This window comes from Variovorax sp. GW821-FHT09B01 (assembly GCF_059418345.1).
Genome location: NZ_JBWKPQ010000005.1, coordinates 159,991 through 273,373, shown reverse-complemented (window position 1 = coordinate 273,373; position 113,383 = coordinate 159,991). Strand labels below are relative to the sequence as shown.

The following is a 113,383-nucleotide window of genomic DNA, read 5'->3' as shown; positions in this document are numbered from 1 at the left end:
GCGATCGACGATCCGACCCGGTTGCCTCCCAGGCGACGGAAGGAGTCCCATCGACTGCCGCGTTCGCCGTGCAGGCCGTCGAGCACGCCGCGGCCGAATTCGTACGCGCTGCGCCTCGTGCCACCGAGTGCCCACTTGGTGAGCCCGCCGACAGCGCTGAAGGAGTTGAGCGCAACGCCACTGGCAAGTCCGGCGGCGATCGGCATCACCTGGCACATCACGAGCAGCACCACCGCAGCGATCAAGGCCATGTTGATGGCATCCACCGTCGTGAGCGCCGCGCCACGTTCCGCGGTTTGAGCGGCGTAGTTCGCAACGACCTGCAGCATGAGCGAGGCGACCATGCTCGCGAGCACCGCGACGAGCGCGTAGTTCGAGAGCTGGGCGACCCATGCCTCGAAGAAGCGCCGTGTCGCTTCGAAGAAGAGCAGGGAGATGAAAATCGGGCCCAGCGCCAGCACGACGGACAGCGCGATCTTCGACAGGGCGAAGAGGAAAAGCGCGTAGACCGCGACGGCGCCGATGATGAGGTAGATGACGGCGCCGGCGATGTAGAAGCCCACATCCCCATTGAGCACACCGCCCCTGCTCCACAGGCTGAATGCGACCTCTCCCCCCTTCTCCCAGATCGTGTCGATGGTCGAGACGGGGTCCGTGGCGCCGACGATCGCTGCCGCGAGTTGGGTCGGGGCGTTGAAGAAGGTGTCGACGATGAGCTCGTTGAAAGCCCACAGCCTCAAAGCCACACCCAGGATGACCGCGATGAAGAAGATCCGCTTGATCCCCTCCAGGATGGGTTCCTGAATCTTGCCGGTGAGCGAAAGGTATCCCCAGATCATCACGTAGAGCGTTGCCAACGTGATCACCGCGGGTTCGACCGCGGTCGCCAGCGCTGCAGACTTCGCGCCCACGAATTCAGTGAGCTGAGAGACGAGCTGCGTCCAAAGCTGCCGAAAGAACATGACTTGGCTCCTGAAGGTTCAAAAATCGTGGGACGCCACTTCGATATCAACCACTGGATGCGCCGACCGGCGTCGTCCGTGGGGTTTTGTGGCCAAGCTCGGTGCGCATGCTGCAAGCGCATCGGGTGATAGCCAGCCCGCTCGCCGCTTGAAAAACCAGCGGCGTCATGCTGAAGTCGTCATGGCGATGCCCACGGCGATGGCGCGCCGAGGCGATGCGTCGAGGGGATGACAGGGGCGGCTGGGGCGGCTAGGGTGTGGGTGTGAATCGCCTGGAAAACTCACCGTGGCCGGACACCACACGCTCTCGGGTTCGCTGGCGAAGCCTCGCCTCGTCGGCCTGCGACACTTGGTAGAGCGCCTGGAGCTTGGTCTGCTCGTTCGTCAGCATGTTCTGCTCCGCCTGGATTCGCGCTTGCAGCTCCTGAATGGCCTTGGGGTCTCGGGCACGCGCGATGGCGGTGATCAGTTGCTGCAGTGCAGAGAACCGTTGGCTGGTGTTCTGAAAAGCCGTTTGGGTCATGCCGTCCAGCAAGGCGGCAGATTGACGACCTTGTTCGACGAGTTGCCTGAGCTCAGGGCTCAGCGCGTCCATCTGCGTCGTCGACAGCACGCTGTTGGCGCTCACGATCGATCGCACCTGCTCCGACAGGCCTGCATAGCCTGGCACAGGCGTGTCGAGCGACTTCCTCAGATCGGCGTAGCTGCTCGGCAAGTAGTTGCGCGCCGCATCGGAGGTCGCAAGAAGCTGCTCCATGCCGCGCGAGCCGCTCATCGACTCGTAGGTCTGCTTGAGCTGCTCCTTGGAGGCCTTGAGCTCGTCGAACTGTTTTTGCATGGCGGAGATCTGCTGTTGCCAGTACATGATCTGCTGGATCAGGTTGGCGATGGCCGCGAAATCGATGACGGGAATCCCCGCACGCGCTTGCAGTGGAGCGAGCAGCGCAGCGCAGGTGACGAGCAAGAGAAGCAGCTTTCTAGGCATGTGGAAACTCCTGGGACGACGGTCGTTGCGAGCCGTGCTGCAGCAGCGCCTCGCGAAAAGGGGTGAGCCACTGAGTGGGGGCGTTGCCATGGCGCTTCATCAGCGCCTGCATGAGCCGGACGTTGCTGGTACGGCCCGAGATGACGCCCAGTGCATCGTCCAGATGCCTGAGGTCCAACTGGGCCACGACGCTGTCGCGGTTCTGCTTGATGAGGAACTGGCGCGATCCGGGCACGAGTTCCTGCTTGACCAGCGCGAACTCACGCTCGGTGAGGTTGAAACCCTCGGTGCAGTCCGCGTGGCTCGCCTCCGGGTTGGGAAAGAGGATCTTGGTGGGCGTCTGCTCCACGATGGCTCGCGCGATGCTCGAGCCCAGCACATGGTGCGTGCTTTGCGTGAAGGTCACGATGTTCGCGTTCTTCTTGCGCCATGTCTCCAGGCCGTTCTTCGCGAAGCTCGCAAATGCGGGGTCGTCCAGCAGCTTGGCGAATTCGTCCATCCAGCACACCAGTGGCCGGCCATCGACCATGCGGTTTACGAGGTGGAAGAGGTACATGGTCAACGGGGCGCGCACCACGTCGTTGTCGAGGAAATCGGTGACGTCGAAGCCGACCAACGCATGAGCCTCGAGCAGTGGCGCGACGACGTCGTGGTCGTTGTCGAACACCCACGCGTAGTCACCGCGCTCCGAGGCGCACCATTTGCGCAGCCGCGCATGGACACCTTCCGGATCGGTGACGTCCAGAAAAGCCAGCAGGCGCGACAAGCGGCGGTAGGGCGGCGCGAGTGCGAGCGTTCCGTGCAGGGCCTGATCCAGGTCGTCTTCCTGTCGCACGCTCAGGAGCTCGTGAGGCGAGCGCATCACGAGGCGGCGCAGCCATTGCCGCAGGAACTCGAGGTTCGTGGGCACCCCTGCGTCGAGCTGCAGCGGGTTGCAGCCGGTGGGAATGCCGTTCTTCAACGGAAGGTACTGGCCTCCCAATGCCCGCACGAGGATGTGGAGGCCCTCGTCTTTGTCGAAGATGATCTGGGTGGCGTCCAGACGGTTGCAGATCGCGACGATGCAAAACCCGAGAAAGGTCGTCTTGCCCGTACCAACGGGCCCGACGCCCGTGACATGGCCCACATCGCGACGGCTGCCACCATCGGGGCTGCGCGGGTCGCTCGCATGCAATGAGAAGTAGTAGGGCGAGCCTGCGCGTGTCGTGAGCATCGCCAGCGCATCGCCCCAAAAGTTTCCGCGCGCGCGACCCGTCGGGAAGTTATGAAAAGGCGACATGGCCGCGAAGTTGCGGCTGGTGATTGGCGCCTTGCGCGTGCGGTAGCCGAAGTTACCCGGCAACTGCGCCCAGAACGCCGCCTCGAGTGCCAGATCCTCGCGTGCGACAACCATCCCGGTGTCGCCAAGCAGGTAGCGGGCCCGCGCAATGTGGTCGTTGAGTTGCTTGAGCCGCGGCACGCCCTCGACAGCGCCCGCGCCTTCCTCGGCATCGGCGAGCACATGCAGGCTGAAGTGATGATCGCCGATGACGAAACGGTTGCTGACCAGGTCATCCAGCGCGTCTGCGAGCTCGTCGGCCTGCGAGACAGCCAGATCGCCTGCGGCCGCCATGCGGTTGTGCTGCCGACGCATCATGTCCACCGCGGTGCCTTTGGCCAGGAACGTGAAGCTCTGCGCGAGGATGAACGGAAAGTCGGCCGTGAGAAGACCGCTGAACATGCCGGGCGCCGTGGGCGTCGGGTACTCCTTGATGCCGAGGAAGGCACCGATGCGGCTTTGCGTCCCCGAGCGGTACTCCATGGCTTCGTTGCCGAAGAAGGGGCGGGATGTGGCCAGTACCTCGTTGAGCGGCGATCGTGGCAGCGGCATGCGCTGCCACTCCCCATTGATCAGCATTGCGAAAAACTCGAGCAGCGAGGAGAACGGTTTGTGTGCGCCCATCGGTCGGTAGATGCCCAGTGGCTCGGGGTCGTAGCGCTCCAGTGAGGCCAGTAACTCCTGGCGAAGCTTGGTGCATGTGTCCAGGGAGTCCTTGAGCTCTGCCAGAGCGCCCTGTGCGTCGGTTCGCTTGAGGAAGGCCAGCGCCGCGTTGCCGACACGGGTGGACTGGGGACGGTAGACGACGGACAGATAGAGCTCGTTGACCATGAGCCGCTCCTCGGCCATCTTGCGGCGGTAGCGCTGCTCGAGCTCATCGGCAAAGCCGGGGACGGTGCGGCCGGCGGGGTAGCCTGTCTCTCGCCTGCGTACGACGTGGGTCCACAGCGCCAGATGTGGTGATGCGATGTTGCGCAGCAGTACGTTCAGGCGTTCATGCCAGTTGTTGAGGTCCTCGTCGTCAGCGCTCTCGAAGCTTGCGCCTCCCAGGCGCAGGGTCTGGACATAGTCTCCTGAGCGCAGGCGAACCACATGGGCATCGACGTGCGAGGAGAAGGGGATCATCGAGGCCGCGCTCGCTTCGCGGCGCAATGTCGATTCAGAACGCGTGGTCAATTGCACAGCGCACCCTCCACGGCGGTGAGCACTTGCACGTGTCGGTCCCGACGGCGGCCGCGGGCACCGGGCAGGGTCAGAGCGAGCGGGCTGTAGGAGTTGGCGCGCCAGAAGCGCAGGTTTCCGTTGAGCGCCGCTGGCAAGCGCGTGCGGCCCCACAACTGCAGCAGATCGAAGAAACGTGGCTCGTAGAGGCATACGAGGTAGAGCACGCCATGGATCGGGACGAAGGCGAGCAGCCAGGCGAGGTTCTTCGTGACGATGAAGGATTCGATGGTCACGACGATGTTGAACATCATGGCGGAGTAGGTCACGCCCCAGACCATGGAGGGCCGGGTCATGCCGACGAACAGAGAGTCGGCCGTGATGCCGTGGTTGCGATGCATGGCCGCCCCTCAGACGCCGAAGAGACCACGGATCCACGAGACGATCTGCGGGCCGCCGAACACCAGCACCGTGCCGATCACCACCGCCACCAGCCACCACCAGCTCAGCCGCCCGAACCAGGCCATCGCGCCCGAGACCATCACCGCGACGGCCGCAATGGGTGTCAGGATCGCAACGAGCTGCTGCTGCGCGGCGTTGGCGCCGGTTGCAAACGGGCTGCCCGCATGCGCCATGAGGGGCCACAGCGCACAGAGGGCGGCGGTCAGCAGCGCGCGCAGGGCAAGCGTTGCTGCTTTCGAACGGTGCATCGCCGGACGATGGACATCGCGAGTGTTGAAGTTCATGTGCCACTTTCTTTGTTTCTCAGGCTGGGCAGGACAGGGGAAAGAGATCCCGCGGGCGGTGGCGCCGACGCGTCCTCGCTGCCGATGCGTCGCTGATACACGTCCCACCAGCGCGCGGGTGCTGCCGCATCCGAGCGGCGCGCGGTGGGCTTCGTGTCGGTCGACCGTGGACTGTCGGCGCTGCGCTGCCGCGGCGCCGACGGGCCTTCTTGAGAGACTGCTGCGAGCTCTCGTTCAAGTGCGACGAGGTCTCCGAGCGCGCGTGCGCGCTCGAGTTCGACCTCCGCCGCGCCCTCGGCATCCGCGGCTTTGAGGCGTGCCGCGTGACGGCGAGTCAGAACCTCGATGGACGCTTTGGTGTTCTGGAGCTCCTGCCTGAGGATGGCGACGCGCTCGCTGTCGCGTGATGCCTGCACGACGGGCAGCACGACGGGCTCGGCGCTGGCGGATAGGCAAGCCAGTGCAGGGAGGAGTGTTCCCAGGAGCATCTTAAGGAGCGCTCCTGGGAACATCTGCAGGCGCTTTCCTTGGCACGTTCCCTGGGGCCTTTCTGGCCATGCCGTCAAGCGCGGTGCCGAAGATGCCTTCGCTACGCGCGTATTGCATCGCATGCAACGCCCGATGGGTCGTTGCACCCCAGGAGGTGGGATCGAGAAGTTGGTGGAGATTTGCATCGGATGCAATGTCAGTGCGCGAGGACCACCGCGCCACTATCAGTTCGGGTAGTCATCGGCCGGGCTCCTCTGATCTCCAATGCGCACCTTTGCCGGCAGGCGTTCTCGACGCCGTCGACCGGCGTCGACGCGCGGGTCCTTTTCGGCCGGCGAACTGCGCTGCATGCCGCGGTGGCTGCGCGCTCGCGTCGAACAAACCTTCGACCAAGGAGATGGCATGGGCAAGGTGGTGGTCTTCAGCAATCAGAAGGGCGGGGTAGGGAAGACCACGCTCGCGGTGCTTTACGCGTTCTGGCAACGCGAGAAGCACGACAGATCCGTGTGCCTCATCGACCTTGACACGCAAGGCAACGCCTCCAAGACGCTGCGTGCATATGCCCAGGGCGTGGGCGCAGCCGGGCTTTTCGCGCAAGAGACAGAGGTGAAAGATCAGCTCGCAGGAAAAGGCCGGCTTTCATTGGCGCCGGCCTCGAGGAACCTTGCAGACGTCGAACTCGCCAAGGCGGAGGTTGCCATCCCGGTGTTTCGCCGAAACGTCGAGGCTCTGAGCTCACTTTTTGATGTGGTGGTCATCGACACGCCACCCGCGCTCGGCTTGCGAATGAGCGCCTCACTGATCGCCGCCACCGATGTGGTCTGTCCGATCGAGTTGGAGGAGTACAGCATCGATGGCGTGACCGACATGCTCAAGACGGTCTTCGGTGTGCGGCAGCGCTACAACCCTCAGCTGCGCCTCGCCGGCATCGTGCTCAATCGCTTCAACCCTCACTCCGTGCGGCAAAAGGTAGCGATGCGGCAACTCGTCCAAAGCTTTGCCGAATACATCGTTCCCGCACACATCTCGACGCGCTCGGCCATTCCGGAAGCGTTGTCGCAGGGTGTGTCGGTCTGGGCGCTGGCCAAGGGCTCGGCACGTGACGCGTGCTTGGAGGTAAGGGAGGTTTTCGAGCTGCTACAGCGTCGCATGGATGCGCAAGACGTGGCATCTTCGGGCATGCCATCATGAAGGACATCAAGCCACTCGACCTCAGCGGGCTCCACAAGTTTCGGGCTTCCGAGCTTCTCGATTCAGCTGGCACCGCAAGTGCGCTGCAAGCGCCCCTGGAGATCGCGCTCGCGTTGATCGATCCCGATCCCGACCAGCCGCGTCGTCGCGTTGGCGAGCAGGCTCTGGTCGAGCTGAGCGAATCGATTCGTGTGCACGGGGTGCTCGAGCCGGTGTCCGTGCGAGTGAACCGGGCTGCAGCTGGACGCTATCTGATCAACCGCGGCGAGCGGCGCGTGCGTGCCGCTCGACAGGCAGGCTTGATCACGGTGCCCGCCTTTCTGGACGATCGAGCGGACCCCTTCGCTCAGGCGGTGGAGAACCTGCATCGCGAGGACATGTCCCCACTGGACCTCGCGCTGTTTGTCCAACTGCGCGAGGCCGAGGGAATGTCGCGCGCGGACATCGCTCGCAGGCTGGCCAAGTCCCGATCTTTCGTCACGGAGGCGGCCGCGCTGAACGATATGCCGTCGCCGCTCAGGCAAGCGATCGACGAAGGGCGCATCGGCCTTGACCTTCGTGGCCTCTACCGACTTGTGACGGCCTGGCGCCGCGCGCCAGAAACGGTGGCGGCCGCCTTTGAGCGGGACTCACCGACCACCCGCGCGGAGGTTGAAGCGATGCTGGCCACGCAGGAAGCGCCAGGGCCTGCTCCGACGGAGAAGGCCGAGCGCTTTGTTGCCCGGGCGACAGCGACGCGCAGCGCGGGCCGTACGGTGCTGGTGGTCGAACACGGCGGGCGCCGGGGGACATTGCGCATCAAAGCCCACGACGCCGACAAGGGCGAGGTGCGCTTTGCCGACGGGAGTCATGTGGCGCTGCCTCTGAGTGAGCTGCGTTTGGTGTGCTGGGCCGCGCAGGAGTAGTGATCGCATCGCAGCGGCTGATTGGCATTCCCTCCGGCGCCAGCCGAAGTAAGCAATTTTCCTGGGGCCGGCAGCGCTCGATCCCCGAGCGGTCGCGTCCCTCAGAAGGTTTGCGCGCCTTGGGCACGCAACGAGCAATGAAGTGTCGTCAGCGAAGGGGCACCAATTGCTTGAGTGCACAGGCAATCCGCGCGTTGCCATCAGATGGCCCGGGCGCTTGCAGGCGTCGAGCCGCCGGGCTCTTTCGCGCGCCGAGCCTCTTTGCAGATACTGCCACCCTGTGCCGAGGTGTTTCGCCCATGCACGACCACACCCAAGTGCCGCATATGCGAGTTGCTCCCAGCCGCAAACCGACGGCGAGTGCTCACGCGCAGCGGCGCGGGCAGCTCAGCCTTGGGGCACAGACCTGGGTCTCTTTCGTCCGATGGAGGCTGAATTCGCTTCCTGTAGTGTTCCTGCCAGCACGAGGCTGGAGCCGGCTCAAGCGCCAAGGACGGCTGAAGGCAGACGAAGCGTGAACTTGGCGCCCAGGCCCAGCCCATCGCTCGATGCGGTGACCGTCCCGCCGTGGAGATGGACCAAACGCTCCACCAACGCCAGCCCGACCCCCAACCCGCCTTTGTCGCCCGCGCGTTTGTCGGAGACTTGCACAAACATGCCGAAGATGGTGGGCAAATCGACAGGGTCGATGCCGATCCCGTCATCGCTCACTTCAATGATCAGGTCAGCTTGCTCTGCCTTGGCAAGAAGCTTGATGTGCCCGCCTTCCGGCGTGTACTTCGCCGCGTTCACCAGCAGGTTGCTCAAGACCTGGATCATTCGACCCGCATCCACGTTGACGAAAACTGGTTCTGTGGGGACATCCAGCTCCAGCTCGTGCCTTCCTCGCTCGATCTCCGACAGGCCAGCCTCCAGGGCGGATGCCAGCAAAGTCTGGAGATCGACAGTGCCTGGTACCACCTCGAGCTTGCCGGCGGATACCTTTGAGGCCTCCGTGAGATCGTCCACCAAGCGTGCCATATGATCGATCTGGCGATCGAACACACCCTTGACCCGCTCGACAGTGGCCCAGTTTTCCTTGGCGAGCTTCAGCAGCTGCGTGCCGCTGCGCATCGCTGAGAGCGGATTGCGCAACTCGTGAGCCAGCATCGCCAGCAGCTCGGTGCGGCGGTTGTGTTCTTGCTCCAGGTCCGAGTGGAGCTGACGTAGCTTGAGCTCGTTCTCATGGAGCCTGAGTGCGACGCCACGGCTCTCTAAAGCCTTGGCAGCAGCTCGCGCGAGGTGCGTTAGAACATCCCTTTGCTGGACGGTCAACTCGCGCGGCTCACGGTCAATCACGCACAGCGTCCCTACGCAGTGGCCATTGGAAAGCACCAGGGGTGCGCCGGCGTAGAAGCGAATGTTCGGTGCGCCAGTGACCAGAGGATTGTCTCGGAACCGAGTGTCGAGAATTGCGTCCGGCACTTCCAGAAACTGCGTTCCGTAAACGGCATGCGCACAGAATGCCGAGCCTCTGTCCGTCTCGGAGGTGTCGGGCAGCCCTACGTTGGCCTTGAACCATTGCCGGTCGCGATCGATCAGACTGATCAGTGAGATTGGTGTGCCACAAATCATAGATGCGACGTTCACCAGTGCGTCGAATTCGGCCTCCGGCGCAGAGTCGAGGACCTGGAGTTCGAGCAATCTGCTAACGCGCTCTTCTTCGTTCACCGGCAATGCGGCAGCAGGCATGTAACACCTTGTTGGCGGGGCGGGGGGAAAGCCTTCAGCACTGAAGGTGGTACGCGTTGATTCGACCTTTTGGGGTGAACCGAGCCGGACGGTAACCGTCTTCAAAGCGCGTGGTAGGGGCGAAGGGCCGGGGTGCAAACGACTTAACGCTCGACACGTTCCGACAGTTGACTCTAAAAATGGAGCGTTGCCCAACGCCGATGCGCAGCGCTGACGGGGTGAGTGGGAAGTTCGTTCAGACGATCTCTCAATGCTGGGGATGATGTCTTCGTCAATTTCGACCGAACGAGGGGGCTGGGCTCGGTATTCTTGATGTCGAGCTACCCCTGGTGGTCTGCTCGGTTGATCGCCGGGATTGTTGCGTACTCCTGACGAATGTAGCGCGGCGGTGCATCGCAAGCGAGCACTTGGCCGGGTTGGATGCGGCGCGGACCTGTTCTTTTCGTCGACGCTCGATCATTGAGTGATCGGCCGCGGCGCATGGAGTTCGACGCCCAGCCGATCAGACCACCCGTCAAACTGCCGCACACAATTGCGGCCTTCGCGCTTGGCGACATACAGCGCGCGATCGGCGCGCGTGAGCATCACGTTGGGAGAGCCTTCTGCGTCAGCCATCGCGGTCGCCACGCCGACGCTGGCGGTCACATGAGCGGCGGGCCACGACGCGTCCTCGATGGCGCGCCGCACCTGCTCGGCGCGTTCCCGCGCCGTCTCGGCGGCCATGCCCGGCATCACTGCGCAGAATTCCTCGCCGCCGAAACGAGCGACAAGACCATCACTGCCGATCTGGTCGCGGATGATCGCCGCGGCCTGCACCAGCACCCGATCTCCGACTGGATGGCCGTGTGCGTCGTTGATGCGCTTGAAGTGATCCAGGTCGATCATCAGCAGGCTCAGCGGCGAACGCTCGCGTGCATGCAGATCCCAGGCCGCGTGCAGTCGCCGATCAAGGTTTCGCCGGTTCCAAAGCGAGGTCAGCGGATCGGTCATGCTCTCGAGCTCCAGCCCGGCCATGGCCTGGCGCAGTTCGAGTTGTGCGACCACCTGCCGTGCCAGCGACTGCAGCGCTTTGCGTTCGGCGGCCGACAGCGCGCGTGGTTCGCGATCAATCACGCAGACGGTGCCGATCGGCAGACCGTCGGTCGTGACCAGCGGTGCCCCTGCGTAGAAGCGGATGCCTGGCTCGCCGGTCACCAGCGGATTGTTGGCGAAGCGGGGATCAACGTGGGCGTCTTGCACTTCGAACACGATGTCCGGTTCAAGGATGGCATGGGCGCAAAACGCGAGCTCGCGCGGCGTCTCGCTCGCCTCCAGTCCCACGCGCGACTTGAACCATTGGCGGTCCTGGTCGATGAGCGAGATGAGCGCGATCGGCGCCTTGCAGACGACCGCCGCGAGTGTCGTCACGTCGTCGTAGGCTTGCTCTGCGGTGGTATCGAGCACCTGGTAGCGGCGCAGCGCCGCGAGGCGTTCGTCTTCGTTGAACGGTTTGGCGGCACCGGTCGTCCGCGGCGCGGTGACGGTGCTGGAGCCCGTGTGATCCGGAGCAGCGGCTTCAGTGTGGTTCAATGTCGATTCCTCATTGCTGGGGCGCGCAGGAGCATACGTCCCCGGTTGATGACTCGCATCGTACAAGCGCCATCGGGCAACCTCAAAACGTTACGGTTCCATCGCCGACTCGCCATCGCAGCAGCGTCAGGCCGAGCGGCCTGGCGCTCGGAGTCTGTCGTGCCGTCGGCCACGGTAGGAAGCGAACTGAGGCTGCAAGCGACCTCAGAAACAGTTGTCGCGGCAGGCAACGAACGACCTCGCGCGTCGGAAGTCTGCATTCGATCCTGCCCTTACGTTCGTCTGCATAGACGGCGTTTTGATTTGATCGATCGACCTGCAGGTGCAGTTTGCTGAGGGGTCACATGAAGTGCTGCCACTTGGTGAGTGCGGCTGGTGTGCTGGGCCGTGCAGGAGCAGTGAATCTCAAGCTGTGCGGCAAGCGCTTGATCCGAAGCAACGAAAACGCGAGACGGATGAAGCGGTGCGTTCTACAGGCTGAAGATTTCTGAGCACACTTGCCAGCTGCCCCAAGGTCAAGCGGTGCGTGTGCAGAAAGCGCGCAGGCGAGTCTTCACGGGAACCTGCAGCGTTGAACTCATTCACTGCGCTCGATGCGAGAGGGCTGCGGTACCGCTTCGGGAGACTCTGACAGGCCGCGTTCGAGTTCCTGCCATGAAACGCAGGAGCCGGTCTTTGGCACGAAGCCGACCTGCAGCCCGAAGATGCTCGCGATCTTTCCCAGCGTGTCGATGGTCGGATTGGTCTTGTCGCTCTCGATGAGCCGAAGACTCTGTACGCTGAGCCCTCGATGTTTGGCGAATTCTGGTTGGGTCAGGCGGCTGATCCGCCGCATGGCAGCCACGGCCTGTCCCACAGACATCCGCCCCGCCGCCATGGCGTCGTAGATCTCTTGGCGCAGCTTGCGCTCGTGTGAGAGATCCGGCGCCTTGCGCCGCTTATCCACGAGGCTTGCTCCGTGCGGTTCTGGGCAGAAGATCGCCCAAGGCGTCCAGTTGCGATGCCTGCGTATCGATACTGCCGCGGCATGCCTCGATGACGGCCCGCTCCACGCCGCATTCCCTGGCCGTATCAGCCAGCGCCGCGACAGTGGGTGCGAAGGCATGGAGCGCATGTGCGATGCGCTCTCTCTCCTGGTCGCTCACTTGAAGCGCGTCTATCACTTCAGTCCAGTTGCGCTGAAGTTTTCCAGCATCGTCGCGCCAGTGACAGCCTCGCGCCACGACCTCCGGATCCAGGAACATGGGGGCGAAGTCGAAGAGGGGTGTCAGCCGAACGGTGCCGTCGACCAGGCGCTGCACGGCTGTGTTGCGTGCATGGTTGTCGGTGTTGCGCATGGCCAGATTCAGCACGTCGCGTCGAATGAATTCCACAGTTTCCGTGAACGGGTCTGACACGACCGAGCGCAAGCCTGAGAGCAGGAAGTGCTGGCTCTTGGGCAAACCGAAACCCCTCAAGTCACAGATGCTTGCGAGGCTTTCCTGGTGCAGTCGTTGCACTTGACCGTCGACGACGACCCGATCGAAACGGCGTACGAACAGGACCTCGCCTTGAAGTTGCGGCGTGCTCGACATTCGCAACCCACACGTAGCAGCGAGACGAAGGTAACCGGCTTCATTGCGAAGGACGGTGCGGTCTGCCTCGCTTCTTCCTCGGGGTAACTTGAGCAACCAGTGTGTGGTGGCGCGTTCGTCGGGCAGTGCCATGTCTGCGAACCAGCGCCCGGCTTCGTCGGTCGTCAGCAGGAACTTCGGGGCGACACCCTGCACGCCGGTGGTGCCTGCGGCAAGCATGGCATGCAGGGACAGATGCTCGAGAAATTCTTCGCTGTGGTTCAGAACCTCTTTCATGGAAAAGCCACGTTGTGCGCCAGGATCAGCGCCGCGTGCGGCCTCCTCGCGGAAGAATTCCATTGCGCTTTCGAATCGCAGACAACCGATCGGATTGAAAGCACCGTTCATGACGAGCGGCAGCAACATGTTTTCGGCGTCTGCCAGACCCAGCCTGTCCAGCAGATACCTGCGGCCTCTGCCTTGTGGCACCAAGTCATAGACAAAGGCCGGCGGGCGGCGATCCGGCTCGCGGCCTGTAGGGCCCTCCACGAATCGGTCGGCTTCGATGCCCACAGGCAGACCCAACGCGACCGGCTGCGGATTCTCCTCGCCGAAAACGTACTCAGGCAGGTACTCGAAACGGCAGCGATCTGCTCCCAACGCCTGGATCGTGGCGGCGGCTTGCCATCGGCCGTTCGCATGCACTTCGATGGTCGTGCCGCGGGCAGCGGATGAGATGGAACGGTCCCGCATATTAACCATCATGATAACTAAAGTCTTGGAAGTTTCAAGTCAATTTAACCATTGAAGTAGATAAAATATGCGTCCACGTTGTCAGACGAGAGCCGAGAAAATCCGGGGGTCAGCAACGTTTCGATGTCCTTCGCAGGGAGAGCTTCGGGCAACTCTGCCGCCGGGGCTTTGTGGGAGCCCGTCTCCGCTGTGGGGCACCCCTGCGCATCGTCACCTTTCTTTCCGGTTCTTCGGCTGCAGGGCGCGGCGACGCGTCGGAGGAGCATTGGAGCATTGGAGCATTGGGGCATTGAAGGTGCGACACCTGGGTACAGATCCGCGACCACGCATCGCTGGTACGGCTGGCGAAGCTTGGTGTCCTTGACCATCCGCGGGAATGCAAACCTCCTGCCGTGATCAAGCATGTCCGTTGACGGTTGTCGCGTCGGGGTGGACGATCGATGGCATCGAGTTCGAGAACAAGGAGCTTATGAGAACGACCGTCACGATCGACGATACGTTGTATGAGGAGGCGCTCAAAGTAGCGGATCCGAGTATGAACAAGGCGGATCTATTCAGGGAAGCGATCAAGACTTTTGTGAGAGTCCAGTCCGCAAAACGGCTTGCGGCGCTTGGGGGACAGATGCCCGAGATCTCCGATGTTCCTCGTCGGGACACGACACCTGTTCATGACGCTGGGGCGAATTGATACCTCGGTTTGAATTGATCATTTTCGCGCGCGGAACTCCGCCTTGGAGCAGCTGCTCGGCGTGGACCAAGTATTGATTCATCCCCTGGTGATAGCGGAGCTCGCATGCGGTACCCCCCCAGAGCGTACGCAGATGCTTGGATATCTCCATCACCCTGCAACATCTGCAGCCAGCCTGCCTGCGCGAAGTGCTCCTCTTCATCGAAAAAGAGCGTCTCTTTGGATGGGGGTGTCGCCTCGTGGACCTGACGCTTGTGGCATCGACGCTGATGACGCCTGGCGCCGAACTGTGGTCTCTAGACAAGCGCCTGAACGATATGACGCAAAGGTTTGCGGTCGGGTACCGACCCGCTGTCCATTGAACGTTGGATTTCCAACATCCCGCGGCGTGCGGATGCGATCGCTGATGAACAGGTGTCGGATTCGACAGATCGTTGAGCAATGCCCTTTGGGCGACCCTGCACGATAGGCAGTGTGCTCGTTGCCCCCTGGTTCCGTCGTTGACTCGCCATGGTCTTGAGGATGCATTTCTAAACAGTGCGAAGCAGCGGCCTGGCTTCGTACCGCAACGCCTCGCGGTGCTCGGGCGCTGCGATCGACACCATGGCCTCCACGCGCTCGCGGATCGTCAGCCCTCGCAGCCGGGCCATGCTGTGCTCGGTGGCGATCACGTCGACATCGCCGCGGGCCGTCGTCACCGGTCCATGGAGCCGGCTGGCGATCTTGGAGCGGCCGTCCTTCCCGGTGGAGGCAGCACGATGATCGAGACCCCACCGTCCGATTGCAATGCGGCGCGCACGAAATCGACCTAGCCCGCGACCGCGCCGATGTGGTCGCCCTCGATGCGGCGTGGCAAGCCTGAAAAGAGCTATCGCTTTGCCTGCGATCTGTTCGACGCGGCGGCTCTAAGCGGAGGGAACGGCATGCTTTTTCGATGCGCCCTTGGCGACCGCATCGACATACACATTTCCACCGCTGGAGATGTGCATCGACATGGCGCGGTCGGCGCCGTCTTCGTCCCCATTCAGGATCGCCTGCACGATCGCTCGGTGTTCGACCATCGAGTTGCGCACCCGGTTGGGCCGGTCGAACAGCGAGCGCTGTGGATGCCGCATGCGCAGGCGCATGAGCCGCAACTGGCGCGCGAGCACCTCGTTAAGGCTGCCGTCGTAGACGGTCTCGTGGAACCAGCGGTTGGCGCGCTCGTATGCGACCGGATCGTCCTGGGCCGCGGCCTCCTCGCAGGCCCGGATCGAGGCCTCGAGGTCCTTGCGCAGCGCCGCGGGCATGCGGCGCGCCGACAGGCGTGCGGCCAGGCCTTCCAGCTCGGTGAGCATCTCGAGCATCGCGACGTACTCCGTGAGCGAGAGCGTCGCGACCACGGCGCCGTGGCGCGGCACGATGTCGACCAGGCCAGCGGTCGCCAGCTGCTGCAGCGCTTCGCGCGCGGGCGTGCGCGAGACGTTGAAGCGCTCCATCAGTTCCTGCTCGTCGAGGCGGCAGCCTGCGTAGAGCTTGCCGGAAACGATTTCGTCCTCGAGGGCTTCGCGAATCTTGTCGCTGAGGTTGACGCGGGAAGTGGTGGCCATGTTGTGTCGCCCGGATGATAGTACGCGGGCCTGGTGCGTCGGTCTCGCTTCAGTGGCCGGCCGTGCTGGCGTGTTCGCGTTGCTGAAGCACCTCGCCGAAGGCCTGCAGCCGCGCGGCCGCGAAGGCCGGCCGTTGCCGCACGGCCTCCCACCAGGCATGCACGCGCGGGCTGGCCGTCGCGTCCAGCGCCTCAGGCGCGATCTCGGCGATGCGGGCGATGAAGGGCACGGCGGCGATGTCGGCCAGCGAGTAGTGCTCGCCGATCAGCCAGGTCGAAGGTGCGAGCGACGCCGAGCCGGCGAGCATGGCCTCCATCTTATCGACGAGCAGCAGCAGCTTGCGCCGGGCCTCGGACTTCTCCTCGTCGGAATAGGGCTGGCGCGCGATCCGGACCCAGGCTTCGCGCCGCTCGGCCGTGGGGATGCGGGCGATCTTCTGCTGCAGTTCCTCATCGCTCCACTGCCGGGCCATCGGCTGCAGCATCAGGCTCCAGTTGAGGATCAGCAGGTTCGGCAGCGCCTTCTCGTCAGTCCAGCGCACGAAGTTGCGCAACTGGGCGAGCGCGTAGGGGTCGACGGGACGCAGGGGCGGCATGGGCTGGATGTCGTCGAGGAACTCGCAGATGGTCGAGCTCTCGTGAAGAAAGCGACCGGGCGCGATCTCCAGCGCGGGCACCACGCCGTTCGGGTTCATCGCGAGAAATGCCGGGGCGTGCTGCTCCTGCTTGCCGAGATCGACAGCGACGCTTTCATAGTCGATCTGCTTCTCGGCCAGGCACAGGCGCACGCGGCGCGAGGCGCTGGACAGCCAGGCATGAAAAAGTCGCATGGCGGTCGTCCTCTCCTTCAGGGAATGAGCACGGTCGCGCCGGTGGTGGCGCGGCCTTCGAGTTGGCGGTGGGCGCGCCGCACGTCGGCCAGCGCATAGCGGTGACCGACCTCCAGCCGCACCTGCCCCTCGGTCAGGGCGCCGAAAAAGGCCCGCGCCGCATCGCGCAGTTCCTGGGGATCGGCGATGAAGCTGCGCAGGGTCGGACGGCACACGCTCAGCGACTTCGCGTGGAGCAGCTGCAGGTCGAAGGCCTCGACGTCGCCCGAGGCGGTGCCGTAGCTGATCACGATGCCGCGCGGACGCGTGCATTGCAGCGAGGGCAGGAAGACGTCCTTGCCGACCGCGTCGTAGACCACGTCGACGCCCGCGCCACCGGTGAGCGCCAGGGCGCGTGCCGCGAAGTCTTCGCGGCGGTAGTCGATCGCATGGTGGCAGCCGTGCGACAGCGCGACGCGCGCCTTCTCGGGCGAGCCCACGGTGCCGATCACGGTCGCGCCGAGCGCGCGCGCCCATTGCGACAGGATCACGCCCATACCGCCGGCGGCCGCATGCACGAGCACGGTCTGGCCGGGTCGCACCACGTGCAGCCGTCGCAGCAGGTACTCGGCGGTGAGACCGCGCAGCAAGGTGGCGCCGGCCAGTTCCTGGGACACCGTGTCTGGCAGCGGCACCACGCGGTGCGCCGGGAGGTTGCGCGTCACCTGGTAGGCGCCGGCATGGACGTACGCCACCGCCTGCCCGCGCGCGAAACCCGTCACGCCCGCGCCGATCGCCTCGACCACGCCCGCGCCCTGCGCGCCCAGCGTGATCGGGAACGGGGTCGCCGCGTGCGGGCCGTGCGAACCGCGGCGCTGGTAGATGTCGGCGAAGTTCAGCCCGATGGCGCTCTGGCGGATCTGCAGCTCGCCCGCGGCGGGCGGCGGCACCTCGACCACGGTGTCCGACAGGACCTCGGCATCGCCGTGGAGATGGATGTGAATGGCGACGCTTTGTGTCATGGACCGCGATTAGACGGCTGCACTCGCCATCAATGGATTCATACAAACACCTAGTGTATTTATTGTTTGATGTTGTGCATACTTTGTTGGCCGACGCCGATCGGTCCCGATTCAAGGAGACATCCATGCAGTTGCGCAGACGAGAGTTCGGCCTCCTGGCCGCCGGTGCCCTGGCCGCCCCCTATGTCGTGCGAGCCCAGCCCATCAACCTGGCCACGCTGCACGAGGCGGCACGCAAGGAGGGTGAGCTCACCTGGTACACGGTCCCGCAGACCTCCGAGGTGGCCGAGAAGATGGGGCGAACTTTCAGCACCCGCTATCCGGGCGTGAAGGTCAACGTCGTGCGCACCACCGCCCAGGTGGCGTTCCAGCGCCTGAACCAGGACCTGAAGGCCGGCACGCCCAACTGCGACGTGTTCACCTCCACCGATCTCGCGCACTACGTCGACCTCAAGGGCCGCAACCTGCTGCTGAAGTACCTGCCGGCCGCGGTGGCGCGGCAGGACAAGCGGGTGCAGAACATGGACCCGGATGCGTACTTCCACGCTTCCAGCTGTTTCATGATGGGCCTGATCTACAACACGCAGAAGGTGCAGGCCGCAGCCGCGCCCAAGAGCTGGAACGACCTGCTCGATGCGAAGTGGAGCGGTGCCGCGCTGGTGGCGCACCCGGCCTACAGCGGCGCGGCAGGTGCCTGGTGCATCGAGATGCGCAAACTCTTCGGCGAGGGCTGGTTCGCCAAGCTCGCGGCCGCCAAGGCGCACGTGAGCCGCTCCACCATCGATGCGGTGACCACCGTGATCTCCGGCGAGGCGTCGATCTCGGCCGGCCCGATGAGCCTGGCCGCGCGCTCGGCCTCGCGCGGCAACCCCGTGGCCACGCTGGCGCCGAAAGAGGGCCCGGTGCTGATCCTTTCGCCGTCGGCGATCATGGCCAACACCCGGCGGCCGAACGCCTCGCGGCTGTTCATGGAATGGCTGCTCGGCAGCGAGGACACGGAGCGCATCTCGGTCGAGGAATTCAGCGTGCCGCTGCGCGCCAATGCCAAGCCTGCGCCCGGCGTGCTCGGCCTGAGTGACGCGAGCCCGCTGCTGGCGCCCACGCCGCCGCAGATGGTGGCGCAGATTCCCAAGGTGATCGAGCTCTGGCGGGATGCCTTCGGTGTCTAAGGCCGCCGTCCTCGCGCTGCCGCTGGCGCGCCGCACGCCGCATCGCCTGGGCGACCCGGCGATCTGGTTCTTCGCCGTGCTGATCGCGGTGCTGTTGCTGCTGGTGGCCAATCCGATCCTGCGGCTGGTGTGGGACAGCTTCCATACCGCCGAGGGCCAATGGTCGCTGCAGAGCTACGCCCAGGCACTCGGCCGCAGCCGCAACCTGCAGGCGCTGCTCAATTCGCTCTATCTCGGCGCGGCGGTCACCGCGCTGGCGTTGCTGCTGGGCGTGCCGCTGGCGCTCGCGGTCTCGCGCACCAACATGCCGGGCCGAGGCTTCACGCACCTGAGCGTGCTCGCGGCCTTCGTGATGCCCAACTTCCTCGGCGCCATCGCCTGGATCCTGCTCGCGGGCCCGAACGCGGGTTGGCTCAACCGACTGGTGGTCGAACTCCTGGGCACCGCCAAGGGGCCGTTCAACATCTTCAGCTTCTGGGGTCTGGCTTTCGTCATCGCGCTGTACACCTACCCGCTGATCTACGTGTTCACGAAGTCGGCGCTCGACCTGGTGTCGACCGAGCTCGAGGATGCGGCATCGATCCATGGCGCCGGCAAGTTCCAGACCATGGCGCGGGTGACGCTGCCGCTGGTGCTGCCCTCGATCGTGGGCGCGGCGATCCTGATCTTTCTCGAGGCGATCGCACTCTACGGAACGCCGGCGCTGATCGCGATTCCCGCGCGCATCAACCTCGCGACGACGCAGATCGTCTCGTTCTTCCAGTATCCGCTGCAGGTGGAGCGCGCGGCGGCCTTCTCGATGCCGATCCTGCTGTTGACCATCGTGCTGCTGATGCTGCAGCGCAGGCTGCTCGCGCGTCGCGGCTACGTGTCGGTGTCGGGCAAGGGCGGCGAGCGCCGGCCCTTCGATATCGGCCCATGGAAGTGGCTGCTGCTGGGCTATTCGGTGCTGGTCGCGCTGCTCACGGTGATCCTGCCGCTGGCCATCCTGATCCTTGCGTCGCTGTCCAAGGCCTGGGGCCGCGGGCTGTCGCTGGAAAACCTGACGCTGGCGAACTTCCACAGCATCTTCTTCGAGCAGCTGACCGTGCGCGCGGCCATCCTCAACACCGTGCTGTACTCCGGCGCCACCGCGCTGGTGTGCGTGGGCATGGGCATCTGCATCGCCTACGCCACGCAGCGGCGCATCACCCCTTTTCCCACCTTCGTGCAGTTCATGGCGCTGGCACCGGTTGCAGTCCCGGGGTTGATCCTGGCCATCGGTCTCTATGCGGCATACGCCGGGCCGCCGTTCAGCCTCTACGGCATGGGCGTGCTGATCGTGATCGCCTTCACCACGCGCTTCCTGCCGATCTCGCTGGCGGCGAGTTCGGCCGGCGTGCGCGCCCTCAACCCGGAGCTCGAGGAGGCGGTGCGCATCCTCGGCGGCGGACGCCTCACGGTGCTCACGCAGGTGGTGGCGCCGCTGCTCAAGAAGACGCTCGTCGGGGCCTTCATCCTGGTGTTCGTCATCTGCACGAAGGAGTTGTCGACCGCGGTCTTCCTCACCGGTCCCGAATCGCGCGTGGTATCGGTGCTGACGCTCGACCTCAGCGAACAGGGCAACTACGAGACGCTCGCCGCGATGGGCGTGGTGCTGGTGGTGATCGTGACCATCGTCGTGGGGATCGGCATGAAGCTCGCGGGGCGCGACTTCATGCTGCGCCGCTCCTGAACCCGCATGCACCCAAGAGAGAAGCAACGCATGTCCAAACTCGAACTCAGGAACCTCAGCAAGCGCTACGGCGCGACGCCGGTGGTCGATGCGGTCTCGCTGCAGCTGCAGCGCGGCGAACTGGTCACGCTGCTGGGCCCCTCGGGCTGCGGCAAGACCACCACGCTGCGCATGATCGCGGGCTTCATCGAGCCGTCGGATGGCACGATCGTGGTCGACGGTGCCGAGATCTCGTCGCCCGTGCGCTCGGTGTCGCCCGAGCACCGCGGCATGTCGATGATCTTTCAGAGCTACGCGATCTGGCCGAACATGACGGTGGCGCAGAACGTGGGCTTCGGCCTGCGGGTGCGCAAGACCGCCGATGCGGAGATCGCGCGGCGCGTGGCGGAGATGCTCGACGTGGTCAAGCTCGGCGCCCTCGCGCAGCGCTATCCGGCCGAGCTCTCGGGCGGACAGCAGCAGCGCGTGGCGCTGGCGCGCGCGATGATCGTGCGGCCCGAAGTGCTGCTGCTCGACGAGCCGCTGTCCAATCTCGACGCGAATCTGCGCGAGGAGATGGCCACGGAGATCCGCCGGCTGCACGACCAGTTCCACTTCACCACGGTCTACGTGACGCACGACCAGGCCGAGGCGATGGCGATCTCCGACCGCATCGCGGTGCTGCATCAGGGCCGGCTCGAGCAGATCGACACCCCGTGGAACCTCTACAACCGCCCGCGAACGCCCTTCGTCGCGGGCTTCATCGGCAAGACCAACCTGGTCGAGGGTGAGCTCGACGGCGACCGCCTGCGGCTCGACGGGCTGGCGGCGGGCTTCGCGCTGCCCGGGGGCACGGCCGGCGGTGCCCGCCTGCTGGCCTCGATCCGGCCCCAGTCGCTGTACCTCGATGTCGCGCCCTCGGGCGCGGTGGCGCTGGGCGACGTCTCGGTCGTCGGACGCACCTACCTCGGCGAGTACTGGAACTACCTGGTGCGCCCGAGCGGAGGCGGAGCGTCGCTCAAGGTGCACGCGGCGCCGTCCACGGTGCTCGAGATCGGCCAGCGCTCGACGATCTATGTCGACCCCGGCGCCGTGGCCGCCATCCAGTGATGCATCCACCGCACGAGTCCACCATGCCCCATTCCATCGAATCCGACTTGCCGCTCACGGGCTGCCGCGTGCTCGACCTCACCATCGCGCGCGCGGGACCGGTCGCGGTGCGCCTGCTGGCCGACTGGGGCGCCGACGTGGTGCGCATCGACCCGCCCGACCGCAAGCCCACGCTCGGGCCACGCCGCGGCTCCGACGAGCAGAACCTGCACCGCAACAAGCGCAGCCTGAGCGTCAACCTCAAGACCCCCGAAGGCATGCGCGTGCTGCGCCAGCTCGTCGAGCGCAGCGACGTGGTGGTCGAGAACTTCCGCGCCTCGGTCAAGGAGCGCCTGGGCCTGAGCTACGAGGCGTTGCGCGCGATCAATCCGCGGATCATCCTGGCCAGCATCTCGGGCTTCGGCCAGACCGGCCCGTACGCGGGACGCCCGGGCCTCGACCAGATCGTGCAGGGCATGAGCGGGCTGAGCTCGGTCACGGGCGAACCCGGGCGCGGTCCCTACCGCACCGGCATCGCGATCTCCGACACCACCTCGGGCATGTTCCTGGGCCAGGGCATCCTGCTGGCCCTGCTGCACCGCCAACGCACGGGTCGCGGCCAGTGGGTGCATACCTCGCTGCTGGAGGCCATGCTCAACAAGCTCGACTTCCAGGGCGCGCGCTACACGGTCGAGGGGGAGGTGCCGCGGCAGGAGGGCAATTCGCATCCCACGCTGGTGCCGATGGGCACTTTCGATGCCCGCGACGGAAAGGTCAACATCTGCGGGCCTGGCGCCGCGATGTGGGCCCGGCTGTGCGAAGTGCTCGGCGCCCCGCATCTGGCGCAGGACGAGCGCTACAAGGACCAGCCCTCGCGTCTCGCGCACCGGCGCGAGCTCGAGGAGGCCATTAGTGCCATCACGCGCGGCTTCGGCGTGCGCGAACTGGTGGAGCGGCTGAACGATGCGGGCGTGCCCTGCGGCCCCGTCTACGACATCGGCCAGGCCTTCGAGGATGCGCAGGCCCGGCACCTGCGCATGACGCGTCCGGCGCCCCATGCGGCGCTGGGTACGCTGGAACTGCTGCGCTCGCCGATCAACCTGTCGGACTGCCCGCACGCCGAGGCCTTCCATCGCGCGGCGCCCGATGCGGGCGAGCACACCGATGAAGTGCTGCGCGAGCTCGGCTACGGCGACGAGTCCGTCGCGTCGCTGCGCAAGGAAGGGGTGGTGGCATGAAGGCGCAAGACCGAGTCCTCCAGTCGCTGGGCACGGGCCGCATCCTCGGCGAGGTCCGCGAGGGCATCGGCTGGATCACCTTCAACCATCCCGAGCGCCGCAACGCGATGTCGCTGGACATGTGGCAGGGACTGGGCGCGGTGGCGGAGGCCTTCGAGCGCGATCCGGGCGTGCGGGTGGTCGTGATGAAGGGCGCGGGCGGCAAGGCCTTCGTCTCGGGCGCCGACATTTCCGAGTTCGAGCAGCACCGCGCCGACGCGGCGCAGAAGAAGAGCTACGACGAGGTCGCCGCTCGCGGCCATGCCGGCCTGGCCGCGTTGAGCAAGCCGCTGGTCGCGATGATCCAGGGCTACTGCGTGGGCGGCGGCCTGGCCATCGCGCTGGCCGCTGACATCCGGATCGCGGCGTCGTCCTCGCGCTTCGCCATTCCGGCCGCCAGGCTTGGCCTGGGCTACGACTACCGTGGCTTGGCCGCGCTGGCGCGGCTGGTCGGGCCGTCGGCCACGAAGGACATCCTCTTCAGCGCGCGCTTCCTCGAAGCCCCCGAGGCCTTGCGGCTCGGTCTGGTCAACACGGTGGTCGAGGATGTCGCGCTCGATGAAGCCGTGAGCGCCTATGCGCAGAGGATCGCCGCGAATGCGCCGCTCACGGTGCACGCCGCCAAGAAAGCCATCCAGGCGTTCGAAGGCTATTCGGACAGCGCCGCGGCCGACGAGATCGCGCCGCTCGTGCTGCAATGCTTCGACAGCGAAGACTACAGGGAGGGCCGCCGCGCCTTCCTCGCCAAACGTCCTCCCATTTTTCAAGGCCGATGAACGCGATCACCGAACCCACCGATTCCTCCGACCTGCCCGAGCTTCGCATCGAGGGCGCGGTCGCGACCATTCGCCTGCGCCGGCCGGCACAAGCCAACCGCCTGAGCGCCGACGACCTCGAGCGGCTGGCTGCGCTGATCGCTGAGGTCAACGCGCGGTCGGAAGTGCTGGTGCTGCTGTTGCGCGGCAGCGGCAAGTATTTTTGCAGCGGCTACGACATCGGCAGCATCGGCGCAGAGCGCAAGGTCGACTTCGAGGGGGTGGTCGATGCGCTGGAGATGGCGCGTGCAGTCACGGTGGCTGTGCTGCATGGCGGCGTGTACGGCGGCGCGACCGATCTCGCGCTCGCCTGCGATTTCCGTGTCGGGGCCACAGGCATCGACATGTTCATGCCGGCCGCGCGCCTCGGCTTGCATTACTACCGCGCGGGCCTGGAGCGCTACGTGAGCCGCCTTGGCCTGGACAACGCCAAGCTGCTGTTCCTGACGGCGCGCAAGATCGATGCCGTGGAGATGAAACGCATCGGCTACCTGACGCAGCTCGCCGAGCCCGATCGGCTGGAGGAGGAGGTCAGTGCCCTGGTGCGCGACTGCGCGTCGATGGCGCCGATCGCGCTGACCGGCATGAAGCATCACCTCAACCGCATCGCGCGCGGGACGCTCGACGCGCAGGCGCTCAACGCGAGCATTCGCAGGGCCTACCTCTCGGAAGATTTGCGCGAGGGGCAATTGGCCTGGGCGCAGAAGAGAGCTGCGAAGTTCCAGGGGAAGTAGAGAGCAGCGGCGCTGGAATCCACGGCCTCGAGTGCGGCCGCCAGCGCTCCGTTTGATCGCCGGTGCAACTGTGCCAAGTCGCGACGAGGGCGCAGACAAGTGTGTTCGGCGTCGCTCAATGCCTTGTGGTCGTCAGCACTCGCTGGGGACCGACCATCCCGATCGCAGGGAGCCTCGTTGCCGCGCTTGATGCAGGCGGGCCCAGAAATTTCGACCTCATGGCCTGAGTCGATACAGCGCGACACCGAGCCAGTTTCAACTTGGCGCCGGGGGGGTGACTCATGTGAAGGTCGCCGTGGCAAAGCAGCCTACACGGACGACGCCAAAAAGGTGGTCGAGAAGATGGGCAAGGCGGTGGAATAGCGGATGCGGCGCAAATCATTGGCGTTGCGGCATCACCAAGTTTGCGTCTTGTCGACGTCTACGCGGCGAGCCGTGTTTCCGTGGAAATCTTCGAAGGGCGTGTAACCAGCAGTCATCTCTTGTCGAACTAAGCCCTGAGCAAGCAGCGTGCCGGCGTTGTCTGGCTGCTTGCCAAGCCATTGAAAGGGCATGAGATGAAAAGTTCTAAACACACCCACTACCTGCCGTCTGATCGGGGTGCCTTCCGTGGTTCACGCAGCGAGTCGACTCACAACGGGTCGCGATCGACAACACGCTTTGGGGTGTACCTACACATCAGCGACCTTGCGCTGACAGCCTCCCACACTGGCACGGGAGCGTAGGCGGATGAAGACCCCACAGGATCAAACTGCCACCGGGCGACCGACTGTCGTCCAATTCGCCGCGATCGCTCTTTCGGTCGGGGCCGTGGCCTGTGCCTTCGCCTATGCGGCTGGGTGGCTGACACCCGCGCGCCTGACGCCCGACAAGATCGTGGATTCGCTCGCGCCGCCAAGCGGACCGGTCAAGGGCTTCCGGCGCAATCATGCGAAAGGCATCTGCTTCGCTGGAAATTTCGAGGCGAACGGCGAGGCGGTCGCGGTTTCGCGGGCGTCCGTCTTCAGGGCCGGGAGCTATCCGGTCATGGGTCGCTTCAACCTCGCGGGCCCCATTCCGACCATGGCGGATGGCACTGGCCGTGTACGTGGATTGAGTCTTCGAATAGAGGCGCCAGACCAGCAGGAGTGGCGCACGGCGATGATCAATGCACCATTCTTTCCGATCGCTACGCCCAAGGAGTTCTATGAACTCCAGCGCGCCAGTGCGAACAAGGACGACCCAGGCGCAGTCAAACAGTTCGCAGCCAGCCACCCTTCGCTTCGCGAATTCGGTGCGTGGGCGGGCAGCGCTCCGTATGCCGAATCCTATACAGAAGATCGCTTCAACAGCCTCAACAGTTTCGTACTGACCAATGCACAGGGTCTGAGCCAGACCGTGCGCTGGTCATTCATTCCGACCGCCGCGATGGTTCCGGTGCCTTCAGAGGACCTGAAGAAACGCGATCCTGACTTCCTCTTCAAGGAACTCACCCAACGAGTCGCGGATGCCCCGCAAAAGTGGAGGCTGGTGCTGACGCTCGCCAACCCGGGCGATCCCACCGCCGATCCCAGCAAGGTCTGGCCAGAGGACCGCCGGCGGATAGAAGCGGGCACGCTGGTGGTGACCCGGATCGAAGCCGAGGCCAACGGACCGTGCCGCGACATCAACTTCGATCCCACGGTTCTGCCGCAGGGAATGCAGACCTCCGACGATCCGTTCCCCGCGGCACGCTCGGCGGCTTATGCGGTGTCCTATGACCGCCGCACCTCGGAGTCGAAACACTACCCGCGCGTCCAAGCCGAAGCCAAGCCATGAGCCATCAAAGCATGAAATTCTCGAAGCTGCAGCGTGTGCTCCATTGGGTCATGGCGATCGGTATCCTTGCAATGCTGTTCATCGGGGTCGGCATGATGTCCACGATCGATAGCGCTTACCTGGTGCTGGTAGGCATCCACAAGCAGCTCGGCATTGCGATACTTGTCCTAGCGCTGCTGCGTCTCGTCTTGCGATGGCGCAGCGGGGCACCGTCGCTGCCAGCGAGCATGAGCGAGCCCATGAAGCTTGCGGCAAGGTTGTCGCATGTCGCGTTCTATGCGCTGATGATCGCGATGCCTTTGCTCGGGTGGTCCATGTTGTCGGCTGCGGACTATCCCGTGACGTTGGCCGGGATGCGGCTCCCCTCCATCGTTCCAGCCAGTGCCGAGTTGCACAGCATCCTGTGGAGCGCCCATCGCTTCCTGGCGTTCTGCCTGTTCGCCTTGTTCTTGCTGCATTTCGCCGCCGCGCTTCTTCATGCCTGGGTGCGAAGGGATGGCGTGTTCGAGACCATGACGTTTGGTCGACGAGGTGGTCGCTGATTCATTCGGCAGATCGTGAAGGAGCCCGAGTTCCAGGACCGAAGCGGCCCCGTGGTGACCGTTCAGCGTGTCGCATCAGTCCGAGGCGGTTGCTGCAATCGCGGTGCTAGGACGAAATCGGCGATGGCGTCGACGACCCCTGGTGCCAGTGGAAGGTCGGCACGGCCGTAGGTCGCGAGATTGGCGGCCCGATCGTCGGTCTCGACGGCTTTCAGCACATGGTTCGCCTCAGGAAACAGCACCAGCTTCGACTGCGCCGCCGCCTGACGCAGCCGCTGTGCGTCCGCGACGCCGACTTGGAGGTCGCGCCCGCCCTGCACGATCAGCAGGGGCTTCGCGTACCGGCCGGCCAACTTCGCGGGGTCGATGGCGAATGCGCTCATCAGGAACCCCTGCACTTTCGGGTGGAACACAGGCCGCAGCGGCGGTTGCACATCGGCCATCTCCACTCGGCGGCCGGCTTCGAGCGCATCGATGGCGGCCATGGCCTGGTCGAGCAGCGGCGCGTTGGCGGGATTAGCCCGCAACTGCTCACGCAGTACCTGTCCCATTGGCCGGCCCGTGCTCGCCACCAGGACCACGCCGCAGACGGCCGGATCCTGCCGCGCGGTCGCCGCCGCCAGCGCGACCAGTCCGCCCTCGCTGTGGCCCAGCACCCAGACGCATCCGGCGCCGGACTCTTCACGGATCGTGTCGACCCAGCGCCGCACGTCCCCCGCGTAGTCCTCGATGGTGACCGCGTCGGGGTCGGCAACCGCGCCGGCGCTGCCGTACAGGCCGCGCTTGTCGATCCGCACTGTCGCGATCCCTTTCGCTGCAAGGCCTTCGGCCAGGAGCCGGTACGCCGAGGCCTTCACTCCCAGCGGGTTGTTGCCGTCGCGGTCCGTGGGGCCAGAGCCGGGCACGATCAGTACCACCGGAGCGCTCGGCGTATCCGGAGCAGCCGGCGACAGCAGGGTGCCCCGCAGCGGACCCAGCGGGCCGGGCGCCTCCAGCGGCTTCTCGCGCGGTTCGGCGTCAGCTGCGCTGACGACAGTGACGGCGACGGCGGCCCTCGCCAACAGATGGAGGAGGCAGGCTTTCATTTCTTCATGGACCTTTGACTCGATCCCGCAGGAGCGGGTCGGCTAAGTCTATAAGGCCACCATCGCCATCTCGAATTGAAGACCGCGAAGAGCGACCCGAACCTGGACTTCGTCGCGGTGTCTGCACATCTCACGGTCGTACTGCGGGGGGGCGATTCGCATTCTCGGCGGTGGCACCACTGGAATGAACCGCAGGCCAAGGGTCGACTGATGGGTCTTGTTGTCCTCGCAGGCCCGGTCCATGATCAGCTGCAACGACTGGCTCGTGAGCCCCAAGCGTTGAAGCAGCCGCCTCCGTTCGGGTCCATAGGTGGTCTGTCCAGGCGGCCGACTGAACGCCGCGGCCGTTCGGGCATCTGCGGCAACCCAATGGAACTGCTCTGCCGTGCGCTCCAGGCCAAGCAGTTTCAACCATTTCGTCCAGAATTGGTTGGTGCCAACAGCCCTTAGTTGGGTGCCGGCCGGGCAGCGACGCTGACTCCTGACCTCGAAGCCACAACGGACAGGATGGTCGCAAGGGTCAGACTGGCCCCAATGCAAAGCATGGCGGCAATCAGTGCCTCGGCCATGGAGCTCGCGCTGGGCGAAGTGCCTGCGACAGTGAAGAAGACGCCGCCGATGACTGCGACGCCGAGGGCGGCGCTGATCTGCAAGGCCGAGTTCGTGATGCCGGCAATCATTCCGGAGCCGCTCACCGGTGCCCGATCGATGACCGAGCGCACGAGCGTGGGCAACGCCCAGCCCTGCCCGAAACCCAGAAGTCCCACCGCAACGATGAGCGGAAACTGGGCCGGCATTTGTGCGGGGGCGCCGGCAACCAGCGCCGCAAGGTACAGGCATCCGGCCACCTCGAGCAGCATGCCGATGGCGGGAACCCACTTGCCGAAGAGCCGGACGGCCAGCGGTGTCGTCAAAGGACCGATGAAGAAGCCGACGCCGAACGGCAGGAACACCAGTCCCGTTGCCAGGGGATCCAGACCCAGTGCCGACTGGAGGTAGACGGAGAACACCAGGAAGAAGGCAGAGACGACGTAGAAGAAGAGGACCCCGGCGAGGCCGCTCATCAATCCAGGCATGCGGACCAGGTCGATGCTGACGAGCGGGACGCCGCCTCGTCGAGAGAATGCCTTTTCATACCGCCAGAAGCTGAATGCAGCGACGGGTGTTGCGATGAGCATGGCGCATGCCCACCATGGCCATCCCCTTTCGCGCCCCTCTACCAAGGGCACGATCAGCAGGCTCAGCGTGAGCGCGCAAAGCAGAACACCGCCCCAGTCGATGGGCGCGGGGCTATCGCCGCGGACGTCCGGAAGCAAAGGCAATCCTCCGATCAGGACCGCAGCCACCACGGGCAGATTGATCAGGAAGATGATTCGCCACTGAAGGTGAAGGATGTCTGCGGAGATCAAGGCGCCGCCCAGTGCTTGTGCGATCACTGCTGCCAGCCCTACGGTGGCGCCGTAGAGACCCAGGGCGCGCGAGCGCTCCCGCACGGGAAACAGGGCATGAACGGAGGCCAGCCCCTGGGGGGCCATGGCGGCTGCGCTGAGACCCTGGAGTATGCGTCCGACGATGAGCATGGAAGGCGAGGTGGCGAGGCCGCACAGCAAGGACGTGAGTCCGAAGCCGCTGATGCCCAGCAGGAACATTCGCCGTCGGCCGAAGAGGTCGCCGAGCCGTCCACCGGTGATGAGGAAGACTGCGTAGGCCGCCGCGTATCCGGAGATCACCAGTTGCAGTTCAGCAGCGCTCGTACCGAGGTTGCCCTGAATGGACGGCAGCGCGACATTGACGATGAAGAAGTCGAGCGGAGGCAGAAACGCTCCCACCAGCAACACCGCGAATGCGAGCCACCGACGCGAATCGGAAGTTGTTTCTTGCATGATTTCGGCTGCGGCGGTTCTGTTCAGATAGGACGACCGAAGCGTTCCGTGCCCATGATGGGAGCCCAGTTCTGCAAGGGCGTGGCGAAATGCATCTCGAAGATGCGCTGCCGGAAGGCCCAGCGCCCGTCCCTTCGCTGGTAGATGTCCTTGTACTGGCCACTCACTTGCAGCGGGCCCTTTTCGACGTCGTAGAAGAGGCAATCCGCCGCAACCAGGCCATGACCGTTGTCGCCGTCGAGCGTGATGATCGAATTCGCCATCCAGTGATGCATGTGCGGCATGCGTTTCATGTTGACGCGTGCTTGCGCCAGGATCGCATCGAGTCCTTCCGCGTTTCCATTGGCGCCGAGGAGCAGCCGCGAATCGGGATGCCAGAGGGTTGCCAGCAGCGCTTCATTCATCGTGTCGAATGCTTCTGCGTAGTTGGCGATCAGGGCGTCGATGGCGAAGCGGCTTTCGATGGCGTCGAGGCGAGCTTCAAGTTCTTTTGACATGTGGGGTTTTCCGTGAGTAAGCGGTGCGGACGCTCTGCGAGCGCACCAAAAAATGTACCAAGTGGTACAAAAATGGGTAAAAAAATAGCGCGACTTGAGCTACCAAGGGCGTGGAGCCCGCTCCATGCGCGGGCGCCTGGTGTCCAAGTGCACTCTTCGATCGCTTTGATTTAAGTATCGATCGGTATAAATATATGGCGGCTCCCGAAGGCTGTCAACGACACGGTTCGACACGTCGATTTGCCGGCCGGGACCAGAGGTCTTTGCTTGTCGCCCTATTGTGTATCGACTAGTATGTAATTTTGGACTGGCGGAGATTCCCATGGCTCAGCGAGGTCGACCACGCGCGTTTGATCGCGATGCGGCACTCACTTCTGCCATGCACCTGTTCTGGGAGCATGGCTTCGAATCGACCTCGCTGTCGCAGCTGAAGGCGGCGATGGGCAGTGGAATCTCCGCACCCAGCTTCTACGCGGCCTTCGAGTCCAAGGAAGCCTTGTACAAGGAGGCGCTGGATCGATACATGGAGATCTATGGCCACTTGACCAGAAGCCTCCACGATCCTTCGCTGGAGCCGCGAGAAGCGGTGTTCCTCGCACTGCAACGCTCGGCAAAGATGCAGTGGGAGGCAGGGCACCCGAAGGGTTGCATGGTCGCGTTGGGCGTGATGGGTGCCTGCTCGTCGGGCAGCGAAACCATCACTGCAATGCTTCGAGATGTGCGCAGTCGCACCCGCGCCGGGTTCCGTGCCTGCGTCGAGCGGGCCATCAAAAGCGGGGAACTGCGCAAATCCACGAATCCGGCTTCGATGGCCGCTGCGTTCGACAGTTTCTTCCTGGGTCTCTCCGTCCTGGCCCGCGACCGTGTTCGGCTTGCGGTCATCGAGGAGTCCGTGGTCGAAGCCATGGGCATCTGGGATTCCGCGCTGGATCGACCCAGTCATCCAGGCTGAGCTTTCGGTCGACTGGCAATGAACGCGCAAAGCATTGCGCCGCCGTGTGCCACGCATTTGCGAACGGTCGGCGAATCGAGGGCCTGCGCGACCCCACCACCTCGATCCGCGGCAACGTCTTCGGCATGACCGGCATGGCGATCGCCGTGCTGACCACCGACGCGCTGATCTACAAGCTCGCCAGCGGCAACCTCGAGGGCCTGGCCTACGTGCTGGTCGCGCTGGTCGTGGGCGGTGGCCTCGGGGCCTACATGGCCAACAAGGTCGAGATGACCAAGATGCCCGAGCTCGTGGCGTTCATGCACAGCATGATCGGCCTGGCGGCCGTGTTCATCGCGGTGGCCGCCGTGGCCGAGCCGCATGCCTTCAACATCGCGCTCAAGGGCGACCCGATCCCCGCGGGCAACCGCCTGGAGCTGTTCCTGGGCGCGGCCATCGGCGCCATCACCTTCAGCGGCTCGGTGATCGCCTTCGGCAAGCGCCCCCACACCGGCGGCCGCGCGTGAGGCGCGACCCTTGGGCAGGCCCGCGTGGCGTGGGGTTCAGGGAAAGGCGCTGGCCAAGCCGGTGCGCGGCGTGGCACCCCCGCCCGGCCCGATTTCCAAGTACGCGTCGCTGGCAGGCGTGTAGGCTTTCCACTCAGGCGCGCCCATGCTGGGATTGCCATCCTTCGCGAAACGGGTCCATAGCGTCATGGTGGTTTCAGTGATGGCTTCGTCGTTCGGTCCCCAGCCCATCGACGCCTGGACATCGGCCGCGTCCCCAGCGGTGCCGGTGATGCCATTGCCATTGAGGTCACCGATGGGCGCCTTCGCGCCGGCCGGCGTGAGCACGAGACCCATCACGTAGTTCGTCACCATGCCCTGCGGGTAGCCGAACAAGTAGGGCAACTCGCCGCTATGGCCGCTGAGCAGGCCCATCGCCGACCAGCCGTCCGGCACGCGGCTGAACCGGTACACGTACTGGGGCGAGCGATAGGTTGGCGCGCGCTGCGCCATGAACACCGGCAGCGACGCGCGCAGCGAGGGATAGTCGCCCGAGGTCGCACCCACCATCAGCGGCACGTCGCTGGGCATGCCCTCCGCCATGTTCTGGCCGTAGGTCTTCACCATGTGGCGATGATCCACATTGGGTCGGTAGGTCTCGCGCGGAATGCCCGCGTCGAGGTCGGCTTGGGTGTAGGCGGTCCACGGCAGGGCGCGCGCCTGTGCCAGCGTGGTCGCGCCGACGCGCTCGAACACGGCCTTGCCGATTGCTTCGCCGCCGGCCAGCGAGCTCGCGGGTGTTCCGCCTGTCGCGATGGCATTGGCGCCGCTCTGCACAATGGCCTTGTGGAACAAGCCGGCAGCCTCGGGCGCGTTCATGAGGCCATAGACCTTACCGCCGCCACCCGATTGGCCGAAGATGGTCACGTTGTCGGGATCGCCGCCGAAAGCAGCGATGTTCGACTTCACCCACTGGAGCGCCTTCACCAGGTCCATCTGGCCGTAATTCCCCGAGCCGCCGTGGCCGCTTTCCGCGCTGAGCAGCGGATGCGCGAGATAGCCGAACGGCCCCAGTCGGTGGTTGACGGTGACCAGCACCACCCCCTTGGTGGTCAGGCCATCGGGATTGTTGTACTGCTTGGAGTTGGCTGTGAGGATTGCGAACGAGCCACCGTGGAACCACACCATCACCGGCAGCTTCGACGCGCTTTTGGGCGCCGTCACGTGCAGGTACAGCGAATCCTCGCTCATGCCGCCTTCGCCCAGGGCTTCCATCGTCGGGTTCTGCGCTGACTGGTCGGGCCAGGCGATGGCCTCGCGCACGCCGCTCCAGGGTGCGGGCGATTGCGGCGCGCGCCAGCGCAACGGACCGACCGGCGGTTGCGCGTACGGAATACCGAGGTACTGCCACGTGCCGGCATTCGCCTCGAAGCCCCGCAGCGAACCGCCCGTGGTGGTCACGAGGTGGCGGGTGCGCGTGCCGCGCGCGTAGTGTTCCTGTGCCGCCGCGGTGGTCCTGGCCGTGCGCGGTCGCGGGTCGAGGTCGGAGAAGGCGCCTGCCGTCTCGATCGCTGCGAGCAGGGGCGCAAGGCTGGCGCGGAACGTGGCCGCGGGCTGTGCGAAATCGATCGCGGCGGCATGACGCGAGACCGCCTGGCGGATCGCTTCGGTGATCTGTATGCCGTTGTTGAGGTCACCGTCGGCATCGAGGGATTGCAGCAGCACCAGGCGGTTGCTCACGCGCACGTCACTGGTCGTGCTGTCGGCCCCGACCCAGGCGAGCGGCGAGACGGCTGCCGATGCCGGTGTCGAGCCCAGCGGCAATGTACCGATCGAGAAGCTCAAGGTCTCGCCCGCCGCATAGCGGTACCGGCCTTCGGCATCGGTGGTGCGCGCGCCACTCAGTGAGCCGCGGTAATCGAGGCCCGACACAGGGTCACCCATGAACGTGCCCGTGAGCTTGGGCTGACTGTCGGGCGCGGTATCGCCCGCAGGCGGCGCGACGAACGCGAAGCTGGCGCCATTGCCGCCGCCTCCGCAGCCGAGCAGGGCGACGGTGCTTGCCCAGGCAGCGAGGCAAAGGACGCGCGAGCGGCGCCGCTCGGCGCGGGCCGTGTGTGAGTGCATGGAGGTCTCCTTGTGGTGTGGTGTGCGGGAACGAAAGGCGTGGCCGCGCCGCCGCGCGAACTGGCGACGCGGCGCTCAGGCAGCGCGCTCAGGGAAAGACGCTCGACAGGCCGGTGCGGACCACGGGCGCGGCGCCGAGTTCGACGAAGCGGTCGTTCGCGGGCGTGTAGGCAGGCCAGTCAACCAAGCCCGCGACGCTTGGATTGCCGGTTTTGGCGAACTGGGTCCAGATCGCCATGCTGTTCTCGATGGCCTTCGCATCAGCGCTGTCGAAGCCGGCCGAGGCAAGGATGTCCTGCGTGTCGCCCGCGGAGCCGCTGACGCCGTTGCCGTTGAGGTCCCCGATGGCGAGCTTGCCGCCGGTGGCCGGATCGATCACCAGGTCGAGCAGGTAGTGGGTGACGACGCTCTCGGGCGCGTTGAAGACGTAGGCGAGCTCGCCCGCGTGGTACGTTTTCACGCCCCTGGCGCGCCAGCCGCCCGGCACCTGGCTGAAGAGGGCCGCATAGTGCCGGCTGGCGCTGTGCGCCGTCATCCAGGGAAACACGTTCTTCACCGTCTCGATCGGGTCGGGGGTGTCGTTGGTGTTGACCACGATCATGAAGGGCACGTCGTTGTGCCGGCGCGACTCGAAACTCACGCGCTCGCTGTACGGCAGATAGCCGTTGTCGATGTTCGTGTAGGGCACGAGCACGGAGGCCGCTGCGACCACCTCGGTCCAGGGGCGGCTGCGCATCTCCTCGAGCGAGGCCGCGCCCAGCCGCTTCTGGAGCGCGAGGCCGACCGCCTCGGCCGAGGCCAGCGTGCGGGTGTCGGGGATGAGCGTGCCGCTCTGGCTGATCGCCTTATGGAAAAGGCCAGCCGCGCTCGGCGATGCCATCAGTGAAAGCACCTTGCGCCCGCCACCCGACTCGCCGAAGACGGTCACGTTGTCGGGGTCGCCGCCGAAGGCCGCGATGTTCGCCTTGACCCACTGCAGTGCCATCACCAGGTCCATCTGCCCGTAGTTGCCCGAGCCGCCGTGACCGCTCTCGGCGCTGAGCGCGGGGTGCGCGATGTAGCCGAGGGCGCCGAGGCGATGGTTCACCGAGACTTGCACCACGCCCTTGCTGACGAGGGCATTCGGGTTGTTGAAAGGCTTGGTGTTGCTCGTGAGCGAGGTGAACCCGCCACCGTGGAACCACACCATCACCGGCAGCTTGGAGGCCAACTTGGGTGCCGTCACGTTGAGATACAGCGAGTCTTCGCTCATGCCACCCTCGCCGAAGCGCTCGAGCGCTTGGACCTGTGCGGCCTGGTCCGCCCAAGCCACCGCCTCGCGCACCCCGCTCCACGGCTGGGGCGCTTGCGGCGCGCGCCAGCGCAGCGCGCCGACCGGCGGCTGTGCGTAGGGAATGCCGAGGTATTGCCAGGCCGTGGCACTGGACTCGAAGCCGCGCAGCGTACCGCCGGTGGTGATCACGAGGTTGCGCGCGGCAGTGGCGCGTGTGTAGTGCTCCTGCGCGGCGACGGCGCTGCGCGCGCTGCGCGGCCGCGGATCGAGATCCGTGAAAGCGCCGGCCGCATCGAGCGCTGCGAGCAATGGCGCAAGACTCGCGCGGAAGGCCGTGGCCGCTTGGGTGAAATCGATGGCCGCGGCATGCCGGGAGACGATGTCGCGGATCGCGCCGGTGACCTGGATGCCGTTGTTGAGGTCGCCGTCGGCATCGAGCGTCTGCAGCAGCACGAGGCGATTGGTGGCGCGGGGGTCGGCCGAAGAGGTGGCGCCGCCGATGCTCAGCGGCGACAGCGCGTCCGCGGCGGGCGCGGCGCCTAGCGGCAATTCACCGATCGAAAAGCTCAGCGTTTCGCCCGCCGCATAGTGGTAGCGCCCCTGCGCGTCTGTCTTACGCGCCCCCGTAACGGAGCCACGGTAGTCGAGGCCAACAACCGGTCCGCCTGCGAACACGCCGGTGAGCCGGGCCTGGTTGTCCGGTGCGGGCTCGTGGCCGCCGCCGGGTGCCGGCACCGTGGGCCACGCCACAAAACTGGTGCTGCTCCCTCCTCCGCCGCCACAGCCCAGCAAGAACGCGGTCGCGGCGCAAGCGGCCACCCACCGCGTGCCGCAGCGGCGCCCCTCGGGCGATGCCATGCCTCTGATCATCCATGTCTCCTTCGGTTATTTGACGTACGGGGGTCCCCGCGCGAGGCCGAGCCGGCCGCGACGGAACAGGTGAATAATTCCATTGAATTAATTCAATCGAATTAGAGCTAACCCTAGCCGAGCCAGCGGTCACAATCTGCGTCCCATGCCCAGTCCAGCAACGAGCCCGAAGGAAAAACGCCCACCCGCGCTGGCGGCGTCGGCCGCCGCCACGCGCGAGCGCCTGCTGCTGGAAGCCATGCGGTTGTTCGCGCGCGAGGGCATGAATGCCGTGTCGCTGCGCAGGATCGTCGCGGCCGCGGGCGCGGCCAACCTGTCGGCGCTGCACTACCACTTCGGAAATCGCGAGAGTGTGGTGACCGAGGTGGCGCGGATGCTCCAGCGTATCCTCGAGCCGCGCTGCCGCGCGCGGCTCGAGGCGTTGGACCGGGGACCGCACACCGTGCGCGACGTGCTGGACGCGGCCTTCGGTCCGATGATCGACATGCTGTCCGAGGCCGGGCTGGGCCGCGACGCCGTGTGCTTCATCGGCCGGCTCGGCTGGGATTTCGGCGAGGAAGGCCAGAAAATTTCGGCCGACATGCACCGCGACATACTGACGCTCGCACTGGACAGGCTTGCCGCGCTGATCCCGGCGGTTCCGCTCGAAGTTCTGAAGTTCCGCCTCCTCCTGACGATGAACTCGTTGTACTACGGCATCTCGTACCGCAGCTACGCCATGCGCTCACCCTTCGGGCCGCTGTCGATCGGGCGACGCGGCAACGAAGTGCAGGAACGAGCGCTGTTCATGGACTATCTCGAAGCCGGTATCCGGCATCCGTGACGCTCGAGCTTGAGCAGGGTCGGCAGGCGTGCCGTTGAATGCAGTGCGCTCGGCCAGACGCCATGGCTTCCATGATCAGCTTCATCGACCATGGCTCATGGCGCCGACCGACACTGCGCCCCCTTTGGCGAACGGCTTGTCTTGCGGATAGTCAAAAGTCCTACATCGCTCTTGCAGGCCCCAGGGTAGAAAAGATGACCTAGGAGTTCGGAATGACCACCGTTGCATTTGATAAACGCTATGAGGCGTGGGCTGCAGCTGAGGCAGCGGTCTATGAGGCGATGATTCGGCTCGGTCCGCTCGGCCATGCGGAGGTCACGCCTTTGCGTGTGCGGGCCGATGAGCTGCTGCGCGAACTCTGGGACGAACCAGATCTTTTCGAGGCCATTAGCGAGTCCCGCGATCAGTTTGAGTTTGCGCATGCCTCGCGGGCTGCCTAGCTGCCCGTGTTGAGATCAGCGGCAAGCTTGCCTCCGACAGCGTGATCTTTGGCCGGACCACCGGTTGGGAAACAAGATCAGTCGAGGCGTTCCTCTCCCCTCCGGCTGGGAGCGCCAGGTTGCAGCAAGCTTGCAGTAGGCGCTCGGTCCCCCCCGGCTTCTCTTCGCGTTCCCGCGTCTCCGCGTCCTCGCACCACCGCGCCTTCGACGTGCAAAGAATCAAAGTTGTCTGACATGGCGTAAAGCGCGGGAACCCTACATTTCTGACGCCACGGCTGCGTCGTGGCACCTTGCTGTAAATCTCAGCCCGGCCCAGTGCCGGGCTCTTTTTTGGGGATCGCTGTGACAAGTCGAACGGCTCTTGAAATCTTGCCGAGTGGGACCTAGATTGATCACCGTCGAAGTTTTGGTCAACTGAAAAGGAGGTTTCCATGACCATGAACTTGTTGCGGCAGATCGCGACGTCCCGCCTGCCGGTCTCGTTCTATCGACCCGAAGACATCGACCAAGTCCGCATCCTCAGAGCGGCGGGGCTGGTTGTGGCGCTGGTTCCGGCGCCAACCAATCCGCTCACGCTGGCGGGCGATGGCTTGGCTGCTCAGGTGCTCGCCGTCACGCAAAAGGGGCGTGAAGAGCTCGCAAGGTTCGACTACCCGCAGTCGCCGTCGCGGCCGCCGCTGTGGCGCCAACGAATGTCACGCATCGTCACGCGGCGTCGCAGACCACCGTCTTCCGACTCACCCACCTCTGCACGAATGCAGTAGCAGAAGAAAAGATGGGTCCGCTCGAGCACGCGCTGCTTTGATCATTCACGGCAGCGCGTGCCGTTTCGACGGTCGAGCCTGTAGCTTCGCCGTGTATGTCGGGTCCTTGGATCTCGATGCAGACGTCGTGTGGCGATCCTGTCCGTGTCGCAAAGATGGCCTCGGCGCCTTCATGGACCGCAGGTCACTGCGAGCCTGCCGGCGATGCGGGCCCTAGGGTGCGCTCTGCTCGGAAACATCAATCGCAGCGATGTGCCTCCCGATTCGCCCCTGGCCATCGACGGCGACAAGGCGCGCGGCGACTGCATCGCAGTCGCCGACGTCCACCATCGGTCATTCACGCTGTGCAGGTGATGACCCCGTGGGCGAGCGCGAAGGCTTCCATCAAAAGGAACGCGCCATCACAGCAACGAGACCTCGACGCCATCGGCCGTCACCATCAACCCAGGGGTGTCCTCAGCGATCTCGATCGGCACTCCCATGTGGGTAAAAAAGTCGCTCTTGGTCGAGCCGCAGAGTTTCAGCACGCGCACGTATTCCGCGTGCTGTGCGCGCGTCATCAGAAATTTTTGCGGGTAAGCATTGGCGTGGGCCTTCCAATGAGCCGACAGCTTTTCGGTCATTGAGAGATAGAGAGACGGCATATGTAAAATGACATTGCTGAGCGCACAGGGCTTTAGTAGATTTTCGTGCCCGTTGGAGGGGGCTGGCATGCCAATGGATTTTTTGCGTCGCATCGAGGACGCCAGGTTTCCGCTCGAGCTTCATGACGAAGCAGATATTCGAAATTCGATTGTTCTCGAAGCGGCCGAGTTGATCGAAGCCCAACTGCCGGGCGTCGATGCCCCGCCCGCCGACGCCAGCGCCATCATTTTCCGCATCACGCCGCAAGGAAGGGCCGCCCTGTCCACGGGCAAGCCGATGTAGCTCGGTCGGTGAGTGCTAGTGCCCCCATCTACTCCCCACTCGACATCATCGCGGTTGGTCGTTCCATGTTTCGGGACTCTGAGTGCCCAGCCAGCGCGAAAGGGCGTTCTTCCGCCGGTCTGATGCGAAAGGTACAAGCCTTTCTCGACGCGCAGGGGCGTAGTTCGATGCACGAGTCTGAGTGCTTGGCGAGCGCGCTAGCGCTGCTCAGCCTTGGGCCGGCAGCAGCGTGGATGCACCCATGTGCAGACGCTATTTCGAGGTGACACCGAAGAGAGCTCGCTGTCATCCTTTTTCTGCAGGTTCCGACTGACGTTCGCAGCACCCATTCACGTTGCTCGGCAAGCCCTCAATGGGGAGACGCTGCGAGAAAAGCCAGCAGACAAAGCATTTGCGAGAATGGATCCATGCTTCTTCCTCCTCCGAACGGTACGGACCGTGTGCAGGGCCTCGCGGCGCGCCTCGGGTGCACCGTGGCCGATCACTGTGAACTCTACGGACAACCCAAGCCCGCCCTTCTGGGCAGCCTCTCAGGGCTCGCGCTGACGCTCAAGGAATTTGGGGGGCGTTGGGACACGGTGGAACGTGTGTACGTCTTCGCCAGCTGGCCCATGCTTGAGGCCGCTTTGGAATACTGCATCAGGCACAAGGAAGAAGGCCGCCCTTCGATTTGAATGCCGCGGCCCCAGACGGCGCGGTCGATTGTCGAGCGCGCCGCCGCCTGCCCTCGACGCGCGACAGCCAAGCGGAATGGCTGCAGCGATCACGACGCCGTTTTCACCAGGTTGGCGGAGAGAGCGAGCGACGACGCCCCGGGATCTGATCGTGGTGCGTGGGCCACGGGCGTTGAGCACATGGGGCGCGCCGTGAATATGAAGTGCCGTCCCAAACGCCTCGGGCGTCGGCATGTGCCTCACGCAAGGCGCTTGTGGGCTCGTTGAGGACCCTACCGCACAGCGACATTTAGTGCTAATCCGGTCGAAGTTGTCTTTTCACACAGTGATTCTGGTACATCGCAGTTACGCTTGGTTGGATGGCTGCAGCACTCGTTACGCCGATTACAGTCGGATCGCATTATGGGGCGGCGAGAATTGAAGCAGCTTTTTGAACTAGCGTTCGCAGTGGCCAATGGAAATTCCCGAAAAGCCCTCACTTCCCCTATCAACCGTACGCGCAGAAGGCGGGCCGCACGAACTTCGCGACCATAAGGACGACATCTTCTTCGCGGCGATCGAGACCACCCGTATGCCAATGCTGGTGACCGATCCGCGCCAGCACGACAATCCCATCGTGTTCGCAAACCGTGCCTTCCTGGCGATGTCAGGCTACTCGAGTGACGAGGTACTGAAGCGGAACTGCAGGTTTCTTCAAGGCCCTGCGACCGACAGAGAGTCTGTTTCGACGATCCGCGAGGCCATCAGGTCCCGCCGGCAGGTTCAGATCGAGATCCTCAATTACCGCAAGGATGGCACGACCTTTTGGAACGCGCTGTTCATCTCGCCAGTCTATGACCCACTCGGTAACCTGATCTACTTCTTTGCGTCCCAGCTCGATGTCAGCCGTCGCCGCGACGCCGAAGAGGCACTTGCACAAGCGCAGAAGATGGAGGCTCTGGGGCAACTCACAGGCGGAATCTCGCACGACTTCAACAACCTGCTTCAAGTCATGTCAGGTCATCTGGACATACTCGGGGTGAAGTTGGAAAAGGGCATGCTCGATGAGGGCACCATCCGTCGAGGAGTGGAGAACCTGCGTTCTGCAATCTCCAAAGCATCGACCCTGACACAGCAACTGCTGGCTTTTTCCAGACGTCAACGACTGCGCGGTAGAGTGGTAGGCATTAACGCGGTGGCACAAGGAATGTCCGAGTTGGCCGCGCGCACGCTGGGTGATTCAATCCACATCGAATTCGACCTGGCGCCCAACGCGGGAAATGTGGAGATCGACGTGACGCAGCTCGAGGTCGCTATCTTGAATGTGCTCGTCAACTCACGCGATGCAATGCCCGGCGGAGGGACGATCAAACTGCGTACACACCTCATGGAGGTGGCGCCTGGCAGTCCCACGGCATTCGAGGGACTGACGCCCGGTCCGTATGCTGCTGTCTGCATCTCCGATTCCGGCTTGGGAATAGATCCGGCGATCCTGCCTCGCGTGATGGATCCTTTCTTTACGACGAAAGACGAGGGGAAGGGTACAGGCCTCGGCCTGTCGATGGTTTATGGTTTCGTGAAGCAATCAGGCGGCGCCACAACGATCGAGTCAGAGGTCGGAAAAGGAACGACCATCTGCATGTACTTCCCGACGGTGAGCAGCGCGCTGACTGACGACTCGGAGTCCATCGTGAGGCCCAGCATTCGGGGTGGCAGCGAAGCCATCCTGATCGTTGAGGACCGCGAGGAAGTGGCCGTGGTGGCACAAGGCATGCTGGAAGGTCTTGGCTATTCGGTGTATGTCGCGCCCAACGCCAAGATGGCGCTGGACAAGCTTCGTGACCTCGGTCCCGACGCGATCGAGCTTCTTTTCAGCGACGTGATGATGCCCGGAGGAATGAACGGGTACATGCTGGCCAGGGAGGTGCAGCGGATATCTCCCGGCGTACGTGTGCTGCTGACTACAGGCTTTGACCGGGATCTGAGCGCTTACGAACCGGCCGCCAATGCCGAGTTTGAATTGCTCAAGAAGCCGTACCGCCTCGCTGACTTGGCGCGAAGAGTAAGGGACGTGCTGGATGGTCCGACGGGGACGATGGGGTAGATCCAAGGCCCATCGATAGCTTCACTCTCTCGCGATCGTGCTCGGTTTTTGACTTCGACTCGATCGAAGTCGGCCGCTCACGATCACTGAGGTCGAAGCCGGGGACGTGAGGTGCAGCATCGGCGTATCGGCGTATCGGCGCATCGGTTTTGAGGAACTGCGGCGCAACGCAGCCGCACTGACGCGTCAGTCCAACTACGCCTTCGTTAAGCGCTGACCATGGTCCTCAAGACCTTGACGGCGGCCTCGGGCTCTGGCTCTGGCTTGGCGCGCTTGTTGAGGTACGCAGCAGTCCCACGCGTCGATGTCTCTCATCCAAGGCTAAGAAAACTATGAAGGAAAACTTTGTAGTTTGGCTTTGTATCCGCTAGGATGTCCTCATGAATGAGCCAGCGAGCGGACCTGATCTGTACGCGCACACCCTCGCCGCGGAACTGCGCATGCTGGTGGCCAAGCTCAACCGGCGACTGCGTGAGCAGTCGCATGCCGGCGATCTCACGGGCTCCCAGAAGACCGTGCTGCTGCATCTCGAGCGCGAAGGTTCGGCCACAGTGACGACCCTTGCGCGCACGGTGGGCGTGCGTCCGCAGTCCATGGGCGCGACGGTGGCCGCGCTTCAGGGGGCGGGACTTGTCAGCGGCGCGCCCGACCCGGCCGATGGGCGCCAGACCATCTGGTCGGTCACACCGGTCTTTCGCAAATGGCTCAAGGACGCCCGCGCCGCGCGCGAGGACTGGCTGTTTCAGGTCATCCAAGCCAGGCTCGCCCCGCGTGAGCAGGAAGCACTCGCGGCATCCATCGAACTCTTCAAACGCCTCGCCGAAGATTGAAAGCGAACCCACCATGCCCGTCACCACCCTCGATCCTCGAACCGCCCTCATCGTCATCGACCTGCAAAAGGGCATCCTCGCGCTGCCCGTCGCGCATGCCACCGGCGAGATCGTGCAGCGCGCCCGCGCCCTGGCGTCTGCCTTTCGCCAACGTGCGCTGCCAGTGGTGCTCGTCAACGTGGCAGGCGGTGCCAAGGGCCGCACCCAGCAGCAGCGCCCCGGCGGCGAACTGCCCCCCGACTGGACCGAGTTGGCCGCCGAACTCGACCGCCAGCCCCAGGACCACCTGGTCACCAAGCACACGTGGGGTGCCTTCACGAACACGGGACTCGAATCGCACCTGAAGGCGCTGGGCGTCACGCAGGTCGTGATCGTCGGCATCGCCACCAGCATCGGTGTGGAGTCGACTGCACGCCAAGCCTACGAACTTGGTTTCAACGTCACGCTTGGCATCGACGCCATGACCGACATGAACGCCGACGCTCATGCCAACAGCATCACCCGTATCTTTCCGCGCCTGGGCGAGACCGGCACCACGCAGGAAATCATCGACCTGCTCGCTCGGTGAGCAGCAGCACATTCCGTTCGCTCAGGGGCTACAACTACCGCGTGTGGGCCAGCGGCGCGGCGGTGTCCAACGTGGGCACCTGGATGCAGCGCACCGCGCAGGACTGGATCGTGCTCACGCAGCTCACGCGCCACAACGCCACGGCGGTCGGTATCGTGATGGCGCTGCAGTTCGGCCCGCAGTTGTTGCTGCTGCCGCTCACGGGCTGGGCGGCCGACCATCTCGACCGGCGCAAGCTGCTCATGGTCACGCAGGCCACCATGGGCGCGTTGGCACTTGGGTTGGGTCTGCTGACACTCACCGGCCTCGTGCAGCTGTGGCACGTGTATGTGTTCGCGCTGCTCCTGGGGTGCGTGGCTGCCTTCGATGCGCCGGCACGCCAGACCTTCGTGTCGGAACTGGTCACCGAGATCGACCTGCAGAATGCGGTGGCGCTCAACTCCACGTCATTCAATGCCGCGCGCATGATCGGCCCGGCGGTTGCGGGCACGCTCATCGCCGCGGTCGGTACGGGCTGGGTCTTCGTGATCAACGCGGCCTCCTACGTGGCCGTGATCGGCGCGATGAAGATGCTGCGCGTGCACGAGCTTTACCTGCGCCAGCGCGCAGTGCGCACCCGCGGCAGTTTTCTTGAGGGCTTCCGCTACGTTTGGCGCCGCCCCGACCTGAAGGCCGTGCTGTTCATGCTCTTTCTGATCGGCACCTTCGGCCTGAACTTCCCGATCTTCATCTCCACGATGTCTGTCACCGTTTTCCATGCGGGCGCCCACCAGTACGGCCTGCTGTCTTCGATCATGGCCATCGGCTCAGTCGTCGGCGCACTGCTGGCCGCGCGGCGCGACAAGCCACGCATGGGCGTGCTCTTGGTAGGGGCGTCAGTTTTCGGCCTGGGCTGCGCACTCGCGGCGCTGATGCCCGGCTATTGGCTCTTCGGCATGGCGCTGATCGTGGTGGGTGTGGCCGCGCAAACGTTCACCACCACGGTCAACAGTTGGGTGCAACTGTCGACCGAGCCTGCCATGCGAGGGCGCGTGCTGGCGATCCTGCTGGCGATCGTGCTCGGTTGCACGCCGATGGGTGCGCCCCTGGTCGGTTGGGTGGCCGACACGTTCGGGGCGCGTTGGGCGATGGGTGTGGCAGCGCTGTCGGGGCTGGCCGCGGCCATCGTCGGGTTGCGCTACCTCTCGAGGTACCACCGGTCGTCGCAAGTGGTCACTTCCCGGGCGAAACCAGAACCATAGACTTGAGTGGGGGCAGTCCGCCCGGGCGCAATCAGCGAGCTCGCGGTGCACAGTCGCCGCATGGCTGTCGATGGCGTACCCCGGCAGCTGCATTGCGTCGTCGCCAGAGGTCCGGTTGAACGAGCAGCGGCCGGAGAAATTCGCCGCCAGGCCCTGCTTTCGCACGCAGATGCCGCACTCATTGTCACAACGAGTCGACGGTCCAGGACACCGAGGAAGAAATCCCTGCGGAGGGTGATGTGCAGGTGTGTGCTGACCGGGCGCGAAACCGTGCTCCACGCGGCGGCGGCGGACTTCGCCCACTCAATCACCGCCCCGCAGCGCATCGCCGGGCCCCGCGCATGAGACCGATTCCTCGGGCCCGGGCCCGAGCTCTGGTTCGGATTCGGATCCGGGTCAGCGAAGGGGCTCGCTTGAGGAGTTGATGCGGTCAGTGATGGGCTGCAAGTTGAGCGTTGGTGAGTGCTCATTTGCGCGGTCGGCTTTGCAGTCCGCAAGCCGCCGGTTGGATGCGGTCGTCTTCCTTGGCGTGTTGACGTGGCGGCTTCTGCCAGCCAAGCGGATGCAAAATGCGCGCTGAGCAGGGCAGCTTCCTAACACTTTACCCCTCCATTCCCCATTTTCTCAAGAATGAAAAGACTGTCTACCAGTGTCGAAGGCTTCGACAGGATCCTCAACGGCGGCTTGTTCGAGGGCGGCGTTTATATCCTCGAAGGGCCGCCTGGCGTCGGGAAGACCACGCTGGCCAATCAGATTGCCTACACGCTGGCCAGACGAGAGACTCGAACGCTCTACGTCACGATGTTGGCGGAATCTCATTCGCGCATGCTTCAGCACATGGGAGGACAGCTGTTTTTTGACCACCAGGAAGTCAATTCCAAAGTTTTCTACGTGAGCGGTTATCGGGAGCTGGAGCAGGGTGGGTTGAAATCGGTGGTCGCCCTGTTGCAAGGAGAACTGGCGCGCCATCGCGCGGGCTTGCTGGTCATCGACGGATTGGTTGTCGGCGGTCCGGTCTCCATGTCGGATGACTCGGTGAGACAGTTCGTCCATGAGCTGCAAAGCCTAGTTTCCGCGATGTCGTGTACTTGCCTTGTGCTGACAAGCGGCAATGGCAATGCCCTGAGCGCTGAGCAGACGATGGTCGACGGGATCTTCTCATTTGAGGACCACGCGTTCCACTGGCGCGCTGAGCGCCGCATGCAGGTGCGCAAATTCCGAGGCAGTCAGGTCATCCGCGGCAAACACACCTTCTGCATCTCCTCGAATGGACTGCAGTTCTTCCCACGGCTTGAAAGCTTGCCAGCGCCTTCGTCGACGGGAATGTTGGGGCCTGCTGCGTTGCCGTCGGGTGTGCCAGCGCTGGATGAAGTCCTACGGGCGGGTGGGCTTCTTTCCGGCAGCGCCTCTGTCGTCATTGGGCAAAGTGGCTCCGGTAAAACCACCCTGGCGTTAGCGTTCGCGGCCGCCTCCACTGCTCAGAATCCTGGATTGCTGCTGCCGTGCACCGAGTTGGCAGATGATTTGCGGCGCATGGGCGCAGAGTTGGGATTGGCGGTGGCGCAGGCGGCGGACTACGGGGCATTGACGGTTGAGCCGCTTGGTCACGAGGATGAGTCCATGGACGAGATGGGGCACAAGCTCTTGCGAATGGTCGATGAGCTCAAGATCCGCCGTTTGGCTGTCGATGGCTTGGCCGGGCTGGCGGACACGCTGGCGTTTTCCGAGCGTGGCTATCGCTTCCTAGGTCGCCTGCTGGCAGAGCTCAAGACCAGAGGAGTCACCTCGATTTTCACCGTCGATCCCGCCGCACTGGCGGTTGCCGCCAATACGCCCTTGGCGGAGGGCGTCGTCGGTTGGTTCGACAACGCTTTCGTTTTTCAATCACCATTCGATGGTGACGGGAACTCAAGCAAGCGCATTCTCTCCATCACGAAGATTCGTGGAGGTCATGCCTCGCGGACGACTGTTGATGTGCAACTACCCTTGCTCGATGCAAGCACGCATACGAGCAACTGAATGAAGGTCCGTCCCGATGAAGCTCATTTTGGTTGTCGAGGACGAGTATGGCAACGCGCAAATTCTTCGTCTCTTGCTGGAGACGGAGGGTTATCGCGTGGCCTCCGCTTCGAACGGCAAGGCAGCGCTTGAACTGCTTTCGGGCGAAGCACCCGCCTTGATCATCTCGGACTTCATGATGCCGATCATGAACGGCGGCGAGTTCGGCGAAGCGGTGCGCCGGGATCCGGTGCTTTGCCGAATTCCGTTCATCATGATGAGCGCTACTAACGAAGACGTCGTTCGAAAAATCTTTCGCGGCTACGACGCCTTCTTGGTCAAGCCTTTCGAAATCGACCCCCTCTTGTCACTCGTTCAACGTCTGGTGACCAATGGCCGTCCTCCCCAACCCAGCAGTGAAGAGATCAGCGAGTCAATGAGGCAGCTCATGCGGGGCTTGAAGCTCCCCGGTCGCGACGAGTAAGCCGCACAGGCAAGTCCCTCACAGACTGGCACCGCTGCGTAGCGCGCGGTGCTTCAGCATGATGTGTCCCATGGGTCGGGGATCCGCTGCGCTGCGCTAGCTCGACAGCGCCATCGTGGATGCGCCAGCTGCCAGCTCGTTGACTGTGATCGCCATCTCGGTTACCTCGAGGGGGCCGTAGTTGGAGAGGAACGCGACATCAGCCGCATCGCGTCCATAGGCCAATACGATTCGACCGCCTCGAGGTTCCGCCTGCGTCGCGTCAAATGTGTACCACCGCCCGCCAACGAAAGCCTCGAACCAGGCGTGCATGTCCATCGGCTCAAGTTGATGCAGGTAGCCGACCACCAAGCGGGCAGGAATGCGCAAGGCACGGCACAGCCCGATGGCCACATGCGAGAAATCGCGACAGACGCCGGCGCCATCTGAGAGCGTGTCGAGTGCATCGGTAGATCCGTCGCTCACTCCATACCGGTACTCCAGGTGCTCATGGATCCAGCGTCGAATGGCTTCGACCTGGGCGTAGCCGGATTTGGTGTCCCCGGCGATCTGGAGCGCACGGTCCTCCATCTTGTCAGAGGGGCAGTAGCGGCTTTGAAGCAAATATTGGAGTGTGTCCGAGGGCAGGTCGCGCACCGCCACCGCCTCGGCATCAGGCGCAACGGCAATCGCGGCTTCGGCTTCCATGATCATCTCGACCTCTATGCACATGTCGCCTTTCGGTACAGTCAAGCGCTGACACAGGTTGCCGAACACGTCGACGTACTCCGTGGTTGTGACCCACGGGTGAAGTTCGTAGCGTTCGCTGACCATCCACTGTGCGTCGCCACTGCGCGGACGAAGCATTGCGACGACAGGGCAGTCGCTACTCACTCTCACTCTCATTTTGCATGTGGCGTGAAGTCGCATATTTCTTTCTCGGTAGAGATTGGATGAGGAAGCGACCGCCCGAAATCTGGCTTCTGGTGCAACCCTTGCACATCGCCGATGCTGTCGGTTGCGGCCGAGTTATTGGGTTGCTATCAACGTTTGCGCCCGGAAAGTTTGCACATGTTGGTTATAAACCGTGCGCGGTTCTCAAGGTACGTGTTCCCGGAGCAAGAGTTGTGCCCTTCCAGGGAGAACCTTCGCTGATCCGATGGTCGCCAAGGGCTGATGCGACGTGGGTGGGTGCCGACCGAGGATTTCTCTCACTCGAGACGATGGAAATGCATGGGTGCGAGACAGACGTGCACCAGTCACAGATCAAGACCCATCGGAGATCTACTGGCGGTCCACTGCTCGAGCGTACCTCAAGGGGTTGAGGCCTTCTCCAGCATGGGAAGTCATTTGACTTTGAAAAATCAATGCAAAAAGAGGAGGGCAGAAAGTCGAGGTCTTTTTGCCTTCGCCTCTCGCCAGACTCCAAGATGCCAGAGCTTACATCCCGATCAAGCTCGCCATCGCGCGTGCAATTGGGCTATCAAAGCGCATCTTGCCTTCGACTGCGGCAAAGCAGATGCAGTCGGCCCCGTTGGTGACGGTCGGGCAATGATGGATGCTGTGATCCGCGGCATCAAAGTCACCTGCGCCGAATACCTCACGCCCATCGGCAAAAGCGCCATGAAGCACCTGGGTGAGCTCGGTGCCGTTGTGGGTATGAAAAGGCAGGCTGCGTCCTGAGCCGATGCGTAACAAGAAAAGCTTCGCATCCGGGTCCGAAGGAAGGCGAAGTCGGCTCCACCGCATGCCAGGAGCGAGAAACCTCCAGGGGGTTGAGGTGCAGGCCTCGAGCGCGCGAGGCCACGCCATGCCGGCGGGCAAGGAAGGACGCTCGCCCCGATCGAAGGTGCGTGATGCTGCTGTTGGGCGAGCCTGTACCGGCCGATCGATCGTCGCGAGTGTCCGTGCCAGCGCTTGCGGCGAAAGAGATGCAGGCGGCAGGTCCTCAAGCGTGATCCCGCCGACCGCTTCAAAGAGTCCAAGGCGCTCCTGGCATCGCGTGCAGGTTTCGATGTGAGTGCGAACTACGAGGGTCGCGCCGATAGAGAGCGTTCCTGCGGCGAGTGATAGCAATAGGTCGTCAGCAGGGTGATGGCGAATCATTGTTGCATTCCTTCAAGCAACTCGCGCAGACGCGCAAGCGCCCTTCGAATGCGCGACTTCACAGTGCCCAAAGGAAGCCCAAGCTCTTGCGCGATCTCTGGATGGGGATGATCTTTGAAAAAGGACAGGCTCAGCAGGCGCTTTTGCTCGGGAGAAAGCTGAGACATGGCCAGTCGGATGCGTGCCGCATTCTGGTCAGTCCACACACCGTCTTCCAAAGCAGGACCCGGGTCAACCAACTGCGCCGCCAGATCCTCTTCGTCCGGCACCAAGGGCACGCTGTCTCGGCGCAAAGAATCCACCCGAAGGTTTCTTGCGATCGCGAAGATCCATGTGGACAATGCCGCTCGCTTCGGGTCGAAGAGCTTGGCCTTTCGCCAAAGGCTCACCATCGTTTCCTGCGCCAGTTCCTCGGCCGACGTTTCCGAAGAGCCACAAAGCATCATGTAAGACTTGACCCTCGGTGCAAAATGTTTGAAGAGCGCCGCGAAAGCCTGTCGATTGTTGGTAGCCGCAACTGCCGCCACCCACTCATTGAGTTGTTCACTGGTTGGCACTGCACTTCGTCGCTGCGTTTTGGGTACGCTAGACAGCCAGGGAAGCTTGGACACCCCCGGGCCGGGTTCGGGCACTACGACTTCTTGAACGGCGCTCATGCCCCCTGTACGCCCCTTGGGCTCGTTTGGATCATAAGAGGGCCAAGATCGGAGGTGAAAATTGTAACAATCGACTGGGCGGGCCCGTTTCCCGTGACGCCGACTGCTCTCAACGTCTCGGGGTAAGCGCAGTTCAGCGCCAGCGCTGCTGCGTGCGGCATCAACGGCAAGACAGCCGTGACTTTGCGGCGGTGCGCCGAGCGCGTGTCGCGCTGGCATGGATGCCGGCTCCGCTATCGCGAGGCAGCGACTGCCTAGAACGCCGTTGCAACCGAGGTTGAGTGTCGCTGGGAATCTGGGAAGATTTGGCGTTGCGCCCCTGGCGGCTCTCTGCTTGGAATCCCTCAATGTCGTCTCTTCAAGCCCCTTCTGACGCACTGCTGCAGGCGTTGTTGCTCCATGGCGGATGCGCCGTGTGCTGTTACGACGCCCAGAATCGCATCACTGGTTGGAATGCTCTCTATACAGAGTTTTTTCCGGAAGTCGCCTCCTGGATTCAGGTGGGAACGACGTTCGAGGAAACGTTGGAGGCATTTCTGCGGCTACAGCATCCAGCGTCGACGCCTGAGCAGATGGTCCAGGCGACGAAAAATGGCATGTTCAGGCACTTGAACGACCATGGGCCCATCCAATATCAGCGAGCTGACGGCCGATGGCTCGAGCTTCGCATGTTCTCGCTGCCAGAGGGTGGACGCTTCAAGATCTGGAGAGACATCAGTACTCAAATCGCGCCAGGCACGGATAGCGAGCTGTTGCATCGACTCATTGCGGCAGTCAACGTGGGCATCACGGTCCATGATGCCCATGGAGGCCTGCGCTATGTGAACACGAGATTTTTCTCGGAACACTTTCTTAGTCTTATTCGAGGTCTTCCGGCAATTGAACGGAGAGTTACCCAAGGGAGTTACTGGAAGAAGTTTCACGAGATATTCGAGCGCGACGCTGAGTTCGAAATACTGTGCCTGAGTGAAGTTGAAGGTCCGCTGCATCACCCGGTGACACTTCAGGCTCGGTCAGGTCGCTTCTATCGTATCCAAGAACAATGGTGGGAAGATGAACTGGTCAGCATCTGGACTGATGTGACCGACGTGATTTCTCGGAAGAGAGCGCTGCAGCAGGCGCACTCTGAGCTTTCAGCGCTAAATCGCCAGTTGGTCGAACTGTCGGAAACGGATTCGCTGACAGGTTTGGCCAATAGAAGACGATTTGGAGTACAGCTCGAACGTGCTCAGCAAGCAGTCGTCGAAGGTGCGCATGCGGCTGTCGCAATATTCGACCTTGACTTTTTCAAGGCCGTCAACGATCGCTATGGGCATGATGCAGGAGATGTCGTATTGGTCGAAGCCGCAAAAATGCTCCAGGTTCATCAAGGTGACGACATCTGTGTCGCCAGACTTGGTGGCGAGGAGTTCGGAATGGTGTTTCGCGGCATGGAGGTTGCCGATGTGCTCGCGGTTTGCGAGGACCTGCGTCGCGCGTTCTCTCAAGGCCATTTTAGGATCGGAGCGCAGCGTTTGCGTGTCACCGTCTCGGTTGGGGTCGCGCCATTGACTGAATCTCGGAATCAGTCCGTTTCGTTGAAAAAGGCAGATGATTCGCTATGGAAAGCAAAGTCGGCCGGTCGCGACTGTGTCATGTTTGAGTTGAGCTGGCCTCATGTCCGTGACGGAGTCGACGATCTCCAAGTCATCACGGATATCCTGGCCGATGATGAGCCTCTCAGTCCGGAAGCCTTGCGTGAGAAGTACGCTTTGCCGGTCAATCAGCATCCTGTATTCACTCGGCCCCATTGGCAAGACGCCGTGCGGCGCCGAGAAACCGTAGACGACTATTGGGGATGGGTCAGCTACGAGATTGAAGCGCGAAGCCAAGACCAGTGAGTTGCGTCCAACGATGCCCCACGTTGTGTTGGTAGGATCGGAAGACGCGATCTATCGATCCTTGTTCGGGCGCTTTGACTGGATGCGGCTGGTCTCATTAGCTTGACGATTAGATGGCTCTGGAATCCACGGATTAAACATCGGGCGCTGGACGCAGCTGCTCGCTCGTCGAGCTGGCAAGTCCAGTCGGCGAGTGCAATTTTGGCTGAGTGCCATGCGCGTAGTTTGTGGCCGGCAGGGAACTCCTGAGGCGCTACGGCCTTGCAACCGCTGCAGGCGTCTCCGGCCAGCGCTGCGGCACACGGCGGAGGCTGGCCACGGAATAGCCCAGTTCCTTCAGACGCGCCACCGCATTCTGGTAGGTCGTCTCGGAGATTTGCGGCGTGCGCGCCATGATCCAAGCGTAGTCGCGGTCGCTGCGACCTATGATGGCCAGTTGGTAGTTGCTGTCGATGTCGACGATCACGTATTCGGCCTTGATCGGCCAGACGAACTGCATGCCCCAGACCGCATTGTTGGTCCCGGGCACTACAGTGGCAATCGGGTACATCGTCTTGAGCTTGCCGTCGAAGGCGCCTTCGCGATAGCGGAACCGAGTGGCGATCCTGCCGTCGGCCTGCAGCGTATACGACTCGACCGCGTTGAATGCGTTGCGCTCGGGGCGCGTGGGGATGTTCCCGATGACATACCAATCGCCAACGAAGCGCTGCAGGTCGACCTGCGACACCGGCCGGATCTTGACATTCGGTGACACAGCGCAGCTGGCAACGAATAGCGTCGTGAGCAGGGCTGCGGCAAGCAGGACGGTCGGCTTGACCAGCCGCGGAGACAGGCGCTGCATAGGGGCGGCTCCGGAAGTTTGGTGCAAGGTACGGGTCGGTGCGCGCTGGATACGTCGGACGGCGCCCCGCGGCTTTGCAAGTCCGCTCAGCGCATTGGCCTGGCACGTTCCATCAACCTGGGGCGAATCCCGTGTCCTGCCCCGCCGAGGTTGTCGGGAGGGGCGGCCTTCCAGAAGATGAGGCCAGTACCAGAAGCTGTCTAGCGGGTAAGGCGGCTCGCGCAGGAGGCTTGGCGCACGGCCATCGATTAGCCCGACGATAAGGCGCTCGACCTGCGCACGTGCCCCCTCAGCTCGACTGGTGACGAGGCATCGGCTGTCCGCGTGAGTCATCACTGTATGCCGCCCCGTTAGGGGTCAGCCGTGGCCCTCGATGCCGCGAAGCTGACATGGATGAAAGATAGTTCGCGACATGGCCAATCAAATGGCGCAGACTGCTATGCCCAACGCGACCAATACCAGTTGCGTTTAACGAAAGAAAGCCTCTTATGGTCACAGTCGCGTTATTCGTTCGCCTGGAAGCGAAGCCCGGGAAGGAGAAAGACGTCGAAGATTTTCTCGTGGGTGGCCGTCCTCTCGTCATGCAAGAGCCCGCCACTACCGCTTGGTTTGGCATTCGCCTTGGGCCAACAACCTTCGGAATTTTCGACGCCTTTCCGGATGAAGCAGGCCGCCAAGCCCATCTTTCCGGCAAGGTTGCGGCGGCTTTGATGGCACAGGCAGGTGAGCTGTTCTCCGAGCCGCCGTCCATTCAGAATGTAGACGTGCTGGCGGCAAAGTTACCCGGCTGAATATTCTCCAAATCGATGGCCGAGAGACCTTCGCTGCGCACCACACGCTGAAGCCGTCGTGCATAGAAATGTTGAGATGGCCCGCGTATCGGCGAGAAAATGGCCGTGGTGGGCGTTCCCGCCTCTCAGCGCGTGGACTACGTGCGCACGCAGTTGCTCTGCGCCGGAGCGTACCTGCACCGGCTTTGCGCACAGTCACAGCGCGTCGATGCGGATCATCGCAGGACGCCCATGGTGGTGACAAGGATAAGTCACGGTCAAGCCGGCCATTCTTCACTGCAAGACGTGGAACTTTGAGGTTGCGAACGATCGCTGCATGGTCGCCCTGTAGCAGCGCGGTATGGAGGAGGCAGGAGCTGATTACCAGCCTGCTCGTGCAAAAAGACGAACTTTGACTACAGATTGGGTGTTCTGTAGCGACTAAAAGCGTCTCCATGCCTACGCCAAAAGCAAAAATCGATAGGGTGCAGCGGTTGTCCGCTGAAGAGCGTCTGAGCCAACCCACGCCTGAGGAATGGCTGCAGCGGCTGGACGAGACTTGGCTTCGTCCAGGGCTCTTGGTGCGGCCGAGCGATTTCGCCCCCGCTGCGGCCGCACGCGATTCTTCCGTGAGAGGCGTCAGTCGTCCATCCTCTGAGCGGAAAGCCTGAGGACGGGTCCCCAGGTGCCCGCTTGCTCTACAGTTCCGAGACGAGACGTACGTCCTGCGCTGGGTCCTGATGAAGTATCAGCGCCCAAGTCAACTTGAACCCTCGTAGTGCTTTCTCGGGGAGCGAGCTCGCTTCAAGGTGTGCTTGCGAAAACTGTCGCTGCTGCACGAGCTCGTCAGCGAGAAGGGTTGGATGCGGATGCGCCTTGATCAAAGCGCGTAAAGCGGCGGTCAGCGCGATCTCCGTTCCAAGAACGTTGGCCGCTGACGCGTTTTCTGTTGCCTCTTCCGGTGTGGTCATTGTGTGCCTCCCTTGCGGGTTCCGTGTTGAGGAACTTCGACTCTACTGCAAGAGGGGGCCCACGTGCTGAACACCCCAGGGCCCGGCGCATCTTCTTGCTTCTGAGCTGACGGAGACAGTCTGGTCTGTGGTACCCACTCGCGCAGTGATGCCGAAGGTGAGACCGCCACATGCGAGATGAGCAGCCGATCTTGCACGGCGCGCGTCGACATGAATTTCATGCTGCGCATGCACTTGTTGGTCGTGATCCGTGATGCTGCGAGGGCAGCCATGGGTGCCGTGCGACATCCCATGTCGCAGGTGACCCGCGACCTTCGCACGGGAACGCCGAAGCTGCGGGGCAATGTCAAGGGGCGCGAGATCGAACGCTCTACGCTGTCTTCGTCTCGCCAGCTCTTGAATGCTCGCGTTCCGGGGCTCTGGACTTGCACACACCCTCTTTTGACCGCGTTACGCGGGCGATGCGCGAGTACTTTTGAAGGATCGGCTTACAGGGTCGAGATGAGCCTTGCCGTTGCGGTGGTTCGATTCGCCCCCGACTGCGGACTCATGCTTTCGGGGAGGTTGCTGCGCTGGACGGGCTGGCTGGCAAGGGCAGCTTCTCATCTCGCGCGCATGCGGAGTTAGATATGTCTTTTGCTTGAACGATCAGCTCACGCACGACCGACGCGGCCGCCTTTCCGATGACGTCATGTTGGTCGGCGTCAAGATGAATTCCGTCGATGTCGCTACGGCCCGTGATGGGGTTCAGATCGAAGAAGTGAACAGATTTCGCCGCCGCCATCTCCTCCAACGCCGCGGCGAAGCCGTTGCTTCGCTCGACCGCACCTTCGAACTTTTTCTCGTTGGCGCCCTTTGGCTGGATGATCTCCGGCGGCGCGACGACCAGGATGCGAGGCTGCGGCATGCCGGGTTCCAACGGGGCATGGCGTACGATTTCAACCAGCTTTCCGACGCCGGAGGCGGCTGCCCAGGCCTTGATGCCGAAGGGGGCCTGGAAGTCGTTGGTTCCCAACTGAATGATCACCAACTCCAGCGGGGAGCACATCTCGATAACCTCGCCGAGACCTGCCGCGCCATTTCGCCCCGGGCGAAATGGATCGTCCCAGATCGTTTTCCGGCCGGGAAGGCAGTTCTCGACGACTCGGATCTCCCGCAAACCGGCGCTGTGAAGTGCGGCTTCCAGAACACCCGGCCACCGTTGATCGAAGGCGTAACGTTCGCGGGTGCCGGGGACCATGCCCCAACTCATGCTGTCCCCGTACACAAGGATTTGCTTCATGGCCTGACCGTTTCTGTCAAAGGGGATGTTGCTTCACGAGCATGGGCGCCCAGTCCATCAGGACGTGCATTCGTCGCGCAGCAGCACGCTTGCCAACGCCGCCGAGTACACCTTGGACTCGAGACTGTCCGTGCGGCTGGTGAGGACCACAGGCTTTTTCGTTCCCAGCACGACACCGGCACAAGACGCACCAGCCATGTAAACGAGCGACTTGTAGAGGGCGTTGCCAGCTTCGAGGTTTGGCATCAGAAGAATGTCTGCTCTGCCAGCGACGGATGAGTCGATGCCCTTGGCGCTCGCAGATGCCATGGACACCGCGTTGTCGAAGGCAAGCGGACCATCCACAGCCGCATCGATGATCTGACCACGCTGCGCCATCTTCGCGATGGCTGCGGCATCGAGCGTGCTCGGAGCACCCGGTAAGACCGATTCGGTGAAGGAGACAACAGCCGCTCTTGGCCGGACAACGCCGAGCGCTCTTGCCAAATGAATGGCATGTTCAAGAATTTCCACCTTCTCGCCCAAGGTCGGTGCCACGTTCACGACGCAGTCGGAGATGATCAGCGGTGATGAGCGGCCAGGCACTTGCAGCACGAAGGCATGAGAAATGCGCCGCTGCGTGCGCAGCCCGTCGATACGCGCGATCACCGCGCGCATCAGTGCATCGGTGTGGAGTGAGCCCTTCATCAACATGTCGAGGGTTCCGGCGGCGGCATGCTTGCACGCTTTCTGAGCAGCCGACGCAGCGTCGGCGCCGGTGTCGATCAACTCAAATCGCTCCAGATCGATGCCTTCGCGCGCCCCGAGCTCGAGCAGACGATCGCGCGGGCCGAACAAGCTCACATCAGCGATGTCTTCATCGGTCAGCCGATCGCCTGTCCTGAGCGCGGCTGCGTCGCAGGGAAACACCATGGCGATCTTCCGCCGGCCGCATTGACGGGCGGTCGCGAGCAGGCCGTCGAGAAAAGTGCTGCTGCTTTGCCCGGCGACGCAGGCAGGCGATGAGTTGGGGGCGGTCATAGAGTGCGATGTTGAAGGGGGCTGGGCGTGCCGGTCAGGCGACGGGTTCCTGTGCGGAGGTGGCCGGCAGTGCGCTCGAATGACGCAGCCGTGTCTTTGTCAAGGCGCCGGCTGTCTCCAGGATCGGGTACGCGATGGAGCAGATGAGGGAGTTGATGCGCTTGAGATCGCTGATGAGATCGAGGTGCAGTGAGCTTGTCTCGATGCTTTGGCTCGTCTGCATCTGGAGACGTGCAAGATGGTTGGCGGCATACGCGTGTTCCAGCTCGCGGAACCGGGCCTTCTCCTCAAGCAGTGCTCTCGCATCGTGCACCTGGCCGTCCAGGAAAACGCTCATCGCCAGCCTCAGGTTGGCGATCAATCGCGAGTGCAGATCCGCGATTTCTCCCATCCCGGCATCCGAGAAGCGGCTGGCCTTGCGGATCTGCTTGTCCTCGAGGTCTTGGATCACATGCTCGATGAGGTCACCAACCTGTTCCATGTGGATGGTGAACGAGACAATGTTCGACCAGCGGCGTCCTTCTTTCTCCGGCAACGCATCGCGAGGGATCTGCGTGAGGTAAAACTTGATCGACGAGCAGATTTCGTCGACGCGGTCGTCCATCTTGCGCAACTGCTCGGCCAGCGTGAGGTCGGCGTTGCGAAGCACCGGGAGAATGCCGGTGAGCATGGCTTCAACCAGATCCGCTTGGTGCAGGGCCTCGCGAGCCGCACAGCTGATCGCGAGGGAAGGGGTCGCCAGGGCGCCAGGATCGAGATGTCGCGGGCGGATCTCGCCGAGCGGCGCGGCAGGGGTGGGCAGCAGCGTTTCGACAACCTTCGCCATCGGTCCCGTCAGTCCGATCAGAAGCACGGCCCGCGTGAGGTTGAACCCCAGGTGAAAGGCAATCACCTGGGTATGCAAGCTCGAGAAGTTCTGTTGCAGCAGATGTTCGATCTGGGGGAGCATGACCACGGCCAGGGCGCATCCGAGCAGCTTGAACAGCAGGCTGCCGAGCGGAAGCCGCATGCGGATCGCACGTGGTCCCGAACTGGTGAGTAGCGCCAGAATTCCGCTGCCGATGTTTGCGCCCAACACGAGGCACATTGCCATCGGCATCGGCAGAACGCCCGAAGCCGTCAATGTCGCGGTCAGGAGCACAAAAGCGAGACTTGAGTAGGTCGCCATCGTCAACAAGGCGCCGACGACGATCTCCAGAAGCACATCGTCGGGCAGCGCGAGCACCAAGCTGCGGAACGTTGCAGAGGCGAGCAGGGGCTGGGTCGCGCTGACGATCAGTTGCAGCCCGAGCGTGATCAGCCCGAAGCCAATCAGCACATGGCCCACGCGGGCGCGCGGTCGCTTGTCTGAGCCGGTGACGAGCACGACCCCCGCGAGCACGAGCAGCGGTGAAAGCCAGGACAGGTCGAAGGAGAAGACCACCGCCATCAGGCTGGTGCCCACCTCCGCGCCGAGCATCACGGCCAATCCGGCGGGCAGGCCGACCAGGCCGCTGCCGACGAACGATGAAATGAGTACCGCGGTGGCCGTGCTCGACTGGACGATGCCTGTCACCGTCACGCCCGCGAACATCGCCAGGAAGCGATTTTTCAGGCTGCGCGAGAGAACATCGCGCAGGTTGGCGCCAAAGAGTTGAATGACGCCGGTGCGCACGATCCCCGTGCCCCACACGAGCAGAGCGATCGCAGCGAGAAGGTTGAGCAAGTGGATCATCGAGGTGACACGACGCAGGGCGTCGGGCCGGCGAGAGGCGCAGTGAAGGAGGCCGCGATTGTGGGTTTCGGTGGGCCTCAGGATCAATCGACCATTGCTCACACGCCAGGTGAGTTTTTATGCAGATCAACGGATGTATGCTTTTTGATCGTCTTCCTCAGTTCCGATGCATGCCATGCGAGCCCTTCCTCCGCTGAATTCCATCAAGGCCTTCGACGCGGCCGCGCGCCACCTCAGCTTCACGAAGGCCGGGGATGAGCTGTGCGTAACGCATGGCGCGATCAGCCGGCAGATTCAGGTGCTCGAACAATGGCTGGGCACTGCTTTGTTCCTGCGGCTACCGCGTGGGCTGCAGCTCACGGCAGATGGCATGCGCTTTCACACCGAGGTCAATGCCATGCTGAACAGCCTGGCCTCCGTGGCTGACCAGATCCGACGGCCGCAGACGACCCGCATCATCCGCGTGCAGTCTCTGCCGACGTTCACCATGCGTTGGCTCATACCCAGGTTGCCGGATTTCCAGAGAAGGTATCCCGATGTCGAGATCCGGCTGTCGATTGCGGCCGACGCCATGCCGCCGCGCGTCAACGACTTCGAAGTGTTCCTGACCGGAGGCCCGGAAAGCCATCATGGCTTTCGTTCGGGGCGATTCCTCGATGAGCAACGGATCGCCGTCGCGGCGCCGGAGTTGTTGCTGCGTTCACCGATCCAGCAGCCCAGTGACCTGAAGCAGCATGTACTGCTTCACACCAGCAGCCTGCCGGCGCTTTGGTCCAACTGGTTTTCGGCCGTGGGCAGCCAGACGATCCAATGCCGCAGCGAACTGACCTTCGAGCACCTTTACCTGTCCATCCAGGCCGCCGTCAACGCCGTGGGCGTTGCCATCGGTCCGACGGCCTTGGTGGCCGATGACATCAACGAAGGGCGGCTGCAGTACGTCATGCCGCAGTACGCGCTGCCGGCCAGGAGCTACTTTTGGTACTGCCCGGAGCGAACCAAGGGTGACGCCGCGGTGGAGGCCTTCTGTGCCTGGCTCGTGGATGTCGGCAACACGGGCCCAGTGGTTGCGAGCTAGCTGGAACCAGGTCGGGTCCAGGGGCGAGTTCAGAAAAACTCACAGGCCTGTCTCAACTTAAATCGATTGATACCAGACGGCTCCGAAAAATAGCATCGCTCGTTTCATACACCTGAGAACAAGGAGCGAGCATGGCTTTGGAGCTTGAAGATATTCGGGCGTTATTCGACGCGTACGGCTCACGGGCATACGGCAAGGAAGCAGTCACGCAACTGGAGCACGCACTGCAGACGGCCCATCTGGGCGAATCCGAAGGCGCCGAGCAGGAACTGATCGTCGCGGCATTCCTGCACGACCTGGGGCATCTGATCGGGTTGAGCAAGCACCATGAAGAAGGGGCGCCGAGTTCGGACGACGGATCGCCTTTTGGAACGGGTGACGACCTGCATCAGTACGTGGCGCTGCCGTTCTTGCGCCCCGTTCTCCCAAGCGCAGTGGTCGATCCCATCGGTCTGCACGTCGAGGCCAAGCGCTGTCTGTGCGCGATCGATCCGACATACCGCGCGAAGCTAAGCCCGCTGTCCATTCACACGCTGAAACTGCAGGGCGGCATCTACACGAAGGAGGAGGCAGATGCCTTCCAGCATCGCCCCTTCGCCCTCGACGCCATGCGGCTGCGCCGCTGGGATGACGCGGCCAAGGTGCCCGGCGTCAAGACGCCGCCGTTCGAGCACTACTTTTCCATGCTCTCGCAAATCTACGCGCAGCACCGCGAAACGCGCGCGGCGCACTGAACAAAAACCAAAAAGCAAGCTCGCGCGAGCGCGCGAGTGCAGGAGACAAGATGTTTCATCAATTGACGATGCCGATCGGCGGCGCACTGCTGCCCACCTTCATCGTGGCGGCACTTCCGATCACGACCGTGCTGCTGATGCTCGGCGTGCTACGGCGACCTGGCTGGCAGGCGGGTCTTGCGGGCCTGGGCGTAGGTCTGGCGGTTGCGGTCTACGGCTGGCAGTTTCCAGTCGGCATGGCCTTCAACGCCGTGGCCCTCGGCGCAGTGTTGGCGGTGTGGCCCGTGATGTGGGTCGTGGTCGCGGCGATCTTTTTGTTCAACATGACCATACGAGCGGGACGGCTCGACGCCTTTCGTGTTTGGGTGCTGGACAACGTGCCCAACGATCGACGGGTTGTGCTCCTGGTGGTGGGTTTCCTCTTCGGCTCGCTCTTGGAGGCCGTGGCGGGGACTGGTACACCCATCGCCATCACGTCCGCTTTGCTCGTCACGCTCGGCTTTCCGGTGCTCGATGCGCTGGTATTCATGCTGATCTTCGACACGGTTCCGGTCGCGTTCGGCGCCATGGGCCTGCCGATCACGGTTCTGGCTGCCGTCACCGGGCTGCCTGCCGCGGAGCTGGGCCAGATGGCAGGGCGCCAGCTCCCCTTTTTCGCTTTCCTGCTGCCCTTCTATGTGCTGACGATCTACAGCGGCGTGAAAGGCTTGCGCGCCGTCTGGCCGCTTGCACTCGTGGCGGGGGGAAGCTTCGCGATCACCCAATTCCTTGCCGCCAACTTCTTGAGCTATGCGATCTGTGACGTGCTGGCCGCGATCGTGGCGATCGTGGTGACGATGACTTTCCTGCGCTACTGGAAGCCGGCACCCGATGCTCACTACCATGTCAACATCGACCGGGCGAGCATTGCCCGAACGAGTGTGACAGGTCGGCAAAGCTGGTATCCGTGGCTGATCGTTGCAGTGATTGCCGTGGGATGGACCGTCGCGAATCTCGGAAAAATCGGGGAAGTCTCGATCCCCTGGCCCGGGCTCGACAAGGCGGTGTACATCACTGTCTACCAGAAGGCGTATCCGGCGGTGTGGAGCTTCCAGCCGCTGACGACCGGTACGGCGGTGCTGGTTGCTGCGTTGGTCTCCGCAGTCGTCATGCGCTTGTCAGTCAAGGACTTCTTCGGCGCTGCGAAGGACACCTTGCGGCAAACAGCGGTGCCCGTGGCCACCGTCGCCATGATCATCGGTCTGGCCTACCTGATGAACTATTCCGGGATGACGTACAGCCTGGGCCTGGGCATCGTGGCGGTGGGTCCATGGTTCCCCTTCGTGTCGGCCTTCCTTGGGTGGATCGCGGTGTTCCTTACCGGCAGCGATACCTCCGGCAATGCCCTGTTCGGCAATATGCAGGTGGTGGCGGCGAACCAGCTGGGGCTCAGCCCCACGCTGATGGCAGCCACGAACTCGACCGGGGGCGTCTTTGGCAAGATGATCTCCCCGCAGAGCATCGCGTGCGGTGTTGCAACCACGGGGATGCATGGCAAAGAGGGGGCCATCGTCGCGCGCACGTTCAAGCACAGCATCTTCCTGACCCTTTTGCTGGGCGTATTGGTGTGGCTGCAACAAAACCATCTTCACTGGATGATCCCTGGTCACTGACTCCCCGCACGACGACGTGATGCGTCTGGTGCTGCCCCGCCTCGCTTGCGGAGCTCGGGTAGCATCGCCGCATGCTGCGCGCGTCCCACACCGATCCTCCCCTGGCTGGCATTCGAGGGGCGCGCGTGCTCACGCCCGAAGGCTTGGCGCCGGCCTCCTTCGCTGTGGACGAAACGCTGCTGCACAGGGCTGCGTCGTCCGATGCGTTCCTGGATGCGGGCGACCTGCTCGTCCTGCCTGGCATCGTTGACATCCATGGCGACGCATTCGAGCGGGCACTCAGGCCCCGGGCAGGAGTTCGAGTGCCGCACGCGACGGCACTCACGGATGTGGACGCCCAGCTGCTGGCCAACGGCATCACGACGGCCTATCACGGCGTGACCATTTCGTGGGAAGGCGGGCTGCGCGGCTTGGCTGTTGCCGAGCAAATGCTTCACGCCTTGCAGGAGCGCGGCGTTCGATGGGGCGCCGACCACCGATTTCACTTGCGACTGGAAGCCAGATTCGTGGAGGGTTGGGCTGCCGCAAGTCGATGGATCGAAGCTGGCCATGTTCACTTCCTGTCCATCAATGACCATTGGCCGCAGCTGGCGGCCAAGCTGGACGATCCCGTGCATCTCGCCCGGTACGCGGAGCGCGCGGAATGCGATGTGCAGACCTTTGTTCAGCGCGTTGAGGCGGCCAGTCAGACAGTGCCCGAGGCGCCGGGGTTGGCACAGCTCGTGGCACAGGCCAGGCGAGCCGGGCTGAGCGTCGCGTCGCATGACGATCCGGATGCGGCGCAGCGGCGACGTCTGAGCCTCTGGGGCTGCAATGTGGCCGAGTTTCCGCTGAGCGAGGATGCTGCGAGAGAAGCGAGGGTGGCGGGTGACCTCATCGTGTTCGGCGCGCCGAATGTGCTGCGCGGTGGCAGTCACGTGGGCGCGCCACGAGCCGAGGACATGGTCCGCAAGGGCTTGTGCGATGTGCTGACGTCAGACTACTACTATCCGTCGCCCCTGCTCGCCGCATTCGACCTCGCGCGCCGAGAGGTGCTTTCGTTCCCCGAGGCGTGGAGCATGGTCTCACACCATGCCGCCACGGCGGTGGGGTTGACGGACCGCGGGCGCTTGGAGACAGGGCAGCGGGCAGATTTTCTGCTGGTGGATGACGCAGTTCCCGGGCAGCCGCGTGTCGTCGCGAGCGTGGTGGCGGGAGCGTTGCGCTTCGCGCTGCGTGCCTTCGAAAGCGGCACGCCCCGCTGAACAACCCTACTTGCCGCCCGTCACATCGAGGAAGGTGCCGGTGACAAAGGAGGCTTCGGCGCTGGCCAGCCACAAGATCGCTCGTGCCACTTCTTCTGGCTGGCCGCCTCGGCCCATCGGGATCGAGTCCTTGACACGATCCACTCTGCCGGGCTCGCCGCCACTGGCATGCATCTGTGTGTAGATATGTCCCGGGCGAACGCAGTTGACGCGGATGCCCTCGCGTGCGACCTCCTTGGCGAACCCGGTCGTGAAGGTTTCGAGCGCGCCCTTCGATGCGGCGTAGTCGACATATTCGTTGGGGCTGCCAAGTCGCGCGGCTGCCGACGAGACATTGATCACCGATCCCCCTCGCGCGTTGTGGCGGCTGGACATGCGCTTGATGGCTTGTTGTGCGCAAAGGATCGGGCCGATGGCGTTGACCGCAAAGATGCGGTGCATCCGCTCGAAGTCGAGATCTTCCAGGCGACACTGCCTTTGCAAGATGGCGGCGTTGTTCACGAGCACATCGAGGCGTCCAAATGTCCGGTCGAGCTCCGCGAACAGACGAGCGACTTGCGCGGGATCTGCGCTGTCAGCTCGCACCGCCAACCCCTGCCGGCCCGCGGCTCGCACGTCCGCGATGACGGTATCGGCAGCCGATTCGTCTGACAGATAGCTGATCACCACGTCATAGCCTTGCGCGGCTGCCAGACGCGCTGTGGCCGCACCGACGCCGCGGCTGCCGCCTGTGACCAAGATGACGGGTGCCTGAGAAGCATTTTCCATGGGGTGAAGTTCCAGAGAGTAAGAAGAAGGCAGGATGGTCCGGCTCGCCGTCGAGTGGCTGCCGTCAGATCGTTTGCTCGGTGAGCGTCAAACGCGCGCGCAACGCCAGTGCCAATGGGACCACGGCGATGGCAGTCAGTGCCGTCGCGCATGTAGCCCACTGGATGCCGACCCGATCCCCCAGGAGGCCGTACAACACCGGCGAAATCGCGCTCGAGCCGATGGTGCCTGTGTAGAAGAGCGCAAAGGCACGTTCGTCATTTCCCCCGGGTGCCAGGTCGGGTACTGTGCCGTACAGTACGGACGAAGTTCCGTTCATGAGTGCGCCCAGCAACGGCAGCAAGGCCAGCGCGGGAACCAGGGGACACAGCATCACGGATAGGATGCACACCGCAGTCCCGCATTCGGTTGCGAGCACGGTGCCGATGACGCCCATGCGCTGGCCGAGCCAGCCGCAAATGAACTTCCCGGCGGCGCCGCCGATGAAGACCATCGCCAGAGCTGTGCCCAGCATCGACGTCGATATGCCCTTGCCTTTGAGCAGGAACGGCAAGAAGGTCAGCAGCCCCATGCGCACAGCGCTGTCCAGCACACCGATCGCCAGAAGGAGCCGGAAGCCGGTGGCTGACGGATTCTTTTCATCGGCGCCGTCAACGTCTTCGATCGCCGGGTCGCGAGGTGTTGACGGGAGCCAAAGTGCCAGACCTGCAGCAACCAATCCACCGATCATGGACATGGCCCACAGTGCATGACGCCACGGCATCATGGTTGCCAGCAGCGAGATCGCGGCAGGCAGGGCCGCCTTGCCCAGATCTCCGGCAAAGTTGTAGATACCGAGGGGGCCGCGGGCGTTGCGCCCATAGGCGCGTGACACGGCACCAGAAGCCAATGGATGCTGGGTACTTGAACCGCTGCCCGACAAGGCCAGTGCGACGCACAAGCCAAGCAGGCCACCGGACAGGCCCGCCGCTGCATAGCCCAGTGCGGCGAGCAGCGTCCCGAGCGCCAGCGTGGCACGGCCTCCGATCCAGCTCGCCAGACGACCTGCGGAGAGCTGGAGCACAGCCATAGTGCCGGTGTAGACGCCCCGCACCAACGCCAGCGAGGCATAGCCGAGTTGGAACTCCGCCTGCCAGATCGGCAGCAGCGCGTAAATCATGTCGCCGTAGCCGTCGTGCAGTGCATGTGCAGCACAAGTCGCCCATAACACGCGGGTGCGACTGCTGGATGCCTTTTTCGCCTCAGTCGGCTGCGAGACAGAGGTAGGCATCGTCATGGTGCGATGCTAGAGCGCCGCCTTCGCAGACACCATCGACGATATGTCACATCGGCTGCTAGGAAAACTCACACCGACCATCTGGGAGGATCTGGAGCACTACGAAGACCTCAACCTGTGGTGAAACAGACTCGATGATGGTTGCGCCGGGTTGAGGCCCAATCTGCCTGGATCTGGAAACGCTTCGCGCCGTTCGGTGTTGAGCGGCTGGTCATGTTGGGGTGCCCCGACGTTTCCCGCCAATGACTTTGTGACACGCTTGGAGAGCGAGCGCCCAGCACGCTCAGCCCGCCCACGCCGCTGTCGAACACGCCGACGGGCGAAGTGGATGGGGACGGCTGCGGACGCGCGGCGAGGGTCAAGCGGGTTCCAGCGTGATGGTCTTGAATTCGCCGCTGGCGATGCGCTTCTGCCACTCGGCCGGGCCGGTGATGTGGGCGCTGGTGCCGCCGGCATCGACCGCCACCGTCACCGGCATGTCGACCACGTCGAATTCGTAGATGGCTTCCATGCCCAGGTCCTCGAAGCCCACCACCTTGGCGGTCTTGATCGCCTTGCTCACGAGGTAGGCGGCGCCGCCCACGGCCATCAGGTAGGCGCTCTTGTGCTTCTTGATCGCCTCGATCGCGACCGGGCCGCGCTCGGCCTTGCCGATCATCGCGATCAGGCCGGTCTGGGCCAGCATCATCTCGGTGAAGCCGTCCATGCGCGTGGCGGTGGTCGGGCCGGCCGGGCCCACGGCCTCGCCCTTCACCGGATCGACCGGGCCCACGTAGTAGATGACGCGGTTGGTGAAGTCCACCGGCAGCTTCTCGCCCTTGGCCAGCATGTCCTGGATGCGCTTGTGCGCGGCGTCGCGGCCGGTGAGCATCTTGCCGTTGAGCAGCAGCGTGTCGCCGGGCTTCCAGCTCGCCACTTCGGCGGGCGTGAGCTTGTCGAGGTCGACGCGCTTGCTCTTCTTCTCGTCGGGTGCCCAGTCGATCTTGGGCCACAGGTCGAGCGATGGCGCCTCGAGGTAGACCGGGCCGCTGCCGTCCATCACGAAGTGCGCATGGCGCGTGGCGGCGCAGTTCGGGATCATCGCCACCGGCTTGCTGGCCGCGTGCGTCGGGTACATCTTGATCTTGACGTCGAGCACCGTCGCGAGGCCGCCCAGGCCCTGCGCGCCGATGCCCAGGGCGTTGACCTTCTCGAACAGCTCGAGGCGCAGGGCCTCGACCTTGGTCAGCTCTTCCTTGCCCTCCTTGGCGAGTTGGGCCTTGGCCTGCAGCTCGTGCATGTCGAGGTCGTCCATCAGGCTTTCCTTGGCCAGCAGCGCGGCCTTCTCCGCCGTGCCGCCGATACCGATGCCCAGCATGCCCGGCGGGCACCAGCCGGCGCCCATGGTCGGCACGGTCTTCAGCACCCAGTCGACCACGCTGTCGCCGGGGTTCAGCATCACCAGCTTGCTCTTGTTCTCGCTGCCGCCGCCCTTGGCGGCCACCGTCACCTCGACTTTGTCGCCCGGCACGATCTCGGTGAAGATCACCGCGGGCGTGTTGTCCTTGGTGTTCTTGCGGTCGAACTGCGGATCGGCCACGACCGAGGCGCGCAGCGTGTTGTCGGGGTGGTTGTAGCCGCGGCGCACGCCTTCGTTGATGGCGTCGTCGAGGCTGCCGGTGAAGCCGCCCCAGCGCACGTCCATGCCCACCTTGAGGAACACGTTGACGATGCCGGTGTCCTGGCAGATCGGGCGCTGGCCGGTCGCGCTCATCTTGCTGTTGGTGAGGATCTGCGCCATCGCGTCCTTGGCGGCGGGACTGCGCTCGCGCTCGTAGGCCTTGGCCAGGTGGGCGATGTAGTCGGCGGGGTGGTAGTAGCTGATGTACTGCAGCGCGGCGCTGATCGATTCGATCAGGTCGGCCTGCTGGATCGTGGTGGTCATGGTGAGGAATCGTTAAGAGCGGCGACGCGATCTCGCGCCAGACGTGGTCAGCCTTGATCGTCGAGGTCGAGGCCAGGGCGATCGTGGACGCTCGACACCGCGACGAAGGACACGGCGGCCATCAAAGTGATGTAGACGCCGACCAGCCACGACTGGCTCCATGTGGAGATGATCCACTGAGCGATCGTGGCCGCGAATGCGCCGCCCAGGATGGAGCCCAGCGCGTAGCCTACGGACACGCCCGAATAACGGACCTTGGCCGGGAACATCTCCGCGTAGAGCGCAGCCTGTGGTCCATAGGTCAGTCCAAGGGGGACGGACAGGACCAACAACGCCACCAGGAAAAGGCCGATCTGCGCTGTGTCGATCAGGAACCACATGGGGATCGCCCACACCGCGAGCATCACGTAGCCGATCTGGAAGGTTCGCACGCGCCCGATCCGGTCACCGAGCACGCCGCCGATCAACGTCGAGACCAACCATCCCACTGCTGCCACCGTGCAGGCGGCCAACAGCTGCTGTGACGGCAACTGAAGCACGCGCTGGCCGTAGCTCAGAAAGAAGGCGACGAGCAGATAGCCCGCGGCATTGTTGCCCACGAAGATCAACGCCGTCTGCAGCACCTGCTTGCGATGATGGCGAAAGAGTTGCCCCAGCGGCGCAGCGGATTCGCGGCGCCGCTCGTGCATGCGCAAGAAGACGGGCGACTCCTCCACCGAGCGGCGGATCAGTGCGCCGACCACCACGAGCGCGATCGAGAAGAGGAAGGGAAGGCGCCACCCCCATTCGAGAAATCGTTCCTTGCCGAGGACCGAGGTGACGGCCCAGAGCACACCCGTGGCGACGATCATGCCGATCGGCACCCCGATCTGTGGGAAGGCGCCGAAGAACGAACGCTTGTCGGCCGGCGCGTGTTCCACCGACATCAACGCGGCACCGCCCCATTCCCCGCCGGCCGAGAAGCCCTGCAGGATGCGCAGCAGGATCAGCAGAACGGGTGCCCAGACCCCGATCTGGGCGTATCCGGGGAGCACCCCGATCAGGGTGGTTGCCGCACCCATGAGAATCAGCGTCGCGGCCAGCACGGCCTTGCGTCCAAAGCGGTCGCCCAGGTGGCCACAGATGATGGCGCCCAGCGGCCGGAACAGGAATGCCACGCCGATGGTGGCGAAAGCCAGCAACAGCGACAGACCCGGGTTGTTCTGTGCGAACGGTGAGAAAAACAACGGCCCGAGCACCAGGCCCGCTGCCTGGGCGTAGATGAAATAGTCGTACCACTCGATGGCGGTGCCGACGAGGGTGGCGGTCAGGACTTTCTTGTCCTCGCGCGTCGCAGGCAGCGCCTGTGAGATCGGGATAGAGGCGGTAGGGGGCACGGTTGTCTCCGAAGGAAGGTGAACGTCCTTCAGGGCGACGTCCGGTTGTCGTTATGGAAGATCGCGTCAGGACGGCGACGACGTCGGCGCATCGGGCTGGCGCTCGGGTCGCGCCGCATCGAAGGCCGCGAGGCCGTCGCAGGCTGCAGCGATGGCCAGGATGCGCGGGTAGGCCGCCATCGGCACCTCGTAGCGCCTCGCGTTGTAGATCTGCGGTATCAAGCAGCACTCGACGATCGAGGGTTGCGCGCCCAGCGCGAACGGGCCGGCCTCGAAAGGCTCCAGCGCGGACTCGAGGGCTTGAAAGCCTTCATGACACCAATGCCGGTACCAGTCGGCAACTTGCGCATCGTCCGCGCGCAGCGAACCGCGCAGTCGCTTGAGGACGCGCAGGTTGTTGAGGGGATGGATTTCGCAAGCCACGAGCTGGGCCAATGCCCGTGCCCGCGCGCGTTGAGACCGCTCGCTTGGAAGAAGCGGGGGGTCAGGATTGCGCTCCTCCAGGTACTCGATGATGGCGAGCGACTGCTGTAGCCGCAGCCCATCGATCTCCAGCATGGGCACCAGGCCGAAGGACGCAAGATCGCGGTAGCGCTGCTGCAGGTGCTCGCCATTCGCCATGTGCCAGCAGACGGATTCAAAGGCGATGCCTTTGAGCCCCAGCGCGATCCGCACGCGATAGGCGGCTGAGCTGCGCCAGTAGCTGTGCAGGCGCACCGTGGAAGCGGAACTCACGGCGATGCCCCTTCGATACGCACGACCTGATCGATCGCGCCGAAGATGCTGGCGCCCCCGTCATCGCGCATCTCAATGCGGATACGGTCCCCATGCTTGAGGAACGGTGTGTGCATCCGGCCTTCTCGCAGTTGTTCGCGTACGCGTGCCTCGACCAGACAGCACACACCCGCCTCGTCGCTGCGGTTGGAGACGGTGCCGCTGCCCAGGACGGTGCCGGCGATCAGTCGTCGCGTGCGCGCTGCATGGGCGATCAGTTCGCCGAAATGGAACTGCATCTCCTCGCCGGCCTGCGGACGCCCGAGCTGCCTGTCGTTGAGCCAAACTTCCATCGCCCGGTGCAGCTTGCCGCCGCGCCAATGGTTGCCCAGCTCGTCTGGCGTGACAAGCACCGGAGACAGCGCGGAGGCCGGCTTGGACTGGACGAAGCCGAAGCCCTTGGCCAGTTCGGGCACCACCAGCGAGCGCAGCGTGACGTCGTTGACCAAGCCAAGCAGCCGGATATGTCCCAAGGCGTCTTGTGCGTTGACGCCCAGCGGAACGTCACCGGTCACCACGATCACCTCCGCTTCGAGGTCGACCCCCAGTTCCTCGCTCGCCGCCACGATGTCATCGCGCGGGCCGATGAAGTCGTCCGAGGCACCCTGGTACATCACGGGATCGGTGAGGAAGGACGGCGGCATTTCGCCGCCGCGCGCGCGGCGCGTCATCTCGACATGGTTGAGGTAGGCGGAGGCGTCCAGCCACTGATAGGCGCGTGGCAGCGGAGCGGCGCAGCGGGATGCGTCGAAGGCCTCTCCCGCGTCCATGCGCGCGTTGAGTGCTTCGTAACGCGCCTGGAGGTCGACCTGAACTTCGGGCCAGCGGTCCAGCGCTTGCTGCACGGTGGTCACCGATGCGAGAGGTGCCGTCATGCGTTGTAGGTCGCGGCTCACGATGACCAACTGTCCGTCGCGCGTACCGTTCTTGAGGGTGGCAAGTTTCATGATGGGCGTCTTCGTTCAGTCGTTGAGGGCGCTCCACATTTCCCGATCACGTTGCGCGGTCCATACGCGCGGCACCTCGATACCGCTGGCCTCGTCGTAGGCGCGTGACACGTCGAAGGGAATGCAATGCTCATAGATGAAGACATGGCCGAATTCCGGGTCCATCGCCTGGCGCGTCGAGGCATAGACCTCGCGCAGCGATTTCCCCTCGCGCACGCCCTGCTGGGCGCAGCCATAGAGTGTTTGCACCCAGCGGCGCGTGTACTCGATGCCGGCGCGGCTGTCCTCGGGCGTCTTCAATGCGGGGCCGCGGCCCGGCACCAGCTGGCGGGGTTGCAGCGCTTCCAGCGCGTCCAGGGTGGCAGGCCACTGCGCGAGATGGGCATCGCCCGTGTAGACGCCGGCGTTGTACTCGACCAGATCGCCTGAAAAGCAGATGCCTTGCGAAGGGATCCAGGCCACCGCATCGCCTTTCGTATGCCCGGCGCCCAGGTGCATCAGCTTCACTTCGAGACTGCCCAGGTGCAGCGTCAACTCGCGCTCGAAGACGATCGTCGGCCAGGTCAGCCCCGGGATGTCTTCGGCCGACTGGAAAAGACGTGGAAAGCGCCCGATCTCCGAGTCCATGTCGGCCTGGCCGCGTTCGGCGATCAAATCGAGGGTGCCGCGGCTGGCGAAGACGTTCACGGCGCCGTGCGCAGCGTAGGCCGAGGCGCCCAGCACGCGCACCGCGTGGTAGTGGGTGAGCACCACATGACGGATGGGCTTGTCGGTGACGCCTCGGATGGCCCGGATCAGGCCCTGCGCCATGGCGGGCGTGGCGGTGGCGTCGATCACCATGACGCTGTCGTCGCCAATGATCACGCCCGAGTTCGGATCCCCCTCGGCGGTGTAGGCATAGGCGTTGTCGGACAGGCGCTCGAAGGAGATCGTTTTCTCGGCGAGGTCGGCGTGCGAGGCGAAGGCTTTGTTGCTCATGGTGCTTGGTTGGAATTCGTCGTCAATGTGAAATGGGGTTGTCGTGCCGCGCCCGGCTGCTGGTGCCACTTTGGCCAGGCCGCAGGCCTCGGGCCTTGTCGCGGGTCCAGGCAGCGAGTTCTTCGTGTGCAATGCGGCGCTTCTGCTCGACATAGTCGGCAATGGGCGCCGCATCCAGGCGCACGGTCAGCTCCAGACGCAGACCGTTGGGGTCGAAGAAGTAAATGGACCGTATGAAGTGGTGGTCGGTGACGCCCACCACCTCCACGCCGTGCGCCAGAAGCCTCTCGCGCATCTGTGCCACCTCCGTCTCGCTGGCCAACTCCATCGCGAAGTGATTGACCCAGCCCGGTGTGTGCGGGTCCTGCTGCGTGACGGCGTTGTCTCCCAGGTCGAAGAAGGCGATGTGGGAGTGGTCCGCGAATTCGAAGAACAAGTGCACGAAGGGGCAGTGCTCTCCCGTGGACGGTACGATTTCTTCCTTGACGACATGCACCAGTGGCAGGCCGAGGATGTCTTCATAGAAATGCCGGGTTTCTTCGGCGTCTCGGCAGCGCCAGGCGAAGTGATGCAGGCCGCGGGCTTGGATGGCGGGTGTCATGGCGGGTCCTCGAAATGGGTCAGGGGATGGCGAGTGCAAAGCCTTGCTTGTCATGACGCAGGACCTCCTCGATGGCCGCATGCACGGCTTGCGGGTCATCGAGAGACTCCGCCAGCAGCAGCACCAGGCATGCGAGGCGATCGCGTTGCGCGGTGACGTCGGGCAGGTCGGTCAATGCGACCAGGTGTTCCAGAACGTCGTCCAGTTGTTGTTGCGTTGCGGCCACGTCTCAAGCCTCCTCACAGACGATGGGGGTTGCATCCAGCGCTGCCTGCAGCAGAGCAGAAAGTTTTTCCATGGCATTGACCTCGTCGATCGACAGCACTGCCATGACGTGCTGATCGGGTCGAATGAGCCAGACCGCGCCTGCGTCGGCGGGCCGGCTCAGCTGACGGGCCAGCGCCGCGCGGCCTGCCGCGTCGCAGTACCGTCCGACGGCGACCCAGTGCAACAGCGGATGCGCTGCGCGCTGCGAGGGCAGGTCGTCGGAGAGCACCAATGCGGTGAACCAGGGGCCGAGGATCTGATGCAGCGTCGTGCGCGGCGGCGACGCGCCGGGGCCCTCGCTGGAGAGCACCACATTCGGAAGCGCCACGCCGGTTTGTGCATGCGTGCCGGCTGCAAGCGCCGACGCTGGGTAGATGGCGGGCGTGCAAAGGCGCCCGGTGTTGATCATGCGGGCGGCCCAATCGTGGTCCGGCGCCAGCGCGATGATGGCGTCGCGCCACAGCGCGGCCGAGCTGTGTGCCCCCGGGTAGACGAAGCGTGAAGACCGGCGTGCCTGGCGAATGTTCTCCAGCGCCGCGTGCTTGCGCTCATGGCCGTAGCTGTCCAGCACGGCCTCTCCAGCGAGCCCTTGCAGGTGCAGCGCCAGTTTCCAGCCGAGGTTGTCGGCATCCTGGATGCCGCCATTGCCGCCACGTGCACCGAAAGGCGCAACCAGGTGGGCGGCGTCGCCCACAAAGAGAACCCGTCCCCTGCGCAGATCATCCAGGCACTCGTGCCGATAGCCCCAGGCGCCAGACCAGGCGATGTCGAACGCAACGTCTGGGCCCACGAGCTTGGCCACCCGCTCGCGCATCGCTGACTCCGTTGTCACGACGGCAGGGTCTTCGTTCGGCGCCAATTGGAAGTCGAGGCGCCAGGTATCGTCCGCCATCTTGTGCCGCCAGACCGCGCGTCCATCGTTGGCGCTCGCATCCAGCCAGGTCCAGCGCTCCTCGGGCCATTCACCCGAGCGCAGGATGACGTCGATGATGATCCAACGGTCTTCCGTTCGGTCGTGAAGCCGGGGCACGATCCCCAGGGCTGTGCGCACTCGGCTGTTGGCGCCATCGCAGGCGAGAACCCATCGGGCGCAGGTGGTGTAGGCACCCTCGGGCGTCGTCACGTCGAGCTCGACGTGGTCCTCGGCCGAACGCACGGCGACGACCTCGTTCAACCAGCGCAACTCGGCCAGCGGTTCGCGTTGAAGGGCTTCGACGAGAAATTTCTCGACGTAGTACTGCTGCAGATTCGCAAATCCGTTGTGACGCATGTCTGGTTGCGCCTGCAGGCTGAACGAGGTGACGGCGGCATCGCGGCACAGGACCCGGCCGAGGTTCCAGCGCACGCCCTTGGCGACGACTTCGTGCGCGATGCCCAGGCGCTCGAAGATGTCCAGCGTACGCTGGGCCCAGACCATGCCGCGCGAGGCCAACCCGCGCACACCCACGGTGTTGTCATCGTCCAGGACCACGACGCGGATGCCGCGTCGCACCAAGTCGAGCGCCGCACTGAGGCCGCTGAGCCCGCCGCCGACGACGATGACGGGGTGCGGCGTGTCTTGTGGGCGGTCGAGCTCGCCGGGGCGTTTGTAGGAATAGACGGGAAGTTCTAACATTCAAGGACTGCGGTTCGTGCCGCTCGATGTGACCGGCACGAATTTAGGAGTTCGCCTTCCTCGGGTCTGTCCTTTCAAGTGAGGACATCAGCGTGTGCAAGGGGCGAGAACCGACGCCGCGGCAGGAGAATCAAGAAGATGGAGACGAACGAACTGGCCACGGTGGCCCCGATGCAGGATGTCTGGGCACCCCAGGCCATCCTTGACCTGGGTCGGCCGATGTTTCACGCGACATTGCTGCGTGGGCTCCACGAGGTGGTGGGTGTGGACCACATGTCCCACCTGCGCTACGACCGCACGGGCCGCATCGGCTATGCGCGTTGCGCGAGCCTGCTCGATCAGTCGATGATCGAATGGACCACGGACGTCTATGTGAATCGGCTCTATCAGCGCGATCCCAACTACCAGCGCGTGTGCGAGTCCATACGCGATCCTGTCTCGGATGTGCAACTGGTATCGGTCTCGCCCGAGAGCATTCGAGATCGCGAATACCGTCAGCAGTTGTTCGAGAAGCCCGGCTTCGCAAGCAAGATCTCGTTGTTCGGCACCTGGGGCGAGCGGACTTGCTACATCAACCTGTACTTCTCGCGCGCGGTCTCGAGCAGAACCACGGCGTTGCTGCGCTACTGCGGCCCTTCGTTGATTGCCTTGGCACAGCGCCACGACGAGTTCGCCACGCAACCGCCGCAGTCGATTCCCGTGGCGACCATCGACATGGAGTCACTCTCTGTGCGTGAACGGCAGGTCGCCGAACTTCTTTGGCGCGGCCACACGGCCAAAGAGATCGCCCGCGCGCTGAACCTGTCGCCCACCACTGTGCTGACCTACAAGTCCCGTCTCTTCGAGAAGACGAACGCCGCCAACCTCAAGGAGTTCTTGCTTCGCTCGCCCGGCCGAGTTCGGGGCGCAGTCCACTAGCCTTGACTTCGCATCCCGCTGCAACAGCGGGCGTCGGGATGCACTGTCATCCCGATGAAGGTGTCCGACCCGAAGGAGGCGTCAAAGAGCCGGACTTCAGGGGCGATCGCGGTCGAGTCAGTGTGGTCCTTGCCCTCGCAGCGTGGAAGAGCACTGCGGCCCGCGATGTCCCACATTTTGACGTCGTTACTGGGCGTGGCACCAACGATGTGTTTCTGGAGTGGCGGGTGTCGCTTCCTGAGGCGGGTGAAGGGGGATCTGGCGCTGAGCGTCGCATGGACTGATGCTTGCTGGGAAGGCCGTTGGCCTCCGGTTCTTCATCGTGTCCGCGGTCCCTTGTCCGGGGCGACGGGCGCCATGTCCGATCGGCCCTTGGCCTGCGCCTTCCAACGCTCTGCGAGCCATCTCGCGTCGGTCTGCACTGCCGGCATGCTCTCGACAAAGCGATCGACCTGCGCTGCCAGTTCGGACTCTCCCTGTCGTCGCAGCTGCTGAGCTGTGGCGCGCCAATCATGGAGGACTCCATATCGCGTGCGCTGCATCGCCTCGAGGCCGTGGTCGATGACGTGCTCCTGGCTACCGAGGAGACGAAGCACCTTTTCAATTTTGGCTTGCATGAGGGTGGAGGTCTTTGGTGCCCGATGCAGATCTTTTTCCCCAGGCGGCAACCGAGCGGCAGCTTGGAGTGCCTGCAGACGGTGATGGACCGCGGTGCTGTAGGGGGTACGCATCTGTCCTCGTACCTGCCTGGCCGTCGCATTGGCCGTGATGCCTTCATCGCGCAGGAGCGAAGCGAACTGCTCGCGCCACTGTCTGAGCGTGGCTTTGTAGATGCACAGCCGCTTGGTTGGCTCGTACTCTTGCTCGCTTTTGACGACCAGATGCACATGCGGATGCGCCTGGTCGACATGCAAGGTCATGGCGTATCGGTGGCGCTGGCCGAAGTTCTTGCGCGCAAATGCGCGCACTGTTCTCAGCAGCTTTTCCGGCTGTGTCCCTTGCGGCATCGACAACACGATGTTGTGGGCGACCTTGGGGCGGCTGTCTGTTTGACCTTTGACTGGCTTGGCCTTGTACTGACCTTTGCAGAGCTCCAACTGCCAGTCGCATGCGAGTTCACGAGCGGCGCTTCTTCCGTGATGGGTGCGTCCTTCGTCGTCTTCGATGGGGAGCTTTCCCTGCCGGCCGATGTAGTCCAGATGGACCTGAACGCTGGAGGCGTCGCGTCCGCCACCGGTGACTTTCACCATCACCTCTGGCGCACGATCGACCGTGCGGCGGATCTGCGCGATCTCGTCGGAACTGAAGCGCAAGACGTCGCCTGGCCCCTTGCGGCCATAGCTCACGATGTCCAGCGACATATCGGGTGTCGCGCCGATCGGTGTGGCACCCTGCCGATTGCCTTGCGCGTTCCTCGCGGGCATCTCAGGCCTGCGCGCCGGTTTCCCAGCAGACGAGGTTTCTGCGCACAATGGCCGCGGCCTCCTCGCGTGCGGCTTCCACCTGATTTCGAACCTCTGCAAGCACGCCGCCTAGCTCCGCGGCCACATCGATGGAAGTGTTCGGCGTGCCGAACGCCTCGAGTTGTCGTCGTAGCGCGGCCAGGTGCGCACAGAGAATCTTGAGCTGCGTCAGTTCGCAAGGGGGTGGGACCGCCGAGCGTCGCACATGGTTGCGCACCAGCAGGACCAGATAGCTGCTGAGCTTCATGCCACAAGCATCGGCACGCAGTGTTGCCAAGGCGCGGTCACCCGGTCGAAGGCGTAGTGCGACGCGAGGCAGTGTGGAGTCCTCCACGTCGGGTGTCGACGTTTCCTCTTTCTCGAGGCCGTCCCGTCCGACAGGGCTTGAATCCTTGAGAACCTCATTGACCATGCGCGCGAGCAAGTGAGCCTCGCAGAGGCCATGAAACGCTGCAAGGGCGGAAAACTTGGCCCGTGTTTCCTGTGGCACGCGGGTACGGATAACGCTGGAGCGACAGTTGGAGGTCATTGCGCGGCGACGGCGTTCAATAGGTCCGCCTGAACTCTAGCGATTCGCCGTCGCCGGACAAGGACTTTGCGGACGGGGCAACGACATGTCTGGGTGACGGGTAACGGGTGACGGGCGATGCTGCCTGGTCGATCCGCTGGAGGTTTCAGCTTTGACATTTGCCCGACTTTGGGGCGGGTGCGCTTTCTGGTTCTGTTCGGCTGGCTGGGCAGTGGTGTCTGTCCAAGGCGTCTGCCGCGGTCAGCTGAGAACCGTTGCGGTTCTATGGCTCTAGTGCCTTGTCGCGATTGACGCCGGCGCTTTGCGCCAGATCGCGATGAACTCCGGGCTTCCGTTGAGGGCGCGAGAGTAAAGCCAGCGTGGCGTCAGCCTTTCGTGCGGAAGTGACAAGATCGGCTTGTGTTGATGGACCTTCTCGTTCCCGATGAATATGTACTCTTCGCAGTTCTCGAGGATGGCAGCTTCGTCTACACCCGTGATGCTGCCGCCTCGCTGAGGCTCGGCCTCGTCGAAGCGGTGCGTGACCCAGCAGGCGATGACCACCTGCGGTCGGTACTTGGCTAGCGCATGCTCAGCATCGAGCTTCTCGACGTGGTCGCCGTAGCGAATCGTCGGTTGCCCGATGGATTCGTAATACGCGCGGATCGCAGGATCTTCCTGCTGACGGTTGTCGGTGGCCGGAATGGAGAGTGCCTGAGCCAGCACCCCATGGCCTGCGCCGATCTCTATCGCGCTGCGGCCTGCAATGCGTGCCTGAAGAAATTCCAAAAGTTCCACCGTGGGCAAGCTGTAGATGCCGTGCCGCACCCCAAACAACAGGCGCTCTTCCGCCGTGGTTTGGGAGAGTTCGCGGCCTTCGCGAATCAGAAGCCGACCCTCGGCATCCAGCAGAAGGTGCGCGATGTCCCGGGTCCGTTCTGGATTGAGGACAAAGGCTGCACTCGAGTTGCTCATGGGTCGATTGTCGACGATGCGAAGTTCGATGGCACTGGGGCATGCGAGGCTCTGGTGCAGTGGCTGCGTCTGCTCTTGGTGCGGCCGCTCCGGTGGTACAAAGCGCATGACACGGCAGGATCAGGACGGCCGTTGAAACAGGTCACGGCCGGCAGGGGTGGACCGAACGGCCGCTCACTGGGTGTCGGTGCCTAGGGCGGCTAAGAAGGCGTCGAATGAGGGGCGAGCTCAGGCAAGCTCGGCGGCAATCTTCGTCGCGGCAATGTCAAGCTACTGCCGCCATCGCTGCTTGATTGCTGGTGATGGGGTGGCATGACGGTGCGTCTGTGGCGCAGCCACACAGCACGAAGGGACGAGGACGGACACCGAGGAAGAGCGAACTCGGTCGGTCCTCGCGTCATGCAACATGATGCCCATGCCGAAGGCATTCGCGGGCCGCGGTATGGTGTTCGAGCACGTGATGTCGAAGGCGTTGCAGCTATGCGCTGCTTGCGCAAATCGTCGTCGCAGGGATGCGGATGGATCGAAGAATGATGCGGCTGAGACATGCAACATGTCCGCGAGGCGGTCCCGTGACTAGGCTCGACGTGCTTCGACCGCCGCCAGAGGACCCAGCCGGCGCATCTTGTCGTACAGGGTCTTGCGGGGCACGCCGAGCCGCTCTGCCGCGGCGGAGGCCGAGCCGTTGCAAGCCTCTAGCGCTTCGTGGATCAGGTAGCGTTCGAACTGGGCCAGCTGCTCATCCAGCGAGCGCTCGCCTGGCGTCATTCCACGCGTGGCCTCGTTGCCTTCCCACAGTCCGAGTACAAAGCGGTCGGCGATGTTGCGCAACTCTCGCACGTTGCCAGGCCAGGCATGCGCCATCAGTGCCTCCAGATGGTGGGATGCTACTGCCGGTAGTTCTCGCTCATGGCGCAGTGCCGCCTGCATGGCGAAGTGGGTGAAAAGCAGAGGGATGTCCTCGCGCCTTTCGCGCAGCGGTGGGAGGTTCAAGATCACAACGCCCAGGCGGTAGTAGAGGTCGTCGCGGAACTTGCCTTCGCGCGCTGCAGCCAGCAAGTCGGCCTTGGTGGCGGCGATGACGCGGCTGTCCATTGGCCGCAGTTCGTTGGATCCCAGGCGCTCGAACTGGCGCTCCTGGAGGGAGCGCAGCATCTTGACCTGCAGGTTCATCGGCATCGTCTCGATCTCGTCGAGAAACAGCGTCCCGCCGCGCGCGTGTTCGATCTTGCCGATGCGCCGCTTCGCCGCGCCGGTGAAGGCGCCAGCCTCGTGGCCGAACATCTCGCTTTCGAACAACGCCTCGGGCATGCCGCCGCAGTTGATGGCCGCAAAATTGCCCTCCTTGCGACGGCTGCAATCGTGCAGGCAACGCGCCACGAGCTCCTTGCCGGTGCCAGTCTCTCCGAGAATCAGGACGTCGGCATCGGAGTTGGCCACGTCCAGCACCAGACGGCGCAACTTGTGCATGGCCGAGGATCGACCGATGAGTTTCGCCTCGATCGATTCATAACCCGCGATCCTGCGCCGCAGATGCTCGACTTCCAGGCTCAGTGCGCGCTTGTCCAGTGCGCGCTGAACGACTTCGGTCAGTTGGTCGGGGGAGAAAGGTTTCTCAAGAAAGTCGTAGGCCCCCAGGCGCATCGCCTGCACCGCCATCGTGATGTCGCCGTGGCCAGTCACGAGGATCACAGGCAAGCTCGGATCGAGCCTCAGGGCGCGCGAAAGCAGCTCCAGGCCGTCGATGCCCGGCAGCTTGACGTCCGTGACCAGCACGCCCGCGAAGCCCGGTGTCAGCTTCTGCAGTACCTGCTCGGCAGAGCCGAAGCCGGTGACGCGCACGCCGGCGAGCTGTAGCGCCTGCGTGCTGCCCAGGCGCACGGGCGGATCATCTTCGACGTAGAGAACTTCGAGATTGCGCGTGTCAGTCATGGAGTGTCGGTTCATCTGCTTTTCGCAACGTGACGGAGAAAACCGCTCCGCCGAGGTTGCTGCGCGCGGCACGCAGCAGGCCACCGAAGTCACGCACGATGCCGGCGGAGATGGCCAGCCCGAGGCCCAATCCGAGACCCTGCTCCTTGGTGGTGAAAAAAGGCTCGAACAGCCGCGGCATGACCTCGGGCGCGATGCCGTCACCGTTGTCATGCACTTCGAGCACGACTCCTTCTGGCGCGCTGCGGACCACCAGCCGAACGCGGCGCGGATCGGCATTCGCGGCGGCCGTCGCATCGAAGGCGTTCACCAGCAAGTTCACCAGTACTTGTTCAAGTCGATTGCCTTCGCACAGCGCTCGCAGGCCGGACTCGATCTCCTGCGATAACTCGATGCGCTCTTGGCGGATGCGTTGGTTGAGCAGGAAGAGTGCGTCGGCGACACTGTCGGCCAGCGCCACCGATTGCAGTTGCACGGTCGATCGCCGTGCGAATTTCTTCAGCTGTGAGGTGATCTGGCCCATGCGGTCTGTCAGGTCGCAGATGGTGCGAAGGTTGAGATCGACCTGGTCGGTGTGTCCGCGCTCGAGGAACACGACAGCGTTCGCTGAAAGCGTGCGCAGCGCGGCAAGCGGCTGGTTGAGCTCGTGTGTAATGCCAGCCGACATCTGGCCCAGCACCGCCATCTTGCCGGTCTGCACCAAGTCGTCCAAGGTGCTCTTGAGGATGTCCTCGGCACGCTTGCGCTCCGCGATTTCGGTTTGTAGGTGTCCATTGGCATGGCTGAGCGCCTCGGTGCGCACCTGCACCATCTGCTCGAGTTCGTCGTAGGCGCCTTGCAGCGCCTCTCGTGCCGCAAGCCGCTGATGCACGATGCGGCGGCGCTGTTGGATGTACAGCACCAGAAGCGTGAGAAACACCAATGCGAACATGGTGCCCATCGCCGAGGTGCGTGCGAGGGCATGCACCGGTTTCATGTCCGACAGGATGATCAGCTTCCAGTCGGTGCCTTCGACAGGGCGGCTGTCCAGCAGGTAGTCGGGGCGGAAGGGTTCGTGCGCAGCGAACCGGCGCGCACCGTCCGCGTCCAGTTGCACCACCATCGCATCGCCACCCGACAGGGGGCGGTGCTCGCGCATGTCGATCGGTCGCAGTGCGCCGGCTTCTGTGTACTGCCTGGTCTGCGCAAGCTGCTGCAGGGTCTCGCTCGACAATGGCCGCAGCGCGCGGAACTTCCAGGCCGCTTCGGAAGCGAGAAACACCACGCCATTGCCGTCGATCGCCAGCACCTTGTCGGTGGAGCGCGACCAGGCAGCGTCAAGCTTGTCGAGGTTGACTTTGACGGTGGCCACGCCCAACTGGCGATTTCCGTCGACGATACCGTGGGAGAAGTAGTACCCGGGCTCGCGGCTGACTGTGCCGATGCCGTAGAAACGTCCCGGCATGCCTCGCACTGCATCCTTGAAGTAGGGGCGGTACGAGAAATTCATGTCCACGAAGCTGCTGCCCGGTTGGTTCCAGTTGCTGGCCGCAAGCGTGAGGCCGGTGGTATCCATGACGTAGACCGCAGAGGCCTGCGCATGCGCATTGACCGTCTCGAGGTACACGTTCGCTTCGAGCTGCAGGGTTCGGTTGGCCGGAGCACGCAGCAGATCAAGCACGTCGGGGCTGAGCGCCACCACCTGCGGCAGGTATTCGTAGCGGCTGAGTTCGCTGCGCAGGCTGGTGGAATAGATGTCAAGTCGGTGCAGCGTTCCCTGCTGCAACGCACGGATGCCCGTGCGCTCCCCGATCAGGTAGCCCAGCGCGCCGCCCGCGGCGATCAGGCACAGCCAGGCCCCCATCGCAGCCCAGCGGTGCCAGCGAGTGGTGGTTGAGGAGGCGGTCGCGCCCTTGAAGCGCGCGAGCACGGCCTGGTCTCGCAGATCGTCGGGGGAGCCGGCGAAGCCATGGCGGTACGGTGCGGAAAGCTTCAGCACGGCGCGACCTGCCGAAAGCAGCATTGACACGGAAGCAGGAGGCGGAGGGCCGCGAGGCTACGAAAACAACAACCCGTGATCGTACGCAGGCGCTTGTGGCTCGCCGAGACGGAGTTACCCTGCATCGGCGCCATTCCGTGCACCCCCGATGGGCGTCAATCGGCGTACACGCCGGCAGCCTTGATGACTGGACCGAAGCGCGCGACCTCAGCTTGCACAAACTTCTTGTGCTCGGCGGGCTCTACGCGCTTGTCGGTCACGACGACCGCGCCCAGGCCTTCCTCCTTCTTGATGAACTCCGCATCCTTGAGCGCGACCTTTAACGCATCGTTGAGCTTCTTGACCACCGGCGCCGGCGTGCCCTTGGGCGCATACAACCCATGCCAGATCGTGACCTGGAAGTTCTTCAGGCCCGATTCATCGAGTGTGGGCAGATCCTTGAGCGCGGGCGTGCCCAGGCGCTTGAGCGTGGTCACCGCATAGGCCTTGACCTTCTTCGCTTCGATCTGGCCCGTGGTGTTGGTGGTCTGGTCGCACAGCAGGTCGATCTGTCCACCCAGCAGGTCTGCGATGGCCGGTGCCGTTCCCTTGTAGGGCACAGTGGTCATCTCTGCCTTGAGCTCGCTTTGAAGCAGCAGGCCGCACAGGTGCGAGGCCGAGCCGATGCCGGCGTTGCCGAGGTTGGTTTTGCCGGCGTTCTTGCCAATCCAGTCCTGCAACTCCTTGAAGCTGTTGGCTTCGAGCTGCGGCTTGCCGATCACGGTCATCGGCACATCGTTGATCATGCCCAGGTACTCGAAGTCGCTCTCGTAGTTGTAGGGCAGCTTGCGATAGAGCACGGGGGTGGTGGCCATACCCACGTGCGTGAGCAGCAACGTGTAGCCGTCGGCCTTGGCGCGCGCCACCTTGGCATTGCCGATGGTGCTGCCGGCGCCGGCAGCGTTGTCGATCACGATCGTTGCACCGTCCAGCGGCTTGCGCAGCGCTTCGGCGAGGTCGCGCGCCACGCGGTCGGTAGGACCGCCCGCGGCAAAGGGCACGACGATGGTGATGGGCTTGCCGCCCGGAAAGTCCTGCGCATGCACGCTCAGGGCCACGGTGGCAGCCGCGAGAAGGGCCAGGCTTCGGTTGAAGATCGATCGGTTCAAGGAAAAGACTCCGTTGGGACAAGAGGAAAAATCCAAAGACCGCTGCCGATCGTCGGCAGCGGCCCGTGCGTCATGCCGCAGGCGTTAGAGCATCGAAGGCGTGACTTGCTTGGTGATGTCGAACAGCAGGTTCACGGGGGAGGGCCCGAACGACAACCAGGTGCCGCTCAGCGGCTGCTGGCCCACGCCGGGCTTGGTCCAGTCGCACACGCCGTCCGGGAAGGCAGTATTCAGACGGGCCCACTGCGTGGGCGTGAAGAACACGCGGTACTCCGACGGGTTCAGCGGCTTGAGTTGGCACTTGGCGATGTCATCGGTCAGCGGGCCGCCAGCGGCCATGCGCGGCGTCGTACCTGCCGGGTAGAAGGTGTTGCACGCGCTTTCGCCGAAAGCAGTCTGCTCTTCCGTGTACTTCAGGCCGTTGTTCCAGCAAGCGTCTTTCAGATCGGCAGGGCGTGCCGCGGCGATCTTCTGCGCGAGTGCACGATCGGAGTTGTCGGCCTTGGCGGCGCGCAGCCAGACATCCATCGCATCGAAGGCTTCGGCGCTGCTCGCGCCCTTGGTCCACATCACGTGGTTGTCGATGTTGCCATTGGCGCGGCGCAGTCGCTCCCGCATGGAGAACGAGTGGATCTTGGTGTGGATGTCTCCGCCCACCGTGCCGTCGTTGTAGTCGCGTAGGTCGATGATGGCGGTGGATGCAAGTCCCCCCGCACCGTTGACGATGCGCCCCGACTGATAGGCACGCGTGAGTGCGTCAAGATCGCCCACGGTACGGGTCGTGGTGCGCTTCATGTCGCGATCCACGCCGCCAGCGCGTTCATTGAGGTCGAGGAACTTGTCGATGCTGAGTTTTCCCTCGTTGAGCGCGTTCAGGCCGTACTGGATGCCGACGTTGTCGATCGGGCGCAGCGCGAAGCCTTCGGCCGTCTTGCCGTAGACGTTCACGGTGTGGTCGAACACCGTGGCGCGCGCGCCTGTCGGATTCGTCGCGGGGTTGTAGCGCTTCTCCACCGGCACGCCTGCAGGGAATGACACCAGCGGGTCGAGCCGACCGGCGCTGCCGCTCATGTTGGGGATGTTGCCGATCTGCAGGTAGCCAGAGATCGCCTGCTTTTCGGCCACGGTGTAGTTCAGCGCCACGGTGGCCGGGTCGTTGAAGTAGTTGTTCAGAATGCGCGAGTCGTGCAGCTTGAAGATCGTGGATGAGGTCACGTCGGCGAACACCTGGCTCACCACCACGCCATCGAAGAGACCGGGATAGTTGTCACTGGTCTGATGGCTCTGGTAAGAGCCGCCCGAGCCGCCGGTGCCGATGGTGTAGGTGGGCGCGCCAAAGTTTTCAATGAAGCGCTCCTTGACCATGGCGATGGTCTCGGACGACAGCAGGTCGTTGCAGTTCGTGCCGAAGACGTTCAGCGTGGAGGTGGTCACCGCGAGGCCGCGGCTCTGGTAGGTCGGATTGATCAGCGTGGCGAAGTCATTGCCCTGCTGGAACCAGCCGCCCTGGCAGCCGCCGCCCAGCGGATAGATCAGGCCGCCCTTCCAGCCCGCGGTACGGTAGGTCGGGGACGGGGGCGGCTCGTTGAGCACGTCGTGCAGGATCGCCGACTGGTACAGGCCGCGGTTGATCGTGCCGCTCTCGAGCCGGATCACGTACGGCACCTGCTTGCCGTCGATCGTGAGGTAGGCGATGTTGGCCGGATAGGCGCTCAGGCTGCCGGGTTCGAAGCGCGTGTTGGTGCCCGCGGTGGTCCGGTAGTAGTAGTCCACGCGCGTCTCGACCGAGCACTTGCCGTCGTCGAGCGACTTGAGCTTCTGCCCGCCCATGCGCGTGAAGGTCTCGTAGCCGCACACGAAGGGCTCCTCATGTGGCCCGGAGATCACGGGGCCGGTGATCGGGTAGGCCGTCAATGCGAGCGTTGCCTTGTAGCCGCCGTAGCTGGCTACCAGCTCATTGGCGCCGGTCTTCAGTCCCGTGACCTTGCCCACCAGCCGTCCGTTGGCCGGGTTGGGCGCGAAAGAGGCCGTGACATCGCGCCCGTCGACCGTCACCGACAGGCTGCTGGGAGATTGCTCGCTCAGCAATTCGAGTTCCACGAGTGCGTCGTCTCCGGTCACCAACTGAGGCGGCGACGACAGCACGCCGACCTTCAGCGTTGCCCCCGCCGGTGGTGTGCCCGGATCCGGGTTGCCGGGGTCGGTCGGATTTCCACCACCGCCGCCGGCGACGGGCGGTATGAATCCACCGCCTCCGTCGCTTCCGCCGCCGCAGGCGGCCAGGATCATCGCGGCCAGCAGGGTGCTGATGCGCAGCGGCGCTTTCGCCTTGGCGAGGCGGGACTTGATCTCAGGTCTTGCATTCATTTTCTCGGTCTCCGTTGTGGTTCTGGTTGCTGGGAAGGAAAAGGGGGGAGGTGAATGGCTGGGCTCGCCCGCAGTGGGATGACCATGCGGCGGCGCGACCCGGTGAAGCCGGGCCGTGCGCCTAGCGGCGCATGTCAGAGCAGGGGCGTAGGCGGGTGGCGGCGCGGGCGCTCGGGTCGCGAACGCGCAGGCCGCGGGGAAGTGCTGGGCAAGGGGGTGTGGCGCATGGTTGTCTCCGTCCTCTGTCTCAGGGATGCGCTCAGGAATAGCAACGCATGTGCCAGGCGGACATTGCCCTGTAAGTTGTTGATATGGATAGGGTTTATTTGCCTTGCCCCAGGTTTTCCCGCGCTTTTTCGGCTGAAACCCCAGCCACGGCGAGCTTGGGCTGGCTGGGAAACCGCACACCACGATCCAAGCAGATTGCCGACAAATCGTTGCGCGCGATGCAGACACGACGCCCGTGCCGAGGGCCTGCAACCTTTGGCAGCCTGATGAGGGGCCGCGAGACCATTCAAATGGTGGGATCTGACGATGTACTTTGCCCGCCTCGTCGTCGGTACTGTGGGTGCAGGCGCATTCTTTGTTTGGAGCGCAGCGGCTCAGGCTCAGCAGCCCTCGGCGCCCAGCCAATCCTCTCCAAGGACGACCCAGGTTGCCTCATCAGGGCGCACGCTGACCAGCTCTCAACTGGCAACAGACATCCTCAACCGCATGTTCGTACGCTCAACGAGGTCTTCGAGGGGGCGTGGCCAGACGTAGGATTCGGAGCTAGGCAGCGCTTGCTTGAAGAGATCGCCCAAGGCTCCATATCTAGTGCGGCCTGGTGCTAACATGGACGTGGTTGCTATCATGGCCGAGATATGTACAATGGCCCTGATAGGGCACTGTAGGAGCTGTGTGTTTTCCTCACGATCGATCAACCGGCAAGCCGGCGAGGATTTCGTCGCCCAAGTGTTTCGCGACCACGGGTGGGCGGTGACAGCCGCCCAGGAGGGGCAGGGCCCGGATCTGATCGTTGCCCAGGGTGCTTTTCGCTTTGCGGTGGAAGTCAAGACCGTCTCTGAAGGTCGACCCGACCGGGTGATTCCACTGTTGTCTCAAGCCATCCTCGAAGCTCAGGCCGCATCGGTCTCACTGGGCGACGCGTTGCCGTTGGCGGTCGTTTGCGTAGAGCAGGCTGCCTCGTCACTGCTGCGACATGTGGAAAGCTTTGTCGAGCGGTATGCCATCCAGGTACCTATTGGCATCGTCTCTGAATCTGGCGTACGGTTTTTCCGAGGGCCAGCGCTTGAGGCACTGAATCAGATGCTCCCCGAGCCTGCGCGCTACGCCGCGCACTCGACACCACAGGCTGTCAATCTGTTCTCAGATCTCAACCAATGGATGCTCAAGGTTCTTTTAGCGCGTGACGTTCCTGACGGCCTGTTGCAGGCTCCTCGCCAGATCTACCGCACCGGCGCAGAATTTGCCCAAGCCGCGCAAGTATCGGCAATGAGTGCATCCCGATTTTTGAGCCAGCTTCGCCATGAAGGCTTCCTTGATGAGTCGTCGTCGCAAATCGTCCTGGTGCGTCGGGAAGAGCTGTTTCGGCGCTGGCGTGCCGCGGCCATGCGCACGTGCCCGGAGTTGCCCATGCGATTCTTGATCAAGGCCCCGGTTCTGTCGCAGATTCAGACACATCTCAACGGAAAGGTCGACGCCTGCTTGGGACTTTTTGCTGCTGCGGATGCGTTGAGCCTTGGGCATGTCAGCGGCGTGCCGCCATACGTGTACGTTCCAAAACTTCCACGTCCAGATATATCCGAGTGGCCCGCGCTTGTCGCGTCGGCCCATGAACGCCCGGATTTCATACTGAGGCAGGCCTCCTTTCCCCAATCTACGTTCCGTGCTGCCGTTGATCGCAACGGTGTGCTTGCATGCGATGCCATCCAGGTCTGGCTGGACGTGGCGAACCATGCGTCCCGCGGTGCGGAACAGGCGGACTTCATCTATAAGAAGGTGATGAGCCCCCTCGTTGAGAAGCAAGCTGGATGAACGATCTAGAGCCGTTTGCGAGACTGGTGCAGGCACTGGATCCGTGGCGCCAGCAGTTGGTTTTCATCGGCGGGTGGGCTCATCGCCTTCATCGGCTCGATCCACGAGCAAATCAGCTGGAGCATCAGCCGGTTTTTACCCGCGACACTGATTTGGCTTTTGCCAACAAGGAGGTGATTGAAGGCGACATCAAAAGCGCCTTGATTGGACACGGCTTTCAAGAAGAGTTGGGTGGCGACCATACGCCGCCAGTGGCCCACTACACGCTGGGTCAAGAAGAAGGCGGCTTCTATGCAGAGTTTCTAACCCCGCTTGTAGGAAGCGGTATCAAACGTGGTGGCAAGCCTGACGCGACACTGGCTAAAGGGGGGATCGTGGCACAAAAGATTCGCCATTTGGACATTCTTCTTGTCGATCCTTGGGTGATCTCGCTGCGGCAAGAAGACGGGATCCCTGTATCCGCTCCAAAGGACATTCAGGTCACTCATCCGTTGTGCTTCATGGTGCAAAAATTTCTGATCCAAGACGATCGACCATTTGCGAAAAAAGCGCAGGATGTGCTGTACATCTACGACACGATTGAACTCTTTGGCGCACTTCTAGGTGAGTTTCATGAACACTGGGTCCGCCGCGTTGAGCCAGAACTAGGCAACGCGGCCAAGATCGTGCGCGAACGAGCGCAACGTACGTTCTCGCAAGTCAACGACGTGGTACGTGCCGCCGCCCAAATCCCTGCGGACCGATCACTCTCTGCACAACAGATTCAAGCGACTTGCCAGCATGCTTTCGGCATTGTTCTTAGTTAGCTGGATGCCGAACAATTGAAGGGTCACAGTGCAGAGCAACTGGATGAGGTGGCCTTCTGGCTCCACGATGGCTTCGCCGAGCAGCTGCGCCTGATCGAGACTAAGGACCGATCGATCCAAACGCTCACGCGCGAGCTTGTCTCGAGTCCACGAGGGCCGCCCAGCTCGCGCGCAAGCTCGTACAGTACCAACGCCCGCGTTACTACAAATCGTACAGTTCGGTTCATCCCTGCAGCTGTTTAACGCTGGGGAGCCTGGCGACTAGGAAAATCCTTCGCCTTAAGAGAATTCAAGACAAGGGGCCGGACGCTCACGGCTCACGAGCGCTCGCGCGGGGAAGTTGGGGTCTGGCGGAACGTGGTCGGTGTCGGTTTGAGTGTGTATCCCACAGACTTGCGCCGTCGCATCGGCTTCAATATTCGTTGATAGAGTTGATCCCACTATTTATCATTGATCCAACGATTCGTTAGCGCTGGGGATGGCTGGAAGGGTATTGCGAATGTTTGAATTCTCGAAGAAAAAGTATGCGATGGGTGCTGCTGCTCGGCGCGCGGCTTTGCGGATGTTGCTGGGAGGCTTGGCAAGCCTCGCGCTGGCGGCGGGCGCACAGACCGCAACAGATTGGGTCAAGGATCCCTCGAGAGACTGTCGTTTTGTTGTCCCTGCTTCGTTGAAAGGCGCCGCGACCTACTGGGTGGGGGCCTGCCCTGGCGGCAAAGCGGCTGGCCTGGGCATGCTGCGCAATCGCGAAGGTGCGAAGGCGGGCAATGCCTTCTACGGGGAGATGCGCGAAGGGATTCCAGTGATGGGCGCCATCGACTTCGACGGGGGTGGCTATCGGGTGGGCCGGTTCGTGGAGGGGGACCTCGGATCGCGTGACGGCTCCTGGCAGGAGCGTCATGATGGCTTCGAGGCTGCACTTCGTGCCGCACGTGCCGTCAGTGCGCACTATGTAGAAACCAAGAATCCGGCCTCCGCGCGCCACTACGCCGAGGTCGCGAGGCAGCTTGACACCCAGCTTGACGCAGACTGAATCGTTGGCGTCACTGTGCAACGCCTGTTGAGCCTACGTTGCCGAGCCATCAAGCATTCGAAAGATTCGCTGCGGCACCCGCAGTTGATGTCCTTTTGTCGGGACGGTCGCTCGCGCGAGGGCTCGAGCTATCGACCGTTTCGCAATGCCGCGTGCGTGCTGACTTTTCGTTCGTAAGAAGCGTCTTCGCTCTAGCTTCTGCAGATGCGGGTCGGTGTGGTCTGGTGCGCGATGTTCAACGTCGCATACCGCGCACGTCGCCGCGGATGCCCGGCTTGCCCCAAAGACCCGCCCGAAAGTGCAGCAAGTCTTGGTCGTTTCACGCGCATGTCGATGACGGGCGCGCAGCCATCGACATCACGGCCAGCTGAACCAATCCGTTGACTGGCTGGTGCCATGTCAGACTGAGCCCTCTTTCATTCCTTCCCGTTCGCCGGCGCCGTTCTGCATGACCACTTCCGAGATCTTCCTCGTCGCCATGTTGATCATCTTTTCGGTACCGTACCTTGTCTGGCGTCTGGGGCGCACCGAGTACTTCGCGCCGCTCGTGGTGGTGCAGATCATCACTGGCATCGTGCTGGGGCCAGGCGTGCTGGGCGCGGTGTTTCCCGACTACTACAAGTTCGTCTTCAACGGGCCCGTTGTCCAGTCGCTGAACGCCGTTGCGCAGTGGGCCGTCATGATGTTCGTCTGGATCGCAGGCATCGAGCTCGACTTGCGCAAGGCTTGGGAGCACCGCCGCGAAAGTGGCGTCACGGCAGGACTGGCGCTCGGCGTACCGCTGGCCTTCGGCGCGCTGGCAGCGCTTGCTTTGCTCCCCTACCCCGGCTGGATGGGGGCAGGTGGGACGTCCTGGCAGTTCGTGCTGGGCATCGGCATGTCGTGCGCCGTGACGGCCCTACCTATTCTCATCTTGCTGATGGAGAAGCTGCAGATCCTGCGCCAGCCCATCGGTCAGCGCATCCTGCGTTACGCGAGCCTGGACGATATCGCCATCTGGGGCGTCTTGGCGCTGATCCTCATGGACTGGGAGCGGGTCGGCAGGCAGGCAGGCTTCCTGGCAGTATTCGCCGTCGCTTCGATCCTGTTCCGCCGGCTGATGGTCCGCGTCCCCGAGCGCGATCGCTGGTACGCCGGGCTGATATGGCTCGCGGCCTGCGGGCTCGGTGCCGACTGGTCGGGCCTGCACTACATGGTGGGCGCGTTCATCGCCGGCGCAGTGATGGACGCGGAATGGTTTGACCAGCAGCAGATGGACTGGCTGCGTCACAACGTGCTGCTCGTGGTCATGCCGGTCTTCTTTCTCAGCACCGGCCTGCGTACCAACTGGCAGGTGGGCGGCACGGAGGTCTTTCTCGTTGCGGCCGTGCTGCTGGTCGCGTCGGTGGCTGGCAAGCTGATCGGGCTTCGCCTGGCGGGGCGGCTGCTGCGCTGGCAACCGGGCGAAGCCTCGCTGATCGGCTGGCTGCTGCAGACCAAAGCCCTCATCATGATCATTTTTGCCAACGTCCTGCTGGACAAGGCGATCATCACCAACGAGACCTTCACGGCCTTGCTGATCATGGCCGTGGCGAGCACCATGCTGACGGTGCCGGTCGTGTCGCCCAAGCTGCAGCGCATGAAAGACATCGTTTTTCGGTCGCGCTGAGCGGAGGGCCTCGCTGGCGAGTGAGCCTGCGCGGGTTCCTTGCTATCGCCGTTAGATGGTTCTGGGGGAATGCGGCTCAAAATCTTGACGGGTCATGCAGCGATCCCCAGGCAGTTTTGCGAGTACCACGTTCTACGCCTATCCAGTGACCCTCTTCAGTCGGCGCATTCGCCAGAAGGCTTCACGCTGACGACGCCGCTCTCCATGCCTGGTCTCGATTCAGAGGCGCCCCTGCTTCCAAACACCCGTCGACGAAGAAATTTGTAAACATTCTTGCTAAAGCCAGACGCTCTTAGGATACTGTATGTCCATACAGTAATCGGAGCCTTTCATGGCCATCTCCCTGTCATGGGCTGGTGGCGAAGACCCGCCGCCGGCCCGTCTGTCGCCGGTGTCACGAGGCAGGATCTCGCGTGACCCGCTCACGTTGTCCCCTGCCATAGAGGCCGCGCTCTGGCGTGGCGACGCAATGGGTAGTCCTGTGACGACGACGCTGAGCAGCGGCTTCGCGACACTGGACGCACAGTTGCCGGGAGGCGGCTGGCCCTGCCAGTCGTTGACCGAGGTGCTGCAGTTGCAACCCACAGCGCTTGAGTGGCGTCTGTGCGCTCCGTCCATGCGCGCGTTGGTGGCGCAGGGCAAGCAGATCGTGTTGGTCGGTCCGCCGAAGGCGCCTCACCTGCCGGGACTCCTTCACCTCGGACTCGACGAGCATCAGTTGGTATGGATCCAGGCCGACAAGCCGCTCGAACGCTTGTGGGCCATCGAGCAACTCATCAAAGCCAATGCGGTGGGCATGCTCCTTGGATGGCTGCCTCACGCCCGGCAGGAGCAAATTCGCCGGTTGCAGGTGTGCGCTCAAAGCTGTGATGGACCGGTGATCCTTTTTCGTCCAGCGGCGGCCGAGCATGAGGCTTCGGCCGCACCGCTTCGTTTGCAGGCGCGGTTCAGCCTCGATTGGGAGCTGTGCATTCATCTGCTCAAGCGCAAAGGCCCACCTCACGAGGGGGAGCTGAGATTGCCCTCGATCCCTGGTGGACTCGAGGACATCCTCACGCCACGTCTGACGCGCCCGAGCCATCTGATCGCGGCGAGCCACTCGAGAAAGCTTTCCCATGCTGTGGGCAGCACTTCTTCCGGACAAGCTTCCGGACGGCCCGCAGCGGCGCACTGAAGCGCTCGAGGGTCTGGCGACCTGGTGTCTCCAATTCACACCGCGCGTTGCCGTCCTCGAAGCGCTTCTGGACTGCCCAGCGGTGGCCATGGAAGTCGAGCAAAGCGTGCGCTTGTTCGGCGGTAAGCGTCGTCTGGTGCTGCGAGTGCGCGATGAATGCGCCGAGTTGGGCGTACGGCAACTGGCCTGGGCCCCCACGAGCCTCGCCGCGTTAGCGCTCGCTCGTGCCGGCCTGTCCAACGGGTTTGTCAAGCCACTGGCACAGTTGCTGGACGCGCTGCCCTTGCAGACACTGACCCACGTCGCGGTGCATCAGGCGACGCTGGCGCGCCTGGGCTGCCAGACCCTCGGACACGTGAGAGCGCTGCCGCGTGGAGGGCTGAGCCGGCGCTTCGATGCCCAGGTGCTGACGGCGCTCGACCAGGCATACGGATTGCGCCCCGAAAGCTATGCCTGGGCGCAACTGCCCGAGACCTTTGCCGCGAAGCTCGAGCTGATGGCCCGTGTCGAGCATGCTCCGGCGATGCTGTTCGGCGCACGGCGATTGATGCTGCAGTTGGCCGGCTGGCTCGCCGCCCGGCGATCGGGCGTCACCGCTTTCACGCTGCGCTGGTGCCACGATGCCATGCGCTCCAGGAGCGCGGGTGATGGCGGCGAACTCACGGTGCGCACGGCGCAGCCCACACGGGCTACGGAGCATCTGATGCGGCTCTTGGCAGAGCACGTAGCCAAGATCGAGTTGTTGGCGCCGGTGGGTGACCTTGAGCTACTGGCGACCGAGGTGCATCCGCTGGAAGAGAAAAGCTTTTCGATGCTGCCTGAAGCCCGGCAATCGGGCGAGAGCTTGGCGTTGGTGCTCGAGCGCGTTGCCGCACGCCTTGGCCCCGAAAGGGTGCTTCGCCCGGTCGTCCTCGAAGATCATCGGATGGAGTGGATGTGTCGCTGGCGTCCTGCGCCAGAGGCGACACCACGCGGCCGGTGCAGGCTCGTGGATGTGCCGCAACCGACATTCATCCTGTCGAAGCCGCTGCGCCTGGCCACGAAAGACAACCGCCCGATTTATCAGGGCGTGCTGCAATTGCTCGCCGGGCCGCATCGCGTCGAAGGCGGTTGGTGGGATCGAACAACGCAAGCTGCGGAAGCCGAAGGGGATGGCGAGGACGGCAGCGCAGCCGCAGCGACGGATGAGCGCACAGGCCATGTCGCGCGCGACTACTGGGTGGCCTTGAGCGAGCATGCAGGCGTGCTTTGGATCTTCCAGATGCGGCTGGCGGCGGAAGATACAGCCTGGTTTCTTCACGGCACTTTTGCCTGAGCGCGCCGCCATGCAATTGCCCGCCTATGCCGAGCTGAAGTGCGTGAGCAACTTCAGTTTCCTGCGTGGGGCGAGCCGCCCGGAAGAGCTCGTCGAGAGGGCAAAGCAACTGGGCTACTCGGCTCTGGCAATCACCGATGAATGCAGTCTGGCCGGTGTGGTGCGCGCCCACGTCGCGGCCAAAGAGCAAGGCCTGAAGCTGCTCATCGGCAGTCAGTTCCTTGTGCAGCCTGATGACACGGATGCAGATGCGGTTGCCTTCACGCTCACGGTGCTGGCTTGCCACCTCGAGGGCTACGGCAATCTGGCTCAGTTCATCACCAAACTACGTCGCGCATCGGAAAAGGGGAGCTACCGCCTTCGGCGCAGGGAGATTAGTGGCGCAGAGCTCAATGGGTGCGTGGTGCTGGCTTCGCCGCAGCGCATGGCAACTCCTGCGCAGTTGCACGGGATCGGGCGCTGGCTGCTGGATGAATTCACCGGGCGCTGTTGGTTCGCCGTGGAAAAGCTGCGATTGCTCAACGATGAAATGTGGCTTCATCGACTCAACCAGGTGAGCAAAGAGACCGCCATCCCGCTTGTCGCCGCGGGCGATGTGCACTTCCATGTCCGTTCGCGAAAGCCGCTGCAGGACGTGATGACGGCCACGCGCCTGGGAAAGCCGCTGACTGCATGCGGCCTGGATCTGCAGCCCAACGCAGAGCGCCATCTGCGTACGCGGCTTCGTCTCGCACAGACCTACGACGCGCAATTGCTCGCGCGCACGCTCGAGGTGGCCGAGCGGTGCAACTTCAACCTCGACGAGCTTCGCTACCAGTATCCCGACGAAGTGGTCCCGGCGGGTGAGACGCCGGCGAGCTATCTGCGCCGCATTACCTACGAGGGGGCAGGGCGTCGCTGGCCGGATGGCATTCCTGCCAAGGCGCAAGTGCAGATCGAACACGAACTCGCACTGATCGCGGACCTGAGGTACGAGCACTACTTTCTCACGGTGGCCGATATCGTGGCATTCGCGCGCTCGCGCCACATTCTGTGCCAAGGCCGCGGCAGTGCGGCTAACAGCGTCGTGTGCTATTGCACCGGCGTCACGGAAGTCGACCCTGCCCGCATGAGCGTGTTGTTTGAGCGCTTCATCTCGAGGGAGCGCAACGAGCCGCCGGATATCGATGTAGATTTTGAGCACGAGCGTCGAGAGGAGGTGCTGCAGTACCTCTACCGAAAATATGGACGCGACCGCGCTGCGATCACTGGCGTGGTGATTAGCTATCGCCCCAAGAGTGCCATCCGCGACGTCGGAAAGGCGCTCGGGATGTCTGCGCAGGTGATCGATGCTTTGGCCAAGGGGCACCTGTGGTGGGACGGAGGGCAGGTCCGCCCCGAGCGGTTGCAGGAAAACGGATTGTCACTCGCGTCGCTGCAGGTTCAGCAGTTGATGCACCTGACTGAGCAGCTCATCGGTTTTCCAAGGCACCTGAGCCAGCACACCGGTGGTTTCGTGCTCACCAAGGGGCCGCTGTGTCGCATGGTACCCATTGAAAACGCGTCAATGCCTGATCGCACGGTCATCGAGTGGGACAAGGACGATCTCGATGCGCTCGGGTTGCTCAAAGTCGACTGCTTGGCACTGGGGATGCTAACGGCGATTCGCAAGGCGCTGGACTTCATCGGTCTGAGAAAGGGGTGCATCTTCGGCGTTCAGGACATTCCTTCAGAAGACCCCGCCACCTACGACATGATCTGCAAGGCCGACACCGTGGGCGTCTTTCAAATCGAGAGCCGCGCGCAAATGAGCATACTGCCGCGGCTGAAGCCGCGCTGCTTCTACGATCTTGTGATCGAAGTGGCCATCGTGCGTCCGGGGCCAATCCAGGGCGGCATGGTGCATCCGTACCTCAACCGACGCCAAGGCAAGGAGCCTGTTGTCTTTCCCAGCGAAGCGCTCAGAGAGGCGCTCGGGCGCACGTTGGGCGTGCCGGTTTTCCAGGAGCAGGTCATGCAGATCTCGATCCTGGCAGCCGGCTTTACCCCCGGAGAGGCCGACGGGCTTCGTCGCTCGATGGCGGCATGGCGACGAAAAGGGGGGCTGGAACACTACTACTCGAAAATCGTCAATGGCATGACGGCTCGAGGCTATGAGGAAGGCTTCGCGAAAGCCATTTTCGAGCAGATCAAAGGGTTCAGTGAGTACGGCTTCCCGGAAAGCCATGCCGCTTCGTTTGCGCTGCTCGTCTATTCGAGCTGCTGGATCAAATGTCATCATCCTGCGGAATTTTTGGCGGCTATGCTGAATTCGCAGCCACTGGGCTTCTACTCACCTTCGCAGCTGGTGCAGGATGCGCGCCGCCACGGCGTCGAAGTGCGCGCGGTGGACGTCATGTGCAGCGACTGGGATTGCACCTTGGAAGACTTGCTGCATGAGCCGGCAGTGCGTCTGGGACTGCGCATGATCACTGGTCTTCAGTTCGCTTCGGCACAACGCATCGTGGCGGCACGCACGCAGCAGGTTTTTGATGACGCGGAGGATCTCGCTAGACGCGCGCAACTCGATTTACACGAGATGAAACTGCTGGCAGCAGCCGACGCTCTCAAGAGTCTTTCTGGACATCGGCGTCAGCAAGTATGGGACGCGGCGGGGCTGCGAGCGGCGCCCGAGCTGCTGCGTGAGGCGCCAGTCCGTGAGGATGTCCTGGAGCTCGTGGAGGCAGCCGAAGGCGAGGAGATCGTGTTCGACTACGCCTCAACTGGTCTGACGCTTCGTCGTCATCCCATGTGTCTTCTGCGCGAGCGTCTGACCCGGCATGGATTTTTGTCGGCGTACGAATTGGATGCCATCGAAAACGGTGAACAGGTGAGCTGTTGCGGCATCGTGACCCTGAGGCAGCAACCGGAAACGGCCAAGGGAACGGTCTTCGTTTCGTTGGAAGACGAAACTGGGGTGGTGCAGGTCATCGTTTGGAAAGGTCTGCGGGATCTGCAGCGAAACGAATTATTGGGGGCAAAACTCTTGGCGGTCCATGGCCATTGGCAGCGCGAGGGAGAAGTCAAGAATCTTGTCGCATCGCGCCTGGAAGATCTAACTTTCTTGTTGGGCCGGCTTGCGACTGCGACCCAGAGCAGGGACTTCAGATAGCAGATAGCGCAAGCACGGGCACTCAGATAGATAGGGTCTGCGATACACCAAATTGGACACCCAAGTGTTACGAAATTGTTCCATGCCTTGGCGCAAAGGCGCTTGTGGCGATCGGCATTGCAGAGTCACCGAACCTTGCGCAGTGGTGCCCTTTCTCGACCTGCATTCCAGCCGTTTCGGTTGAGTCGAACGTTTTCATTGATGGCGAATGAAATCTTGATTCATCTGATCGCTTGCCAAAGACTTGGCGGTCGAAATGCGTGGAAAGGCAAAAAAATGGAATCCTCCTAATGGGAGGGGTCAATTTTTATGATAAAACGCCACCTCTAATTACCAGGACACCCAAAGCAATGGCCAAGAAGACATTCCTCGAGATTCAGAAGCAGATCGAACAACTGCAGAAAGAAGCCGATCATCTGCGCAAGCAGGAGGCCGACGAGGTGCTGGCGCGCATCAAAGAGGCGATTGCCGTCTACGGATTCACTGCCGCAGAACTAGGTGTTGGCGCTGGTGCTGGCGTGGGGCGCGGTCGTGCGCGCAAGGTCACCGCAGTAAAGCCTGGCCGCAAGCAAGGCGGGAAATCTAGTGCGTCTGCACCGAAATATCGGGACCAGAATGGCAATGTGTGGAGTGGTCGCGGTCCGCGGCCGGCGTGGTTCAAGGCCGCGCTTGAGGCGGGCAAGTCGGCCGAAGAATTCCTGGCCAAGTGACTCGGGAGGCGGCGCGCCGGACTCGGGGCGCCGCCCGCCTGCCAGCCGGAGTTCCTGAATTCCTTCTCGTTTGCCCTGGGTGGTCAACGTGCAAACACGGAGCTGGAAAGGTCATCTGCGTGAATCGACCGACACGCAAATTTTTCAACGGTTGCTGCGTGGAACTCGTGAGACGCGGCGCGGCGATCACCAAAGATCATGCCGTCCTGGGTCTTCATGGAGGTCCATGATCGGATGCCAACGATCCACCACGACCGGGGCGCCGCATCTCAAGGAATGACGATCGAGGTCTCTGTTTTTACACGATCGAGCGCAACCAGTGAGCGGAAGCTCTTGACTGCCTCGTTCTCTGCGAACAAGCGCCTCGTCAGGCCTTCGTAGCTGCGCATGTTGGGTGCGACGATGATGAGCACGCAGCTGATGCCCCCTGTCACGTAGAAGCACTGCTGCACTTCTGGCGTGTCGCGAAAGAGCGCTTTCGCGCGATCAACCGTTGCGGCGCGCTCGTCCACAAGCTGCACTTCCACGATAGACGTGATGGTGGCCGAAACTGCCTCTGGATTGACGATCGCCACATTTCCGACGATGACGCCCTCGGCTTCCATCGCCGCGATCCGGCGCTGCACCGCTGCAGCCGACAGGTTGACCTCGTCGGCGATGACCCGCTGGGGTGTCTTGTTGTTGCACTGGAGGATTCGCAGGATGGCTCGATCCTGACGGTCGAGGACGAAGTCGGCGTTCGGGATCCTGCTCATGGCGAGTGAATGTTGCGTTTGGGGCACGTTTTTCAGGCGAATTAATCAGTGTACCGAAGATAAAGTGCGGGGATGACTTCGACTTCTCCAGCACAGACCGTTCCCGAGGCGCCGACCAACAAGGCGTTGGGGGTCGCCTGTGGTGCTGGCGCCGGTGCGCTATGGGGCTTGGTTTTCTTGGCGCCCGAGTTGGTCCGAGACTTCAGCCCTCTCCAGTTGAGCATCGGTCGCTATCTTTGCTATGGCGCTCTTGCTGTGCTTTTGCTCGCGCCGCGCTGGCATGCTCTGGTGTGCCATCTGTCGCGCTCGCATTGGATGAGCCTGGCTTGGCTCGCGCTGGCCGGCAATATCGTCTACTACATCCTCCTTGCCAGTGCAGTCCAGATGGGGGGCATTGCGATGACCTCCCTGGTCATCGGCTTCTTGCCGGTGGCCGTGACGGTCATAGGCAGTCGTGACGACGGTGCCGTGCCGTTCAAAGCGCTCATTCCCTCTCTGATGCTGAGTGCGGGGGGCGCTGTCTTCATCGGTTGGGAGGCGTTGGCCAGGCTAAGCGCCGGGAGCGCGGTGACCCAGTTGCTCGGCCTCGCATGCGCTGTCGGTGCGCTCGTCTCCTGGACGGCATTTGCTGTTGGCAATGCGCGCAGCCTGAAGCGACTGCAGGGCATATCCGGGCATGACTGGAACCTGTTGACTGGTGTTGTTACAGGCGCCCAAAGCCTGCTCCTTCTTCCGTTGGCCATGCTGCTGCAGTCTGCGCATCACGACGCGAATCAATGGGCCCGCTTTGCAATGGTGTCGCTGGGGGTGGCGCTGATCGCCTCCATCGCCGGCAATGCGCTGTGGAATCGAATGAGTCGCCTGCTCCCACTGACGCTCGTGGGCCAGATGATCCTCTTCGAAACCGTCTTCGCGCTCATTTACGGCCTCGTGTGGGAGCACAGACTACCGACAGCGCTCGAAGCGTTGGCACTGGTCTTCGTGATCTCGAGCGTACTGGCCTGTCTTGCTGCACATCGCACCGTGCCCGCGGCCGAGCACCACGCGTGAGCGTCGAAGATACTGCTCTGGGCAAAGCGTGCAACTGCCGCTGCTCGCTCGAGCGTTAACTTGCGCTGGCGGTAGTCGCTCAGGACATCGAACACTTCGGCGCTGCAAGCAGCAGCGATCACGTGGGCAAGACATGAGCTTGGGTCGCCGTGCCTGTGTCGATCGCGGTGCCATCGGTCAGACAGTGCTGGGCACGCGCTGGCTTGCAGTTGAGCCTCCGCCTCTGCGGGCTCGCGCATCCCACAGAGAGGGCCTCACTTCGGAGTTTCGACCTGCGGTTGGATGCTGCGAGGTAAAGTCGAAGCTTTGTTGGCGTGGGGAGTGTAAGCGTCACAGATGCCTTGCCCAAAGGGCACCTTTCCTGTGGTGAATCTTCCGATGCAGCCAAGAGCTACTGACTGGCCAGCAGTCACATGGATGTAGTGGGCTGAGGGGGAACGAGCAAGGCGATGAGATTCTCCAGCGCCTTGCCGGAAGCATCGATGTCGAGTGCGGACTCCCGCACCGCTCGAAGAAGAAGACCGTCGAGAAAGCCCTGAAGCGTAAGGACCGAAATCGCAAGCTCCTCCTCATTCAGCGGCTTGCCAGACTTCTGAGCAAGGTCGGACAACCAGGCCGTCAGCGACGTATTGGCTTGCGTGTCCACCTCGGTGATTTGGCGCGCGATGGCCTCGTTGCGTGTGCCCTCGGCGCTCAGCTCGAGAATCAGCGTTGCACTCAAAACTTCTGGATCGCCTGCCCGCCAGCGGCGCAAGTATTCGCAGAATCGGGCGGCGAATACTTTCGGCGCCAAGCCGACCAAGCTCACTGCGCTGTTGGAACTGATCTCGTGCTGCGCAAGCTCCACCACGATTTCTTCCCGGCTCGAGAAATAGCGGTAGATCAGTCCCGGGCTCATTTGTGCCGATTCACTGATTCGCGCGATCGTGCCCGCATGAAGTCCATCCTCGACAAAGCATTCCTTTGCAGCCTTCAGAATTCGCTGCCGCTGGGACTCTGCCCGCTCCCCGCTCTTGAGAGATGGCTTCCTGGTCTTGGGATTCACGTCGTTCTTGCCCCGTGGTGATCTGATGATGCGTCAAATGATGCATCACAGGAAGTAAGTGTAAACGTTCACTTGCCCGTCAAGGCCGCGGTGCGGCGCAGGACGACCGAGCGACAAACGGAAGCGCTGCCGTGCAATTTCGCGCGTCCCTCCTGAGTGAGGTGTTCATTCACTCTTTGTGAGCTCAACTAGACCGGGTGGTCAGGGGGCACGCAGAACGCGAAGGTCGGGCGGGGCCTGTCTACCAGACCCGGGGCAGTCTAAAAAGCTTAGGCCGGTGTCCACGAAACCGGCAGCAGCCCATCCCACTGTGTGGCCTGCAACACACCAGCCCAACTCAGATACGAACGGAATACATACCTATCTCAAGGAAAGGTGCTCTGTCATATAGTCTATGAAGACTCTCAACTTGGGCGAGAGATGTTTGCTCGAAGGCCACAGCACGCGCAAGGTAGTGACGTCGCAATTGAATTCGTCGAGCACTGGGACTAGCGTACAAGTGTCTAATTGACGACGAATGGCGATATCGGGCATGCAGGCGATTCCGAGCCCAGATTCTGCGAAGCAGAGCAACGGTTCAAGGGTATTTGTGACCATCGAGTTCGATAGTTCCAGAAAAACCTTTTCACCTTTCTTGCTGAGGGGCCACGCATCTATCTTGCCGCTGCTGGGGTAGCGATAGAGGAGGCAACGGTGTTGCAGCAAATCCTCTGGATTCTGCGGTACACCGTGCGCCTCTAAGTAAGTAGGTGAGCCCACCATGGTTCGACGATAAGTGCCGAGCTTGCGTGCAGTCAGACGCGAATCCTTGGGCTCCCCGGTGCGAATGACGGCATCGAATCCCTCCTCGATCACGTCCACCAAACGGTCAGTGCAGTCTATATCCAGCTCGATGTCAGGATGCTGGCGATTGAACTGCGCGAAGTGCGGCATGAACAACAAACCAACCGAGGGGAGGCTAACACGCAGTTTGCCACGTGGCGAACTTTGGGACAGGGCCAGCTCATCCTGCGCCTGCTCCAACTCACACAGAATGCGCCGGCAACGCTCCAGAAAATTGAAGCCTTCGGGAGTCAGTATGACGGTGCGGGTAGAGCGATGAAATAGCCGTGTACCCAGCCGATCTTCCAGTCGTGCGATGGCCTTGCTCACTGCGGACGCTGAAATACCCAATTGTTGCCCCACCGCAGTGAAGCTGCGAGATTCGCCCACCCGCACGAATATATCTAAAGAACCAAGGCTTTCCATGTGACCTCACCATTAATGACTTGTGCGTCATAAGTGTTGTTCACTGTAGCCTATCTTTTCTTAGTGGACGAGGATGCACTATTGCGACGTCGTGCTCCGTCGCGAGCTGCAACTCACTGAACTAAGGAATCTGTTTGATGAACCACACCACCTCGTCCGTTTCGTGCCCGAACGCGGAACGATTGCCCGTCGGAGGATTACTTGCATTGGCCATGGCAGCATTCATTACTTTGCTTACCGAGATCATGCCCGCTGGCCTGCTGTCTTCCATTGCCGAAGGCCTGAACGTCTCTGAAAGCCTAGCCGGGCAGTTCATCACCGCCTACGCTGTGGGCGCCCTTGTTGCTGCAATTCCAGTAACCACGCTGACGCAAGGCATGCGTCGTCGCCCGCTGCTGCTGTTCGCGATCTTCGGATTTGCGGCGGTGAATCTAATCACCGCGCTTTCCAGTGACTACACTGTGTCGCTGGTAGCGCGATTTTTTGCGGGCGTGTTTGGCGGCATCGTCTGGTCACTGCTGGCTGGCTACGCCGTTCGGATGTCGCCGTCCCATTTGAGCGGGCGCGCCATTGCGATCTCCGGCGCGGGCGCGACTATCGCGCTGGTGCTAGGCGTGCCTCTCGGCGCGCTGCTGGGGCGCCACATTGAATGGCAAAGTGCTTTTGGTCTGATGACCGTACTGGCGCTGTTGCTCATCGTCTGGGTACTTGTGGTCGTGCCGGATTTCGCTGGCCAAAGCCGCGATCAGCGCCAGTCCCTTGCGCGCGTCTTCCTCAGAACTGGGATCCGTGCGGTGTTGTTCGTGGTGCTCACCTTCGTCGTGGCCCACAACGTTCTTTACATCTACGTTGAGCCGTTCCTGCAACCATCCGGCCTGGCCGCAAACGTGGACGTTGTCCTGTTCACCTTTGGCCTGGGCTCCATCATTGGGCTATGGTTGGTCGGTGCGCTGGTTGATCGCCGGCTCCAGTTCCTCGCCGTGGCAAGCATTCTCGTATTTGCCATTGCCTCACTGCTGCTCGGGGTCTGGGGCACTGTTCCTCAGATGGTGTATCCCTCCGTGGCCATTTGGGGACTAGCGGTCGGCGGGTTTGCCACCATCACGCAGACGGCGCTATCTCGGTTTGCGGGCGAGTCGGTGGATGTCGCCCAGTCCATGTACACGACGGGATGGAACACGGCTGTCGCAGCTGGTGGCGTGGTCGGGGGCATCTTGCTTGACCGCACGGGTTCTGCATCTCTCGCCTGGGTCGCTATCGGCATCCTCGCAGCTTCCTTGCTCGGCACGGTCTTTTTCATGAATAGAGCATTGGCTCGCCAGTGTTGACGTCCGATGCGCACGAATGCGGTCAAAGGGGCAACGACGTCGCCCGCTTCGTGAATCCGGCGGCGATCACGCCGGTGGGCGCACCGATCGGCGGCACCAGCATTGAGCTGGCCGCGGGCTTCACGCTGGCGGTGAGCCAGCGCACGAGCCTGTATAGCGAACTGGGCAAGCAGTGGGCCTCGGGGGAGCGTGGCACGCGTGGGCAGCTCGATCAATGCGGGAGTGGGCGTGCGCGTGAAGTGGTGACGAAGCTTTGGGCTGGGCAAGCGCTTGGCCTGAGGTCTTCGACCTGCTACGGCCAGGTTCCGGCGCGAGCTCCGCTTAGAGCGCAGACATCACGCAGAGATGGTCGCGCTAACCTGGGGGCCAGCTCGGCTGGCTCCATGCTGCGGTTCGTGGTGCACGTTGATTTACGCCGCCGCCGCGTCGCCGGATGTCGCACGCGGGGCCTTCTTGTTGATGTCGGGTTGGCAGCACGGTAGCGCTAGGCTATACAAGAGGATCTCCCTGGGTACAGACGAAGAACTCTGGCTCGCGCGCTCCATAGCGTCGCGGGTGCAGGCCCGCCAGCCCCATTTCGGCGGCGCAGTGCAACCTATCACATGCGGACCACTGGCTCGTACACGAGAGGAGCGACAACATCGCGCTGTCTGGGCATGTGTGAAGAGCACAAGGCGGGCGGCGCGCTAGGATCGGCCTCATCCGGGAAGCTGGGATGCTTCCGTATCAGCCTGAGGGCCCCATGAGTTCCGAACCCGTCGCCCGGCCGCGCAGCGGCCCCCGCAATCCCGTGCGAAAGCACGCCCAGGAGCGTTTCGACGCGTTGCTCGACGCGACGGAGCAGTTGCTGGCTGACAATCAGAACGAAGAGATCAGCCTGGCGCAGATTGCCGACATCGCTGGCGTGCCGCTGGCCTCGGTGTATCACTTCTTCCCCAACCGAAACGCGGCCTTCGTCGCCTTGGCCCAGCGCTTCCATGCCGAGCTGTGGCGCCTGGCCGCGCAGCCGCATGACCCGATGCCAGAGACCTGGCAGGAGATGGTGGAGCGCAACCAGCGGCGCTCGTCCTCCTACTTGAACGCACACCCGGCGGCCTTGCGCCTGTTCATGGGAGCGGGCGTGAGCGTGCAGGTACGCAACCTCGACATGCACGGCAACACGGTGCTCACGCGCATGCGGGTGGACCAGTTCGTGCGCTACTTCGAGACGCCCCGCATCCCTGATTTCGAGAAACGCCTGGCCGTTGCGCTTGCGATTTCCGATGGCGTCTGGGCGCTGTCGTACAGCGCCCACGGGCGCATCACCGACGAGTACATCACTGAGTCGGTGCGTGCGGCCGTTGTCTACCTGCGCTGTTTCATGCCCGAGGTGCTGGAGCCTCGACGTTGAGACGCCGGGGCCCCGGGGCCTCGGTTCGGGCATGCGGGTTTTCCGCGTTCTTATTCGAATAATCTTTTAATAGTATTCGTCTTGGCATTGTCCTTGCGTCAGTGCCGGTTCTGCTCGCGTGTCGCTCATGCGTGAGCGAAATAGGTGCGCTTTTCCGCTGCAGTGCACCATCCTGACGTGAGCCTCCTGAGCCCCAAATTTTTGTTGAAGTCGAATTTTCTATCAATTACTATCGACTAAGACGGCGCGCCAACCGGCGTGTCGCAGCGAAGACATCGACATCAACCCCATCAAAGGACGGCTTCCATGTGGACGAATACCCAGGACAAGGCGCTTCAAGCGCGTGCGCAGCGCGTCATGCCAGGCGGCATGTACGGCCATGAATCCACGCGGCTGCTGCCGGCGGACTTTCCCCAATTCTTCCAGCGCGCGCAGGGCACGCGGCTCTGGGACGTGGACGGCAACGAGTACATCGACTACATGTGTGCCTTCGGCCCTAACCTGTTGGGCTACGGTCACGAGGCGGTCGAGGCAGCCGCACGTGCGCAGGCGCAGCGCGGCGACACGATGACCGGCCCAAGTGACGCGATGGTGCGACTGGCCGAGCTGTTCGTCGACACAGTGAGCCATGCGGACTGGGCGATGTTCTGCAAGAACGGCACCGACGCTACGGCCATGGCGCTGGTGTGCGCGCGGGCTCATCGCCAGCGCCGCAAGGTGCTTCTGGCTCAAGGCGCCTACCACGGCGCGGCGCCGTGGTGCATGCCGCAGGCCGCGGGAAGCACGCCCGAAGATCGCGCGCACATCATCCCGTTCCGCTACAACGATCTGGACAGCCTGGCGGCGGCTGTCGAACTCGCCGGCGACGATCTTGCAGGCATCTTCGCCACGCCATTTCGCCACGAAGCCTTCAGCGACCAATACCTGCCGGGCGCTGACTATGCGCGTGCCGTGCGGCGGGTGTGCGACGAACGCGATGCGCTGCTGGTTGTGGACGACGTGCGCGCGGGCTTTCGCATGGCGCGTGACTGCAGTTGGTCCGCGCTCGGCGTGCAGCCTGACCTAAGCACATGGGGTAAATGCATCGCCAACGGCCATCCGATCTCGGCCATGCTGGGTTCGGAGAAAGCGCGCGACGCGGCCAAAAGCATTTACGTGACAGGCTCCTTCTGGTTCTCTGCCGTTCCAATGGAAGCGGCGATTGCCACACTGCAACTGGTCCGCGACACCGACTACCTCGAACGCATCATGCACACGGGTCAGCTGCTGCGTGATGGGCTGCAAGCGCAAGCTGCCAGCCACGGTTTCGCGTTGCGTCAGACCGGCCCCGTGCAGATGCCCCAGATCTTTTTCGAGGACGACGCCGATATGCGCGTTGGCTATGCATGGACCGCGGCTGCCGTACGCCGCGGGGTTTATCTGCATCCATACCACAACATGTTCATCAATGCGGCGCTCACGCCCGAGGACGTAGCCCGCACGCTCGAGCGTACCGACGACGCCTTTGCCGAGTTGCGCCACAGCCGTGCCGCGCTGCCGCCGCAAAACGATCCGCGCGTGATGGAGCGCCTGCGTCGCGCCGCGCTCGCAACCGAGCCCGCCTGAGGCCCGCTTTCCCCAAAGACCTTCGACCCATCCCTCATCGCTCCTGGAGATTCGCATGAAACGCAGAGATGTCCTCAAGGCCGGCGCCGCCGGTGCATTGATGCCGGGCTTCGCCATCGGCCAACAGGCCAAGGTGATCAAGTTCGTCCCGCAGGCAGACCTCGCGCTGCTCGACCCGGTGCAGACCACGGGCTTGGTCACGCGCAATCACGCGATGATGGTGTTCGACACGCTCTACGGCATGGACAACCAGTTCCAGCCGCAGCCGCAGATGGTTGCCGGGCATCAGGTCGGCGATGACGGCAAGACCTGGACGCTCACGCTGCGCGACAAGCTCGCGTTCCATGACGGCACTCCAGTGCTCGCGCGCGATGCGGTTGCCAGCATCGAGCGCTGGGCCAAGGTCGACGTGCTGGGGCAGCTGATGCGCGCGCAACTCGACGAGCTCAGCGCGCCGAGCGACAAGACCCTGCGTTTTCGCTTCAAGAAGCCGTTTCCCTTGCTACCGCTCGCACTGAGCAAGACCAGCGGCATGTGTCCGATCATGCCGGCGCGTTTGGCCGCCACCGAGCCGTCAGTGCAGGTGACGGAGATGGTGGGCAGCGGGCCCTTTCGCTTCGTGCCCGGCGAACGGGTGCCGGGGTCGCGCGTGGTGTATCAGAAGTTCGCGGGCTACGTCCCTCGTGAGGGGGCACCAGCCTTCACCTCGGGCGCCAAGATCGCCTATGTCGATCGCGTGGAGTGGCACACCATCCCCGACGCCGCCACGGCCGCTGCAGCGTTGCAGTCCGGAGAGGTGGATTGGTGGGAGCAGCCCATCCCGGACCTGATCCCGGTGTTGCGTGGCCACAAGGACATCAACGTGCAGGTCCACGACAAGGCCGGCTCGATGGCGATGATTCGCTTCAATCAGCTCAACGCGCCCTTCGACAAACCCGCGGTACGCCGCGCGCTGCTTGCGGGCATCACGCAGTCGGACTACATGATGGCCGCGATGGGCGAGGACAAGCTGCGCTGGCGCGACAACGTGGGCTTCTTCCTGCCGGGCACGCCCTACGCCAACGACGGTGGCATGGCATCTCTCACGAGCGCGAGGAGCCTCGAAAAGGTCAAGAAGGACCTTGCCGCAGCAGGTTACAAGGGCGAGAAAGTGGTGATGCTGGTGCCGACCGACTTCGCGGTGCTCAACGCGATGAGCGAAGTGGCAGGTGATTACTTCAAGCGCGTGGGCATCAACCTCGACTACCAGTCGCTCGACTGGGGCACGGTGCTGCAGCGCCTGGCCTCCAAGCAGCCGATCGACAAGGGCGGCTGGAGCCTGTTTTGTAACTTCGTGCCGGGCATCATCACTACCAGCCCGCCGTTGCACACCTACATGCGCGGCGTCGGGGCCAAGGGCACATTCGGCTGGCCCGAAAGCGCCAAGCACGAGGCGCTGCTCGATGCTTTCTTCGGCGCCGCCGCACTCCCGGAGCAGCAGCGCTTGGCCCGCGAGATGCAGCTACAGGCCTTCCAGGATGTGCCCTACATCCCGACGGGACTGATGCTGCAGCCGGCCGCATACCGCAAGAGCCTGGGCGGCATGCTTGACGGCTCGCCGCTGTTCCACAACATCAAGAAGGCCTGATCCGCGGCGATCGCGATCCTCCTTCGCCATCACGAAAGTGGCCCGTCCATGCTCACCACAGACGCATCCCAGGCGCGTTACCTCATCGATCCCACGCGGCTCGACCTGGCACGCGAGTTCCGTCGCATGCCGCGCGGGCATTACAGCCTGGAGCTGCAGCAGGTGCTCTACCGGATGCGCTGGTCCGGGGTGGGGCAGCGACACGTGCTGCTCATGTTGGAGCCGGGTCGACGCTGGATGCTGGCGCAACTGCCGGCGCGGCGCGGCGAGCCGCTGAAGACCTTCCCTGAACAGGTGTTCACGAGCATCGCGGATGCGGAGTGGACGGTGTTTTGCCTGCGCTGGGAATTGCTCACCGGCGAATCGATCTCGAACCTGAACCTCGACTGAGGCCCCCATGCTGAATACCGTTGCCGTCATCGGATATGCCGCGCCGATCGAAGTCGCCCGCGGCTCGACCGTCGAATTCAAGCTCAGCAGCGCCACGCTCACCTCGGCGCGCGCGCAAATTGTGAAGATCCGCTGCGGCGATCCCGATCCATCGGGACCCGGCGTTCAGCTGATTGCAATGCCTTCGCCGCTAGACGGTGAGGTCGCGCTCACCCATCAACCAATTCATGCCGGCTCCTGTGGATTGGTCGACGATGCACCGGTGCTGCGCGCACTGGGCTCTTTCAGCATCGGCTGCTGGGTTTGGCCGACCTTGCTCGATGCTGGCGCGCAGACCGTGGTGGCGCGTTGGCGCGAGGACACGCAGGAGGGCTGGCGCCTGGGCCTCGATGCGCAGGGCCGCGCGAGCTTCGCCGTCGCAGTCGCGGGCCACACTTGCTCGGCGACCGCTTCTCGCGCGCTGCTTGAACGGGAGTGGGCGTTCATCGGAGCAAGCTATGACGCGACCAGCGGTCAGTTGGCGGTGTTTCAGCACAGTCTCGATGTTCTTGGTGGGCGAGATCGCAGTGCCTCGGACAAAGGCTCGGCGCCGCGCCACGCCGCCTGGCCCGCTGGCTTGCCGCTGAGCTTTGCGGCGCACCTGTGCGATGACGGCACGCAGCATCTGGCGGCAGCGCATTTCAATGGAAAGATCGACCGTCCACGGCTGCATGCCGGCGTGCATTCTCTCGAGGCCCTGCGCGCCAGCGCCGCCGCGCTGCGGCCCGCGCGCGGTGACGCCGACCTCGTCGCGGCCTGGGACTTCTCGGAGGGCATCGGCAGCGACCGCATCGTAGACCGTGGTCCTCACGGCTTGCATGGCGTGCTGCGCAACGCGCCCACGCGCGCCGTGACCGGCGCCAATTGGAGCGCACGCACACCGCACTGGACCGAGGCGACCGAGGAGTACGGGGCCATCCATTTCCACAACGACGACATCGACGATTGCCGTTGGAATACCAATCTGTCCCTGGACATTCCGACGGACTGGCCCAGCGGCTTCTACTCCCTGCGGCTGCGTGCCACAGACACCGACGGCCAGCCCGCCGAGAGTCACGTGCCATTCTTCGTCGGCGCGCAGCCCGGCCAGGCGCGCGCGCGCCTAGCCTTCGTGGCTTCGACTGCCACCTTCCTCGCCTACTCGAACAGCGCGATTCGCCTCGACCTGCAGCCCACCGAAGCGATGCTCGAACAATTGCTTGTACTGGGCCCCGACGACGCCTACCTGCAGGAGCACCGCGAGCTCGGACTGTCGACCTACGACACACATTCCGACGGCAGCGGTTGGTGCTATGCCAGCGCCGCGCGGCCGATCCTGAACATGCGCCCCCATGGCGGTGGCTACTACCAGATGGACACCCGCGTGATCGACTGGCTCGACAGTACGGGCATTTCTTACGACGTCATCACCGACTCGGACATTCACCGTCACGGTGCGCAGTTGCTTGCGGGCTATGGCTGCGTCCTCACCGGCTGCCATCCGGAGTACTACACACAGCAGATGCTCGATGCTTTCGAGACTTATCAGGCCGGCGGCGGTCGGCACGTCTATCTCGGCGGGAACGGCTTCTACTGGCGCACGGCCTTCCATCCGACGAAGCCCGGTCGCATCGAGATCCGCCGCGGGCTCACTGGAACGCGCACCTGGGAGGGCGAGCCTGGCGAGAACGGTCTGTCGAGCACCGGCGAACCCAGCGGCCTGTGGCGCAGCAACGGACGTCCGCCGCAGCGCCTGGTGGGCGTGGGTTTCGATGCCCAGGTGTTCGACCGCGGCTGCGCCTACAGGAGGCTACCTGACAGCCTCGATCCGCGCGTTGCCTTCATCTTCGAGGGCGTGGGCGAGCAGGAGGTCATCGGCGACTTCGGCCTGCGCGGTGGCGCCGGCGGCCATGAGATTGATCGCGTCGACACGCGCCTGGGCTCGCCACCGCACCTTCTGCGCGTGGCCACGGCCGACGACTTCGGCTCGGGTGGGCTTGCCACGCCCGAGGAGTTCGGCGTGAGCCACCGCGGTCTAGGTGGCGATCAGAACAACCAGATCCGTGCCGATATGACTTTCTTCCCGACCGCGCGCGGCGGTGCTGTATTCACCACCGGGTCCATTGCCTGGGGCATGGCACTTGCGCACCGGGGGTACGACAACAACGTGAGCCGCATCACCGCCAACGTGCTGCGCCGGTTCATCGACCCGGCACCGTTCACGGGCTTCGGCGCCAGCGACGAGGAGGCGTACTGATGTTTGCGTCCATGCACGGCCGCACGGCCATCGTCACCGGAGCAAGCAGAGGCATCGGCCGCGGTATCGCGGCTCGTTTTGCCGCGGCTGGCATGCAGGTGCTCGTGGTGGCACGGCGGCTGGAAGACGCGCAGCGCACCGCGCAGGAGATCGGTGGCACGGCCTCGGGCTTTGCCGCCGACATCACCGACCCCAAGGCCACACGCGCCATGGCCGCGGAAGCTCTCGCGCGCTACGGTGCCATTGACGTGCTGTGCGCCAACGCCGGCATCTTTCCGCGCGCTCGCATCGACGAGATGACCGCGGACGGCTTCGACGCGATGACCAGCGTCAATCTCAAGGGCACCTTTCTATCGGTGCAGGCGTGCCTCGACGCGATGAAGGCGCGGCACGATGGCCGCATCGTCATCGTCGGCTCGATCACCGGCACGACCGGCGGCTATCCAGGCTATGCGCACTACGCAGCCAGCAAGGCTGGCCAACTCGGCTTCATGCGTTGTGCTGCGATCGAGCTCGCGCCCTGGGGAATCACGGTGAATGCGGTTCTGCCCGGCAATGTGCGCACTGAGGAGCAACCTGCGCACAAGAGTGAATATCAGCGCAAGAAGCTCGTGATGAGCCCGTTTGGCCGCCTCGCGGGGGTGGAGGACATCGCCAACGGCGCGCTGTTCCTGGCGAGCCGTGAGGCAGGCGCGATCACCGGGCAGACGCTGATCGTCGACGCAGGGCAGTCGCTGCCCGAGTCGCCTTCGGCGGTCGAAGAAGCTATGGCCGCGGCCGCGAGAGACTGAGCGCCATGTTCGCTTACATCCTTCGCCGCGCAGGAACCACGCTGCCCGTGATGGCCATGGTTGCTTTCTTCATCTTCAGTCTGCTGTACCTGGCACCGGGCGACCCGGCCGCCATGATCGCGGGTGACCAGGCCACTCCCGAGGACCTCGCGCGAATTCGGGAGAGCCTCGGCCTGTCGCGTCCCTTCCTTGCGCAGTTCGCCGACTGGTCGTGGCGCGTGCTGCACTTTGATCTCGGCAAGTCGATCTTCACCGGCACGCCGGTGACCGCGCTGATCGGCCAGCGCATGGAGGCCACCGTCTCGTTGCTCGTGATGACGCTGGTCACTGCCGTGCTGATCGCGGTCCCGTTGGGCGTGATGGCCGCGTGGAAGGCAGGCAGCCTGTTCGATCGAGCCATCATGGCTTTCGCCGTATTCGGCTTCTCGGTCCCCGTGTTCGCCGTCGGCTACGTGCTGGCCTGGGTGTTCGCGCTGCAGATGCAGTGGCTGCCGGTGCAGGGCTACGTGCCGCTATCAGAGGGTGCATGGCCCTGGCTGCAGCGGCTGTTGCTGCCGGCCTTGACGATGAGCTTCGGCTATGTCGCACTGATCGCACGCATCACCAGAACCACCATGCTGGAGGTACTGCAGCAAGACTACGTGCGTACCGCGCGGGCCAAGGGACTCGCGAGCCGTGGCGTACTGTTCGTGCATGCGCTGAAAAATGCCTCGGTGCCGATTGTCACCGTTATCGGGCTGGGCATTGCCATGTTGATCGGCGGTGCGGTGGTTACCGAAAGCGTCTTCGCCATTCCGGGCATTGGTCGGCTCACGGTGGACGCTATCCTGCGACGCGACTACCCCGTCATCCAGGGGGTGGTACTGATGTTCAGCTTTGTCTACATGCTGATCAACCTGTTGATCGACGTCTCGTACACCTTGCTAGATCCGAGGATCAGGTATTGAACTCCTTTCACATTCCCATGGAAGTGCGCACGATGCCCGTGCCTGCGTCCGAGGCTGCTACGCAGCCCGAACTGCTGCCGCCGGTAAAGGTGCGTCGCGGCTGGATTGGCTTCGTCCGCCGCCATCCCACGATCGCCATCGGCGGGGGCCTGCTGTTGGTCCTGGTGCTGATCGGACTCTTTGCCCCCTGGCTCGGCACTGTGGACCCGAGCGCGATCGCGCCGGCGCGGCGCACGCGTGCACCGTCTGCCGAATTTTGGTTCGGCACCGACATGCTCGGTCGCGACGTCTACTCGCGTGTGCTTCTGGGTACACGGGTTTCGCTTGTCGTGGGGTTTTCGGTGGCCTGCATTGCCACCGCGATCGGGCTCGCGATCGGTCTGCTGTCGGGTTTCGTGCGCTGGGCGGACGGGCCGGTCATGCGCGCAATGGATGCGCTCATGTCGATTCCCCCGATTCTTTTGGCCATCGCGCTGATGGCGCTCACGCGTGGCAGCATCGGCAATGTGATCATCGCCATCACCATCGCGGAAATCCCGCGCGTGGCGCGGCTGGTGCGCGGCGTGGTGCTCTCACTGCGCGAGCAGGCTTACGTGGACGCGGCCATCACTACAGGTACGCCTACGCTGCGAATCATCCGGCGCCACATCCTGCCCAACACGATCGCGCCAATGATGGTGCAGGCCACCTACATCTGCGCCAGCGCGATGATCATCGAGGCCATGTTGTCGTTCATCGGGGCAGGCATTCCACCCTCGACGCCCTCGTGGGGCAACATCATGGCCGAGGGCAGGGCACTGTGGCAGGTGAAGCCTTACATCGTCTTCATCCCGGCCGTGTTCCTGTCGGCCACGGTGCTGGCCATCAATTTGCTGGGCGACGGGTTGCGCGATGCGCTGGACCCGCGCGTGGCCAAGGGGATCTGAGATGGCACTGCTTGAAGTCGAGAACCTGCGCGTGCACTTTCGTACGCCCGACGGCATCAACCGCGCCGTCGATGGTCTGTCGTTTCACGTGAACGAAGGCGAGACGCTGGCGATCGTGGGCGAGTCGGGATGCGGCAAGTCCGTCACCTCGATGTCATTGCTGCGCCTGTTGCCCGAGCCGCCAGCCAAGATCGCGGGGCGCATCCGTTTCCAGCAGCGCGACCTGTTGGCGCTCGACGACGCCGCGCTGCGCGCGGTGCGCGGCAACGAGATCTCCATGATTTTCCAGGAGCCGATGACGAGCCTGAACCCGGTGCTGACGGTGGGCTTCCAGATCGCCGAGACGCTGCGCCTGCATCAGAAGCTCGACAAGCGCGCGGCCGCCAGGCGTGCCGTCGAGATGCTGCAGCTGGTGGGAATTCCGGCCCCCGAGCGCCGTCTGCACGAGTATCCGCACCAGTTGTCAGGCGGGATGCGGCAGCGCGTGATGATCGCGATGGCGCTCGCCTGCAATCCGAAGCTGCTGATTGCCGATGAGCCGACAACCGCACTGGACGTCACCATTCAGGCGCAGATCCTGGATCTGATGGCCGAGCTCAAGCATCGTACCGGCGCGGCCATCGTGCTGATCACGCACGATCTCGGTGTGGTCGCCGACGTGGCCGAGCGCGTGATGGTGATGTATGCCGGTCGCAAGGTCGAGGAGGCGCCGGTCGCGGAGTTGCTCGCGCGCCCACGGCATCCCTACACGCGCGGCCTGCTCGCGGCGATTCCGCGGCCTGGAGCGTCGCAGCATGGCCAGCGTTCGCGGCTGGCCGAGATTCCGGGCATGGTTCCGAGTCTGAAGCAGCGCATCGACGGCTGCCTGTTTGCTGGCCGCTGTGCCCAGGCGACCGAGCTGTGCCATCGGGCGATGCCCGCGCTCGAAGCCAAGTCCAGCGGCCATTTCGCGGCCTGCCATCACGCGCCCGCCGAGACGAATCCCATGGAGCTTGTCGCATGAGCCATCTGCTCGAAGTCAAGGACTTGAAGAAGCACTTTCCGCTCAAGCGCAGCTGGCTTGGTCAGGCGACGGGGAAGGTGCATGCGGTGGATGGCGTCTCGTTCCATGTGGAGCGTGGCGAGACCCTGTCGCTGGTGGGTGAGTCGGGATGCGGAAAATCGACCGTCGGTCGATCGGTGCTGCGCCTGTTCGACCTCACCGCAGGCGAAGTGCGACTGGACGGACAGCGCATCGACAACCTGTCCGCACGGCAATTGCGGCCGATGCGGCAGAAGTTGCAAGTTGTGTTCCAAGACCCGTTCGCCAGCCTCAACCCGCGCATGACCGTCGCGCAGGTGCTGGCCGAGCCCATCGAAAACTTCGAGCCTCATCTGTCTGAGCAAGCGCAACGCGCCCGCGTGGAGCGATTGCTGGACCTCGTGCGGCTGCCGCGCGATGCCGCGCGCCGCTATCCTCATGAGTTCTCGGGCGGCCAGCGCCAGCGCATCTGCATCGCGCGCGCATTGGCTTCGAATCCCCAGCTCATGATCTGCGATGAAGCGGTCTCGGCGCTCGATGTGTCAGTGAAGGCGCAGATCGTCAACCTGCTGCAGGACTTGCAGGCCGAGCTCGGCTTGGCGCTGCTGTTCATCAGCCACGACCTGGGTATCGTCGAACACATGACGCACCGCGTGGCAGTGATGTACCTCGGCCGTATCGTTGAGCAAGGCACTGCGCGCGATCTGTTCGCCGCGCCTCGCCATCCTTACACACAGGCATTGCTGTCGGCTGCGCCTGGTCAAGCCAAGGGCCATCGGCGCATCGTGCTCAAGGGTGACGTG

100 protein-coding genes and 1 pseudogene (2 of these 101 running past the window's edge) are annotated in these 113,383 nt (G+C 63.5%); 52 read left to right on the top strand and 49 right to left on the bottom strand.

From position 1 onward, the window contains the following. From AC07RV_RS18065 to AC07RV_RS18040, 6 genes are all read right to left on the bottom strand, one after another. Positions 1-962 carry the 5' portion of a TrbL/VirB6 family protein gene (locus tag AC07RV_RS18065; protein WP_208507270.1) on the bottom strand. Its footprint begins 85 nt before the window's first position, so only the first 962 of its 1,047 coding nucleotides appear in the window; its start codon is at positions 960-962; the stop codon falls past the left edge of the window. Positions 963-1,212: 250 nt separating this feature from the next. Beyond that, complete coding sequence (locus AC07RV_RS18060; protein WP_208507271.1) at positions 1,213-1,947, bottom strand: TrbJ/VirB5 family protein; 735 nt, start codon at positions 1,945-1,947, stop codon at positions 1,213-1,215. Beyond that, positions 1,940-4,447 (bottom strand): VirB4 family type IV secretion/conjugal transfer ATPase, encoded by a 2,508-nt coding sequence (locus AC07RV_RS18055; protein ID WP_492713857.1) that lies wholly within the window; start codon positions 4,445-4,447, stop codon positions 1,940-1,942. The genes AC07RV_RS18060 and AC07RV_RS18055 overlap by 8 nt, the downstream gene beginning before the upstream one ends. Next, a complete protein-coding gene (locus AC07RV_RS18050) occupies positions 4,438-4,827 on the bottom strand; it encodes a VirB3 family type IV secretion system protein (protein ID WP_208507273.1) in 390 nt (129 codons plus the stop codon). Before AC07RV_RS18050 ends, AC07RV_RS18055 begins: the two co-directional genes overlap by 10 nt. A 9-nt stretch (positions 4,828-4,836) precedes the next feature. Further along, positions 4,837-5,172, bottom strand: coding sequence for a TrbC/VirB2 family protein (locus AC07RV_RS18045; RefSeq protein ID WP_281076894.1), 336 nt, complete (start codon positions 5,170-5,172; stop codon positions 4,837-4,839). Continuing rightward, entirely contained in the window at positions 5,169-5,600 is a 432-nt protein-coding gene (locus tag AC07RV_RS18040; RefSeq protein ID WP_492713854.1) for a hypothetical protein, read from the bottom strand. The genes AC07RV_RS18045 and AC07RV_RS18040 overlap by 4 nt, the downstream gene beginning before the upstream one ends. Positions 5,601-6,063: 463 nt before the next feature. Between AC07RV_RS18040 and AC07RV_RS18035 the strand changes: the two genes are divergently transcribed. Together AC07RV_RS18035 and AC07RV_RS18030 are read left to right on the top strand one after the other, a co-directional pair. Then, on the top strand, positions 6,064-6,852 hold the full coding sequence (locus tag AC07RV_RS18035) for a ParA family protein (protein ID WP_208507275.1): 789 nt from the start codon (positions 6,064-6,066) through the stop codon (positions 6,850-6,852). Continuing rightward, entirely contained in the window at positions 6,849-7,757 is a 909-nt protein-coding gene (locus AC07RV_RS18030) for a ParB/RepB/Spo0J family partition protein (RefSeq protein ID WP_492713851.1), read from the top strand. Before AC07RV_RS18035 ends, AC07RV_RS18030 begins: the two co-directional genes overlap by 4 nt. 480 nt (positions 7,758-8,237) lie before the next feature. Here AC07RV_RS18030 and AC07RV_RS18025 read toward each other — a convergent pair whose 3' ends face one another. The 4 genes from AC07RV_RS18025 to AC07RV_RS18010 all read right to left on the bottom strand — a co-directional run bounded on the left by AC07RV_RS18025 (position 8,238) and on the right by AC07RV_RS18010 (position 13,363). Beyond that, positions 8,238-9,488 carry a GAF domain-containing sensor histidine kinase gene (locus tag AC07RV_RS18025; RefSeq protein WP_208507277.1) on the bottom strand — a complete coding sequence of 417 codons (1,251 nt, stop codon included), beginning with the start codon at positions 9,486-9,488 and terminating at the stop codon, positions 8,238-8,240. A 456-nt stretch (positions 9,489-9,944) separates the two neighbouring features. Then, a complete protein-coding gene (locus AC07RV_RS18020) occupies positions 9,945-11,057 on the bottom strand; it encodes a GGDEF domain-containing protein (protein ID WP_492713849.1) in 1,113 nt (370 codons plus the stop codon). A 577-nt stretch (positions 11,058-11,634) separates the two neighbouring features. Beyond that, positions 11,635-12,003, bottom strand: coding sequence for a helix-turn-helix domain-containing protein (locus AC07RV_RS18015; protein WP_408908172.1), 369 nt, complete (start codon positions 12,001-12,003; stop codon positions 11,635-11,637). Continuing rightward, entirely contained in the window at positions 11,996-13,363 is a 1,368-nt protein-coding gene (locus AC07RV_RS18010) for a type II toxin-antitoxin system HipA family toxin (RefSeq protein ID WP_492713846.1), read from the bottom strand. Before AC07RV_RS18010 ends, AC07RV_RS18015 begins: the two co-directional genes overlap by 8 nt. A 469-nt stretch (positions 13,364-13,832) precedes the next feature. On the opposite strand from AC07RV_RS18010, the gene AC07RV_RS18005 reads away from it, so the two are divergent. After that, entirely contained in the window at positions 13,833-14,051 is a 219-nt protein-coding gene (locus AC07RV_RS18005) for a type II toxin-antitoxin system VapB family antitoxin (RefSeq protein ID WP_208507392.1), read from the top strand. 137 nt (positions 14,052-14,188) lie between these two features. After that, positions 14,189-14,413, top strand: a complete 225-nt coding sequence (locus AC07RV_RS18000) for a hypothetical protein (protein WP_492713844.1) — start codon at positions 14,189-14,191, stop codon at positions 14,411-14,413. A gap of 168 nt (positions 14,414-14,581) precedes the next feature. Here AC07RV_RS18000 and AC07RV_RS17995 read toward each other — a convergent pair whose 3' ends face one another. The 4 genes from AC07RV_RS17995 to AC07RV_RS17980 all read right to left on the bottom strand — a co-directional run bounded on the left by AC07RV_RS17995 (position 14,582) and on the right by AC07RV_RS17980 (position 17,470). Continuing rightward, the gene (locus tag AC07RV_RS17995; RefSeq protein ID WP_492713977.1) at positions 14,582-14,833 is read right to left on the bottom strand and encodes an acetyl-CoA hydrolase/transferase C-terminal domain-containing protein; all 252 of its coding nucleotides are present in this window, start codon (positions 14,831-14,833) and stop codon (positions 14,582-14,584) included. A 123-nt stretch (positions 14,834-14,956) separates the two neighbouring features. Continuing rightward, positions 14,957-15,640, bottom strand: coding sequence for a GntR family transcriptional regulator (locus tag AC07RV_RS17990; protein WP_208507280.1), 684 nt, complete (start codon positions 15,638-15,640; stop codon positions 14,957-14,959). 49 nt (positions 15,641-15,689) lie between these two features. Beyond that, positions 15,690-16,469: a glutathione S-transferase family protein gene (locus tag AC07RV_RS17985; RefSeq protein WP_208507281.1), complete on the bottom strand. Its 780-nt coding sequence runs from the start codon at positions 16,467-16,469 to the stop codon at positions 15,690-15,692. Between the two features lie 17 nt (positions 16,470-16,486). Beyond that, a complete protein-coding gene (locus AC07RV_RS17980; RefSeq protein ID WP_208507282.1) occupies positions 16,487-17,470 on the bottom strand; it encodes a quinone oxidoreductase family protein in 984 nt (327 codons plus the stop codon). A gap of 125 nt (positions 17,471-17,595) precedes the next feature. Between AC07RV_RS17980 and AC07RV_RS17975 the strand changes: the two genes are divergently transcribed. The 8 genes from AC07RV_RS17975 to AC07RV_RS17940 all read left to right on the top strand — a co-directional run bounded on the left by AC07RV_RS17975 (position 17,596) and on the right by AC07RV_RS17940 (position 26,586). Beyond that, positions 17,596-18,639 (top strand): ABC transporter substrate-binding protein, encoded by a 1,044-nt coding sequence (locus AC07RV_RS17975; RefSeq protein ID WP_208507283.1) that lies wholly within the window; start codon positions 17,596-17,598, stop codon positions 18,637-18,639. Beyond that, entirely contained in the window at positions 18,623-20,353 is a 1,731-nt protein-coding gene (locus tag AC07RV_RS17970) for an ABC transporter permease (RefSeq protein WP_492713840.1), read from the top strand. Before AC07RV_RS17975 ends, AC07RV_RS17970 begins: the two co-directional genes overlap by 17 nt. A 30-nt stretch (positions 20,354-20,383) precedes the next feature. After that, the gene (locus tag AC07RV_RS17965) at positions 20,384-21,442 is read left to right on the top strand and encodes an ABC transporter ATP-binding protein (protein ID WP_208507284.1); all 1,059 of its coding nucleotides are present in this window, start codon (positions 20,384-20,386) and stop codon (positions 21,440-21,442) included. A gap of 23 nt (positions 21,443-21,465) precedes the next feature. Beyond that, positions 21,466-22,659: a CaiB/BaiF CoA transferase family protein gene (locus AC07RV_RS17960; protein ID WP_492713838.1), complete on the top strand. Its 1,194-nt coding sequence runs from the start codon at positions 21,466-21,468 to the stop codon at positions 22,657-22,659. Then, positions 22,656-23,474 (top strand): enoyl-CoA hydratase, encoded by an 819-nt coding sequence (locus tag AC07RV_RS17955; RefSeq protein ID WP_492713836.1) that lies wholly within the window; start codon positions 22,656-22,658, stop codon positions 23,472-23,474. The genes AC07RV_RS17960 and AC07RV_RS17955 overlap by 4 nt, the downstream gene beginning before the upstream one ends. After that, positions 23,471-24,247 carry an enoyl-CoA hydratase/isomerase family protein gene (locus tag AC07RV_RS17950; RefSeq protein ID WP_208507287.1) on the top strand — a complete coding sequence of 259 codons (777 nt, stop codon included), beginning with the start codon at positions 23,471-23,473 and terminating at the stop codon, positions 24,245-24,247. Before AC07RV_RS17955 ends, AC07RV_RS17950 begins: the two co-directional genes overlap by 4 nt. A 729-nt stretch (positions 24,248-24,976) precedes the next feature. Continuing rightward, a complete protein-coding gene (locus AC07RV_RS17945) occupies positions 24,977-26,044 on the top strand; it encodes a catalase family peroxidase (protein WP_492713833.1) in 1,068 nt (355 codons plus the stop codon). Next, positions 26,041-26,586, top strand: coding sequence for a cytochrome b (locus tag AC07RV_RS17940; RefSeq protein WP_492713832.1), 546 nt, complete (start codon positions 26,041-26,043; stop codon positions 26,584-26,586). Before AC07RV_RS17945 ends, AC07RV_RS17940 begins: the two co-directional genes overlap by 4 nt. Positions 26,587-26,648: 62 nt before the next feature. On the opposite strand, the gene AC07RV_RS17935 is transcribed toward AC07RV_RS17940, so the two are convergent. From AC07RV_RS17935 to AC07RV_RS17925, 3 genes are all read right to left on the bottom strand, one after another. After that, complete coding sequence (locus AC07RV_RS17935) at positions 26,649-27,671, bottom strand: alpha/beta hydrolase (RefSeq protein WP_492713830.1); 1,023 nt, start codon at positions 27,669-27,671, stop codon at positions 26,649-26,651. A gap of 446 nt (positions 27,672-28,117) precedes the next feature. Continuing rightward, positions 28,118-29,554 carry an MFS transporter gene (locus tag AC07RV_RS17930; RefSeq protein ID WP_492713828.1) on the bottom strand — a complete coding sequence of 479 codons (1,437 nt, stop codon included), beginning with the start codon at positions 29,552-29,554 and terminating at the stop codon, positions 28,118-28,120. 23 nt (positions 29,555-29,577) lie between these two features. Continuing rightward, on the bottom strand, positions 29,578-30,051 hold the full coding sequence (locus tag AC07RV_RS17925) for a nuclear transport factor 2 family protein (RefSeq protein WP_208507292.1): 474 nt from the start codon (positions 30,049-30,051) through the stop codon (positions 29,578-29,580). Between the two features lie 379 nt (positions 30,052-30,430). Here AC07RV_RS17925 and AC07RV_RS17920 point away from each other — a divergent pair, with 379 nt between their 5' ends. Both AC07RV_RS17920 and AC07RV_RS17915 read left to right on the top strand, forming a co-directional pair. Beyond that, positions 30,431-31,003 (top strand): TetR/AcrR family transcriptional regulator, encoded by a 573-nt coding sequence (locus AC07RV_RS17920; protein ID WP_281076898.1) that lies wholly within the window; start codon positions 30,431-30,433, stop codon positions 31,001-31,003. 44 nt (positions 31,004-31,047) lie between these two features. Beyond that, positions 31,048-31,482, top strand: a pseudogene (locus AC07RV_RS17915) (NAD(P)(+) transhydrogenase (Re/Si-specific) subunit beta); the annotation flags it as partial. Between the two features lie 63 nt (positions 31,483-31,545). Here the strand turns inward: AC07RV_RS17915 and AC07RV_RS17910 are convergent. Then, positions 31,546-33,615, bottom strand: a complete 2,070-nt coding sequence (locus AC07RV_RS17910; protein WP_492713825.1) for a carboxylesterase/lipase family protein — start codon at positions 33,613-33,615, stop codon at positions 31,546-31,548. Positions 33,616-33,703: 88 nt separating this feature from the next. After that, the gene (locus AC07RV_RS17905) at positions 33,704-35,638 is read right to left on the bottom strand and encodes a carboxylesterase/lipase family protein (protein WP_492713823.1); all 1,935 of its coding nucleotides are present in this window, start codon (positions 35,636-35,638) and stop codon (positions 33,704-33,706) included. Between the two features lie 265 nt (positions 35,639-35,903). On the opposite strand from AC07RV_RS17905, the gene AC07RV_RS17900 reads away from it, so the two are divergent. The 3 genes from AC07RV_RS17900 to AC07RV_RS17890 all read left to right on the top strand — a co-directional run bounded on the left by AC07RV_RS17900 (position 35,904) and on the right by AC07RV_RS17890 (position 37,785). Next, positions 35,904-36,581, top strand: coding sequence for a TetR/AcrR family transcriptional regulator (locus AC07RV_RS17900; protein ID WP_203208333.1), 678 nt, complete (start codon positions 35,904-35,906; stop codon positions 36,579-36,581). A 212-nt stretch (positions 36,582-36,793) separates the two neighbouring features. Next, positions 36,794-37,021 (top strand): hypothetical protein, encoded by a 228-nt coding sequence (locus tag AC07RV_RS17895; RefSeq protein WP_492713821.1) that lies wholly within the window; start codon positions 36,794-36,796, stop codon positions 37,019-37,021. 431 nt (positions 37,022-37,452) lie between these two features. Next, the gene (locus AC07RV_RS17890) at positions 37,453-37,785 is read left to right on the top strand and encodes a hypothetical protein (RefSeq protein ID WP_209542338.1); all 333 of its coding nucleotides are present in this window, start codon (positions 37,453-37,455) and stop codon (positions 37,783-37,785) included. Positions 37,786-38,186: 401 nt separating this feature from the next. Here AC07RV_RS17890 and AC07RV_RS17885 read toward each other — a convergent pair whose 3' ends face one another. Further along, a complete protein-coding gene (locus AC07RV_RS17885) occupies positions 38,187-38,408 on the bottom strand; it encodes a hypothetical protein (RefSeq protein WP_493196321.1) in 222 nt (73 codons plus the stop codon). A gap of 88 nt (positions 38,409-38,496) precedes the next feature. On the opposite strand from AC07RV_RS17885, the gene AC07RV_RS17880 reads away from it, so the two are divergent. From AC07RV_RS17880 to AC07RV_RS17845, 8 genes are all read left to right on the top strand, one after another. Next, complete coding sequence (locus AC07RV_RS17880; RefSeq protein ID WP_208507299.1) at positions 38,497-38,712, top strand: hypothetical protein; 216 nt, start codon at positions 38,497-38,499, stop codon at positions 38,710-38,712. A 407-nt stretch (positions 38,713-39,119) separates the two neighbouring features. Continuing rightward, positions 39,120-39,386, top strand: coding sequence for a hypothetical protein (locus AC07RV_RS17875; RefSeq protein ID WP_208507300.1), 267 nt, complete (start codon positions 39,120-39,122; stop codon positions 39,384-39,386). Positions 39,387-39,840: 454 nt separating this feature from the next. Continuing rightward, the gene (locus AC07RV_RS17870) at positions 39,841-41,469 is read left to right on the top strand and encodes a histidine kinase famiy protein (protein ID WP_208507301.1); all 1,629 of its coding nucleotides are present in this window, start codon (positions 39,841-39,843) and stop codon (positions 41,467-41,469) included. A 380-nt stretch (positions 41,470-41,849) separates the two neighbouring features. Next, positions 41,850-42,299: a MarR family winged helix-turn-helix transcriptional regulator gene (locus tag AC07RV_RS17865; protein WP_208507302.1), complete on the top strand. Its 450-nt coding sequence runs from the start codon at positions 41,850-41,852 to the stop codon at positions 42,297-42,299. Between the two features lie 13 nt (positions 42,300-42,312). Continuing rightward, complete coding sequence (locus AC07RV_RS17860) at positions 42,313-42,867, top strand: isochorismatase family protein (protein WP_208507303.1); 555 nt, start codon at positions 42,313-42,315, stop codon at positions 42,865-42,867. Next, the gene (locus AC07RV_RS17855) at positions 42,864-44,108 is read left to right on the top strand and encodes an MFS transporter (protein ID WP_208507304.1); all 1,245 of its coding nucleotides are present in this window, start codon (positions 42,864-42,866) and stop codon (positions 44,106-44,108) included. The genes AC07RV_RS17860 and AC07RV_RS17855 overlap by 4 nt, the downstream gene beginning before the upstream one ends. Before the next feature lie 630 nt (positions 44,109-44,738). Next, entirely contained in the window at positions 44,739-46,127 is a 1,389-nt protein-coding gene (locus tag AC07RV_RS17850; RefSeq protein ID WP_492713816.1) for an RAD55 family ATPase, read from the top strand. 16 nt (positions 46,128-46,143) lie between these two features. Continuing rightward, a complete protein-coding gene (locus AC07RV_RS17845; protein ID WP_208507306.1) occupies positions 46,144-46,590 on the top strand; it encodes a response regulator in 447 nt (148 codons plus the stop codon). Between the two features lie 96 nt (positions 46,591-46,686). Here AC07RV_RS17845 and AC07RV_RS17840 read toward each other — a convergent pair whose 3' ends face one another. The 3 genes from AC07RV_RS17840 to AC07RV_RS17830 all read right to left on the bottom strand — a co-directional run bounded on the left by AC07RV_RS17840 (position 46,687) and on the right by AC07RV_RS17830 (position 49,331). Further along, positions 46,687-47,475: a transglutaminase domain-containing protein gene (locus tag AC07RV_RS17840; protein ID WP_492713975.1), complete on the bottom strand. Its 789-nt coding sequence runs from the start codon at positions 47,473-47,475 to the stop codon at positions 46,687-46,689. Positions 47,476-48,009: 534 nt separating this feature from the next. After that, positions 48,010-48,675, bottom strand: a complete 666-nt coding sequence (locus tag AC07RV_RS17835; protein WP_208507308.1) for a ChrR family anti-sigma-E factor — start codon at positions 48,673-48,675, stop codon at positions 48,010-48,012. Further along, a complete protein-coding gene (locus AC07RV_RS17830) occupies positions 48,672-49,331 on the bottom strand; it encodes a sigma-70 family RNA polymerase sigma factor (RefSeq protein WP_208507309.1) in 660 nt (219 codons plus the stop codon). The genes AC07RV_RS17835 and AC07RV_RS17830 overlap by 4 nt, the downstream gene beginning before the upstream one ends. 347 nt (positions 49,332-49,678) lie before the next feature. Between AC07RV_RS17830 and AC07RV_RS17825 the strand changes: the two genes are divergently transcribed. Then, positions 49,679-51,211: a sensor domain-containing diguanylate cyclase gene (locus tag AC07RV_RS17825; RefSeq protein ID WP_493196322.1), complete on the top strand. Its 1,533-nt coding sequence runs from the start codon at positions 49,679-49,681 to the stop codon at positions 51,209-51,211. A 253-nt stretch (positions 51,212-51,464) separates the two neighbouring features. Here AC07RV_RS17825 and AC07RV_RS17820 read toward each other — a convergent pair whose 3' ends face one another. Beyond that, on the bottom strand, positions 51,465-52,052 hold the full coding sequence (locus AC07RV_RS17820) for a lipocalin family protein (RefSeq protein ID WP_208507311.1): 588 nt from the start codon (positions 52,050-52,052) through the stop codon (positions 51,465-51,467). Positions 52,053-52,540: 488 nt separating this feature from the next. Here AC07RV_RS17820 and AC07RV_RS17815 point away from each other — a divergent pair, with 488 nt between their 5' ends. After that, a complete protein-coding gene (locus AC07RV_RS17815; RefSeq protein ID WP_208507312.1) occupies positions 52,541-52,843 on the top strand; it encodes a putative quinol monooxygenase in 303 nt (100 codons plus the stop codon). Positions 52,844-53,520: 677 nt separating this feature from the next. On the opposite strand, the gene AC07RV_RS17810 is transcribed toward AC07RV_RS17815, so the two are convergent. From AC07RV_RS17810 to AC07RV_RS17795, 4 genes are all read right to left on the bottom strand, one after another. After that, positions 53,521-53,793, bottom strand: a complete 273-nt coding sequence (locus AC07RV_RS17810; RefSeq protein ID WP_492713812.1) for a hypothetical protein — start codon at positions 53,791-53,793, stop codon at positions 53,521-53,523. 547 nt (positions 53,794-54,340) lie between these two features. Then, positions 54,341-55,075, bottom strand: coding sequence for an SGNH/GDSL hydrolase family protein (locus AC07RV_RS17805; protein ID WP_208507314.1), 735 nt, complete (start codon positions 55,073-55,075; stop codon positions 54,341-54,343). A gap of 57 nt (positions 55,076-55,132) precedes the next feature. Next, positions 55,133-56,095: a bifunctional enoyl-CoA hydratase/phosphate acetyltransferase gene (locus tag AC07RV_RS17800; RefSeq protein WP_208507315.1), complete on the bottom strand. Its 963-nt coding sequence runs from the start codon at positions 56,093-56,095 to the stop codon at positions 55,133-55,135. A 34-nt stretch (positions 56,096-56,129) separates the two neighbouring features. Then, a complete protein-coding gene (locus AC07RV_RS17795) occupies positions 56,130-57,809 on the bottom strand; it encodes a Na/Pi cotransporter family protein (protein WP_208507316.1) in 1,680 nt (559 codons plus the stop codon). 175 nt (positions 57,810-57,984) lie between these two features. Here AC07RV_RS17795 and gcvA point away from each other — a divergent pair, with 175 nt between their 5' ends. The 4 genes from gcvA to AC07RV_RS17775 all read left to right on the top strand — a co-directional run bounded on the left by gcvA (position 57,985) and on the right by AC07RV_RS17775 (position 62,514). Then, complete coding sequence (gene gcvA / locus AC07RV_RS17790; protein ID WP_208507317.1) at positions 57,985-58,884, top strand: transcriptional regulator GcvA; 900 nt, start codon at positions 57,985-57,987, stop codon at positions 58,882-58,884. A gap of 131 nt (positions 58,885-59,015) precedes the next feature. After that, complete coding sequence (locus tag AC07RV_RS17785; protein ID WP_203208355.1) at positions 59,016-59,618, top strand: HD domain-containing protein; 603 nt, start codon at positions 59,016-59,018, stop codon at positions 59,616-59,618. Between the two features lie 50 nt (positions 59,619-59,668). Then, positions 59,669-61,270 (top strand): L-lactate permease, encoded by a 1,602-nt coding sequence (locus AC07RV_RS17780; RefSeq protein ID WP_203208356.1) that lies wholly within the window; start codon positions 59,669-59,671, stop codon positions 61,268-61,270. Positions 61,271-61,341: 71 nt separating this feature from the next. Beyond that, positions 61,342-62,514 (top strand): alpha-D-ribose 1-methylphosphonate 5-triphosphate diphosphatase, encoded by a 1,173-nt coding sequence (locus AC07RV_RS17775; protein WP_492713808.1) that lies wholly within the window; start codon positions 61,342-61,344, stop codon positions 62,512-62,514. A gap of 6 nt (positions 62,515-62,520) precedes the next feature. Here AC07RV_RS17775 and AC07RV_RS17770 read toward each other — a convergent pair whose 3' ends face one another. From AC07RV_RS17770 to AC07RV_RS17725, 10 genes are all read right to left on the bottom strand, one after another. After that, a complete protein-coding gene (locus AC07RV_RS17770; RefSeq protein ID WP_208507320.1) occupies positions 62,521-63,282 on the bottom strand; it encodes a glucose 1-dehydrogenase in 762 nt (253 codons plus the stop codon). Between the two features lie 64 nt (positions 63,283-63,346). After that, positions 63,347-64,552, bottom strand: coding sequence for an MFS transporter (locus AC07RV_RS17765; RefSeq protein WP_208507397.1), 1,206 nt, complete (start codon positions 64,550-64,552; stop codon positions 63,347-63,349). Between the two features lie 364 nt (positions 64,553-64,916). Next, positions 64,917-66,482: a fumarate hydratase gene (locus AC07RV_RS17760; RefSeq protein ID WP_492713805.1), complete on the bottom strand. Its 1,566-nt coding sequence runs from the start codon at positions 66,480-66,482 to the stop codon at positions 64,917-64,919. A gap of 47 nt (positions 66,483-66,529) precedes the next feature. Then, a complete protein-coding gene (locus tag AC07RV_RS17755; protein ID WP_492713803.1) occupies positions 66,530-67,858 on the bottom strand; it encodes an MFS transporter in 1,329 nt (442 codons plus the stop codon). 66 nt (positions 67,859-67,924) lie between these two features. Further along, the gene (gene maiA, locus AC07RV_RS17750; protein WP_492713801.1) at positions 67,925-68,593 is read right to left on the bottom strand and encodes a maleylacetoacetate isomerase; all 669 of its coding nucleotides are present in this window, start codon (positions 68,591-68,593) and stop codon (positions 67,925-67,927) included. Then, positions 68,590-69,579 carry a fumarylacetoacetate hydrolase family protein gene (locus AC07RV_RS17745; protein WP_492713799.1) on the bottom strand — a complete coding sequence of 330 codons (990 nt, stop codon included), beginning with the start codon at positions 69,577-69,579 and terminating at the stop codon, positions 68,590-68,592. The genes maiA and AC07RV_RS17745 overlap by 4 nt, the downstream gene beginning before the upstream one ends. 15 nt (positions 69,580-69,594) lie before the next feature. After that, a complete protein-coding gene (locus AC07RV_RS17740; protein ID WP_492713797.1) occupies positions 69,595-70,557 on the bottom strand; it encodes an MBL fold metallo-hydrolase in 963 nt (320 codons plus the stop codon). 22 nt (positions 70,558-70,579) lie between these two features. Then, entirely contained in the window at positions 70,580-71,158 is a 579-nt protein-coding gene (locus AC07RV_RS17735) for a VOC family protein (RefSeq protein WP_431513168.1), read from the bottom strand. A gap of 19 nt (positions 71,159-71,177) precedes the next feature. Next, a complete protein-coding gene (locus AC07RV_RS17730; protein WP_431513167.1) occupies positions 71,178-71,384 on the bottom strand; it encodes a DUF2783 domain-containing protein in 207 nt (68 codons plus the stop codon). A 3-nt stretch (positions 71,385-71,387) separates the two neighbouring features. After that, positions 71,388-73,040: an FAD-dependent oxidoreductase gene (locus tag AC07RV_RS17725; RefSeq protein WP_492713795.1), complete on the bottom strand. Its 1,653-nt coding sequence runs from the start codon at positions 73,038-73,040 to the stop codon at positions 71,388-71,390. Positions 73,041-73,178: 138 nt separating this feature from the next. Between AC07RV_RS17725 and AC07RV_RS17720 the strand changes: the two genes are divergently transcribed. Continuing rightward, positions 73,179-73,958: a helix-turn-helix transcriptional regulator gene (locus tag AC07RV_RS17720; RefSeq protein WP_492713793.1), complete on the top strand. Its 780-nt coding sequence runs from the start codon at positions 73,179-73,181 to the stop codon at positions 73,956-73,958. Between the two features lie 317 nt (positions 73,959-74,275). Here the strand turns inward: AC07RV_RS17720 and AC07RV_RS17715 are convergent, their stop codons facing one another. The 7 genes from AC07RV_RS17715 to AC07RV_RS17685 all read right to left on the bottom strand — a co-directional run bounded on the left by AC07RV_RS17715 (position 74,276) and on the right by AC07RV_RS17685 (position 84,329). Next, complete coding sequence (locus AC07RV_RS17715; protein ID WP_493196323.1) at positions 74,276-75,382, bottom strand: relaxase/mobilization nuclease domain-containing protein; 1,107 nt, start codon at positions 75,380-75,382, stop codon at positions 74,276-74,278. Between the two features lies 1 nt (position 75,383). After that, the gene (locus AC07RV_RS17710; RefSeq protein WP_431513163.1) at positions 75,384-75,950 is read right to left on the bottom strand and encodes a hypothetical protein; all 567 of its coding nucleotides are present in this window, start codon (positions 75,948-75,950) and stop codon (positions 75,384-75,386) included. A gap of 270 nt (positions 75,951-76,220) precedes the next feature. Continuing rightward, the gene (locus AC07RV_RS17705; protein WP_431513162.1) at positions 76,221-76,904 is read right to left on the bottom strand and encodes a hypothetical protein; all 684 of its coding nucleotides are present in this window, start codon (positions 76,902-76,904) and stop codon (positions 76,221-76,223) included. A 576-nt stretch (positions 76,905-77,480) separates the two neighbouring features. Then, entirely contained in the window at positions 77,481-78,836 is a 1,356-nt protein-coding gene (locus AC07RV_RS17700) for a sigma-54-dependent transcriptional regulator (protein ID WP_492713790.1), read from the bottom strand. Beyond that, a complete protein-coding gene (locus AC07RV_RS17695) occupies positions 78,829-80,838 on the bottom strand; it encodes a sensor histidine kinase (RefSeq protein WP_495338099.1) in 2,010 nt (669 codons plus the stop codon). The genes AC07RV_RS17700 and AC07RV_RS17695 overlap by 8 nt, the downstream gene beginning before the upstream one ends. A 131-nt stretch (positions 80,839-80,969) precedes the next feature. Next, entirely contained in the window at positions 80,970-81,962 is a 993-nt protein-coding gene (locus AC07RV_RS17690) for a tripartite tricarboxylate transporter substrate-binding protein (RefSeq protein ID WP_431513159.1), read from the bottom strand. An 84-nt stretch (positions 81,963-82,046) separates the two neighbouring features. Beyond that, positions 82,047-84,329, bottom strand: coding sequence for a DUF6351 family protein (locus AC07RV_RS17685; protein ID WP_492713786.1), 2,283 nt, complete (start codon positions 84,327-84,329; stop codon positions 82,047-82,049). A gap of 900 nt (positions 84,330-85,229) precedes the next feature. Between AC07RV_RS17685 and AC07RV_RS17680 the strand changes: the two genes are divergently transcribed. The 8 genes from AC07RV_RS17680 (at position 85,230) to AC07RV_RS17645 (ending at position 96,182) form a co-directional block, all read left to right on the top strand. Next, a complete protein-coding gene (locus tag AC07RV_RS17680; protein ID WP_492713784.1) occupies positions 85,230-86,366 on the top strand; it encodes a hypothetical protein in 1,137 nt (378 codons plus the stop codon). Continuing rightward, complete coding sequence (locus tag AC07RV_RS17675) at positions 86,363-87,172, top strand: GSU2403 family nucleotidyltransferase fold protein (protein WP_208507339.1); 810 nt, start codon at positions 86,363-86,365, stop codon at positions 87,170-87,172. The genes AC07RV_RS17680 and AC07RV_RS17675 overlap by 4 nt, the downstream gene beginning before the upstream one ends. Positions 87,173-87,671: 499 nt before the next feature. Further along, positions 87,672-88,205, top strand: coding sequence for a hypothetical protein (locus AC07RV_RS17670; protein WP_431513155.1), 534 nt, complete (start codon positions 87,672-87,674; stop codon positions 88,203-88,205). A gap of 448 nt (positions 88,206-88,653) precedes the next feature. Further along, the gene (locus AC07RV_RS17665) at positions 88,654-89,853 is read left to right on the top strand and encodes a cation:proton antiporter (RefSeq protein ID WP_492713781.1); all 1,200 of its coding nucleotides are present in this window, start codon (positions 88,654-88,656) and stop codon (positions 89,851-89,853) included. A 331-nt stretch (positions 89,854-90,184) separates the two neighbouring features. After that, positions 90,185-91,027 carry a translesion DNA synthesis-associated protein ImuA gene (imuA, locus tag AC07RV_RS17660; protein ID WP_492713779.1) on the top strand — a complete coding sequence of 281 codons (843 nt, stop codon included), beginning with the start codon at positions 90,185-90,187 and terminating at the stop codon, positions 91,025-91,027. Further along, complete coding sequence (locus tag AC07RV_RS17655) at positions 90,969-92,342, top strand: Y-family DNA polymerase (RefSeq protein ID WP_492713777.1); 1,374 nt, start codon at positions 90,969-90,971, stop codon at positions 92,340-92,342. Before imuA ends, AC07RV_RS17655 begins: the two co-directional genes overlap by 59 nt. 10 nt (positions 92,343-92,352) lie before the next feature. Beyond that, positions 92,353-95,472, top strand: a complete 3,120-nt coding sequence (locus AC07RV_RS17650) for an error-prone DNA polymerase (protein WP_492713775.1) — start codon at positions 92,353-92,355, stop codon at positions 95,470-95,472. 350 nt (positions 95,473-95,822) lie between these two features. Further along, positions 95,823-96,182: an H-NS histone family protein gene (locus AC07RV_RS17645; RefSeq protein WP_492713773.1), complete on the top strand. Its 360-nt coding sequence runs from the start codon at positions 95,823-95,825 to the stop codon at positions 96,180-96,182. An 83-nt stretch (positions 96,183-96,265) separates the two neighbouring features. On the opposite strand, the gene AC07RV_RS17640 is transcribed toward AC07RV_RS17645, so the two are convergent. Continuing rightward, entirely contained in the window at positions 96,266-96,400 is a 135-nt protein-coding gene (locus AC07RV_RS17640) for a hypothetical protein (protein ID WP_492713771.1), read from the bottom strand. Positions 96,401-96,451: 51 nt separating this feature from the next. Further along, positions 96,452-96,937: an Lrp/AsnC family transcriptional regulator gene (locus AC07RV_RS17635; protein ID WP_208507346.1), complete on the bottom strand. Its 486-nt coding sequence runs from the start codon at positions 96,935-96,937 to the stop codon at positions 96,452-96,454. 72 nt (positions 96,938-97,009) lie between these two features. Between AC07RV_RS17635 and AC07RV_RS17630 the strand changes: the two genes are divergently transcribed. Continuing rightward, complete coding sequence (locus AC07RV_RS17630; protein ID WP_492713769.1) at positions 97,010-97,987, top strand: DMT family transporter; 978 nt, start codon at positions 97,010-97,012, stop codon at positions 97,985-97,987. 409 nt (positions 97,988-98,396) lie between these two features. Here AC07RV_RS17630 and AC07RV_RS17625 read toward each other — a convergent pair whose 3' ends face one another. Next, on the bottom strand, positions 98,397-99,032 hold the full coding sequence (locus AC07RV_RS17625; RefSeq protein WP_208507348.1) for a TetR/AcrR family transcriptional regulator: 636 nt from the start codon (positions 99,030-99,032) through the stop codon (positions 98,397-98,399). 360 nt (positions 99,033-99,392) lie between these two features. Beyond that, a complete protein-coding gene (locus AC07RV_RS17620) occupies positions 99,393-100,280 on the bottom strand; it encodes a LysR family transcriptional regulator (RefSeq protein WP_492713767.1) in 888 nt (295 codons plus the stop codon). A gap of 137 nt (positions 100,281-100,417) precedes the next feature. On the opposite strand from AC07RV_RS17620, the gene AC07RV_RS17615 reads away from it, so the two are divergent. The 11 genes from AC07RV_RS17615 to AC07RV_RS17565 all read left to right on the top strand — a co-directional run. After that, positions 100,418-101,608 (top strand): MFS transporter, encoded by a 1,191-nt coding sequence (locus AC07RV_RS17615; RefSeq protein WP_492713765.1) that lies wholly within the window; start codon positions 100,418-100,420, stop codon positions 101,606-101,608. A 742-nt stretch (positions 101,609-102,350) separates the two neighbouring features. Beyond that, complete coding sequence (locus AC07RV_RS17610; protein ID WP_208507351.1) at positions 102,351-102,998, top strand: TetR/AcrR family transcriptional regulator; 648 nt, start codon at positions 102,351-102,353, stop codon at positions 102,996-102,998. Positions 102,999-103,304: 306 nt separating this feature from the next. Beyond that, positions 103,305-104,603, top strand: coding sequence for an aminotransferase class III-fold pyridoxal phosphate-dependent enzyme (locus tag AC07RV_RS17605; RefSeq protein ID WP_431513144.1), 1,299 nt, complete (start codon positions 103,305-103,307; stop codon positions 104,601-104,603). A gap of 100 nt (positions 104,604-104,703) precedes the next feature. Further along, complete coding sequence (locus tag AC07RV_RS17600) at positions 104,704-106,230, top strand: ABC transporter substrate-binding protein (RefSeq protein WP_492713762.1); 1,527 nt, start codon at positions 104,704-104,706, stop codon at positions 106,228-106,230. Positions 106,231-106,278: 48 nt separating this feature from the next. Continuing rightward, positions 106,279-106,620, top strand: a complete 342-nt coding sequence (locus AC07RV_RS17595; RefSeq protein ID WP_208507354.1) for a N,N-dimethylformamidase alpha subunit family protein — start codon at positions 106,279-106,281, stop codon at positions 106,618-106,620. A gap of 7 nt (positions 106,621-106,627) precedes the next feature. Then, the gene (locus tag AC07RV_RS17590; RefSeq protein WP_492713760.1) at positions 106,628-108,895 is read left to right on the top strand and encodes a N,N-dimethylformamidase beta subunit family domain-containing protein; all 2,268 of its coding nucleotides are present in this window, start codon (positions 106,628-106,630) and stop codon (positions 108,893-108,895) included. Continuing rightward, positions 108,895-109,686: an SDR family NAD(P)-dependent oxidoreductase gene (locus AC07RV_RS17585; RefSeq protein WP_492713758.1), complete on the top strand. Its 792-nt coding sequence runs from the start codon at positions 108,895-108,897 to the stop codon at positions 109,684-109,686. The genes AC07RV_RS17590 and AC07RV_RS17585 overlap by 1 nt, the downstream gene beginning before the upstream one ends. A gap of 5 nt (positions 109,687-109,691) precedes the next feature. After that, on the top strand, positions 109,692-110,633 hold the full coding sequence (locus AC07RV_RS17580) for an ABC transporter permease (RefSeq protein WP_492713756.1): 942 nt from the start codon (positions 109,692-109,694) through the stop codon (positions 110,631-110,633). A gap of 17 nt (positions 110,634-110,650) precedes the next feature. Further along, positions 110,651-111,559: an ABC transporter permease gene (locus tag AC07RV_RS17575; RefSeq protein ID WP_431513140.1), complete on the top strand. Its 909-nt coding sequence runs from the start codon at positions 110,651-110,653 to the stop codon at positions 111,557-111,559. 1 nt (position 111,560) lies between these two features. Continuing rightward, positions 111,561-112,562 (top strand): ABC transporter ATP-binding protein, encoded by a 1,002-nt coding sequence (locus tag AC07RV_RS17570; protein WP_291785475.1) that lies wholly within the window; start codon positions 111,561-111,563, stop codon positions 112,560-112,562. Beyond that, positions 112,559-113,383, top strand: partial view of an ABC transporter ATP-binding protein gene (locus tag AC07RV_RS17565; protein WP_492713754.1) — the 5' portion only. It continues 147 nt past the right edge of the window; the window shows 825 of its 972 coding nt (coding positions 1-825); it begins with the start codon at positions 112,559-112,561; its stop codon lies off the right edge, out of view. Before AC07RV_RS17570 ends, AC07RV_RS17565 begins: the two co-directional genes overlap by 4 nt.

Excerpts from the sequence above, each read along its gene's own strand:
- AC07RV_RS17805 (WP_208507314.1), bottom strand. The coding sequence starts at position 55,075 with ATGAAGCAAATCCTTGTGTACGGGGACAGCATGAGTTGGGGCATGGTC.
- AC07RV_RS17865 (WP_208507302.1), top strand. The coding sequence starts at position 41,850 with ATGAATGAGCCAGCGAGCGGACCTGATCTGTACGCGCACACCCTCGCC.
- AC07RV_RS17695 (WP_495338099.1), bottom strand. The coding sequence starts at position 80,838 with ATGCTGCTTTCGGCAGGTCGCGCCGTGCTGAAGCTTTCCGCACCGTAC.
- AC07RV_RS17715 (WP_493196323.1), bottom strand. The coding sequence starts at position 75,382 with ATGCCCGCGAGGAACGCGCAAGGCAATCGGCAGGGTGCCACACCGATC.
- AC07RV_RS17735 (WP_431513168.1), bottom strand. The coding sequence starts at position 71,158 with ATGACACCCGCCATCCAAGCCCGCGGCCTGCATCACTTCGCCTGGCGC.
- AC07RV_RS17960 (WP_492713838.1), top strand. The coding sequence starts at position 21,466 with ATGCCCCATTCCATCGAATCCGACTTGCCGCTCACGGGCTGCCGCGTG.
- AC07RV_RS18035 (WP_208507275.1), top strand. The coding sequence starts at position 6,064 with ATGGGCAAGGTGGTGGTCTTCAGCAATCAGAAGGGCGGGGTAGGGAAG.
- AC07RV_RS17880 (WP_208507299.1), top strand. The coding sequence starts at position 38,497 with ATGCCAATGGATTTTTTGCGTCGCATCGAGGACGCCAGGTTTCCGCTC.
- AC07RV_RS17945 (WP_492713833.1), top strand. The coding sequence starts at position 24,977 with ATGAAGACCCCACAGGATCAAACTGCCACCGGGCGACCGACTGTCGTC.
- AC07RV_RS17900 (WP_203208333.1), top strand. The coding sequence starts at position 35,904 with ATGCCCAGTCCAGCAACGAGCCCGAAGGAAAAACGCCCACCCGCGCTG.
- AC07RV_RS17990 (WP_208507280.1), bottom strand. The coding sequence starts at position 15,640 with ATGGCCACCACTTCCCGCGTCAACCTCAGCGACAAGATTCGCGAAGCC.
- AC07RV_RS17910 (WP_492713825.1), bottom strand. The coding sequence starts at position 33,615 with ATGCACTCACACACGGCCCGCGCCGAGCGGCGCCGCTCGCGCGTCCTT.
- AC07RV_RS17785 (WP_203208355.1), top strand. The coding sequence starts at position 59,016 with ATGGCTTTGGAGCTTGAAGATATTCGGGCGTTATTCGACGCGTACGGC.
- imuA (WP_492713779.1), top strand. The coding sequence starts at position 90,185 with ATGGCCATCTCCCTGTCATGGGCTGGTGGCGAAGACCCGCCGCCGGCC.
- AC07RV_RS17580 (WP_492713756.1), top strand. The coding sequence starts at position 109,692 with ATGTTCGCTTACATCCTTCGCCGCGCAGGAACCACGCTGCCCGTGATG.
- AC07RV_RS17970 (WP_492713840.1), top strand. The coding sequence starts at position 18,623 with ATGCCTTCGGTGTCTAAGGCCGCCGTCCTCGCGCTGCCGCTGGCGCGC.
- AC07RV_RS17895 (WP_492713821.1), top strand. The coding sequence starts at position 36,794 with ATGACCACCGTTGCATTTGATAAACGCTATGAGGCGTGGGCTGCAGCT.
- AC07RV_RS17840 (WP_492713975.1), bottom strand. The coding sequence starts at position 47,475 with ATGAGAGTGAGAGTGAGTAGCGACTGCCCTGTCGTCGCAATGCTTCGT.
- AC07RV_RS17955 (WP_492713836.1), top strand. The coding sequence starts at position 22,656 with ATGAAGGCGCAAGACCGAGTCCTCCAGTCGCTGGGCACGGGCCGCATC.
- AC07RV_RS17810 (WP_492713812.1), bottom strand. The coding sequence starts at position 53,793 with ATGACCACACCGGAAGAGGCAACAGAAAACGCGTCAGCGGCCAACGTT.
- AC07RV_RS17825 (WP_493196322.1), top strand. The coding sequence starts at position 49,679 with ATGTCGTCTCTTCAAGCCCCTTCTGACGCACTGCTGCAGGCGTTGTTG.
- AC07RV_RS17720 (WP_492713793.1), top strand. The coding sequence starts at position 73,179 with ATGGAGACGAACGAACTGGCCACGGTGGCCCCGATGCAGGATGTCTGG.
- AC07RV_RS17940 (WP_492713832.1), top strand. The coding sequence starts at position 26,041 with ATGAGCCATCAAAGCATGAAATTCTCGAAGCTGCAGCGTGTGCTCCAT.
- AC07RV_RS17980 (WP_208507282.1), bottom strand. The coding sequence starts at position 17,470 with ATGACACAAAGCGTCGCCATTCACATCCATCTCCACGGCGATGCCGAG.
- AC07RV_RS17640 (WP_492713771.1), bottom strand. The coding sequence starts at position 96,400 with ATGAAGACCCAGGACGGCATGATCTTTGGTGATCGCCGCGCCGCGTCT.
- AC07RV_RS17800 (WP_208507315.1), bottom strand. The coding sequence starts at position 56,095 with ATGACCGCCCCCAACTCATCGCCTGCCTGCGTCGCCGGGCAAAGCAGC.
- AC07RV_RS17765 (WP_208507397.1), bottom strand. The coding sequence starts at position 64,552 with ATGCCTACCTCTGTCTCGCAGCCGACTGAGGCGAAAAAGGCATCCAGC.
- AC07RV_RS17975 (WP_208507283.1), top strand. The coding sequence starts at position 17,596 with ATGCAGTTGCGCAGACGAGAGTTCGGCCTCCTGGCCGCCGGTGCCCTG.
- AC07RV_RS17670 (WP_431513155.1), top strand. The coding sequence starts at position 87,672 with ATGTTTGAATTCTCGAAGAAAAAGTATGCGATGGGTGCTGCTGCTCGG.
- AC07RV_RS17620 (WP_492713767.1), bottom strand. The coding sequence starts at position 100,280 with ATGGAAAGCCTTGGTTCTTTAGATATATTCGTGCGGGTGGGCGAATCT.
- AC07RV_RS18045 (WP_281076894.1), bottom strand. The coding sequence starts at position 5,172 with ATGAACTTCAACACTCGCGATGTCCATCGTCCGGCGATGCACCGTTCG.
- AC07RV_RS17950 (WP_208507287.1), top strand. The coding sequence starts at position 23,471 with ATGAACGCGATCACCGAACCCACCGATTCCTCCGACCTGCCCGAGCTT.
- AC07RV_RS17760 (WP_492713805.1), bottom strand. The coding sequence starts at position 66,482 with ATGACCACCACGATCCAGCAGGCCGACCTGATCGAATCGATCAGCGCC.
- AC07RV_RS17925 (WP_208507292.1), bottom strand. The coding sequence starts at position 30,051 with ATGTCAAAAGAACTTGAAGCTCGCCTCGACGCCATCGAAAGCCGCTTC.
- AC07RV_RS17590 (WP_492713760.1), top strand. The coding sequence starts at position 106,628 with ATGCTGAATACCGTTGCCGTCATCGGATATGCCGCGCCGATCGAAGTC.
- AC07RV_RS17575 (WP_431513140.1), top strand. The coding sequence starts at position 110,651 with ATGGAAGTGCGCACGATGCCCGTGCCTGCGTCCGAGGCTGCTACGCAG.
- AC07RV_RS17820 (WP_208507311.1), bottom strand. The coding sequence starts at position 52,052 with ATGCAGCGCCTGTCTCCGCGGCTGGTCAAGCCGACCGTCCTGCTTGCC.
- AC07RV_RS17815 (WP_208507312.1), top strand. The coding sequence starts at position 52,541 with ATGGTCACAGTCGCGTTATTCGTTCGCCTGGAAGCGAAGCCCGGGAAG.
- AC07RV_RS17630 (WP_492713769.1), top strand. The coding sequence starts at position 97,010 with ATGACTTCGACTTCTCCAGCACAGACCGTTCCCGAGGCGCCGACCAAC.
- AC07RV_RS17600 (WP_492713762.1), top strand. The coding sequence starts at position 104,704 with ATGCCGGGCTTCGCCATCGGCCAACAGGCCAAGGTGATCAAGTTCGTC.
- AC07RV_RS17770 (WP_208507320.1), bottom strand. The coding sequence starts at position 63,282 with ATGGAAAATGCTTCTCAGGCACCCGTCATCTTGGTCACAGGCGGCAGC.
- AC07RV_RS17740 (WP_492713797.1), bottom strand. The coding sequence starts at position 70,557 with ATGAGCAACAAAGCCTTCGCCTCGCACGCCGACCTCGCCGAGAAAACG.
- AC07RV_RS17605 (WP_431513144.1), top strand. The coding sequence starts at position 103,305 with ATGTGGACGAATACCCAGGACAAGGCGCTTCAAGCGCGTGCGCAGCGC.
- AC07RV_RS17965 (WP_208507284.1), top strand. The coding sequence starts at position 20,384 with ATGTCCAAACTCGAACTCAGGAACCTCAGCAAGCGCTACGGCGCGACG.
- AC07RV_RS17685 (WP_492713786.1), bottom strand. The coding sequence starts at position 84,329 with ATGAATGCAAGACCTGAGATCAAGTCCCGCCTCGCCAAGGCGAAAGCG.
- AC07RV_RS18060 (WP_208507271.1), bottom strand. The coding sequence starts at position 1,947 with ATGCCTAGAAAGCTGCTTCTCTTGCTCGTCACCTGCGCTGCGCTGCTC.
- AC07RV_RS18025 (WP_208507277.1), bottom strand. The coding sequence starts at position 9,488 with ATGCCTGCTGCCGCATTGCCGGTGAACGAAGAAGAGCGCGTTAGCAGA.
- AC07RV_RS17595 (WP_208507354.1), top strand. The coding sequence starts at position 106,279 with ATGCTCACCACAGACGCATCCCAGGCGCGTTACCTCATCGATCCCACG.
- AC07RV_RS17585 (WP_492713758.1), top strand. The coding sequence starts at position 108,895 with ATGTTTGCGTCCATGCACGGCCGCACGGCCATCGTCACCGGAGCAAGC.
- AC07RV_RS17830 (WP_208507309.1), bottom strand. The coding sequence starts at position 49,331 with ATGAGCGCCGTTCAAGAAGTCGTAGTGCCCGAACCCGGCCCGGGGGTG.
- AC07RV_RS17745 (WP_492713799.1), bottom strand. The coding sequence starts at position 69,579 with ATGAAACTTGCCACCCTCAAGAACGGTACGCGCGACGGACAGTTGGTC.
- AC07RV_RS17870 (WP_208507301.1), top strand. The coding sequence starts at position 39,841 with ATGGAAATTCCCGAAAAGCCCTCACTTCCCCTATCAACCGTACGCGCA.
- AC07RV_RS17775 (WP_492713808.1), top strand. The coding sequence starts at position 61,342 with ATGCTGCGCGCGTCCCACACCGATCCTCCCCTGGCTGGCATTCGAGGG.
- AC07RV_RS18005 (WP_208507392.1), top strand. The coding sequence starts at position 13,833 with ATGAGAACGACCGTCACGATCGACGATACGTTGTATGAGGAGGCGCTC.
- AC07RV_RS17650 (WP_492713775.1), top strand. The coding sequence starts at position 92,353 with ATGCAATTGCCCGCCTATGCCGAGCTGAAGTGCGTGAGCAACTTCAGT.
- AC07RV_RS17570 (WP_291785475.1), top strand. The coding sequence starts at position 111,561 with ATGGCACTGCTTGAAGTCGAGAACCTGCGCGTGCACTTTCGTACGCCC.
- AC07RV_RS17725 (WP_492713795.1), bottom strand. The coding sequence starts at position 73,040 with ATGTTAGAACTTCCCGTCTATTCCTACAAACGCCCCGGCGAGCTCGAC.
- AC07RV_RS18010 (WP_492713846.1), bottom strand. The coding sequence starts at position 13,363 with ATGCGGGACCGTTCCATCTCATCCGCTGCCCGCGGCACGACCATCGAA.
- AC07RV_RS17845 (WP_208507306.1), top strand. The coding sequence starts at position 46,144 with ATGAAGCTCATTTTGGTTGTCGAGGACGAGTATGGCAACGCGCAAATT.
- AC07RV_RS17930 (WP_492713828.1), bottom strand. The coding sequence starts at position 29,554 with ATGCAAGAAACAACTTCCGATTCGCGTCGGTGGCTCGCATTCGCGGTG.
- AC07RV_RS17860 (WP_208507303.1), top strand. The coding sequence starts at position 42,313 with ATGCCCGTCACCACCCTCGATCCTCGAACCGCCCTCATCGTCATCGAC.
- AC07RV_RS17705 (WP_431513162.1), bottom strand. The coding sequence starts at position 76,904 with ATGAGCAACTCGAGTGCAGCCTTTGTCCTCAATCCAGAACGGACCCGG.
- AC07RV_RS17645 (WP_492713773.1), top strand. The coding sequence starts at position 95,823 with ATGGCCAAGAAGACATTCCTCGAGATTCAGAAGCAGATCGAACAACTG.
- AC07RV_RS17935 (WP_492713830.1), bottom strand. The coding sequence starts at position 27,671 with ATGAAAGCCTGCCTCCTCCATCTGTTGGCGAGGGCCGCCGTCGCCGTC.
- AC07RV_RS17920 (WP_281076898.1), top strand. The coding sequence starts at position 30,431 with ATGCACCTGTTCTGGGAGCATGGCTTCGAATCGACCTCGCTGTCGCAG.
- gcvA (WP_208507317.1), top strand. The coding sequence starts at position 57,985 with ATGCGAGCCCTTCCTCCGCTGAATTCCATCAAGGCCTTCGACGCGGCC.
- AC07RV_RS17780 (WP_203208356.1), top strand. The coding sequence starts at position 59,669 with ATGTTTCATCAATTGACGATGCCGATCGGCGGCGCACTGCTGCCCACC.
- AC07RV_RS17610 (WP_208507351.1), top strand. The coding sequence starts at position 102,351 with ATGAGTTCCGAACCCGTCGCCCGGCCGCGCAGCGGCCCCCGCAATCCC.
- AC07RV_RS17795 (WP_208507316.1), bottom strand. The coding sequence starts at position 57,809 with ATGATCCACTTGCTCAACCTTCTCGCTGCGATCGCTCTGCTCGTGTGG.
- AC07RV_RS17700 (WP_492713790.1), bottom strand. The coding sequence starts at position 78,836 with ATGACTGACACGCGCAATCTCGAAGTTCTCTACGTCGAAGATGATCCG.
- AC07RV_RS18030 (WP_492713851.1), top strand. The coding sequence starts at position 6,849 with ATGAAGGACATCAAGCCACTCGACCTCAGCGGGCTCCACAAGTTTCGG.
- AC07RV_RS17890 (WP_209542338.1), top strand. The coding sequence starts at position 37,453 with ATGACCATGAACTTGTTGCGGCAGATCGCGACGTCCCGCCTGCCGGTC.
- AC07RV_RS17655 (WP_492713777.1), top strand. The coding sequence starts at position 90,969 with ATGCTGTGGGCAGCACTTCTTCCGGACAAGCTTCCGGACGGCCCGCAG.
- AC07RV_RS17665 (WP_492713781.1), top strand. The coding sequence starts at position 88,654 with ATGACCACTTCCGAGATCTTCCTCGTCGCCATGTTGATCATCTTTTCG.
- AC07RV_RS17885 (WP_493196321.1), bottom strand. The coding sequence starts at position 38,408 with ATGACCGAAAAGCTGTCGGCTCATTGGAAGGCCCACGCCAATGCTTAC.
- AC07RV_RS17875 (WP_208507300.1), top strand. The coding sequence starts at position 39,120 with ATGCTTCTTCCTCCTCCGAACGGTACGGACCGTGTGCAGGGCCTCGCG.
- AC07RV_RS17635 (WP_208507346.1), bottom strand. The coding sequence starts at position 96,937 with ATGAGCAGGATCCCGAACGCCGACTTCGTCCTCGACCGTCAGGATCGA.
- AC07RV_RS18050 (WP_208507273.1), bottom strand. The coding sequence starts at position 4,827 with ATGCATCGCAACCACGGCATCACGGCCGACTCTCTGTTCGTCGGCATG.
- AC07RV_RS17850 (WP_492713816.1), top strand. The coding sequence starts at position 44,739 with ATGAAAAGACTGTCTACCAGTGTCGAAGGCTTCGACAGGATCCTCAAC.
- AC07RV_RS17985 (WP_208507281.1), bottom strand. The coding sequence starts at position 16,469 with ATGCGACTTTTTCATGCCTGGCTGTCCAGCGCCTCGCGCCGCGTGCGC.
- AC07RV_RS17675 (WP_208507339.1), top strand. The coding sequence starts at position 86,363 with ATGAACGATCTAGAGCCGTTTGCGAGACTGGTGCAGGCACTGGATCCG.
- AC07RV_RS17835 (WP_208507308.1), bottom strand. The coding sequence starts at position 48,675 with ATGATTCGCCATCACCCTGCTGACGACCTATTGCTATCACTCGCCGCA.
- AC07RV_RS17615 (WP_492713765.1), top strand. The coding sequence starts at position 100,418 with ATGAACCACACCACCTCGTCCGTTTCGTGCCCGAACGCGGAACGATTG.
- AC07RV_RS17710 (WP_431513163.1), bottom strand. The coding sequence starts at position 75,950 with ATGACCTCCAACTGTCGCTCCAGCGTTATCCGTACCCGCGTGCCACAG.